Genomic DNA, 115343 nt, shown 5'->3' on the forward strand with positions numbered 1-115343 from the left:
TAGCGGCGTTTGAACCTATCGCGCGTGAACTTGGTTTAAGCAACGAGCAAGCGCAAAAGATTGTTGATGTGTACGGCTCTACGATTATGCCGCAAATTGCCAAACAGCAAGAGGCCGCATGGCAAAAGCAAGTAACTGAATGGGCAGAAACGGTCAAGGCAGATAAAGAGCTTAGTTCCGTTGAGTCTATTGGTAACGCACAAAAAGCGATGGATCAGTTTGGTACGCCAGAGCTTAAGCAATATTTAAATGATTCAGGACTAGGTAATCATCCTGAGTTATTCCGTATTTTTTCAAGAATTGGCAAGGCCATGTCAGAAGATGGTTTTGTTAGTGGCAGCAGTGAAAACGCTCGCAGTGCTGCGGATGTTCTTTTTGGTGATAGCAAATAAGGTATAGGAGAAAATTATGCCTCAAGCTCTAACATTGGCTGACTGGGCTAAGCGTCAAGACCCAAACAGCAAGCAAGCGAAGATCGTTGAACTGCTCAACCAGTCTAACGAAATTCTGGATGACATGGTGTTTGTAGAGGGTAATTTGCCTTCCGGCCACCGTACAACTGTCCGCACAGGTTTACCATCTGCCACTTGGCGTTTGTTGAACTACGGAGTACCACCAAGTAAATCAACTACGGCACAAGTTACAGATGCTACAGGTATGCTGGAAACTTACTCAGAAGTTGATAAAGAACTTGCTGATCTTAATGGCAATACAAGTGAGTTTTTATTGTCAGAAGCACAAGCCTTCATTGAGTCCATGAACCAGCAAATGGCTGAAACATTGTTTTATGGTGATACCACTGTACATGCACAGCGCTTCACTGGGCTATCTGCACGCTTCAATGATTTAAGCGCAAAGAATGGCGTAAATATCATTGATGCTGGTGGCACAGGTAGCAATTTAACATCTATTTGGTTAGTGGTGTGGGGGCAGAATACAGTTCATGGTATTTACCCTAAAGGTTCTAAGGCTGGTCTTTCACAGCAACATTTAGGCGAAGTCACACTGGAAGATAAAGACGGTGGTAAATATCAAGGCTACCGTACCCATTTCCAATGGAAAAACGGCCTAACTATGCGCGACTGGCGTTATGTGGTTCGTATCGCTAACGTTGACCTATCTAAGTTAACCAAAGATCCAGAAGCAGCAGGTGCTATCGATTTACCTGATTTATTGATTCAGGCAATTGAGAAAATCCCTAATCTGTCTATGGGTAAACCTGTTTTCTATTGCAATCAGCAGGTTCGTAGCTGGATGCGCCGCCAGATTAAAAACTCAAAGAACGTCAATATTTCTATGCAAGAAGTTGCAGGGAAGAAGGTTGTTTCTTTTGATGAAATCCCTGTGCGCCGTACCGATGCAATTCTCACAACTGAGGATCAGGTGGTAGCTAAGTAAGGCATGCCTATTGTGCGGTGCCTGAATGGGTACCGCTAACTTAATTTTGTTGGGAGTTCGCAACATGATTTTAGATAAAGAAACCCTATTTTCTCTCGACCAAGCAGTGACCGCATCAGCGACTGCGACCAGTATCATTGACCTAACGCCAGTTAAAGGTGATTTCCGTGATATCGGTATCGGTGAGCCGTTGCAATTGTTTGCGCAGGTTACTGAGCAGGCTACAGCTGCAGGTGACGCAAAAGTACAAATCGTACTGGAAACATCAAAAGACAAAGCGTTTACAACGCCTGTTGCTTTGTTTCAATCCGTTGAAATGCCTATTGCAGACCTGAATGCAGGTAAGCGCATTGTTGGTACCGTTCCGCATGGTGTTATTAAGTATCTGCGTCTGCGTTACGTTGTAACAGATGGTCCATTAACTGCAGGTAAATTTACAGCGGGTATCGTACTTAACACTGATGCTCATCCTATCTACAACGCCGTAACTAATTAAGGTGTGACATGTCACGATATAAAGTTTTGAAAAAATCATTTATCGCTGGTCGTCTGCTTGAAGTTGGTGAGGAGGTTGAATACAGCGGTATTGCTGGCAGCAACTTAAAGTTGATTGGTGGTGATGATGCTAAGCCTGATACTGACGCTTTGGTTGATGGGGCTAGTGGTGATAGTAGTGAGGTTGTAACCAATACTGTTATCAGTGGATCAGGCGATACGGTTGATTCTAGCCTTGAAGCTTTGCGCGAACAGTACACACAACTGTTTGGTAAAGCACCTCATCACAACATGGGCGCAGATAAAATGCGTACCGCGATAGATGAAAAGCGTAAAGAACTTGGGGTGTAACCCCCGATGCTAAAGGGGGCGAAAGCCCCTTTTTTCTTTTGGAGATACAGGCAATGAAAATGGTCAACTTAAAAATTAGCACAGAAACTTTTGAGAATTCTAAAGGTGAGAGCGAAACACGTGATGAATATCCTTACGGTCTAACTCTCTATCTGGACAATGAAACGTTAGAAAAGCTAGGCGCAACCATCCCTGATGTTGGCGAATCAATTGAATTGTCTGGTATAGCCAAAATTAAATCTAAACGTACTGATGAGCGAGAAGGCAAAAAAACAACATCAGTTGATTTGCAGATAACAGATCTGGCCTTGGGCTCAGGTGATACCAAATCGGCGGCAGATGTTTTGTTTGATGGGGGTGAGTAATGGCCTCAGAAATCGAAATCTGTAACTTGGCACTTAGTCGCATCGGTAATAGCCGATTCATTAATAGTCTAAGCGAAAAGAGCAAAGAAGCGGAGCAATGCAATTTACACTTCAATCATTGCCGCGATACTACGCTCTCTGATTTTCCGTGGAACTTTGCCAGTAAGCGCGTTGCTTTGGCTGATACCAATAACCCACCGCCAGACTGGAAATTTGCCTATAGCTACCCAACCGATTGTTTAAAGGCAATAGCGATTATTCAATCTGGCCAGAAATATCCTCAACCACACAATGCGATTAATTTTCTGGTGGGTTCGGATGCTGACGGCACTGGAAAACTGATTTACTGCGACCAACCTCAAGCGTGGCTTCAATACACTGCGTCAGTCACCGATGTGAATATGTTTGATTCATTATTCATAGATGCGCTGGCATGGCGTTTAGCTGGCGAACTAGCACGCCCATTGGCTTCTAACGCTGGTATCGGTAGTGAAGCATTTCAGATGTACACAATGTCAATTGCTAACGCTGGGGCTCACTCTCTTGATGAATCATCAGAGCCTAACGATTACATGGATCCATTCACTGAAGCGAGGTTATCGTAATGGCTTATAGCATCATTCAACCGAGTTTTTCTGGTGGCGAAATAGCGCCTAGCCTTTATGGGCGCATTGACTTAGCGAAGTATTCAACCGCTTTACGTAAGTGTTCTAATTTCATCGTGCGTCAATATGGCGGCATTGAAAATAGACCAGGAACTAAGTTTATTGCGGCAGCAAAATACCCTAACAAAAAATGCCGCCTGATCCCGTTCCAGTTCAGCACCGTACAAACTTATGCCCTTGAAATGGGTGATAAGTACATGCGTGTTATTAAAGACGGTGGACAGGTGCTTTATGCAGACGGTGAGCACAAAGGCGAAATATTCGAACTAGCAACGCCATACAAAGAAGCTGACCTATTCAATTTAAAATTCACACAGTCAGCAGACGTAATGACTATCGTACACGCTGATTATCCACCAATGGAGCTACAGCGTTATGATCATGACGATTGGAAGCTTGTACCCGTTGAAACGCGCAATGGGCCCTTCGAAGATATCAACACCGATAAAGAGCGCAAGTTATATGTTAGCGCCAGTACAGGTGATGTAACGCTGACTGCAACGCATAATATCTTTGGTGCTGAATTAGTCGGTAAGCAAATATATATTGAACAGCAAGCGATTGATGCTGTACCCGTATGGGAAACTGACAAGACGACTAACATTAATGATCAACGCCGTGCAGGTGCTAATTACTACCGCGCTAATACTGCAGGTAAAAGCGGCACGTTAAGGCCGTCACACACAGAGGGTATGAGCTGGGATGGTTGGGGCGGTGACGCGGGGATCCAGTGGGAGTACCTTCACAGTGGTTTCGGTATCGTTAAAATCAATTCAGTCAGTACCGACGGCTTAACGGCAACGGGTAAAGTTGTTTTATACATTCCATCAAATGCTGTAGGTGAAGAAAACGCTACGTACAAGTGGGCTCGGTCGGTCTGGAATGACGTTGACGGCTATCCAAGCACCGTTATGTATTACCAGCAGCGATTATTTTTTGCTGGATCTCGCGCTTACCCACAAACTATTTGGGCTAGCCGTAGTGGTGACTACAAAGACTTTGGCAAGAATAACCCGATACAAGATGATGACCGTATCATCTACACCTATGCAGGACGCCAAGTTAATGAAATTCGTCACTTAATTGATGTGGGTTCGCTGGTGGCCTTAACGTCTGGCGGTGAGTATCAAATCACTGGGGATCAGAACAAAGTATTAACGCCTAGTAGTTTCTCTTTTTCCTCGCAAGGTGCCAATGGCTGTAGTGATGTGCCACCAATTGCTGTTGCCAATATCGCTTTGTACATCCAAGAAAAAGGTAGCGCTGTGCGTGACCTCGCGTATTCATTCGACGTTGACGGGTACCAAGGCACCGATTTAACCATCATGGCTAATCATCTCTTTCAGCGCCACCAGATTATTGATTGGGCGTTTTCTATCGTTCCTTACTCAATCGCTTGGTGTATTCGCGATGATGGTAAATTGCTTTCATTGACGTATCTCAGAGAGCAGCAAGTATTTGCTTGGGCACCACAAGAGACTGACGGACAATTTGAATCAACCTGCAGCGTCAGTGAAGGTAATGAAGATGCGGTTTACTTCATTGTGTGCCGTAAAGTTGGTGACGGTACTGTGCGTTATATAGAGCGCTTAAGTAGTCGCTTATTTACCAAGACAGAGGACGCTTTCTTTGTTGATTCAGGTCTTAGCTATGATGGCAGAAATAAAGATGAGTCTAGCACTGTTCACTTAACCACAGTCGATAACTGGACGTATGAAGGCGATATTGCCTTAACAGCCAGTAACGCCATTTTTAAAGATAGCGATATAGGTAACGCTATTCACTTACCTTACTTTGAAAATGATGAAAACAAAACGTTACGCTGTGAAATTACCGAGTTTATTAATATTCATACGGTGCGGATAACTCCTAATCGTGATGTACCGGAACAATTGCAGGATAAGCCATTAAACGAATGGGGCTTTGCGCGTTTCCGTTTTGAAGGTTTACAGCATATTGAAGGTAAAACCACCAGCATTCTAGCCGATGCAAACGTATTACCTCAGCAAAAAGTATCTGGCGGCGCAGTGTCATTAGAAGAGCCAGCCGTAGTAGTTCACATAGGGCTACCGTACGTTAGCGATATGGAAACCTTAGATATTCATATCAACGGGCAAGAGACTCTACTCGACAAAAAGAAACTGGTTAAGGTTGCAAGCCTTATTGTTAATTCAAGTCGTGGTATATGGGCCGGTACCGAAAAAGACCGGTTATATGAATATGCTCAACGTGAATTCGAGTTCTACGATAATCCGGTTGATGATGCCACTGGCGTAGTAGAAATTAATCTTGATGCACAGTGGAGCAAAAACGGCCGTGTGTATGTCAGGCAGTCAGATCCATTACCTTTATCAATCCTCGCTGCAATACCGCGCTTAGATGTTGGGGGCTTCTAATATGGCAAAGAGTATTGTTCAAATCGTACCCGCAACATTAGAGCATGCACAGGCATTGGTACCGCATGTTAGACAAGCTGATATCGATGAATTCTATGCATTAAACCTATCAACGCCTGAGGAGGTTTTAGCCTCAGGTATTAACTTATCTACAAAATCATGGGCTGCTATTTTCAATGGAGAGGTGGCTGCTATTTTTGGTGTGTCGCCAGCGTCCATTATCGGCGGTGTTGGCATACCTTGGTTAGTTGGCTCAGATATTTTAGAGAAGCACCAGAAAGCCTTTCTACGCCGCTGTAAGCCATTCGTTGGCCTAATGCTGCAAATCTACCCTGAACTACTTAATTACGTTGATGAGCGCAATTACATTGCCAAAGCTTGGCTGCATTGGCTAGGGTTCAAATTAGAAGATGCGCAGCCAATTGGCGCGCTTAACTATCCATTTCATAAATTCACGATGAATGTGAGGGCGAAATAATGTGTAGTCCAGCCATTTTAGCAACAGGAATTTTAGCCTCGGCAGGTATGCAGGCATATAGCCAATATCAATCTGGCAAGTTTAATGCCGATGTAGCCAACCAAAATGCACGCCAGAACGAGCAAGCAGCGAATGATTCAATTAATCGTGGCAATGCTGAGGCAGCGAAACAGCGTTCACGCACACGGCAATTGGCAGGATCACAAGCTGCGGCAATGTCAGCTAGTGGGCTTGATTTAAGTTCCGCAGGTGCGCTTGATATGTTCGGCGATACAGCGGCGATGGGTGAACTTGACGCTTTAACGTTAGTTAATAATGCGAGTCGTGAAGCGTACGGCCTACGTATGCAAGCAGCTAATGACAGACTGCAGGGAAAAATGGCACGTCGTGAGGGTAATTTTGGCGCTGCTACAACATTATTAACAGCACCAATTAAAGCCTACGGTGCATATCAATTGGCTGGTGGTACGTGGGATCCGTTCTCTGGTACATCTGGCGCGGCAGCTGGTGGTAGTTCAAGTAACAACATGTTTGATATTGCTAAGAAAAGCGGTAGCAACCGTTTTGTATTTTAAGAGGTGATGTATGCCAATTGTACCAACGTATAAAGAACAACAGGTTAGTTCATCGCCTCTGCCAAATAATGGCTTTAGTGTTCAGTCTAGCCCTAATCAGTTTGGTGCTGGCTTAGGTCAGGTTGCAGAGCAATACACAGGCTTATTCGCAGAAGCGAAGCAACGGGCTAATGTGGCGCTGGCACAAGATGCGTCATTGCAGCTTAGACAAAAAGCAAATGAACTGATGAATGATCCGCGTAATGGTTTACTTACTATGCAGGGTAAGAATGCTATTGGCAAAGGTTATGAGTTTGAGCAAGCTTTTGATAATGCCGCTGGTGAAATAGCAGGAACGTTGCAGGATGATGCAATCAAAAGCATGTTCGCACAGCAAGCAAAAGAAATGCGGTTGCAGTTTAGCTCGCAGGCTAATAAGCATGAAATGGGGCAAATTAAAGCTTACGAACAAGATCAATTCCAAGCAACGTTATCTGTTAATGCGGAGTCAGCCGCTAGTTTGTATGGTGATAAAAATGCTTACCTATCAGCAAACAAACAAGTATTCCAACAAATAGAAGAATTTGGGTTTTCGCACGGCTGGAGTGATGAGCAGATACTAGCCAAGAAGCAGGAATTTAAAACAGCTACAGCCAAGAGAGCTATTGAAAATCAGATAGGCTCTGATTATATGCAGTTTATGCAGCAGAACGGAGAACCGTCAGATAACGGTGGTATTAGTCGTTATTATGATAAATCTAGCTCATCTTCTAGCGGTGGAACTGCGCGTGGAGTTCGTAATAACAATCCGGGCAACATTAGAATGTCAAAGGATGTTTGGGTAGGGCAAACAGGCAATGACGGTTCTTTTGTTACCTTCGCTACACCTGCACATGGCATTAGAGCTACAGGAAAAAACCTATTATCGTATGCTAGGCAGGGATATGTAACACCTGAGCAAATCATTACTCGCTGGGCTCCACCTGAGGATGATAACGACACTGAAGGTTATATTAAATTCGTATCTGATTATCTCAATGTTCCTCGTGATACTGTTCTTGACCTAACTGACTTAGATACATTAACGCGTCTATCAATGGCGATAATGATTCAAGAGAATGGACAAGGTGAAGTTAGCAAACTATCTAATGATGATATTTCCAGTGGGATTCAATCAGCGCTTGGATTGATAAGTTTACCTAGCTCACCGAATGCACCTAAACGCTTAACTGGTTCAGTGGCTTTCGATGCGCTCGATGAGTCAGACCAAGCAAAATACTTGAAGCAAGCTGAGCAAATGGACAAGCAACGCCAGCAGCAATTACAAACTGAGCTTGGTACGGCTATTTCTGATTCCTATGCGGCATGGGAAAACGGTCTTGATGCACCTAATGCGCCATCTGAAAAAACTATTATTTCTGCTTTTGGTTATGACAAAGGCACTGCAATGATAGCGGATATGCAAGAAGCGAAGCGCTATGCTGGATTGATATCAGCAGCTAAAGATATGACTCCACAGGCTCAGCTCTCATTATTAAATAGCATTATGCCGGATCCATCTGAAAGTAATTATGCAAGTAAAATGCAGCGCTGGGAAAAATTCGGTAAGTTTGTTGATAGCAATATCAAGGCACAAGAAAAGGTATTTTCTGCCAATCGCCTGCAGTTATCTATACAGAATAACTTCCCGCTAGATCCTAACGATAAAAGCAATCAAGATGCAGCTGATAACTATTTTACTAAAAATATCGAATCATCATTCAATATTCGTGATGAGAATAGTTTAAATGCAGTAGCTGAAATATCCAGTCGTACTGGGATTATTCCCTCGCAAATTAAATCAAAACTGGTGACCGGTTCAACATCTAGAAACCCTGAATTAGTCATTCCAATGGCTAAAATGTACGGGCAAATATTTGATAATAATCCGTCTGCGATTAATGGCTTATCTACTGATGCCATGGCTTACTATGGAAAAATATACGATTTAACGCGCTCAGGTATGGATAGTGAAAAAGCCATAGATATTGCATACAACCTAACATATGAGCAGAACGATAGAACCAAGGCGATTATCGCTGAACAGATGCGTGATAAAAAATATAGCAAAGAAAGAGATAAAGCAGCACAAGGTAATATTAATAGTTTCTTTGCATTAGGTGGTTTCTCATCGCCAAATATCACTAAGCCAAGTGTTAGTAACCGTGAATATATGCGAGATTACCAAACGCTTTATGATGCAAACTTTGCTAGTACTGGTGGGGATCCTGATTTGGCTAAAAAAATGACGGATGCCCAGGTTAAAAAAACATGGGGTGTCACTTCAATCAATGGTAAAGATGAAGTTATGCGTTATGCGCCTGAGGCTGTTTACGGTACCAATGAGAGCGGCGCAGGTAACTGGATCATAGGCCAATGGCGTGAAGAGCAAAAACAGCTTAAATCTAAAGTGTTCGGCGGCATGCCTGATGATGCAGAATTTGTTTTAGTTCCTGATGCGGTGACTGCTCGTGATTACAGTTATGCAATTATGTTGAAACAAACTGGCAGCGATAACATCCCTGTATTTACACCTTTCCTTGGTGATAACGGTATGCCGTCACGCTTTAAGCCTGAACAATCATCATCACCAATGTACCGTGAAGTTATGGATAAGCGGCAGAAAACATACCAAGAAGCAAAAAAAGAGCGTGAGATATTAGAAGGTAACGCCAAACCTGAGCCTATTGATTATGGTTTCAGCAACACACTTAACACCATGTTCGGGAGAGAATAATCATGCCAATTTATGAAATGAACCCAAGTGATGTAATGGGTGCTGATATTGGTTCAATTAAACAACCTGAACCACAATATGGTGAATCAAATGATGTTGGCATTCTTGATGCTGCAAACCCTTTCAGTGATAAAAATGAGGTTTCTAAGCTGCGTGATGCTGCGTTTCGTATTGATAACTCAGTAGGTAGTTTAATAGCCACCATGCCTTTTAATCAGTTCGAAGATCAGGACGGTTATAACCCATTCGACGATGAACGCACATTAACAGGATATGAAGATTTTGCAGACGCATTTATTCACTCTAAATCACCAGAGGAAACATCAGCAATAAAACAGCGTATTAATAGACAAATTCAAGATAGGCAATTGCTGCAAGATGCTGGTGGAGCTGGATTAATTTCAAGCATAGCTATGGGGGTAATTGATCCTATCAATGTAGCAGCAATGATGGTACCAGCAGGCACTATTGCGCGTGGCGGTGATGTATTAGCAACAGCAAGTAAATTTGCCGTATCTAATGCACTTGGTGGAGTTGCTTCTGAATTAGCTTTATCTGCTACACAAGAAACGAGAACACTTGAAGAAAGCGCATTGAACGTAACGTTTGATGCTATGTTGGGTGGCCTGCTTGGCTCAGCGGCTCAGTTGATAAAAAACAGAGGTCAGATAGTCAGTAAGTTGAAAAGCGATGTGTTAGGAGAACAGCAAACGGTACAACAAAATACTCCGGATAATACTAGTGTAGGTGCTATGGAAGTACCTGATACCACATTAGAACAGGAAACATTGAAAGGTCCATCATTTATTAATAGAACAATGAATGTTAGCCCTGTTGGTCGCGTGGCTCAATCACCATCAAAAACAGCACGGCAAATTAACCAGCAGCTTGCAGAGAATAATTTTACCTTTGCAAAAAATGAAGAGGGTATTGCATCGTTTACAGCGGTAGAAACCAAGGTAAGAGGATATGAAACGCTTGTTTATAAGCAAGTTGAATCAACCAAAGACTTTTATAAAACCTATCGTAAAATGGCTAAAGAGCGCGACGGTAGTCGATTAAGCCTATATGAATTCAGTGAGCAAGTTGGTGATGCCATGCGTAATGGCGATCGCCATGCAATACCAGAAGTCGCAGAAGCGGCAAGAGCCGTGCGTCCTATTGTTGAAAAGACTAAGGATCGCATGGTTGAGCTTGGCATCTTGCGTGAAGGGGTAACTGTATCAACAGCAGAGAGCTATTTTCCTCGCATTTATAAGTTCGACAAAATATTGAATGATCGGGCTGAATTTAGAAATATTATTGCTGATTGGTTACAGGAAATGAACCAGCGCACTGTGTATAAGGCTGAATCCAGTCTAGCTAAAGCTGACGCAGGTATAGAACAGGCCAGAGCATCCGCGCCACAAGCAGAAAAGTTGAACACTGAAATAAAAGAGGCTGAACGCTGGTCTGGTAAAAAACAGCTTTTAGTGGATGAGATAGAAAAGAACCGCAAATTAGTTGCAGAAAAAGAAGCTGTTTCAGCTGAAATTGAAAAGCGTAAAGCAAAAAAGCCAACTAAAAAGCTGGAACAATTAGAGCGTAAACTAGTTCGCATTGAAGAAGCTGAAAACAAACTGGCTTCTTATCAACGTTCTTTAGACATTTTAGACAAGCCGCGCCAGTTTAGAAATGAATATCGCCAATTAATCCGTAAAGCTAACTCACTTACTCGCTATGATAATCGCCGTCATGCAGCATTGCGCAGAATGGAACCATTAGCGCGTGAAGAGGTTGAAGCAGCAGCGGATGATATCATTAATAAAATTATAGGCGCACCATCTGGCATTGTACCTAGTGAGCTGATCCCTGATGGATTAACTAAGCGTGCAGGTTTCACCAAATCACGTACGTTAAATATTCCAGATGAACGTATTAAAGACTTTTTAGAATCAGATGTTAACTACGTAATGGAAAACTATATTCGCCAAGTTGCGCCAGAAATAGAGCTTACCGCACAGTTCGGGCGTGTTGATATGGATGCACAAATCAAGGCTATTACTAATGATTACAACACGTTAATTTCAGAAGCCAAGACAGCAAAAGAGCGCGGCAAGTTAGAGGCAAGAAGGGATGCGGATTTACGCGATATTCGCGCCATGCGTGATAGGTTATTAGGTACTTATGGTGCACCTAAAGATCCATCAAGTTTCTTTGTCAGAGCTGGTCGCATTGCTCGTCACGTTAACTTTTTACGTTTGCTTGGTGGTATGACAATTTCATCATTACCAGATATGGCCAGACCGATCATGCAGCATGGTTTGCGTAGCGCATTAAAGCCATTGGGTAAAATGTTAACCGACATTAGCGCAATGAAGATTGCTAAAGCTGATTTGCGTGAAATGGGTATAGGCCTTGAATATGCATTGTCTAGTCGCTCTAAAGTTATTGCCGACCTTAATGATCCCTATGCTCGCCGCACTTTTCTTGAACGTGGTTTAGAATGGTCATCGCAAAAGTTTGGTAATTTCACACTGATGAATCAATATACAGACACAATGAAGATGTGGACTGGTGTTGTAACGCAATCAAAGATACTTAGAGCCGCGCAAGAGGTGGAGGCTGGTAATGCATTAAGCAGTAAAGAAATTAAAAAGCTGGCCCACCTCGGTGTTGATAAAAACATGTTAGAGCGTATCGCTCAGCAATACTCAAAGCACGGTGAAGATTTAGACGGTATGTTAACTGGACATAGCCACCTTTGGAATGATCGTGTAGTTCGTGAAACTTTCCAAGCAGCTGTATTGAAAGATGTTAGAACGACTGTAATCACTCCCGGTATTGGTGACACACCATTAATGATGAGTAGCGAATTAGGTAAGATTGTGATGCAGTTTAAAACTTTCTTCTTTGGTACCCACAATAGGGCGTTAGTGTCTGGTATTCAGTCTGGTGATGCTTCATTCTATTATGGCGCATTGTTACAAATTTCCTTGGGTTCATTGGTTTATGTATTAAAATCAATGATGGCAGGGCGTGAAATTAATGCTGAACCTGCTAATCTTGTGAAAGAGGGGTTAGACTGGTCTGGAATGATGGGCTGGCTAGGTGAGCCTAATAACCTATTAGAAAATCTCAGTGGTGGTTCGTACGGCATGAGCGCTATGTTTGGTGGCCCACCAGCATCTCGTTATCAAAGTCGTAATGGTATTGGTGCATTATTAGGACCTACATTTGACCTTGGTGGAGATATCCAAAATATTACCGCAGGTGTTATGAATGGTGAGTTTGATGATAGAGAAGTAAGATCAGTAAGAAAACTGTTACCATTTCAGAACCTTTTCTATTTATCACCGTTACTTAACCAAGTAGAGGAACAATTAAAATAATGGTGAAAAAAGAGGAGTTAAAAAAGTTAGTAAGCGATCGTGACGCTAACCATGTGAGCCACAATGCTTCAAAGTTATTTTTAGTAGCTTCAATTATTGGGGCAATAATGGGGTTCATTTTTCATCATGATGAAACGGTTTTATTCGTGTTTGTCGTAATAGGTTTTATTTTTTACTTTTTTCACACACGAGAGAAGCTAAAGAAATCAGAAAGAGAATTGGACTATTCATGTCAATTATTGTTTGGAAAGAATTATAAAGAATCATCTACTGAGTTTTATAATTATTTGCACAAATAGATAAAAAAGCACCTCCGCATAGGTGCTTTGATTTATCTTAATCGATTATTTGTTTAACTCGCTGGCGATATATTCAATATGCGTCTTGATATTCTCTTTAACCTTCAAACTCAGATTTATGTAATTCATCATTGCTGTAATTTCAATGAGTGCTGCGCTCACGTCACACCCTTCACTATCCAGTTTTCTTAGTAGTTCTTCTACATTCGACTTGCTCATCAACTCCTTTATTCCATTTTCGGTATTAACTTTTTCTGCATAGTTATCGGGTGCTGGGAAATTAATTATATCTTTCATATTAACTACCTATGTGATTTAAGGAGCTTATACAGTAACTGAAAAATCATTACAAAAGTTTATCTTTTTATATTTAAAGATAAACAATATTTCGTTAATGAGTTTTAATGGTTATCATACACTAACGTAACCAAGTGGAGAATAGCCATGACTGTTTCAACAGAAGTAAGCAGTAATGAGTATGTCGGTAATGGATTAACGACTGATTTTGATTATAAGTTCAGGATTTTTAAAGCAAACCAATTGAGTGTTATTACGTCCGATGCTGACGGGGATAATGTTGTAACTCTACGTTTGGGCACTGACTACACAGTAACAGGCGCTAACAAGTCGGCTGGTGGAAAGGTAATCTTAACTAAGCCACTTGCCAACGGGCACAAAATTAGCATTGCCCGTGATATTCCAATCACACAGGAAACCTCATTCCGCAACCAAAGTAAGTTTTTTGCTAAAACGCATGAGGATGCATTTGATTACCTGACAATGATTATTCAGCGCATTTGGGGAAGCCTTGTATCGCTGTACCTAAAGCGCCCAAACATTCTAGCTAACTGGTTCGATGCTAAAGGCTATCGTATTGCTAACCTAGGTAAGCCTAAGCGTGATAGTGATGCGGTTGATTTGGGTACGTTGAAAGATGAAATCAGCGGTGTTAATAGCACGATATTAAAGCGTGAAAAGCGTTTGTTGCGCGTTGATGATATTGATATTGCTGCGCTACCTAAAGCTAATGATCGCGCTGGCAACGTGCTTACGTTTGATAAAGACGGGAAGCCTGTACTTGTTGCTCCTGCGAGTGGTAGCGCAGTAGATGTATTAAATCAGCTAAATAATGGCGACGGCTCATTAATCGGCCTAACAAATGGAACTCTGAAAGATGCAATCAACTATGTGACTCCAGAGATGTTTGGAGCCAAGGGCGACGCTCTAGTATCTAGAAACCTGCCGCTTAACGGGATAATTACAGGGAAGGTAGCACTTACAAGAATTGATGCCACTGATGACACTGAAGCAATTAGAGCTGCGATTAACTCAGGATATAACGTTAAATTCGATGGCTCAAAAGGCTATCTCGTAAGTGATGCTTTTGTTTACAGTATCAATAATCTCGTTATTGATGGCTGCGGTGCTATCATCGTTTATCGCGGAGGTAAAGCACCGTCTGAAGGTATTCGACGTATTTCCGGCATATTCCAGCCGCAAGGGAATTTTGACAGGTATGATAAACAAGCAAAAGTGGTCAGTGATGCAAAGTTATTTGATACTTTTATTGATGTTGAAGCAGCGTCTAATAAATTAGGTAAAGGCGATTGGTTCACTCTTTATGGTCATAACGGAGTTGCTGATGCAGATTTTGAAAGCAAAGTGGTTAAGCAAGCTTACTACCTTGTGCAGGTTAGAAAAGTTGAAGTTATTAGCTCCACTGTAACAAGATTGCACACGTCATATAAATTTGGGTTTGATTACAAAGCTAATGAATTACAGATTGGTAGTGCGAATCCGATTTACAATCCTGTCGTAAAGAACTTCACTCTGATTGATGAGATGCCAGCAACGCCGACTCCAGACACATTACCAACTCCAGAAGCACCTGCATCAGAGAAAGCCGAGGCGGTTAATTTATTTCGTACTATTTGTGCCGTCAGCCCACAAGTTGAGAATCTTACGGGGTATAACATTAAATGGCCATTAGCGCACTTTATGTTTACTCAGGATTTCTCAGCTAAAACTCTCCGCAATTACTATCCTACGTGGTTCGGTGGTGGTGAGGGGTATTGCTTGGCAGTAAATTCATCGCACTCCTTTTACTCATCTGATTTGCGTATGTATGGAGGTCGACATGTTTTTGATGCAACTATTGCTGGATGGGGAACAATTGATTCTGCAATAGTTGATGAAGATCAGGTCGGGATGACTCTTCATACGTCAAATGAGCATGATTTGATTTTTAAAAAATGCTCCTCAAGAAGAATGCAAATGGCAAATGGCCCTTACGGTATGGTTACTGCAAGAATTCAATTTGAACAGTGTAATTTTGGAAGGATGCGGATTGATGGATGTTTAGATTTAGTTCTAAGGGATACTAATGCCGACGATGTTATAATTACTGCTGGGAGACTAACGGTAGATGGAAGTAGTTCATTAAGGAACGTTTCTTATGTTCAAAAAGACAACAGAGAGGGAGTCGATCAGTATTTAAATGGTTATTCTTCAACTGGTATTTGTTATGTAGGTAAAATGGCTGCTATACATAGAAACCCACTTACAACGGCTGGAAACGAATTTAATAGCTGGTATGGGTTATTTGTTGATGGCAGTATAAGCGCGAATGGCGATGACCCAAAGCCAGCTTTTGATATAACAAATATTGTTAATTTTACTTTTAGTGGAAGCATTACCGGCGCTAAGATTATTATAAGAGGTAGAACATTAAACATAAACATACATAACTCAAGTATAAATTATAAAAGAGATAATTTTGGACATGCTATATCTATTGGGGATATAGACGGAATGAAAACCACTGATATTCAGTCTTGGAAAATAATATTAAATAGATTTGATATTCATGACTCAATAAGACCATTTTCCATATCTCAGCCAAGCAATATATCCTCTAATTTCTATATGGCAGTCTCTGAGGGTGGCAATATTATGTTGAATGGTTTGCCAGCGGCAATATCTGATAATGGAGAATTTACTAACATAATAGCTTGCTCAACATGGAAGGATGCAACTAAAAAAGGATATGACACAACAATATCAATAAAAGATGACGCTGTAAGGTTTATAGCTGGCGATACAATGCCAAATAGGGGGGTTGGGTCTACACCAGCAATGAGGAACATCAGTAACGATGGATGGATAGCAATCTAGGTCACAAGGGGTTTACACCCCTTGATTTTTTTAAGATATATAATTTTTTTTGTCTATTTTTTTTATTAGCATAGATGAAACTACACTCAAGACAAGAGTTATTATGAATATAATTGGAATAAATACAAAGGCATTCATAGTATCATACTTAAATATTTTTTGTATTATAGCTAGAATAAAGGCATGAATACCGTAAATCCCAAGTGAATTATTGGATATTACATTTATTATTTTTGATTTTTTTAATTTATTTCCATAAGACATAAATAAAACAAAAAATGCTAATGACATTAAAAATACAAGAGGGGATGTGTATGAGTGAAAAGTGTCGATATATTTATTATAAAGCATTGATTCATTAAAGGTTAAAACTGACACTGAGATAGATAGTATAGCTATACACATCACTATGTATGATGACTTTATCTTTATGCTATTGATATCAACCTTTGAAAGGACAGCTCCAAGAATAGCATATAAAAGAAAGAAAATAAATCGACCATCAAAAGAAAAGTAACTTTGGAAATTATAATTAAAAATGGAATCTATTAGCTCTGATGTTCCTTTTGACATAAAAATAAATATAAAAGATATAAATAAAACAGAGGTGAGAATATTATTTCCCCTAACTTTTATAAACTGAGCAAAAATATATATCCCAATTAGTGGGTAAAAAAACCACAAGTGGTAAAATGCGGGAGCTTCAAAAAAAGTGTATTTAATTGAATTAGAGAGACCTGGAAACGCGTAGCTTGTTGAAAAATAAAGCAAGTAAGCCAAGAGAGAATAAAATAGAAGTGAAGATATTAATTTTATGAAATTTTTCTTTTTTGGTGTTTTATCAGAAAAGAAAAAGTATCCTGATATCATAAAGAAAAGCGGGACGCAAACTCTAGTTAATGAGTTTATATAGTCACTAAGAATCCAATAGGTTTTATCAATTTGCCCAAGCTTGTCTATATAGGCAGCAGAAACATGAAGTAACACAACAAAAACACATGATATAGCTCTAACGTAATCAATCCAAATAATTCTATTTTCCGTACTCATATCAATACCGTGGTTGTTTTTTGATTTTAACTAATATTAGCAGGTTAACATTGATAAATTAAATATCTTTGTTGTGCTCATTTTTATGTGATTGTTTTTTCTCAAAAAGCAAGTTAATTAGATTTTTTATTTATCAAATATGGTTTTTTGTTTATTCTTTTATGCTGTAGTATCATGGTTATTTCTCAACCATGGTGCTACACATGAATGAAAATGCCGCAACGGTTACAGGCCTAAGCCTTGCATCTTTTCTAGGTTACTTTTCAGGATTGCCCCCTGAGGTTGTTATGGGGGCTATTCTTGGCGCTATTTACTTTACTACAGCAGCTACAGAATTCTCTTTCGCTATCCGTTCAGTATTCGCAATTCTCAGCCTTGGCGCTGGCTTATTATTCTTTAGTCCATTCGCTACTATCTTCGTTTCAATGACAGGGTTAATTGGTGTTAAACCTGATGCGTATAATATTGATAGCCTTGACGCTCTTGGGGCGTTTGTTGCCTCGCTTCTCTCTGTCAAACTCAGTATCAAACTGTACAAGAAAGCTGATATTCCGAAAGGAGGTAACGGCCATGACGTACGATAAATTCATGCTTATCACTAATGCGTTTGTTTGTTTAGTTATGTTCTTGCGTGGTCTTTATTTTGTGAGAAATGGTAAAGGCTACAGCAAGCTTGGTGGTTGGCTGGCTTATGCATTTCTAGGGTACTCAATATCGGTACCAGTCTATTCCTATCTTGATCCTAGCTATCAAGCTGGTATTCAAAACTTAATTCCTAATTTATTTCTTTGTGCTGCGTTGTTTGCTAAGCGCGGCAATGTCATGCAGTTAATTAAAAAAGTGGGGTGATCCTAATGTCCATGGTAGATAAACAAAATAGATTTACTGGAATGGTGGCTAAGTTAATTATCTTTGCTCAGGTGAATGGCTACCAGTTAACTTTTGGTGAAGCATACCGAACGAAAGAACAGGCAGCATTAAATGAAAAGGCAGGTAAAGGTATTAGTAAAAGCCTGCATACAGAGCGCCTAGCAGTTGATTTTAATTTATTTAAAGACGGTAAGTGGTTAACTGCTTCGAGTGATCATAAGCCACTTGGTGAATACTGGGAATCAATTGGCGGTAGCTGGGGCGGTCGTTTTAATGACGGAAACCACTATTCATTGGAACATAACGGGGTTCGCTAATGAAAAAAGTAGCCATTGCATTAATTGCGCTGGCTATCTCATTTACCGCTGGTTTTATTACTAGCGGTATTTTTTCTGATAACCAGCAAATGACAAAACAGATTGCCGGGCAACAGGAAGATGAGAAAGACCTAGCGCTTAACATCGACAAACGCAAGCAGGCAGACGAAGAGCAACAAAATAGGGTGGTGACATACAATGAACAGAAAGAACGTGCTACGATGCGTACAGACGCTCTGCTTGAGCGTGTTCTTAATCACTTTGACAGCGTGCAGTTCGAAGCCAGTACCGCGGAAACAAAAACAGATGGTACCATTGACGCCGATACCTGCAGAGCTGAGAGAGCAAAGGCCAGTGAACTTTCTCGACAACTACGAAGCACACTTGAAATCTATGGGCGTGAGTCTAATCGTGCCGATGAAAACACAAGGGCCCTTAATTTATGTATTACCGACCTAGCAGCAAAAGAAAAATTACTCGAATCGTACCGATAGATTGCTGTACAAATATTGTTCACTTTTCATTATGACGGTATCAGCGACGGTATCATAACCCACAAGGTTAATCTGGCTTCATATAAATCAATTGGTTACGGGTTACATAAACAATTGAGTGGGAATAATATAGTTATTGTTGATAACAGTTTTTAGTTGTCGATAAATCCAAAGGCATCAGTTAGTTACTGGTGCCTTTTTGTTTTTTGGTGACGAGTAGGTCATTTTACTTTGGTTAAGTGATGATCACTTTATTGATTAATATGCTTATAGGTGGAACTGGAATGAAAAAAGTAACAATGGTTATAATAGATGCTCTTAGATTTTTAGGTAACCTAAAAAGCACTTCAATAGAGTACTCGTAAATACTATATCTGTGCTTCAATGACGTCTATCGTAACGGTAATAAAATGGATATTAGGTCAATATATACTTATCGATGAGGGATAATAAATATCACCTAAAGTGGTATTTTTGAAGCCATGCTGTAGCAATAATAAATTTTTACCTGATTACGAATTTTAAAACTTTTATAAAATGATGAGAGATAATTTTAATGAGGGGAAAGTAGGGCTTACTGATATATTAAATTCAGTTAGATATTTAATGCATGATTAAGCAACAGGATTATAAAGTAAAAGCAATCCGTCTATAACGGATGCTTTTACTTTACGCTAGGGATAATAATTTTAGAATTGATACACTAACCCTAAGCCAAGCACGTTATCAGTATTCACTTTGTAATGGTCAGTAAAATCATTATCGTTTAACAAGTTGATTTTATAATCGATAACAGCACTCAAATTTTTATTAAAGTCATAAGCTGAGCCGATGGCAATATAATTCACTAATTCTTTATCCCCAAAGTTGCCTAAGTTTTTACCTTTGGAATAGTTATAGCCAATTGATGGGGTTAGACCGAAGTCAAAAGAATATAAGGCAACCACTTCAAGATTCTGAGTTTTATTTGCTATTGACTCCATATCATCATTACCAAAACGGCTCATATTAAGTGTTTGGCCATACATGACGGCGAGATAGAGGTCTTCGTATTCAAATTTCCCTCCTACGTTCCATGCTTCGGCGCGTTTACCCGTTGCACTACTGGTTGTGGCATCTTTTTGTTTTGGTGTGCGGGAAGATGAGGAGTAACCACCGCCAAGGGAAATACCATAACCTAACTCATAAGCAGTCGATAAGCCAAAACCATCGCCGTTATCGGTTAACTCATCTCCGGATGATAGGTTTTTTTCACCATTTTTACCTTGATATTGTAGTGCGAAGCTTAAACCGTCAATGTAACCAAAAGCATTATTATTGCGATAAGTGAGTAAATTGCGGTTACGGCTTAGCATGTAATTATCTTCTTGATCCATCGTATCCGCTCCCCAGAGTGGTAATACGTCTGTCCAAGCATTGGTATCATAAATAACACCATAATTGCGGCCATAATCAAGGGAACCGTAATCTGCAAATTTTAAGCCTGCATAAGCTAAACGATTGCTATTTTCTTCAGTTGATTCCGATTGGTTAGTTTTCGTTTCCCATTCAAAACGCCCAAAGCCAATGAGCTGGTCGGTGATTTGCGAATCACCTTTTAGCCCTAGTCTGACACGTGAGTCGTCACCATCTTCGCCACTACGGCTTTTGGCAATATGATGGCGGACATCAATTTGTCCGTATACATCAAGTTTATTACCATCTTTATTGTACATTTCAGCGGAGTTAGCAACATTGACAGTAAGTAGTGTTGGAATAATGAGTGTGAGTAATTTGTACTTCATAACATAGCCTTATGGATTGAGTGATATTTAGTAAAAATTCCTAATTGATAGTTATTATCATTTAAGCATGTTAATTCGCCAAATAAAAAGTGTAACAAAAGTAAATGTTAGTGAAATTATTGCCATAACCTATTAAATAATAAAAATAATTTGATTTACGATGATTTCAACCAAATGTTTTATTTCTAAAAAAGAAAAATTAACTCGAAAAAGATATTTTGTCTTTTTATGCAAAAAAAGTGAATTATTACTTGTTCGGGGTATGAAGGTTGGTATTATTTAAAACCGATACATATTTTGTCTATTTCCACCTAGAATTATAAAAATAATGTCTTGGTAAAAATCACTAGAGATAAGGAACAACACGTGGCTTTTCGTTTGAAGTATCTGGCATTACTCCCTTTACTAGTTGCTGCAACAGCTTGTCAACAGCCAAACAATATCACAACACCGATAGAAACATATGCGACACAAAACCAACCGGTGGTGGTTAATAACGCATGGATTGAAATATCTCGCAGCGCATTAGATTTTAATATTAAGAAAGTACAAAACCTACTAGGAGATAAATCTTCGCTGTGTGCCGTTTTGAAAGGAGATGCATATGGGCATGACCTTTCTTTAGTTACACCAATAATGATTGAAAATAATGTGCAATGCATTGGGGTAACAAATAATCAAGAGCTTAAGACCGTGAGAGATTTAGGTTTTAAAGGCAGATTAATGCGAGTGAGAAGTGCGACAGAGCAAGAAATGGCTCAGGCTACACAATATGAAACGGAAGAGTTAATCGGTAATTTAGAAATGGCGCAGCGCTTAAATGCGATTGCGAAAAAGCAGAATAAAGTGATTCCTATTCATCTGGCACTGAACTCAGCCGGGATGTCGCGCAACGGTTTAGAGGTGAGTACACTTGCTGGCCTTAATGAAGCTAAGCTGATTTCACAATTACCTCAGTTAAAAATCGTCGGTATTATGTCTCATTATCCAGAAGAGGATGAAACTCAGATCCGTAAGGACCTCAAAAAATTCAAGAAAGAATCTCAACAAGTATTGAATACGACAGGGCTAAAGCGTGAAGACATTACATTACATGTCGCGAATACTTATGCAACTATTACGGTACCTGAATCATGGTTGGATATGGTACGTGTCGGTGGCATTTTCTACGGCGATACCGTTGCGACAAATGACTATAAACGCGTGATGACACTGAAATCGAGCATTGCCTCTGTGAATCATTATCCAAAGGGAAATACGGTGGGTTATGATAGAACGTATACCTTGAAACGTGATTCTGTATTAGCAAATATCCCTGTAGGTTATGCGGATGGCTATCGCCGTGTATTTAGCAATGCGGGACATGCATTAATTAATGGCCAAACAGTTCCTGTTTTAGGAAAAACATCAATGAATACAGTCATGGTTGATGTTACTGATTTAAAAAACGTTAGCCCAGGAGATGAAGTTGTATTTTTTGGTAAACAAGGTAATGCTGAAATTACTGCCGAAGAGGTTGAGGATATCAGTGGTGCATTATTTACCGAAATGTCAATTTTGTGGGGAGCGACTAATAAACGTATCTTAGTTGATTAAGTTAATTTTTAATTCTGTGTATTTTAACCCGCAATAATCGCGGGTTTTTTTATCCTGAAAGTTTCTTAGGATATTATCTAATATATTGCAATATGTTGATAAAATGCTGTTTAGGTGAATGACTATCGAAACTTTTAAATTGATATGTTAGCTTGGTTGAATCTTTCCTGAGCAGGTAGGCTCGGAAGGCAAGTAGAAAAAATAGAAGGATATCATTTATGTATCAAGTTGATTTACATGCGCATACTATTGCCAGCACCCATGCTTATAGTACAGTTAATGAATATTTCGCTGAGGCCGCAAGCCGTGGTGTCAAACTATTTGCGATTACCGACCACGGGCCTGAAATGCAAGATGCTCCACATGAGTGGCATTTTGGTAATATGCCTATCTTGCCGAGAATTGTTGATGGTGTTGGTTTATTGTACGGTATTGAAGCAAATATAAAGAACAAGTTGGGTGAGACAGACTGCAATGAAAAGATCGCTCGTCATTTAGATATTATTTTAGCTGGTTTTCATGAACCGGTTCTTGAGCCCCAAAGTTTAGCTGATAATACAGAAGCTATGATTGCCACGATCCGTAGTGGTAAAGTGCAAATAATTACCCATCCAGGCAACCCTAAATATCCTATTAATATCAAAGCAGTAGCACAAGCCGCGAAAGAGTGTAATGTTGCTTTGGAAATGAATAACTCTTCATTCCTACATTCAAGAGCGGGTAGTCAACAGAATTGCTTAGAAATAGCTAAGGCAGTTAAAGAAACTGGCGGGTGGGTTGCATTAGGTTCAGACTCACATTTTGCCGGGTATCTCGGCCGTTTTGATCGCGTAGTTGAAATGTTGGAATCAATTAGTTTTCCACAATCACAAATTTTAAATGTTTCTCCACGTCGTGTATTGGATTTTTTAGAGTCCCATGGGCGTAAGCCTATTGCCGAATTTGCTGATTTTTAGTTGTTATTCAAAACTGCATTCACAAATACAGTTAGCCTAAAATACAGTCAATATTAAATAGAATAAAGCCACAGAATAGCTTAGTGGCTTTTAACTCCAATTAAATTGAAAGTTATATTTCAATTTCCATTTGAACACAATCTAACTCGACTTGTGCGAGACAAGAGTAGTAGCTAGCATGTTTAATCGAAGTAAAACCATGTTTCTGATAAAAGCGTTCAGCATTTGGTGATGAATCTAATACCAATTTTTTAATATTTCGCTTTTTGGCTTCAGCTTTAATGGCATCTAATATTAAGCTAGCAGCTCCACAGCCAGTGTATTGTGGTAAGGTAAATATGGCATCAACACTGTTAGCCTCTAAATTAAGATAACCAGTTGCAACGGGCTCATCATTGTTATTTACCGCGACAAAGAATGGGTTATTCCTCACAATGTGTATATAACTTACCGGCATTTCATCAGGTGTCCAGGCACGGATCGTTTTTGCATCAAAACTCGTTGTGCAACCATGGCGAATGGCTTGGTTACGTATAGACCAAAGAAGTTCGGCTTCATCGGGGGTTGCTAACCTAATTTTTATCATGAGACACCCGCTAATGTTTTTTTTATTACTTTTAGAGAACAAAAAATACAGTTAAAAAGCAAGATATATAACAGAAAGAAAACTAATTTGAATATGGTATACTCCCCCTTATTTTTAAATCAGTGACTGCTATGAATTATCAATGTCCTCTCTGTTTTACACCACTAAATCTTGCTAATAACAGTTATCGTTGTGCAGAAAATCATCAGTTCGATTGTGCAAAAGAAGGCTATGTTAACTTGTTACCTGTACAGCATAAACGTTCTAAAGACCCCGGTGATAATGCTGAAATGATGCAAGCGCGTAGGCAATTTCTTGATGCAGGGCATTACCACCCTATGCGTGGAAAGGTGGCAGAAAAACTTATTCAGTTTATTCCATCATCTTGTACTAGCCTGCTGGATATTGGGTGCGGAGAAGGGTATTACACAGACTATTTTTCACGAGAACTTGCAAAACATTTTGAAAAATATACAGTTTTAGGCCTAGATGTTTCGAAGGCTGCGATTCGTTATGCGGCGAAACGCTATAAATCCGTTCGTTTTTGCGTTGGTACAAGTCATCGCTTGCCATTTTCTGATAACAGCTTGGGGGGAATTGTACGAATTTACGCACCCTGCAAGGCACAAGAATTAAGTCGTGTATTAGTTTCTAAAGGTATGTTAATAACCGTTACGCCTGCGGCGGAACATCTGCAAGAATTAAAAGCGTTAATCTACGATGAGGTTAAGTTACACCCAGCGAAAGATGAAGATCTGACAAATTTTTCGTTAATAGATAGTTGCCAACTAAATTATAAGATGGCGCTGACTGGGCAAGAAGCTTATGAATTATTGATGATGACACCATTTGCTTGGCGTGCATCAGAACAGGTTAAAGAGGATTTACAGAAAGCAGAGGTGAAAGAATATACGGCTGATTTTTTAATTCGTGTTTATCAATCTAATGCAGAGTAGAGCTATTGCCCCCATATAGGGGGCACAAAAACTAATGGGCATACATAAATAATTCAAGGTGCTCAAATAAGATATTAAAACCAATACCTATTAGTACCAATCCACCGATAATTTCTGCTTTTTTTCCGAGTAATGGGCCTACATAACGGCCAATCATCATACCGATAGTGGCCATGATCATTGTCATTAAGCCAATAGTCATTGCAGTATGAACGATATCTACTTGTAAGAATGCTAAGCCTAAGCCGATGGCCATCGCATCAAGGCTGGTGGCTATTGCAGAAAAAATCAGGCTTGTTGAGCTATGACTAGAAGGTTTAGAACAGCATTCTTCATCTTTTGTTTTAATGCTCTGCCAGATCATCCTAGCACCTAAAACAAATAATAAACCAAATGCAATCCAATGATCCCAGCGGATAACATATTGGCTGGCTAAAATACCGATGCCCCAACCAATAATGGGGGTAATGGCTTCAATAAAACCAAAGATAAAACCAGTACGGAGAATTTCTCTAAAGCGGGGTTTATGAAGCACTGCACCTTTACAAATAGCAACAGCGAAGGCGTCCATTGACAGGGCAAGGGCTAAGATAAGGGTAGCATAGAAACTCATAACAGAACCTCGGTTGGGTGATTCCATATACACATAAATTACCCCCAACCAAAAGGCTTATTTATGTGTCTATGGTCTTGCCAACCGAATTTTGGTGTCCGCACCACGTTTGAAACCAAACGAGTATGTTGATACGGACTTTCTGGTATTATATATGAAACCAGAACAGGCTACTCCCCAATGACGTGGAAAGAAAGATACCATAATTTATATTAAAGGCAACACTTAATTAATTGTGGATATTAAACGGTAGTGAGAATTATTATCAACAAGGTTATTGGTAAAAACAAGGTTAATTAAATTAATAATTAACCTTGTTTTTAGTGACAATATAAAATTTATTTACTTATGATTAATAAGGAATTCATAAATTCGTTGTAAATCATCAAGATGTGAAACTTGGATGTTAATTTTCTTTTTTTCTAAACCTATTATTAATACACCGTCTTCGGATAAGTTCATTGTTTTTATTCTGTCATATAATATAAAGGCATTGGCAAAATAAAAACCAGTTTGTTTAAAGAATAGCTTTGGTGTTCTTATAAATGCCAAATAAATTGACATGAAAATAGTAATCAATAATAAGTAAGTGGTTAATAAATTACCATGGCGTACAATATTTGTATAAATAACGATACAAATTAGAACAATAAAAATAATAGCATCTGCTCGATGTTTTCTTTTTAGATTAATTTTTAATAAGGTTTTACCCTTTAACAAATGCTGAATGAATTCATCATAAATCGCATAAACAAGCATGATCAAAATGATTATAGCAAGAATGGCATCATTGAAGGTCATTTGTGGGCCCTTGGATAAGTAAACATAATGCAGAGCTTAAAATTAAAAAAGGGAGGCTGCAACCTCCCAATTCAAATAATGATGGAAAATTATGGCGCCAAGAAGTTCAGCCAAGCACCAAGGATACCCAAGCCAAAGAAGCCGATAATAATCCACAACGCGTTGACTTTACGACGCAACAGCCACATGCAGGCGAAGGTTAGCAATAGCGGGACTAAGCCTGGCATGAGTTGATCAAGGATCATTTGGACCGTGGTAATATCTTCAGTGCCCGTTGTTGGGTTTTTGATCCGTGAAACTTCAAGTGGGATATTGACATGTGTCCATTTGTTTACTAATGCCCCCATGACAAACAAACCGAGAATGGATGCTCCTTCGGTGAGCTTTTGTAGGAAACCGCCACCAATATCTTGAACAATATCAATCCCTTTTTTGTAGCCATATGAAACACCATAGTAAAGGGTTAATAAACGTACAAGGTTAAACAAAACAAAGAACAGTAGAGGGCCAAGTAAGCTACCTGTCATTGCGATACCGGCACCGAGAGCCGCAAATACAGGGCGAACAGTTCCCCAGAAAATGGGGTCACCAACACCGGCTAATGGCCCCATTAGACCGACTTTGATACCATTTATTGCACCGTCATCAATGTCTGCACCATTGGCACGTTGCTCTTCCATTGCCATTGTGACACCCAGAACAGGCGCTGCAACATATGGATGGGTATTGAAGAACTCAAGATGGCGTTTAATTGCTTGTTTTCTATCATCATTATTTTCTGGATAAAGACGACGAATAACCGGAACCATTGAATAGCAGAAGCCTAGGGCTTGCATACGTTCAAAGTTCCAAGAACCTTGCAATAGGTTAGACCGTAAGAATACGCCGCGAATATCGCTTTGTGTAAGCTTTTTAGCTGTCGGTTTTGTGATATCTACCATTATACGTTCCTCCTAGTCTAGCTCATTATCAAGGTTGTTATTGCTACTATTTCCTTGGGTAACAACAGTTTGTGATTTATTGTATTTTGGACTGAGTTGGATATATAAAATAGCCATCACAGTACCGATTACCCCAAGTGCAACTAGGTTGAAGTCAGTAAATGCCGCGGTAACAAAACCTAAGTAGAAGAATGGCATTAAGTAGCCTGCGCGCATCATATTGATGACCATCGCATAACCGACAACGACAATCATACCACCCGCAATATTAAGACCATCAGTAACAACTTGTGGGATAGAATCCAACATTTGTTGTACTTCTGATGTACCAACCGAAATGGCAACAATCAACGCGGGTATTGCGATACGCATCGCTTGCAGTAGTAATGCAGATATATGAATAAAGCCAATAGCCGTTAAATTGCCATTGAGGGCGGCTTTATCGGCAGCATGTTGGAATGCAACTGTCACAGTACGAACGATAATGGTTAATACTTGACCGGCTGCTGCAAGTGGGATGGCAATGGCAATACCTGCACCAATACTTTGACCACCGGCAATGACGAGGATAGTTGAAATAATCGAGGCTAAAGCGGCATCAGGTGCAACAGCAGCACCGATATTCATCCACCCAAGTGCGATCATTTCTAATGTACCACCGATGATGATACCCGTTTTCATATCTCCCAGAACGATACCTATAAGTGTACAAGCAATGAGAGGACGGTGAAATTGGAATTCATCAAGGATTGATCCCATCCCCGCGATACACGCGACGATAAAGACCATTACTATTTGAACAACGGTAAGTTCCATTGTTTAATCTCCTGTAACCAAAAGTTTTAAAATCTGTTTTGAGTAATGGATTAAAATCAATATAAAAATTGCGATAGAAATTATTTTTTGAGCTTATTAATCAAGTCCATCATGTAAACTTTGCTATCTGATGAAACTTTCCTGACTTCAAGTTCAATATTTTTGTCGTTCAAATAGTTAAATGCATCAATGTCTTCTTGGTTGATAGAAACGGCATTTGTAACCATGGTTTTCCCATCATGGTATGCCATGCCACCAATATTCACGGATTTCACGTCAACGCCTTCTTCGACGATACGTTTAACATCAGTTGGGTTAGTGAAAAGCAACATAACACGCTCACCGGCATATTTCGGGTTGTTATAAACGCGAATACATTTAGCCACATCGACAACATGCGCGGTGACACCTGGTGGTGCGACTTGTTTCAGCAATGTTGAGCGAACTTGGTCTTTAGCCACGTCATCACTGACCACAATAATGCGTTTAACTTGAGTTTCTTTCGTCCAGCGTGTTGCGACTTGTCCATGAATTAATCTGTCATCCACACGGGCAAGTGCGATCACCATATGTTCGCCAGGGCCAGCTTTCACTGGTGCTGGGGCAGGGGTACTGGCTGCTACAGGAGCGGATTCTACTTCTACTTCAGCTTCTTTGAATTTAAATGAACGAACCCCCCCGCGTCCTGTTTCAAGTGCGACAGTGATTAGCTCATTCATAGATGGATCATCATCACGGCACATGAAGGTTTCAACTAACATTGGAACATTCACGCCTGTGATAATGTCATAATTACTATTTTCATTAACAATGCGACTAGCGGCGTTAAATGGACTGCCTCCCCATGTATCAACAAGGAATAAGACACCCTTTGATGTATCTAAATCAGTTAGCTTTTGGGTGTACTTATCAAATAGGGTGTCTGCGTTTTCCCCAGGGATAAAATCAATAAACGACACATTTTCTTGTTCGCCTATTAACATCTCGGTTGTTCGAAGAAGCTGCTCTGCAGCGACTCCGTGTGTACCAATCATAATAGCTATACTCACTATTTTTCCCTCATAGATAGATAAAACAAAATATCATCTGTTGATAAAATGGACACTTAAGTTAGACTCCTTTTTATCAGTTTCCCCTGTAAGATAATTTTAGCTGAATAATTACAAACGTCTCATAATATTCATGAGCTAACTCATGGTGTTGTTAGTATCAATTACATTATTAGCATATCATCTCGTGTTATCCTAAAAACTTGTTTCGCGTCAGAAAAATAAGAATACATCTAAAAAATGATATTAAATTGCAGTTAGTTGCTGTTTATTTTTATTTGAAAAAATCAATAAACTAAATATTTATAATTTATTGGTATATAATTTTGTTATCGGTAACAAAAATAGCCAAAAAAATAGTGTAATATTGATTTTTAGAGTGAAAAACAACCAAATTTCAATGGGGAACGGTTATCTCTCCGTCATGTCAAAACAGTCTTTAGCACAAAATAGTATGAATTTTGTTTTGATGTGGTTTGTTGAGTATAAGAAAATTGAGTTAATTCAATGAAAAAACTGTAGGTAATTGATTAGTTGAATTGGACTATATGGGAAGAGAAGCATAGCAAAAATAGAAAAAACTTTTTAATACATGCTAAAAAAGCACCCTCAAAATCCTGTTTAAAGTGATAACAGAATAGAAAAGGGTGCTTAAGGATTAAAAATTAGTCACATTGTACTTTGATGGCTAACCCGCCTCGGGATGTCTCACGATATTTTGCATTCATGTCTTTCCCTGTTTCGTACATAGTTTCAATGACTTTATCAAGTGAAACTCGTGGTTCGCTTGTTCTACGTAGAGCCATACGTGTGGCATTCACCGCTTTAACAGATGCGATTGCATTTCGTTCAATGCAAGGAACTTGAACTTGGCCAGCGACAGGGTCACAAGTTAAACCTAAATTGTGCTCCATGCCGATTTCAGCAGCAATACACACTTGCTCAGGGCTACCACCGAATAATTCGGCCAGGCCAGCCGCGGCCATCGAACATGCCACACCGACTTCACCTTGGCAGCCAACTTCAGCACCTGAAATGGACGCATTCATTTTGTATAAAATACCAATAGCGCCTGAAGCTAAGAAATAGCGCATATATAACTCAGGCGTTACAGGTTCTATACAATGGTTATAGTAAGCTAATACGGCAGGGACGATACCACATGCACCGTTAGTCGGGGCTGTGACAACGCGACCACCTGCAGCATTTTCCTCATTCACGGCTAAGGCATACATATTGATCAGGTCAACCACATTCATTGGGTCATTAGATAGCTTACTTGTTGAGGTCACCATTCGGTTAAGTGCCGGTGCACGACGAGGTACTCGTAATGGGCCCGGTAAAACACCTTCGGTGTTTAAACCACGCTCGATACAGGCTTGCATGGTATGCCATACATCAGCAAAATAGGCTTCAATTTCTTCTTTGGTATGAAGGTCTAACTCGTTTTTCATCATTAAGCTAGAAATAGAAAGACCGGATTTTTTGCAATTTAATAGTAGCTCTTCCGCGGAATTAAATGGATAAGAGACGGGTTTGCTATCAAGCGTTGATTCGCCAAAATGCTCTGCATCGACAATGAAACCACCACCAATGGAATAATAGGTTTTGGTGTAAATTTCATCATTATCGGCAAAAGCATGAATGGTCATGCCATTTTCATGTAATGGCAGGTTATCTTGACGAAAATTCATGCCACCCTCATTAGGGAAGTCAACGACTTGAAGGCCATTTGCTAATGATAACTTTTCTGTTTCTTCTACATTCTTGATAAAAGTTGGGATGGATTCAATGTCGACAGTGGCAGGCAAATTACCTGCTAGCCCCATAATAATGGCGATATCAGTATGGTGCCCTTTTCCAGTAAGCGATAATGACCCATAAACATCCACTGAAATACGTGTGACGTTAGGTAATAAATTTTTGCTTACTAAATCATCGACAAATTCTTTCCCAGCTTTCATTGGACCAACGGTATGAGAGCTTGAAGGGCCTATGCCCACTTTAAACATGTCGAAAACGCTTATCACGCAGGACTCCTTAAAAAAAAGATGAAAATGTAGTGCATTATTTTAAAAGACGCTACTTTACTGTTATTTAGTAGTGTTAACCAGTAAGTTTAAAGTATTTTTTGAAATAAGGTAGTTGCTGAAGGGTAATTGATTGTAAATAGCACAAAATGTCTGTGATGTGGCTAAAAAAACAACATGTGGTAGAGGTAAATTTTGTCATATATGACGCGATATCTTGTCATCTTAAATAGATTTTACTGCAATAGTGGCATTGTATGGTGAAAAGTTGTGTTAGCCGTTAATCTAACTGCAAGGCAAGTTGGTGAATAATCGAAGCGGTTAATCCCCAAACCAAATGGCCTTTATACCAATAAAAAAAGATGCGGTTATGCTGTCCTGAACGCTTAATATCGACATATTTATGATGTTGCAATGAAAGCGCATCAAACAATGGAACTTCAAAGATGTCAGCGACTTCACTGGGGTTAGCCTGATATTGAATATTATTTGGTACAAGCCCAACAATTGGCGTAACTTCATAACCACCATAACTTTGTAAAGGGCTTAACTGACCCAGTACGGTGACTTTTTCCGGTGGGATGGCGACTTCTTCATAAGCTTCACGTAAAGCGGTATTCACAAGCGTTCCATCCTCTGGGTCACTAGCCCCGCCAGGAAAGGCGACTTGGCCTGCATGGGAGCGTAAAAAAGGAGACCTTTGGGTGAGAAGTAATGTTGGGTTTGGTTTATTGATAATGGGTAAAAGAACAGCCGCCGATTTACCCGCCTTAGCTTCAAATTGGCGGGTAGCCGGTAAAGTAAACTGAAAACGATTGATAAAGTTATTCAGTTCAGTCATCGTTATTGAGTGCTCCTAATAAAGGTAAGATCAGGCTTAATTTATCAAAGGTTTCTTGATACTCTTTGTCTGCTTGGCTATCGGCAACAATACCACCGCCAGCCCAACAATAAACCTGTTTTTTATATGTCAGTAAAGTACGAATAGTAATATTGCTATCCATATTGCCATTGAAACTAATATAGCCTATTGCTCCACAATAGCCATGTCGGCGATGGGGTTCTAATTCTTCAATTATCTCCATTGCACGGACTTTCGGTGCGCCGGTTATTGACCCACCAGGAAAACACGCTCGTAATAAATCAGTTGCACGGTATTGGCTATCTAACTTTGCCGTGACGGTACTAACCAGATGATGTACTGCCGGGAAAGCTTCAACAGCAAATAATTCAGGAACACTGACCGTACCCGGTTTGGCGACGCGGCCAATATCATTACGCAGCAAGTCGACAATCATTAAGTTCTCTGCGCGATCTTTTACTGAATTAGACAATTTTGCTACTTGAGCAAGGTCATCTTGTTCATTGTCTAAGCGCGGAAGCGTTCCTTTGATTGGACGGGTTTGAATATCTCCATCTTGCAAAAAGATAAAGCGTTCAGGTGAAATACTGATAACCGCATTTTCGGGAAGACGTATAAAAGAAGAGAAGGGAGCACCATTGCGATCAAGTAGTGCTAAAAATGCATTCCATTCATCCCCTTTATACTTGGCTTTAAATCTTTGCGCTAAATTGATTTGATAGCAATCACCATTACGTAAATATTCATGGATGCGCGCAATATTATGATGATATGCCTCTTCTGACATATTGGATTGCCATGCAGAGGTTAATTGAAATTTATTTTTACGTGGCCTTTTTTGGTTGTTTAGCCAAGCTAACCGGGCATCAGCATCATCATAACTAATTAATGTAGTGGTTTTATCATGATGATCAACAATGAGAGCCCATAAGTAGATGCCAACTGCCATGTCTGGAAATTGTAGTTCTGCGGTCGAAATTTCAGGTAATTTTTCAATGCGGCGCCCTAAATCGTAACTCCAAAGGCCGAGAGCCCCCCCGTTGAAGGGACACTCGGTCTCTTCCTGGCGTTTTGGTTGGTATTTATCCAGCAATCCTTGAAGGAGTTTAAAAGGGTCTGACTCAGAAACGAGAGAGGCGTGATTTTGTTCTGTAATAGTTGTTTTAAGCTGATAAGTCGTCAGTGTGGCAATCGGGTCAGCAACGATAATATCAAAGCGATTATGTAAGTGTTTTGCATTACCTGAATGTAATAACATCGCCCATGGCAGGTGTGCCAATGGGGTAAAATAATCAATGGCTGCATTTGGGCTATAAGGTAGTTGGATTTTTTTGATAACCATAATGATGAGTTTAAATTTCCGCAAGTGAATCAATACAGGTTAACATATATTCTTATCTTAATAGTCGAAGAAATGTTAAAATCTTAATCATTGATTTTAGTCTTTTATTCATGAGGTTTAAACCATGTTTTCTGGTATGCCAGCACTTAATCACGAAGAACAGCAAGAAGCTGTTGAAAAAATTCATCAATTGATGGCGGAAGGTATGAGTAGTGGTGAGGCGATTGCAATAGTCGCTCATGAAATTAGAGAAAAGCACCAAGGTAAAGAACAGATCCACGTTCGTTTCGATGATGAAAATTAATAATCTATAAACATACTATTAACATTCATGCATAAATCTGATAGATTAATATTAGTTAAGTCATTCTATTTATCAATGAAGACTAGATAATAACCAGAAGATAACTGGTATCTGGTAGGCTGAAATAAGCCGCTAAACTAATCAAAAATCTTTACCTAGTAATAGGTATCGGAGGATGGTATGGAAGCGAATCGAAAAATTGCTGTAATTTTAGGTGCTTGTGCTCTGGTTTTTAGTTCTTTTGCGTTAAGCGCAAATAATGAAGAAGGTAAAGCTGCGCCTTTCGTCAGTTGTGGTACGCTAACTGAGCCGCAAATTGCAGCACAGGTGAAAAGTGACTTTATGCATAATCGTTTGCCTCGTTGGACAGATGAAAAAGCGGCTTTAGGCAAAAAAGCGGTTGCTTGGGTCAATGATGGTGAAGTCACTAAAACTGAAACAGGTTACACCGTACCGCTGGTTGTTCGAGGTGCAAAATCCGATTTGCATTATTCAGTTGCGGTAGACTGCCAAAATAATACCGTGACATATAATACAACTAAATAAATTTTTTATTGAATATCAAGGGATAACCATTAAGGTTATCCCTTTTTTGTGTCATTTTTTCTGTGTATCCGTGAGCCTAGCGATTACGTGGTTCATAAGGCATACGAGCAAAATTTTGTGACAGCTGACGGTAGTATACTAATCGCTCTCTGAAGTATTCCCTTAAGTGTTCAGGTTGTTCTCGCTCAACAGCTTCAGCAATGATGGCAATGTTATAGCGTTCTTTAAATGCAACACCAGAAGCCAAAAGGTCGACATTGACCTTATCCATTTCATCTTTAGGCAATAAAGCAAGGTTGTGACTCATATTTGATCTCTACGGTTAAATTCATACCTTATTATTGTAACTGGATAATGAGAAAAAATCTCATTACATTAATTGTAATAATAAAAATAAGAGTTAAATTTATCTATTTATATATTTAGCTATTAATAGAAAAACAGGGAAAGATAATGAGATTGATTATTATTGTTTTTAACAAAAGTTATTAATTATCAGTAAATTGGATTTTTTTGTTTTAAGATTGTTTTAGGGTTTTAATTATTGTAATACTGTGCATAATATACGCATGAATGATTAACCGATAAGGCTTAAATATGTTAACTACAGATATGGTCAAAAAATTAAACGAGCAATTAAATCTTGAGTTTTATTCTGCAAATCTCTATTTGCAAATGAGTGCTTGGTGTAGTGATAAAGGCTATGAAGGCGCTGCAGCGTTCTTAAAAGCACACTCACAAGAAGAAATGGAACATATGCAGCGTTTATTTGATTATCTTAGTGACACTGGGGCGTTGCCACTGTTAGGGCAAATTGCTGCGCCGCCCGTTGATTTCAAATCAATTAGTGATGTATTCACCCAAACTTATGAACATGAGCAATTAATTACTCGTGAAATTAATAAATTGGCTCATTTAGCAATGACAACACAAGATTATTCTACATTTAATTTCTTACAATGGTATGTTGCAGAGCAACATGAAGAAGAGAAATTATTTAAATCAGTACTGGATAAACTGGATATGGTGGGTGAGTCTGGTAAAGCACTATTCTTGTTAGATAAAGATTTGAAAAACCTGTCTGCGGCAACGCATGTCTAATCTACACACCAGTAAGTAGATAGAAATCTAGTTTTTCTCTCTACTTGATGCATAAAGACCTCTCTAGGCTTATGGGCATGAATTCTGTAATTCAATGTTCATAAGTCTTTTTCTTTTCATTTTGTGTGAAAACTCACAGGATAGGCCGATAAAACCCATTTTTAAGCGGTAAAATGGTTTGTTTTCCGTATAATGATTGGCAATTATTCTAAATTCACCTGCAAATTAAGAGGTTACTATGCCAATTAACCCTATTAAATCTTCATGGCGCAAACTTAGCGCTGTCGCCGTTCTATTTTTAGGCATGTCTTTCCAACAAGCATTTGCCCATGCACATTTAAAAGACCAGCTTCCTGCTGAAGGTACGGCAGTGGAGCAAGCGCCAGAGTCAATCTCATTAAGCTTTTCTGAAGGTATCGAAGTTAATTTCACTAAGGTCAGTATTATCGGGCCTGAAAATAAAATAGTAAAAACCGGTAAAGCAACGTTAGACCCGAGTAACGACACTAAAGTGGTCGTTCCTGTGGAAGACAAGCTCATTGCTGGGAAATATGATGTTAATTGGAGCGTCGTTTCTGTCGACGGACACAAAACAAAAGGAACGTATAGCTTTACAGTGAAATAATATGTCACTAGAAGCTTTTTATACCCTTATTCGCTTTATTCATTTTATCGCTGCAATATTGATGTGTGGAATGTCAATATTTGCAGTGGTACTTAGTCGCGGCTCATTTAATTATTTATTAAGCCGCTATTTGAATAAAGGCATTTTCTTTTGTGCCATTGTTACTGTCTTAACAGCCTTCAGCTGGATGATTGCGCAAGCGGGTCTGATGGGTGATGGTTGGGAAGATAGTATTGATTGGCAGATATGGCAAGGGGTTTTAGGGACGTCATTCGGCCAAGTATGGCGTTGGGAACTTTTGTCATCTGTATTATTGCTATTGGTCTTATTTATAAAATCAATTCAATTACGATTGAAACTAATATTAGTTTTTTCAGTGATCCTGCTTGGTTTTCATGCCTTTATTGGGCACGCGGCCATGCATGATGGCCTACTCGGAACATTCCATCGTATTAATCAATTTATTCATCTCATTAGCTCTGCATATTGGTTTGGCGGTTTGTGGCCATTTTTAATTTGCATCCAATTTTTGCGCAATAAAAAAGAAATGGCAGAAGGGATGGACAAACAAATTGTGAATACCATGATGCGTTTTTCGCGCTTCGGCCATATCGCTGTTGTACTGGTGGTCATTACAGGGATCATTAGTGCAATAACACTTTTACCTGGCTGGCCATTAAATTATTCAGGGTCAGAATACCAATCACTACTTTGGTTTAAGATCATTTTAGTGGGAGGAATGCTTTTATTAGCGATTATCAATCGTTATTACATCGTACCTATTATTAAGCAAAAAGGGCGAGTCAATTACCTAATCATTAACAGTTGGGTTGAGTTACTGTTAGGTACGATGGCGATTCTTTCTGTGGCAATTTTTGCAAGCTACCAACCAATCTAGCTAAACTTTTATATTTAATTGATAATATGTAAAGATATCTTCAATGTTTAATAAGGTCACTACCATGAAATTTAAACTCATTATTTGCTCACTGTTATTGGGTGGAACCGTGAGCACTGCTTTTTCTGCACCGTTAACATCCGTGAGTAAAAAACAATTTGGTGATGATTGGCCATTTACTCGAGAGGAAGTCATGTTAGAGTGCCGTCATAATGGGGCTTTGGTCGTCATTAACCCTGCCACGCTAATGCAATACCCATTAAACGACATAGCGACTGAATTGATGATCAAAAAAGAAATTAAAGCACAGCCTATTGATGTGCTGCTTAAGCCTACCGATAGCACCAAAACAGTTGAGGAAAGAATATTACCTATAAAAGAAGCTGCTGCAAAATTGTGTGCGAGCAATTAAGCTTATCTCTCAGTTAAAATGTTCAATCTAGAAGGGATGTGGAAAACAATAAATTATTGTTATTATTCAATGCATTGATTAATTGAAAGGTTTGATTGATTGTATGTATAGGTATAACCTATTAAACAAATAGTTCAATTTTAGAAAATTAAGAAATAAATTGTGTTAATAATATGTAAAAATATTGATAATAAATATGGTAAGAACGTGCATTGAAAGCTAGTATTAGAGTGTACTTTGTAACGTCTCAATGGCAATTTTAGCGCACGGCTCTGCCAGAGCCATTTCCCAAGGCCCGGTAATCGGAATCTACCAGGCCTCTTTTTTTGCCTATTATTTTGTCAGTTCTCATTTCATATCAGCTTATCGGTTCCTACCTATTTATATGCTTAGTAAATAACCTAAGAGTACTAACAAAACTATTAAGCAAGTTTCATCACCCAATGGTGATTTTCTTTGTCATAACGATCACGGTAGAGTAGAACCGGTTTTTCATCTAAAGTGGCAGGAATACTTGTATGCTCGTCCCAGCCATCAAGTTGCATGCAAAAGTCTGTATCAGAATCACATGGAATACTTACTGTATCACTTTTATGGGAAGCCATAACCGCATCATTAATTTCATAGGAAGATATTTTCAATTTTACAATACACATAACAGCACCTCATTCATCGATTTTAACCATATATAATCAGTTCAACGAATTTAAGCATAGTATAAATGGAATTAATTTCCAAAATAATTTTTGGGGTGCTTGTAAGGAAAGGGTGCTATATATGGTTAATATGCACCCTAATAGTGATTATTTTTTCGGGATAGATGTTCCCCAGTCCACGAAATCTTTAGGGGGCTCTAATTTTAGGATGAAATGCTGTTCAGGCCTAGCTTGTGGGGCTAGAGGCACTGACGGCGGTGTAGCAAGGGAAATACCGCCACGTACAAATTGCTTGAAAGTCCCGCTTTTGGCAACGCCACCGGTTAAACCAAATGAAAAGTTAAAACCGGAAGACTGCCAAAACTCGGTATTATTGCGAATAAGATATTGGTATTCCTTGCCAATACGTGTCGCAACATATACGCGATCGGAAAGCTCTCCCAAATAGAGACCTGTAACAACACCGACTTCTAGGCCCCTAAACAAAATAGGTGTACCAATTTGGATTGCGCCTACATCAATAGCATCAAGGTAAATAGTTAAACCGTCTAGATAACGCGAGTCTGTAATATTGGCAGTTTGTAATTCAAATTGATAACGGCTTTTACTGTTACGTCCAGGTTCAGCACTGATATAAGGCTGCAATATGCTATCTAAATTATTTAAACCCGCAGGGGATAATTCAGGTGTTACCACAGCGAAGCGACTTCCTAACCGGGTAAAGGTACTGACATATTCGGGGTATAGAATTGCTTTTGCTTGTACTTCACGTTTGTCAGATGACAATTTTAATGATTCAATTTGACCAATATTAATACCTAAATAACGGATTGGCATGCCTTCGGAAAGCTTTGATGCATCAAACGTGGTTAGCGTAATAATGCTTCCTATTGCCTTCGCAGAGGTTTCATTTGGGTAAAGTGTGTGTTGTCGAGCAGTATTGGCGACGCCACCATCTAGGTTATCAAAGCTAATTGCACCGCTAATCGCTCGGCTCAGAGGCGCAGCTTGAACGGTTAAACCATTGCTATTAAGCTGAACTTTGGCGCCGCCTTCAGCCCAAAATACACTATTTTCTGTGAGTAAATGAAGATATTCATTTGAAATATTTACATTGATAGCAAACCCAGCTTTAGTTGGTTTAATGTCAATGATTTTGCCGACTGCAAATTGGCGATAAAGAACAATAGAACCGGCCTGAATGTCTGGTAGTGTCGTGGTATTTAGGGTGATAGTTGTAGGCGGTAAAGCGCCTAAAATACCCGCTTTTGCATTATCATCACTACGATATAAAGGAAAGGTTTCAGGAAGTTTATCTTGGCTTTGACCAGCTATCAGGTGAATCCCGCCATCTAACCATTCTTGGGGGGTAGCGCCTTGGAATTGTAATCCATTAAGGCCTAATTGGATATCCACTCGGCTATTTGCAACAAATTTACTGTCTTCACGGACAAGATGCTGGAACTCATCATAGATTAAGATACTAAAATTCACTTTTTCAGTTGCCAGGTGACGCTGTAACACCTCACCAACTTGAATGCCTTTATAAACAATGGGCTGGCCTTTATCGACACCATATGTGTCATGTGCCCAAAGTGTTAGCATGAGGGGGTCTTTACCGTCTTGTTCTGCAGTTTTGGCTATTTTTTTACTATCTTGCAGAACAAATTGTTGTCCTTCTTCTGCTTGAGGACTGCTTTGTGGTGAGTCAAAAGCAATGGCGCCATTTATCACAGCAGAAAGACTTTCCATTTTTACACTGGCTCCAGATTTAAGGTCGAAGCTACCTTGTAACCCTGATACATTCCAAAACTGACTCTCTTTACGTACTAAGTGAGCATACGGTTTTTTGATAACAGCAGAAATGGAAACACCTTGGTTATCTGGCAAAATGGTATAGTCTGAAATATAACCAACAGGTACTTTCCGGTAATAAATCGGAGAGTTTTCGTTTAATGAACCTAAATCTGGCGCAGTAAGGTGAATAAGTAATTCACCTTTATCTATGTTTAGCTGCGGTGGCGTATCCTGTGCAACAAAAGAGAATTGCTCTGTTCCCGTGCTTGGTAACATACCAATGTAGTTCCCACCAACTAACGCATCAAGGCCAGAAACGCCTGCTAATGATGCCTTGGGGGTCACTAACCAAAATTTAGTTCCTGAATTCAAGGCTGGACGCATGTCTTTATTCACACTAGCAGTAACAATAATGGTTTTCATATTTTTACTGATAGCAACAGATTGCACCAAACCAACTTCAACACCTTGGTAGCGGATAGGTGTTCGGTTAGCAACTACTCCGGGTGCAGATGTGAACTCAATAGTAATATCCGTTCCTCGTTCAACCCAATGCTGAAACAAAAGCCAACCGGCAATGAAAATAGCGACTAAAGGCAAAAACCAGAAAGGCGAAATATGTTTGCGTTTACGTAATAGAGCTTCTGATATTTCTTCAGAGGGTTCACTTTGCGGGTTTTGATTTTCCATAAGAATCCCAAATTAAACGGCTATCTAACCACTCAACAGCCAAAATTGTTAAAATAACGGCTGTACCAAAATACAGTGCGGCAGGCCCCATAGTAAAAGACATCAATTGATCGCGATTAACGAGTGTCATCATCAAAGCAATGACAAATAAATCTAGCATGGACCAACGACCAATCCATGAAACAAACCTAAGTAATTTCATACGTAAAATAGGGTCAGTATTGCTTTTGAAGTGGATGGAAAACAGTAGCAATATCATAATAATAATCTTAATAAAGGGAACCAATATACTGGCGATGAATACAATAATTGCAATTGGCCAATTACCTGAATCAATTAAAGAAACGACTCCAGAATAAATAGTGTCCTCTAAACGTTGCCCATTGAGATAAAAAATAGAGATTGGCATTAAATTAGCAGGAAATAATAGCACCATGGCAGCAATTAGTGCGGCCCATGTTTTTTGTAAACTATGTGGTTCACGATAGTGAAGAGGGCGATGACAGCGTTGGCATTTTTCATTGCTAGTTGTAGGGCCGCAATAATGACATGCTGTACAGACTAGTAAGTTATCTTGTACTTTTTTATTATTAATGGGATAAAATTTGTTCCATAGCTCATCTAAGTTTATGTGGATGAGGATTAATAAACTGAGAATAGACATGGTAATAAAAGCGATTAAACCATGTCCAATGAAAACACTCGCATAATCTTGCATTTTAATCGCAGCAATGCCTAGCGCGATAAGGTAAACATCTAACATAACCCATTCTTTAATGTGACTTAATACTAAAAGAATAGGCCGGAGATTCAAATTGATATACTGACCAATAGATAACAATAAAATCAAAATGGGTAATATTAATGGGGCTGCAATAGCACAAAAAGCCACTATACTGGCCGTAAATGGATCCCCTTGTTGATTAATTAAGCGAATACCTTCAATGACATTTGCATTGATTTGGCTTCCTAATAAGTGAATAGAAATGAGTGGTTGCCAAAATGCAATAGGGGCAAGCATCAATAAAGTGATAGCCAGTATTGATAAACGGTTGAGTGACCAAGAACGCCCATCATTAAGTTGACTAAAACAGCGAGGGCAAACAACAACTTGCCGTATGTTGAATCGAGGAGTTAGTAACTTCTGATCGCAATGATTACAACGTTGAAAAAGCAAATCAGTGTGATTAATGTGGTTCATATTGACTCATTTTAGTTGGTTACCTCGATGTAATCTAGTGTAAAAAAATTTACCTCAAAGTGACAAATTGGTAACCTTAGGGCTACGCTTACAAATATTTGATTAATTACTTGATTATTACAAGAAATAATTATGGATAAAAAGAAGTATTATCACGAACTTTCAGACAATCTCTCTGCGCTACTTGCAGGGGAATATGATTTAATTGCAACCTTAGCAAATACCAGTGCATTATTATATGACTGTTTAGAAGGGGTTAACTGGGCTGGTTTTTATCTCAGTAATGGGCAAGAATTAGTACTGGGTCCTTTCCAAGGTAAAGTTGCGTGTGTTCGGATCCCTTTTGGTAAAGGCGTGTGTGGAACAGCGTTTAGCAATAACCAAGTTCAGCGTATCGAAGATGTTCATGCATTCCCAGGTCATATTGCCTGTGATGCAGCAAGTAACGCTGAAATTGTCTTTCCTTTGGTAGTTAATGGGCAAATTATCGGGGTTTTAGATATGGATAGCCCAAATATTAGCCAATTCGACCATGAAGACGAAAAAGGGCTACAGCACCTTGTAAACCAGTTGTGTCAACACCTGGCAATGTGTTCTATGCCTAAATATCACTAAATAATGGTCAGTTAAATTAATAGTAACGTGGCAATTGTCAGCAACACGATTATAATGTCGGCTTGTTCATGCCCGTGAGGTTGGCAAAATCGTTGTTATCAGGAAATTTCATGGAAAATCAACCTAAGTTGAATAGTAGTAAAGAAGTTATCGCATTTCTAGCAGAGCGTTTTCCTCGCTGTTTTATCGCTGAAGGCGAAGCACGTCCGTTAAAAGTCGGAATTTTTCAAGATATCGTAGGGTGCTTAAAAGAAGAAGATGGTATTAGCAAAACGCAATTGCGTTCTGCATTACGCATGTACACTTCTAGCTGGCGTTATCTCTACGGTGTTAAAGAGGGCGCTAAACGAGTTGACCTAAACGGTGAAGATTGTGGTGAATTAGATGCAGAACATATTGCACATGCGCGCCAACAATTAGCCGAGGCGAAAGCTCGCGTTCAAGCACAGCGTGCTGAACAAAAAGCGCAAAAACGTCCAGTTGCACAAAAAACGGGTGATAAAACACCACGTACACAAGACGCAACTAAACAAAAAGCGCCTCGCCGCCGTCCAACAGACAATAAAGAACGCTCGCAAAATACATCAGCTAAAGCCCCTCGCCGTAATACACCTGCACCAGAGCAAAATCTGAAATCAGTGACTGACATCAACACACTCCAAATTGGTCAAACTTTGAAAGTCAAAGTCGGTACCAGTGTGATGGACGCCTCTGTTTTAGAAATTGCGAAAGATGGTGTTAGGGTTCAATTGCCAACAGGGCTGGCAATGATTGTACGCGCGGAACATTTAAAGTTCTGATACGGAGGTCAATCAGGTCATGAACAAACTTCTTAAAATTGCACTGGTGGTCAGCCTAGCGACTTTTGGCAGTGCAATAGCTAATACTCAAGCAGTGACTCCGGTCACTGCGGCTCAGTTACCAGTCTTAAAGCAGAGTGCACAGCACGGTACGGTGAGTGAGAGAGTGACATCTCGGTTCACTCGTTCACATTACCGCCAATTTGATTTAGACAGTGCGTTTTCTGAGAAAATATTTGATCGTTATCTTAATATGTTAGATTTCGGCCATAATGTTTTACTTCAATCCGATATTGACCAATATGCCAAAGATAAGGGCAAAGCAGGTCAGTGGCTTGAGGATGGCAAATTAGATACGTTCTATGACCTGTATAATCTGTCTCAGGAAAGACGTTTCGAGCGTTTTAAATATGCGTTGGCTCGTTTAGAGCAACCTATCGATTTAAATGCGACAGACTCCATTGAAGTTGACCGTTCTAAAGCACCGTGGCCTAAAGATAAGCAAGAACTTGATCGTCTATGGGACCAAAAAGTCCGTTATGACTGGTTGAATTTAAAACTATCAGGCAAAGATGATAAAGAAATCAAAGAAAAATTGACGAAACGTTATAATTTTGCGTTGCGACGTTTAACGCAAGCGCAAAGTGAAGATGTTTTTCAATTGATAGTTAACTCTTTTGCTCGTGAAATCGATCCACACACAAGTTATCTATCGCCTCGTAATACTGAACAATTCAATTCAGAAATGAGTTTATCATTAGAAGGAATTGGTGCGGTCTTACAGCAAGATGATGAAAATACGGTTATCAACTCATTGGTTGCTGGGGGCCCAGCAGCTAAAAGCAAAGAGCTAAAAGTCGGCGATAAAATTATCGGTGTAGGCCAAACGGGTAAACCTATTGTTGATGTGGTTGGCTGGCGGCTTGATGATGTGGTTGCTTTAATTAAAGGCCCGAAAGGAAGTAAAGTTCGGTTGGAAGTCGTTTCTGATACTAAAGGGGCGAAACCTCATATAGTCACCATAGTTCGGGAGCAGATCCGGCTAGAAGACCGAGCTGTCAAGCTGACAATAAAACAGCAAGGTAAAGATAAAATTGCTGTTTTGGATATTCCAGGTTTTTATGTTGGTTTAACGAATGATGTTAAAACTCAATTGCAAAACATGGCAAAAGATAATGTTTCCGCATTGATTATTGATTTACGTGGTAATGGTGGCGGAGCATTAACTGAAGCAGTCTCTTTATCTGGTTTGTTCATTCCACAAGGGCCGATTGTCCAAGTTCGTGATAACAATGGCCAAGTTCGCCAAGATATCGATGACGACGACGTTATTTACTATAAAGGTCCTCTCGTTGTTTTAGTTGACCGTTTTAGTGCATCTGCATCTGAGATTTTTGCTGCGGCAATGCAAGATTATGGTAGGGCGATGATTGTTGGTGAGCCGACATTTGGTAAGGGAACAGTTCAGCAACACCGTAGTTTGAGTCGTGTTTACGACCAAATGCTGAAGCCAGAATGGCCTTCCTTAGGTTCTGTTCAGTATACTATTCAGAAGTTTTATCGGGTTAATGGTGGTAGTACACAGCGTGAAGGGGTCATCCCTGATGTAGTCATGCCAACAGGCCAAGATCCCGCAGAAACGGGTGAAAGTTTCGAGGACAACGCATTGCCATGGGATAGCATTCCACCGGCAAAATACACGCCTGTTGGTGATGTTTCTTCTGATTTATCGTTAATAAAAACGCAGCATTTGGCGCGTATTAGCAAAGACCCTGAATTCAATTATATTGATGAAGACATTGCACGCTATAAAGTAAACAAAGAAAGTAAGAATCTTATTTCACTCAACTATGCTGAACGTCAAAAAGAAGATTCTGAAATTGAAGCGACAAAACTGAAACGTATAAACGAACGTAATACTCGGGAAGGCAAGCCGCTATTGAAATCAATTGATGATCTGCCAAAAGATTATGAAGGACCAGACCCATACCTTGATGAAACGGTGAAAATGGCGATCGACTTAGCGAATCAGCACACTAAGCTATTATCAAATAATAAATAATATCCCTCTTATTATTTGTCGGATTAAGCCAGCATTAAGCTGGCTTAATTTTTGTGTCTTTTCAATACAATCTAAATACATACAGCAAAACAGAAACTGAACAATAACGTATTGTTAATTTGATTTTTTTTAGCAAGTATCCACTAGATAGATGCAGTTTTATGCTGTGTTTACTTTATTTTTTAAAATGACTGACTGAAATTAATAATTAACTATAGGTTTCTTTACCTTTACTTAATTTATCCTAAACTTTTGGTATAGATTCCTTAGCAACGAGGCAATACCATGCGTAAATTATTTGTAGGATTAATAGCAGTGAGTGTAATGATGGTTGCATCTATTAACACAGCGAATGCAAGAAACTACCCTTGTTCTGGAAGTAAAGGGGGAATTGATCGCTGTGAAGGTGGTAAATTTATTTGTAATGATGGTTCTACGAGTCGCTCAGAGCAAGTGTGTACTATTGAACTAAAAAATGATATCAACAGTAAAGCGAAAGCCGCTGGTGCTGTGATTGGTGCAGGTGTTGCCAAGCAACCAAGTAAACCGTCTGTATCTGATTCAATAAAAAGTACGAGTGATAAAGCCGGCAAAACAGCTTCTGATAAAGCCAACAAGGCCAGTGACAAAGCATCTGGTACTGCTAAAACAGTAAAAGAAAAGGCCTCTAAAACAGCGGATAAAGAAGTTAAAGAGGTGAAAGAAAAAGCGCCTAAAGCCAAAGATAAAGAGTCAGCTAAAGCAGTAAAAGAAAAAGCGTCTAAAGCCGCAGATAAAGAGTCGGCCAAAGCAGTAAAAGAAAAAGCGCCTAAAGCCACAGATAAAGAGTCGGCCAAAGCAGTAAAAGAAAAAGCGTCTAAAGCCAAAGATAAAGAATCGGCTAAAACAGCAAAAGATAAAGTAACAAAATCGACTAAAGAAAAAACTAATTAGCCTTAGAACAAAACAACAGATCGAGATAGAACAAAATAGTGCCACTTAATGTGGCATTATTTTTTAATAGAATGAAAGTAAAAATGAATATTCATTCATTTGGTGAACAAAATGAGTGATAAGATAGATAAATACACTAAATTGCTTTTGGTGATTGACCAAACAGCTTTATCGTTTCAATTAAAATTAACTTTAAATTTAAATGGTTATTAAATGAACCTTTAAAAACAAATGGTTAAATTTTTATCGTAAGAAGTTATAATTTATTTAGATTATGATAATGAGTTTTTAGCATAGCTATGTAAAGTTATGTTATTTTTTAGGGTTTTCGCGTTAATGCACTTGAAAAAGTGTGAAAAAACCTTATTTATAAAGTAAATTCTACGTATATTTGTTTTTACCAAGGAATACATAAAAAATGATGAGAATTGCTTTATTCTTACTCACGAACTTAGCGGTTATGTTTGTGTTTGGGATAATCCTAAGCTTAACTGGGATCCGTGGTAGTAGTGTTCAAGGTCTGATGATCATGGCTGGTCTATTTGGCTTTGGTGGTGCTTTCATATCACTATTAATGTCTAAATGGATGGCGCTGAAATCAGTCGGTGGCGAAGTTATCGAAACTCCACGTAACCAAACGGAACAATGGTTAGTCTCAACCGTTGAGCGCCAAGCACAACAAGTTGGCATTCAAATGCCACAAGTGGCTATCTATCATGCGCCAGATATCAACGCGTTCGCAACAGGTGCCCGTCGAGATGCTTCACTTGTCGCGGTGAGTACTGGGTTATTAGAAAATATGAGCCGTGATGAAGCGGAAGCGGTTATTGCTCATGAAATTAGCCATATTGCCAATGGCGACATGGTGACGATGACTTTATTACAAGGTGTCGTGAATACGTTCGTTATCTTTATTTCGCGTATAATTGCACAGGTTGCGGCAGGTTTTATGTCCAACAGTGATAACGAAAGTGAGAGTAGCAATGGTAACCCAATGGTTTATTTCGCGGTTTCTATGGTGCTTGAAATCGTATTCGGTATTTTGGCGAGCATCATCACTATGTGGTTCTCTCGTTATCGTGAGTTCCATGCGGATGCTGGTTCGGCGAAATTAGTTGGTCGTGAAAAGATGATAGCTGCTTTGCAACGGTTAAAAACGAGCTATGAGCCACAAGAAGAAGGCCGTTTGATGGCGTTTTGTATTAATGGTCGTGGTAAAGCATTTAGTGAGTTATTTTTATCACACCCGCCATTAGACAAACGTATTGAAGCATTGCGCTCAGGTGAATATTTAAAGTAGCCGAGATAATGAGTCTAAGTTAGCTTTATACAGACAATAATTTTAGCATCTGCCCAGTAATAGTTTAATTACTGGGCATTTTTATTGATACAATATGTAAAATATATTCCCTCAAAATACTCATTCGTATCTAACAAACTCAATCTTAATTTCGATTCGCAATTAATTGTATTAATAACTGTAATCGATAAACCACAAGTGAGCTTACTCACAATCTTCTACTTTAAATGATGAATTATTGAAATTTAATTCGCTTTTATGCCACTTTTAATCTTTATTAAATTGATAAGAAATTGTTATTAATTTGATTGCTTTGTTAATTAATACGAGTTAATTGGGGGTAGGATGGATTTGATAACTACGTGGTTAAGTGAACTAAATGGGGTGGTATGGGGAGTACCAATGCTTGTTGGGATCTTAGGCGTTGGTATATATATGCAAATCCGGCTCGCATTTTTACCGATAAGAAAAATTGGAACAGGTTTTAAGTTATTATTTCAAAAGAACGAATCACGCGGTGAGGGGCAAATATCACCTTTTAATGCATTAATGACAGCGTTATCAGCAACTATCGGTACGGGGAATATTGCCGGGGTTGCGACGGCAGTTGTCATGGGCGGGCCTGGCGCATTATTTTGGATGTGGATGACGGCATTGGTAGGAATGGCAACAAAATACTCTGAGGCTGTGTTAGCTGTTCGTTTTCGTGAAGTGGATAAATATGGCCAGTATATTGGTGGGCCAATGTACTACATTAAAAATGGCTTAGGCCCTAAATGGATTTGGTTGGGAACATTGTTTGCCTTTTTTGGTGCATGTGCCAGTTTTGGTATCGGAAATACAGTACAAGCGAACTCAGTGGCAGATGTACTAGAAAGTAACTTTGGTGTGCATAAATGGTTGACCGCCGGGGTTTTAGTTTTATTAGTTGGTGCGGTGTTGATTGGTGGGCTGCAACGTATCTCTGATGTTGCAGGAAAACTTGTCCCATTTATGACCGTTGCCTATTTTGGTGCGGGTGTCATTGTACTTGGCATTTATTTTACTGAGATCCCTGCGGCACTTTCACTGGTTGTTACTTCGGCCTTTAACCCAGTTGCTGCCCAAGGTGGGTTTGCGGGGGCGGCAGTATGGGCTGCAATCCGTTTTGGGGTTGCACGAGGCGTATTTTCCAATGAAGCTGGTTTGGGTAGTGCACCTATCGCCCATGCCGCTGCAAAAACACAAAACCCTATTCGCCAAGGACTTATTGCGATGTTAGGGACATTTATTGATACTATCATTGTGTGTTCTGTCACGGGGTTAACTATCATTATAACTGGTGGGTGGTTGACTAGTGAAACAGGAGCGACATTAACCGCATCATCATTCCAAACGGCAATACCAGGTGGAAATTATATTGTTGCTATCGCATTAGCCATATTTGCATTTACCACTATTCTGGGTTGGAGTTTTTATGGCGAAAAATGTGTGCAATATTTATTTGGGTTGCGTGCGATAAAGCCATATAGAGTGTTATGGTTGATTGCTTTACCTATCGGTGCAACACAATCACTTGATTTTGTTTGGTTATTGGCAGATACATTAAATGCCATGATGGCGATCCCTAATTTGATTGCCTTGTTGCTGTTAAGCCCCGTTGTTTATCGGTTAACACGTGACCATATAAAAGATGTGAATGCAGACAGCATTGATATGGCAAAACAGTTCTACGACAACAAATCATAAACCAGCGATAATAAGCTTCATTTTAATAGTGAAGCTTATTATTTCGTCAATATCTCCCGTTATTCATCAATCTTCTCTATGGATAGTATGTAAATCATATATTTTTATAGGTAAAATCACGGAATTGCGTTAAATGCGCTATGCTTATAATAGATCGTGTAAACCATACGTATTTTATAAATTAAACAAGGGGATAGAATGGATATTCTTGAGAAAACGTTATTATTTGGTAATGATTTTTTGACAACGACAAACCCCGCTAGGTTAGTTCCGTTTAAATTTGAGATCTATCGTTCTGAGCAAGGTTTTTACCATCGGGTGTATAAGCAAGTTGGTATGTCAGGGGCTAACTTTGGACAAACGTTTCAAGTGTGGGCTTTTGAAGAGCAAAAAAGTTGGGATAAGCAAACCGACGATACAACAGTTGATGAATACATTCAGCATTGCCAAGATATTTATAAACGCAATAATACATAAGCTGTAGAAAAAAAAGCCCCCTTCATAGGGTTCTGAAGGGGGAGCTAAATGAATAAAGAATGGTTTAATTCATGAATAAAGATAGATGATTTTCACGATTAAAACTTAGTTATTTGTGCAGTTTAAACCACTTAACAGTAGGTATATCCTTAAAATAGCATTTATCGCTAAATAATCTATTGGCGATACCCTGTTTTTATCTGTTCTAACGTATTTTTGTAGGTTTCTGCTTGCTTTTCGTCTTCCATTTGTGCAATTTCGCGCTGCATCTTAATTAAGATTTTACCTGCATCCGCTTGGCCGATAGCTTTTAGCATATGTGTCAGTAAATTTTTAAGACAAGTCACTTCATCCGCTAAAGTATTAACGTTAGGTTCAGTTGGAAAATGGTTTTTCATTAAAGCGGTCCTTTGAGCATAAAAAATAATAGTGAGATTGTAGCATAGAAAGTAATGCGATGTGTTTTCAGATAACTGAATGTAATAAATATTCAGATAAGTGGCTTAAATTTAAACAAATAGTTAAATGGTATAGTTGGGGAAATAAAAATAAGTAGGCATGATATTTTTCTTGCCAATAGCTCAAGGGAACCTTTATGAGTAATGAAAAATCGTGATACAATTCACAAAAAAGTGTTGTTAGCAATATAGATTGCTCAGTAACGACTCAATCCTGTACTAAATACCAATATCCTTTCGCAGCATTTTTTACATACGGTTAAGCCGTTGGCATCTATTATTTGTGGGAAAGTGAAGGCTAAGAGAAATATGACGCAAGTTTCTAGAAAAACAGCTTGGATCCGTGTAATAGCATTAGCAGTTGCTGCATTTGTTTTTAACACAACAGAGTTTGTGCCTGTTGCATTACTCAGTGATATTGCAAAAAGCTTTGACATGACGGTCGCACATACTGGATTAATGATAACAATCTACGCGTGGGTTGTGGCTTTGATGTCGTTACCTTTGATGCTATTAACCAGTAAAATAGAGCGTCGCAAATTATTAGCTTTCTTATTTGTTATCTTTATTGTTAGTCACATCATTTCAGGGTTTGCGTGGAGTTTTGATATTTTAATAGCAGGGCGTATTGGTGTCGCTTTATCTCACGCAGTCTTTTGGTCAATTACGGCATCTTTAGCTATTCGGGTTGCTCCTGCGGGTAAAAAAGCTCAAGCACTTGGGTTATTAGCGACGGGAACGGCATTGGCAACAGTATTAGGTCTTCCTCTTGGCCGTGTAGTTGGGCAATTCTTAGGTTGGCGAGCGACATTTTTAGGTATTGGTGTTATAGCATTGTTCACTATGGTTGTGTTGATTCGCTTTTTACCACGCTTACCAAGTGAACATTCAGGCTCGTTAAAAAGTGTGCCGATGCTATTCCACCGGCCAGCACTCGTTGGAATGTTTGCGTTAACCGTTTTGGCAGTTACTGCGCATTTTACGGCTTACAGTTATATTGAACCTTTTGTTCGCGAAGTTGCCTTACAAAGCCAAAACTTTGCCACTTTACTACTACTGATTTTTGGTGGAGCGGGTATTGTTGGAAGTGTAATATTTAGTCGCTACAGCAGCAAATTTTCATTATCATTTTTACCTGCAGCAATCGCATTTATGACGATTTGCTTATTATTATTGATGCCATTAGGTAGAGATGTTTGGTCGTTGATTATGTTATCAGTGTTCTGGGGAATGGCCATGATGTGTATTGGTTTAGGAATGCAAGTTAAGGTCATTGATTTATCTCCAGATGCCACCGACTTGGCTATGTCAATTTTCTCTGGAATTTTTAACATTGGCATTGGTGCTGGCGCACTGTTAGGCAATCAAGTTATTGTTCATATGGGAATGACCCAGATTGGTTATATTGGCGGTGCGATTGGTGTCATAGCATTCATTTTGTGTGTCTTTTTATTCAAGCGCTATAGTGAGTCTCTTAACGATAGAGTAGACGTTGCCGCAAATCACTAACTCGCATTCTCATCATGAAGTCGAGATGAAAGCTCTGTGTTATTTTAATGATAAACAGAGCTTTTTATCGTTATCTGAGTAAATAATCAAAAAAGTGATAAGTTTTATCATAACTAATTCTAATAACAAGGAAATATAATGAAGGGGCTGGGTTTTTTATTAATGTCTATTATTGCCGAAGTCATTGCAACGACAACACTGAAGGCGTCTGATGGTTTTAGTCGTTTTTGGCCATCGTTGATTGTTATTATCGGTTATGCAGTCTCTTTTTGGGGGCTTTCGCAGGTAGTAAAAATCATGCCATTGGGTATTGCTTATGCAATTTGGTCAGGTTTAGGGATTGTATTGGTTTCTGTCGCTGCAATTTTTATTTACAACCAAAAACTCGATTTACCTGCAATTATTGGTATGCTATTAATTATTATTGGTGTCTTAGTCATCAATCTATATTCAAAAAGCGGCGGGCACTAAGCGGTTATTGCAGAATGTTCAGGCAGCATCTTTGGAGAAGCAGGAAAATGAGGCATAGGGTTAATCAATTTTTTAAACCAGTACTAACAATGTTACTCACTGGGGCTATATCTGTCATGCTATCTGCGTGTGGTAGCTCAAACATAGATAATTCTGTGGAACATTCTGCGAGTCAATATGCTCAACAAGTGGTCAATTTAGGCCCTGGGGCACAAGAGGCCTGTGTTTCAGCGGGTGGGTTACCAGCGCTCACATTAGAATTAAATGGGTCACAAACAGCTGTATGCCAATTTGCGAATGGTAAACGTTGTGCTGTTGACATTATACAATCGGGTGCTTGTATATAACTCTTCTTTTTATGAAGTTAATTAACCTTTTATTAATCATTAATATGAGGTTAATTAACTATATGTATTCATTTAAATTAGTTTTGTTTTAATATTTATCTTTTCATTTATTGAGTTGTATTTTCATTTCTTATTCTTAAGTCGTCTAATTACGAGCATCTATTTAAGTGCTTATTTTAATTATTGATATTTAACGATGATATTACTAATATTAAATAACAAAGAATATTTTAGATAATTATAAAAGCACATATAAAGACATTTACATTTATTAAAGAGTAATGCCAAATGAAAAAGAAAATTGAAGAGTATGATGGCCCCGCTGCCGGTTGGGGGGCTGTAAAAGCAGTTGCAGAAGCATTACGTGGCCAAATGAAAGTGGGTCATGACATAATTGCGATGTTTGAAATGAATAAGGTAGACGGCTTTGATTGCCCTGGCTGTGCGTGGCCTGACCCAGTACATACGGCGTCATTTGATATTTGTGAGAATGGTGCAAAAGCAATTGCTTGGGAAGCAACATCTAAAAAAACAACGCCGGAATTTTTTTCTAAATATACTGTAACAGAATTACTTGAGTGGGATGATTTTCATTTAGAGGATGAAGGGCGTTTAACTCACCCCATGAAATACAATTCACAAACAGATAAATATGAACCTATCGAATGGGAAGATGCATTTCAACAAATAGGTACGCGTTTACAAAGTTATTCAGACCCAAATACTGTTGAATTTTATACATCAGGTCGAACTTCAAATGAAGCCGCATTCTTATATCAGCTACTTGCTCGTGAATATGGCACAAACAATTTCCCTGATTGTTCAAATATGTGCCATGAACCAACGAGTGTTGGTCTTGCTGACTCTATTGGTGTCGGCAAGGCGACAGTATTGTTGGACGATTTTGATAAAGCGGATTTAGTTATATGTATAGGTCATAACCCTGGGACTAACCACCCGAGGATGTTGAGCTCATTGCGTGAAGTTTCTAAACGTGGTGCTAAAATCATTGCCATAAATCCTTTAAGAGAGCGTGGTCTTGAACGTTTTACCTACCCGCAAGACGTGGTAGAAATGCTCACGTTAGAGTCTACTCCTTTAGCTGGACACTATTATAAAGTTCGTGTTGGTGGAGACACTGCGTTACTTAAAGGTGTGATGAAGTTATTGATTGAAAAACACCAAGCTGCAGTCGATGCCGGAAAAGAGCCTATTCTTGATACTGAATTTATATCAACTCATACACAGGGTTATGAAGCTTTAAAAAATGACTTACTGACAACGAGTTGGAAAGATATTTTAAGGGTTTCTGGCTTACCGCGTGAGTCTATCGAAGAGATTGCGGATCTTTATATTGAGGCAAAAAGTACCATTATTTGTTATGGCATGGGGATCACTCAGCACGAGCATGGTACGCAAAACGTTCAGCAACTCGTTAATTTATTACTACTGAAAGGTAATATTGGTCGGGAAGGTGCGGGAATTTGCCCTCTGCGTGGTCATTCGAATGTTCAGGGTGATAGAACCGTTGGTATTACGGAAAAACCGTCAAAAAGCTTTTTAGACAAAATTGAACAACGATTTGGTTTTAAACCACCAAGCGAATTTGGTCATGCAGCCGTCGCGAGCATGCAAGCCATTTCTGAAGGAAAAGCGAAGGCTTTAATCTGCATGGGCGGAAACTTAGCAGTTGCCATGCCAGATAAAGACGCTTGTTTTGCAGGTATGAAAAAGCTTGATTTAGCGGTGCACACAGCAACTAAACTAAATCGCTCCCATTTATTAACCGCTAAGCAGACATTTTTATTACCTGTATTAGGTCGCAGTGAAATAGACAGGCAAAGCAGTGGTGTGCAATGTGTGACCGTAGAAGACTCAATGTCGATGGTTCACGCTTCAAAAGGTTTACTTAAACCGTGTAGCCCTTATCTTAAATCTGAGTGTGCGATTATTGCAGGGATAGCTAAAGCGACAATACTGCAGAGTAAAGTTGAATGGGATGATTTTATCGGCAATTACGATTTAATTCGTGACGCAATGGAAGCGGTATTACCTGGTTTTGATGATTATAATGCACGCATTAAAATACCCGGAGGATTCCATCTGACTAATGCGGCTTCTGAGCGTCGTTGGTTAACGCAATCAGGCAAAGCTAACTTTGTACCGACAGAAGGTGTTATTGAAGACCCGAACTCAGCAGTTAACAGTGAACTCATTTTGGCAACATTACGTAGCCATGACCAATATAATACTACAATTTATGGATTAAATGACCGATATCGCGGTGTGTTTGGGCAACGAGATGTTGTTTTCATCAGTGGTGCAGAAGCCCAAAAACAGAAGTTACAAGCGGGAGATAAAGTGAATCTCATCGCATTAGACCGCGAGCAGAAACCAACAAAACGCCGTTTAGATAACCTCACTGTGGTGATTTATGATATGGCAGACCGTAGTGTTGCCACTTATTTCCCTGAAGCTAATAATTTAATTTCGTTGGATAATTTCGACCCGCAATGTGGTATTCCTGCGTATAAAAATATCCCTGTGAAATTAGAACGAGTCATTCAATAGGTTAATTTTATTACTTAGGAACCCCAAATGTTGAATATAACATTTGGGGTTTAAAGGCTATTTTTTGGCTGGGAAGAACTGGCTGATGATAACAATGATTGCAACTAAGAGATAAGCCACGAAGATACCAATTAACCATTGTGGCATATCAAGCCCTAAGAATGCCCACTGTCTAACGGCACAGTCACCCGTAGCTTCGAATACTGCTGGTACCCACTCTTGTAATGGTAACCAATCAGGGAAATTAACGAAGAAATCACATGATGCAAATGGTGAAGGATAAAGTTGTAGCATGGTATGCTCCCATGCAAGGTCTAAACCGCGCCAAGCAGAATAAACCCAAATAAGAATAGCAACCCAGCGTATGACCATGTTCCGTGGTGCTATCGCTCCAATTAAGCCAGCAACCATAATGCCAAGTAATGCAACACGTTCATAGATACACATAACACAGGGTTGTAGTTTCATAACATGCTGAAAATATAAAGCCGCGCACTCGAGCATAAAGGCAATAAATGCCATGAGTAGCCAAGCGCCTCTTCCTTGCGAACAGTAGTTAAAAAATCTGAACATACTTAGTATCCTAATTGAGTAATGCGCACATTTTGCCCCTATCGGCCCGATAAAAAAAGCAATTAAAGTGAAATAATGCAATTTTAGAGAGGGTTTTACCTAACATTACAATTAGCCGTATTGGTGCACGGCTAATTGTTTAAAGTATAGTTATTGTGCGAACGTAATCAACCCGATGCTTTCCATCCAATGTGTGATGGGAACTAGCCAGAATTCAACCCCTAATAGCCCAACAATGGTCATTACGAAGGTATATGGCAGTGCCATCCACACCATGCGGCCGTAAGATAAACGGATCAGAGGTGATAACGCAGACGTTAATAAAAACAAGAAGGCAGCTTGCCCATTAGGTGTTGCAACAGAAGGGAGGTTAGTCCCTGTATTTATTGCGACAGCTAATAATTGGTATTGTTCCGTTGATACTAAACCTTCATTTGCCGCTTTTAAGGCTTCAGTAATATAAACCGTCCCTACAAATACGTTATCTGACACGGCAGAAAGTAGGCCATTAAACAGATAGAACAATGATAATTGTGACGATTCAGAGGATTGCAACACAAACTGAATAAATGGAGTGAATAATTGCTGGTCAATGATTACAGCAACAATGCTAAAGAATACGGTCAGTAATGCGGTAAATGGTAACGCTTCCTCAAAGGCTTTACCTAGCGCGTGCTCCTCTGTGATACCACAAAATGCGGTTGTCAGTACGATGACGGATAGGCCAATAAGACCAACTTCCGCTAAATGGAAAGCAAGGGCGACAATTAGCCAAATACCAATTAAGCCCTGAATGACCAACTGCGCAAGATCTTTTTTGGTGCGTTTCGCCGTCAGTTTTTTATCGTGCTCAGTTAAAATCTGACGCACAGAGTCTGGAAGTTCAGCACCGTAGCCAAATAACTTGAATTTTTCCACAACAAAACAGACGACTAAGCCACAAATAAAAACAGGTATAGTGACAGGCGCCATGCGGATATAAAAGGTAATGAAATCCCAGTCAACATGTTTAGCAATGATGAGATTTTGTGGCTCACCAACCATAGTCATGACACCACCTAGCGCGGTACCAATACCAGCATGCATCATTAAACTACGTAAAAAAGCCCTAAATTGTTCGAGGGTTTGTTTTTGTTCTGCACTTTTAATGAAACCATCATTTTGCAAGTCTGTGTTGCTAGGTTGATTAGAGGCATATTGGTGATAGATAGAATAAAAACCAATTGAAACACTAATGACGACAGCAATAACGGTCAGTGCATCTAAAAATGCAGATAAAAATGCACTCGCCATACAAAAAGCAAGGGAAAGAATGCGTTTAGAACGCACGTTTATCAACAGTTTGGTGAATACAAACAGCAGCAATTGTTTCATGAAATAGATACCAGCTACCATAAAAATCAGTAACAAGATAACTTCAAGGTTATTGCTAATTTCATGTGAAATTTGTGCAGGGGTGGTCATGCCGATAATTACGGCTTCTATAGCGAGAAGGCCACCGGGTTGCAATGGGTAACATTTGAGAGCCATTGCTAATGTGAATATAAATTCAACAACTAATAACCAGCCTGCGACGAAGGGACTGATAAAATAGAAGATAATAGGGTTAATTATTAAAAATATAATAATTGCTAATTTGTACCAATCAGGCGAGTTTCCCAGAAAATTTTTCAAAAAAGCCGTTTTTAAACTAAAATCCATTATGGTTCGTTATCCTCTTTTATGCGGATGTCGTGTATTGTGCTATACATACTACTCTTATCTTTTACGGATTTTAAGCTTATTTGCTAATTGATAATGTATGAATTATATGGAAATTCTATGATTTGCTTCACTCTTTATTTTTAGTCTAACTATATCAGGTGATGACAATCTGGTATGATTTGCCCAATATCCGTCTAAATGTTTGGAATAATAAAAATATGGTTATTAAAGCTCAAAGTCCGGCTGGTTTCGCGGAAGAGTATATTATTGAGAGCATATGGAACAACCGCTTTCCACCAGGTTCAATTTTACCCGCGGAGCGCGAGCTCTCGGAATTAATCGGTGTGACACGAACAACCTTACGTGAAGTGTTACAACGTTTGGCTCGTGACGGCTGGCTAACCATTCAGCATGGTAAGCCAACTAAAGTGAATAACTATTGGGAAACGTCTGGCCTAAATATTTTGGAGACATTGGCTCGGTTAGATCACGATAGAGTGCCACAGCTAATTGATAATCTCTTGGCTGTACGTACCAATATCGCTGCAATTTTTATTCGTACTGCATTTCGTAACAACCCTGAGCAGTCATTGGAGGTTTTAGCGGGTAGGGAAAAAGTTGAAGATAATTCAGATGCCTTTAGTGATTTGGATTATAACGTGTTCCGTGGGCTGGCTTTTGCATCAGGTAATCCCATCTATGGATTGATCATTAATGGCCTCAAGGGGCTCTACACAAGGGTAGGCCGTTATTATTTTTCTAACCCAGATGCGAGGCGTTTAGCGCTGAACTTTTATCAGCAACTGGCTAATTTGTGTCGTGAACAAGCTTATGACCGTATTATGGAATGTGTCAGAAATTATGGTAAGGAAAGTGGCACTATTTGGCATAGTATGCAAGGTAATATGCCTAGCGACTTAGCACACATCCGCTAAATTCGAATGACTCTATCACCAATTAAACCAGCTGATAATTTTTGCGGCTGGTTTTTTTGTTTTTTAAGCTTTAAAACGGCTTGAGGCTAGTTGTCAATTATTGGGGCACGCACAGGACTTAGCAGCAAGTGTCGTGTCTGAATAATCCACTTTCTTGTGTGATAGGTCCAAATCCACTCTATCAGTCCAATCCTGACCATCGGGAAGCGGATGGTCAGTTTTAAATAAACAATGGTAATCAACCCTTACTGGATAACTGTCTATGACGATGGCAGGGCTGAGGCATACAGAAATAGGTTTAGTGCTTAAACAGATAATATCTCCTTTATCATAAACTTGTGTTCTTAAAACGAGAGATGATTTACAAAGTTCATCGGCAAGACTCATCCCTGCAGATAAAAATAAAATAATAAATAAGGTAAATAATTTTCTTTTTCTAATCATGGGGATACCCTAAATTCTTATTGATTAATAAGATGATTTGGTTAGTTTATTTCATTATTAAGATGACTAATTCGATGGAGCAGTCAAATTATCTATACAATCATAATTTAAAGAGATAAAAAAATAGCATCATTAGTTTTGTTAAATGTTGTTAAAAATGGTTAGCGACATAATGTTTCAATATTAAAGTATTAAATACTGAATTTATTAGTTAAAGAAATCATCAATAATTGATTTTATTGGATTAATACATTGAAAATCAATAGGATATTAAATAACCTTAAAATCTTCAGTGAGAATATTCATCTGTAATGTAAATGAGATGTGAATCAAAATGGATTTATTATCTGTATTGTTAAAAGTGTTAATTCACCATATTGGCAAATAATTCCTAGAATATTATCCTAAAATAAATGATGCATACTTTTATTTTGTGGGGAAGCTATGAAAATTCTAGTGTTAGGTGCAGGAGTGATCGGTGTAACAACAGCATGGTATTTAGCACAAGAAGGGCACGAAGTGCTGGTGGTGGATAGACAACATGATGTCGCAGAAGAAACAAGTGCAGCAAATGCAGGGCAAGTATCCCCTGGGTATGCAACCCCATGGGGAGCTCCCGGGATCCCCCTTAAAGCCGTGAAATGGATGTTTGAAAAACATGCACCTCTGGCGATACGCCCAGATGGAACGTTATTTCAGTTGCGCTGGATGTGGCAGATGTTAAAAAATTGCGATATTCAACATTATGCAATGAATAAAAGTCGTATGGTACGTATCGCCGAATACAGTCGCGATTGTATTCGCCAATTAAGAGCAGATACAGGTATCGAATATGAAGCTCGTCAGGGTGGTACCTTACAGCTTTTTCGTACTACTGAGCAGTTCGATAATGCAGCGAATGACATTGCAGTCTTACAGCAAGAAGGTGTTCCGTACGAACTATTAGCATCAAATGAATTAGTTAAAGCGGAACCTGCGTTAGAATTTGTCAAACACAAGCTCACCGGTGGGCTGCGATTACCCAATGATGAAACAGGGGATTGCCAGCAATTTACCAAAAAATTGGCAAAGATGGCACAAAATGCTGGAGTTCAATTCAAATTTGGTGGCCATGTAGAACAGATTTTAACAGAAGGAAATAAAGTTAGTGGCATTAAAATTGATGGTGAAATTTTGCAAGCGGACAGATATGTCGTTGCAATGGGCTCTTATTCTACTTCAATGCTACAAACCCTAGTTCAAATTCCGGTCTATCCACTCAAAGGCTATTCATTGACTATGCCAATTATCGATGAACAGCGTTCCCCAATGTCCACCATCTTGGATGAAACATACAAAATTGCAGTAACGCGGTTTGATCAGCGCATTCGAGTTGGTGGAATGGCTGAAGTTGTTGGTTTTAATTTGAATATCCTGAAAAAACGCTGCGAAACATTGAAAATGGTGGTACAAGATTTGTATCAAGGCGGTGGTGATATTGCACAAGCACAATTTTGGACGGGCCTGCGTCCAATGACACCAGATGGTACTCCAATAGTTGGGCCGACAGCATACGGTAATTTATATTTAAATACTGGGCATGGGACACTGGGTTGGACAATGGCTTGTGGTGCAGGGAAACTGCTGGCAGATTTAATTTCAGGGAATACACCGGAGATAGCGTCTGATGATTTATCGGTATTTAGGTATCTTGATGGTTTTAATACCAAGCTGACTACTCATGGTGATTTAACACCAGCACGTTAAGTGTTTGATATTTGATACTATTGTAATTTTAGAATTAATTAAACGTACTAAGGAATTAAAATGCCGCGCCCAATAAGTGCTGTCATTCATCTACAGAATTTACAACATAATTTGTCTGTCGTACGGCAACATGTTGGAAAATCAAAAATTTGGTCAGTTATGAAAGCAGACGGTTATGGTCACGGCATCAAGCAAATTTGGCCTGCGCTAAAAGAAACGGATGGCTTTGGGGTATTAGATTTTGATGAGGCCATTTTATTGCGAAAAGAAGGGTGGAAAGGGCCAATTCTATTGTTAGAGGGTTTTTTCCAGCCTCAAGATTTACAATTAATTGACCAGTATAATTTAACAACTAGTGTTCATAGTGAGTGGCAATTATTCGCCATTGAAAATGCCCAATTTTCATCACCAATTTCAGTCTATATTAAGCTAAACAGTGGAATGAATCGGTTAGGTTTTCCACCGAACGATTACGAAAATGTCGTACGACGGTTATCTAAAATGCCGAATGTACGTAGTTTAACGTTAATGAGTCACTTTGCTAATTCAGATACCAAAACCGGCGTTGCTGAGCCTTTTCAACAAATCCAGCAATTTGAACACTTATCTTTAGAAACCTGTATCGCAAACTCAGGGGCAACACTGTGGCATAAACACACCCAATATGATTGGGTCCGCACGGGTATTTTACTGTATGGTGCGTCTCCAAGTGGAAAAGCTACTGATATATCTGGGTTGGGCTTGAAGGCAGCGATGACTTTACAATCAGAAGTGATTGCTATCCATGAAATTCCAGCAGGTCAATCAATTGGTTATGGTAGCCGGTTTACATCAACTAAACCGATGCGTATTGCGACAGTGGCGTGTGGTTATGCCGATGGTTACCCTCGGCATGCTGCAAATGGAACGCCTGTATGGTGTAAAGGTAAACGTTGTGCGCTATTGGGCGCGGTTTCGATGGATATGCTGACAATTGACATCAGTGATTGTGACGATGTTAAGCTTGGTGAGCGAGTAGAGATGTGGGGGCAAAATTTACCGGTTGATGAGGTGGCGCAAGCCGCGGGGACAATAGGTTATGAGCTACTCTGTGCGCTTGCAAAAAGAGTTCCTGTTTCTTATAAAAATAAAGTAGAATAATTATTAATCAATCACGCTAAAAACAGTTAGAATTTAGCTTTAAATGTGATTTTGATTACGAATATTGGGATTATAGCTATATTGATATAACATATAGCGGTGATCTATTTCTCATTATTTTTAGGTTAAATATATGTCTAAAGCAATTAAATTAACGACACTTGCTGTGGCTTTGAGTGTGTTATCTGGGGCCGCGTTTGCTGGAACTTGGTCTGTTGGGGGGTCAGTATTAGCGCAATCAACACCTTATAAAGGAATTAAGAGCCGTGATTATGTCACGCCAGTGCCTATTGTTAATTATGACAGTGAGAACTTCTATTTTCATACATTAGCAGCTGGTTATTACCTATGGAATGATACGCAAGACCAACTATCATTAGATGCTTTTTATTACCCGCAATTTTTTAAACCTAAAGACAATGATGATAAAGCAATGCGTGAATTAGACCGTCGCCGTGATACGGTGATGACGGGGCTGACTTATCGTCATAACGCTGATTGGGGTACGCTGAGAACGAATATTTCTGGTGATATCCTAGGTATCAGTAATGGTATTCGTGGTGAATTCGCCTATCTGTATGGTTTTGAAGGTGATAAGTGGTCAATCACCCCAGGTCTTGGTATTAAATGGGATAGCAAGAACCAAAACCGTTATGAATATGGTATTTCTTCAAAAGAATCACGTAATAGCGGTTTAAAACGTTATAACCCAGGTTCAAGTTGGACACCATACGTTGAAGTGACAGGAAATTATCGCTTTGATGAAAATTGGACGGTATTTGCAATGGGCCGTGTTGACCGCCTACCAAGTGAAGTGAAAGATAGCCCAATGGTGAATAAAGATGTTTCCGCCATTATGTGGACAGGTGTCACTTACACATTCTAAGTTTGTTATCGAAAGTTAAATTATTGAGCCCCTGATATCATTATGTTTATCAGGGGCTCAATTTTATCTATTTAGAAATCTTATACACTTAGACTGGATGATTAATCTTGCGGTTTATTATCGCGACTGACCATCACTAATGAAAGGCGAGCAGGGTGCTGTGCCTCACTTTTCATTGGGACATTAATCCTTGCCGTTTCTACACAAGCCATTTGTTTGTACCCATTATTTGGCATATCGTCCATACTGCATGATAACTCAGCCCAAGGGTTCCAACAGACAACATCACTATTATGGTAATGATGAATTTCTATTGTACGAGCCCATCCATCATCACGTAATAAGCTATATTCATCCGGTTCTGAATAAATACGGTCAGTATGTTTATTAAATTTGAGAGGTTCATTGGCATAAACTTCTTTATCTGCGACTTTATCGAAATAGTTACCGCCTAACCCATAGACGGTGGCTTTTTGAATATCACTGATATTGAAATAACTATGCAGTGCGGCAGTAGTTTCGAAATCCCCATAACTTTCTAGTTCAAGTTCACATGTTTCACCGAGTTTCATACGGAGGATCAGAGTGAACTCATGTGGCCATAATTTACGGGTATAGTCGGTATCCGTTAACGTGAAGGTTAAAATAACGCCATCTTCATGCTCATTATGTGCGGTGAATTGCCAAGGTAAAATTCGCGCAAAACCATGGCTAGGACTAGCAACAGGGCCGAACCAAGGCCAACAAATAGGGATGCCACCGCGGATAGCTACACCTTCTTTAAAAGCACTTTCTGAACTTAGCCATAAGCAAGGTTTTTGCCCTGCAGGTTGCCAATCAATAAGTTGAGCACCTTGTAAACTGACGGCCCCACGCACCTTAGGGTGCGAGATGACAATGAGTGGAAGCTCGCCGAGTTGGCGTTGAGTGATGTAAGCAGAGACTTGTTTAATGACTGGTAGTGCAAAAAGTTTGTCGTGCATGGTATTAGGCCTGTGTTAATGGAACAGTGTGAATACTCGTCATCTTTCAAACTGCAGCATTGCTGACTGTGTTCATTCACTTGAATTATTTAGAATCTCTATTCGGTATATTTAAAGGCGCGGTGACGCGGTGAATAGTATTCATTCTAAAATAAGTCATGTTTATAGCGTATCCAATAAGAGATCAACCATAAGCGATATAGCAGAAAATATGAAGTGTTAATTTGTTATTGGATACGATACAAAAGAGCCGCCAATCGGCGGCTCAGTTAGACAAATTTCGTTACAGCTCTTATTTAGAGATGTGAGCGATCAAGTCTAATACTTTGTTAGAGTAACCAGTTTCGTTGTCATACCAAGAAACTAATTTAACAAAGTTGTCGTTCAGTGCGATACCAGCTTTAGCATCAAATACTGAAGTCAGTTTCTCACCGTTGAAGTCAGTTGATACAACGTCATCTTCAGTGTAACCCAGAACGCCTTTCAGCTCGCCTGCTGCTGCTTCTTTGATTGCATCACAGATTTGAGTGTAAGTTGCTGGTTTTTCTAAACGAACAGTTAAGTCAACTACAGAAACGTTAGGAGTAGGTACACGGAAAGACATACCAGTCAGTTTGCCATTCAGTTCTGGAATAACTTTACCTACTGCTTTAGCCGCACCGGTTGATGATGGGATGATGTTTTGCGCAGCACCACGACCACCACGCCAGTCTTTATGTGAAGGGCCATCAACAGTTTTTTGTGTTGCAGTTGTTGCGTGAACAGTTGTCATCAGGCCTTCAACGATACCGAATTTGTCGTTGATAACTTTAGCCAGTGGAGCTAAGCAGTTAGTTGTACAAGATGCGTTAGAAACGATTTCTTGACCTGCGTAAGCTTTGTGGTTAACGCCCATAACGAACATAGGAGTATCATCTTTAGAAGGGCCAGTCAGAACAACTTTCTTAGCACCTGCTTGGATGTGTTTACGTGCAGTTTCATCAGTTAAGAAGATACCTGTAGCTTCAGCAACGACGTCAACACCGACTTCGTTCCATTTCAGGTTTGCAGGATCTTTTTCTGCTGTTACACGGATTTTTTTGCCGTTTACAACTAGGTGACCATCTTTAACTTCAACAGTACCGTTGAAACGACCATGAGTTGAGTCGTATTTCAGCATGTACGCCATGTATTCTGCATCGAGCAGGTCGTTGATAGCAACGATTTCGATGTCAGAACGCTCTTGTGCAGCACGGAAAACGATACGGCCAATACGACCAAAACCATTAATACCTACTTTGATAGTCATAGTATTTCCACCAGCTATTTATTCGTGAATTAAGTTGTAGTTAAAGTTACCAAAACCTTGCCAGCCGTCAAGCGGAATCGTGTCAATTATTGAAAAAAATCAATTCTGATACCACCAATTGCTTATTTGTCAGCCACTTCAGCGGCAAATACAGCCGCACGTATTATCGGGATTGTGCAGCATAATGAAACCATCTATCAGTGATATATGTGATACGGTTCACAAATCAAAACGGAAAGTAAGATGCTTCTTAGTTTAGAATAGTTTTACAGAAAATGTTGTTAATTTTTTGTTGATTGAAATTGATGTATGATAACCATTGAACATTTTAGTTATTTAAATATTTAGGTGTGACATGTCAAAAAAAGATAACCAACCTATTGATATTTCAGAATTAAATGAAATGCAGCGTTACGTTACACAGCAAGCAGGTACCGAGCCGCCATTCAGTGGCCAATTATTGCATAACCGTAAAGATGGTGTGTACGAATGTTTATGCTGTGGTTCACCTTTATTTATGTCTGAGAGCAAATTTGATGCAGGTTGTGGTTGGCCAAGCTTTTATCAACCCGTCAATGAAGAGGCTATCAAATACATTGAGGATTTCTCGCATGGGATGCATCGCATTGAGGTTCGCTGTCAACACTGTAATGCGCATTTAGGGCATGTATTTCCCGATGGTCCGCAGCCCACGGGTCAGCGTTACTGTATTAATTCAGCATCATTAAGCTTTATCGATGATGATAATGGTGAAAAGACCCGTGGATAAAGAGCTGAAGGGTGCTGAAATTTTAATATTAGAATGACAAAAACGATTCAGCTATCAGCTAAAATTAAGAATAATAAAATAACGTGTTAATTGCGTACTTGAAGGAGCCTTACCGTGAGCGTTGAAGTTAATCCAGAGCAACTTGAACAATTATTAGCAGTGATGACACCTGAAATCTATCAGCGCCTAGTAACCGCAGTTGAGCTAGGTAAATGGCCGGATGGGGTGATGTTAACGCCAGAACAAAAAGAGCATAGCTTGCAAATGGTATTATTGTGGCAGTCGCGGCATAACCATGACCCAGAGCATATGACGGTAGGGACTAATGGCGAAATTACGATGAAGAGCAAACAAGAGCTAAAAACGCTGTTTCAAGGTGAAATGTTGGCAACATTAAAACCGCAAAATAATGATGAGTAACAGTTACTCTGTAGATCTGTAGAATAGTTTGGTTATTCAATAGGGTGTTGTACAGTGACAGCGTCACTAAAACAAGTTTTCTCAATTGATATGAGAAAACTTGTCTACAAAGTCTGGGTTAATGCAGGTCAGTTAACGTGATTAACCTCGCGCCTTGCTTTTTCATTTCGTCTAAAGCTTCTTGGCTGTCATTGGCTGCAAGATTAACACCTCTACATCCATCCACTAGAACATCTACGCTATAGCCTAATTTTAGGGCATCTAACACGGTAAATTTGACACAGTAATCCGTCGCAATTCCCATAATAATTAAATGTGAAATGTGTTGTTCTTGTAACCATGCATGCAGGCGGGTTTGGCTAATTTTATCGTTATCGAAAAAGGCACTATAGCTATCAACCTGTGGGTTTTCCCCTTTGGTGAAAGTTGCACTAATCAGTGATTGATTTAAATCTGAGTGTAATTTAGCGCCGTGCTCACCTTGTACGCAATGAATAGGCCACCAAACTTGTGTAATGCCATTTAGCTCACCGACTTCGCCAATTTGAGTATTTGAATTAGCCGCAAAACTAAGATGTGTCGCGGGATGCCAATCTTGGCTTGCAATGATGTCTATCTGTTTTTGTTGGCAAATAGCCATCGCCTTATTAGCAACATCAATAACATGTTCACTTTCATTTACTGCTAATGTGCCACCGGTGCAAAAATCGTTTTGTAAATCGACTAACAGTAATGCTGCTTTCATTGTGTCCTCAGTATGTTATCTGTTATTCATCAGCATAGCTCAACTCGCCGCGTAAATTATTCTGCATTAACTCTCGGATTAAAGCGGGGGTATAATTTTGGCTTAGTAAGTAGTGCAATTTACTTAAGGCGGCTTCAAAAGTCATGTCGTATCCACTTATCACACCAGCTTCTGCAAGAGCGTGTCCTGTGGCATAGCCTTCCATATTAACACGGCCAGAAATACATTGTGTCAGGTTCACCACAATAATGCCTCGGTTCGTTGCCTCGCGAAGTATACGTAGTAATTCAGGCTGTTGAGGGGCATTACCGACACCGTAAGAGCGCAATATAAGCGCTTTGACAGGTTGTTGGAGAATATTGCGAACAATCTCAACCGAGAGTCCCGGATAAAGTGTAACAACACCGATAGGTTGAGGTGTAATTCGGTGGCTTTTAAATTCACCTATGCCAATAGGTGCAGGGCACGTATTGAATGTACGAATATTGATACCCGCCTCCATTAAGGGGGAGCAGTTAGGTGAGCTGAAAGCATCAAAGCCGTCAGCATGAGCCTTAACGGTGCGGTTACCGCGATATAATTTGTTATTAAAAAACAGCCCGACCTCATTAACAGGGTAATTGGCCGCTAAATATAAGGCATTTAATAGATTTGTTTGCCCATCAGAACGTAATGCTTCTAATGGTATTTGTGACCCTGTCACGATCACTGGCTTTTTCAAGTTTTCAAACATGAAAGATAAGGCTGAGGCGGTGAAAGCCATAGTATCAGTGCCATGTAATATAACAAACCCATCATAAAGTGGATAATTTTCCCGAATATCATCAGCGATGAGCTGCCAATCTTCAGGAGTGATATCAGATGAATCAATCAACGGTTGATGCTCACGGATGGTAAACTCAGGCATTTCAGGGCGGTGAAACTCGGGCATTTGAGCTAACTGAGTTTGCAAATGACCAGAAACAGGAACATATCCCTGTGGTGAATGGCGCATGCCAATTGTTCCACCTGTGTAGACTACATAAATTGATTTCTTCTGCATCTTATTACCTAATTTATCCAACTTATCGAAGGAGAATGATTATCAGGATTTTGACGCATTTGTTAGCGTATTACTATCGTTAACTTGCGAATAATTAGATTGATATGGGGTTATTGATGAGTTTGTGAGAGAAATCCCCTTCATTAACGCTGAAGGGGATTTAGCGATCAGTTAATTTCCGCGCAATTTAAGCAAAATGCGTAGCGGTTTTGAGGGTCATTCATTTTTAAGAAAAACTGAGCTTGCTGGCGGATATCCGTTGCGACTGCTGGGGGCAAAAACACCTGTAGTACATCCGGCATCGCAGCTTGAACGCTAGTGGTTAATTCAAGCAACAATTGATCCATGAAAGTCATCTCAGGCTTCATCCAATCTAGCTTAACATCAGTGAGTTTAGCGAGTTCTGCGGCTTTATCTATCGCAGTATCAAAATCACCTAGCTGGTCTACAAGGCCATTTTTAAGCGCGTCTTGCCCGATCCACACACGGCCTTGAGCGATTTTATCTATCTCTGCAGGTGTTTTATGGCGAGCTTTCGCGACTAAGCCAATAAATGTCTCATAACCATTTTCAATAGTAATTTGCATCATGTCAGCAAATTGTGGGCTAATCCCTTTAGTCAGAGAAATATCGGCTAATGGTGATGTTGATACTCCATCAGTATACACCCCAATAGAATCTAAAGATTTTTCAAAGGTATTGATCACACCAAATATACCAATTGAACCTGTCAGTGTGTTTGGACTGGCAATAATATAGTCAGCTGGAGTCGATACCCAATACCCGCCAGATGCTGCCATTCCCCCCATAGAAACCACCACGGGTTTACCGGCAGCATGGGCCGAAGCCAGTTCACTGCGGATCAAATCAGAAGCGCTTACGCTTCCCCCCGGGCTATTCACGCGTAACACAATTGCTTTAATATTATCATCAAGGCGAGCATCACGAATTTGTGCTGCGATGGTATCGCCTCCTGCAATCCCAGCCGTTTGCGGGCCATCCATGATAGCACCTTGAACAACAATCACGGCGATATTGCCACTTTGATTCGCATTGGTATCTGTTATTTTAGCGGAGTAATCATAGATACTAATATTATTGAATTGTTTATTTTCTTTATTCCAGCCAAAGTGTTTACTGAGTAAATCTTCAACTTCTTCGTTTGTATAAAGTTTATCAACCAATTTTTGTTTTAAAGCATATTGCGCGCTATCGCCTTTGACAGAACGTAATTGTTCTAAAATAGCATCAGCTCCAGGGAAAATTTGCGTGCTGGTAGTATTGCGGTTTTTGGCGATATCTGCGAGGTAATTGTTCCACAGGGCATCCAACCATTGTTTATTGGCCAAACGTGCTTCAGGGGACATTTCATCACGCATTAATGGCTCAACTGCTGATTTATAGGTACCAACACGGAAAATATGGCTACTGACTTTAAGTTTTTCTAACAGTGACTTGTAATAAAGGCCATTAGTTGCGAAACCATATACCCCAACAGCACCTTGTGGTGTGAGGTAGATATCATCAGCGTAACTGGCGAGATAGTATTGTGATTGGCTATAACTGCTACCGATGGCGTAAACCTGTTTCCCTGAACTTTTAAATTCATTGATTGCTTTACCGATATAAGCCAGAGAAGGTTGGTCGGCGCCAACTAAATCATCTAGGCGTAATACCATTCCTGTAATACGGTCATCATTTGCGGCGGTACGAATAGTATCAACGATGTCGAATAATGAATTTTCTTGCATGCGGCTATTTGAAGTACCAAGTAGTTCACGGCTCATACGACCAAATGGGTCTGGAGCAGAAACTTGGTCTACGATAACGCCCTGCAAATCAACATACAAAGCACCAAAATAATTTTTTTCGGGTTGAGTTTCTGTTTGGTAAAGCGCAATTGACCCAATAACGACAAAGAATAATACTAAGAAAATGGCGTTAAAAACGAATTCCCTAATAAAGTTTAGTGCTCGCCAGCTAATTCTAAAGATGGTAGCGATGATGTCCCAAAGTTGACGCATGTTTTCTCCTATCCTGTATATTTTGCACCACACGGGTGTTAGCTTCACTGGTTTGCCGTTGACTTATGGCACAAACTATTTTTGGATATTACATAAATATGTCTTTCTACAGTTGGGCTATTTCCGCCTGTAGCATGAATTTACGACAGTATACTCAAAAGCAAATCCGTTACCCGATCATCACATCGAATTGTTGATGTCTTAGTTGTATCAATACAATTAGTTGCAACTGCGGGCTATTTTTATGCATAACAAAATTATGATCAGCAAGGTACAATGCTTCAATGATATTTTTCATGTGTGACAAATGATACAATTCAATGAATTTATAACGTAATTTTACCTAGCGAATAACCGTTATTATTGTATTAGTGTAAGCGATTTTCCTTTAAGCTGAAACAATAGATAGCGTGGGTATCATTATCTAATTGAATGATTATCATATCAGTTTACTCTTAAACGGAGACAAATATGGATGCTTTAACCCTTTTGTTGAACCGCCGTTCAGCTTCAAGACTCACATCACCAGCACCCCAAGGTGAAGAACTTAACAATATACTTGCTGCGGGGATGAGAGCACCTGATCACGGAGCTTTGAAACCATGGCATTTTGTTGTTATGCAAAATGAAGGTATTAACCGCTTCAGTGAGCTATTAGAAAAAGCGGCAATTGAAGGGCAATTAGGTGCTGAAGTAGAAGAAAAAGCACGTAACGCACCTTTTCGCGCTCCACTCATTATTACTGTAATTGCGAAATTAAAAGACCATCCGAAAATACCACAATGGGAACAATTAGTTGCTGCGAGTTGCACTGTACAAGCAATGCAGATGGCTGCGGTTGCTCAAGGCTTTGGCGGTATATGGCGCTCAGGAGCATGGACAGAAGATGCCGTGGTTCGTGCGGGATTAGGTTGTGGAGATAACGACCGTATTGTTGGATTTCTTTATTTAGGTACGCCAGAGCTTAAAGCACCAGCAAAAGTGCAAACACCTGATATGACAGGCTTTGTATCTTATTTCTAATAAAGAGAATAATAATGACTGAAAAAATTAGATTAACGCAATATAGTCATGGTGCAGGCTGCGGCTGTAAAATTGCACCGAAAGTATTAGAGCAAATTTTACACACGGAACAAGCAAAATTTCATGACCCACATTTGTTAGTTGGAAATGAAACGAAAGATGATGCGGCGGTTTATGATCTCGGTAACGGGATTGGTATCATCAGCACGACAGATTTTTTTATGCCGATCGTTGACTCTCCGTTTGAGTTTGGCCGTATTGCTGCAACTAACGCGATTAGCGATATTTTTGCTATGGGTGGAAAACCGATTATGGCAATCGCTATTTTAGGCTGGCCAATTGCTAAGTTACCGCCTGAAGTGGCTCGTGAAGTGATTGAGGGGGGCCGTGCTGCTTGTGCGGATGCTGGCATATCATTGGCTGGAGGGCACTCTATTGATGCACCTGAGCCTATTTTTGGTTTGGCAGTTACAGGTGTTGTGAATACGGAATATGTGAAGAAAAATAGTGCTGCAACAGCAGATTGCGAACTGTTCTTGACTAAACCGCTTGGGATTGGCGTTTTGACAACGGCAGAGAAAAAAGGGGTACTTGCGCCGGAACATCAACACTTAGCGGCAGAAACCATGTGCCAAATGAATAAGTTAGGAGCGGTGGTTGCGCCTTTAGAGGGAGTGACGGCTATGACGGATGTAACCGGTTTCGGTTTATTGGGACATTTAAGTGAGATTTGCGAAGGGTCTAAAGTTCGCGCTGAAATTTCCTTTAGTAAAGTCCCTAAATTAGCCAACGTCGAAAAATATATTGAAGCAGGTTGCGTTCCTGGTGGAACAACCCGTAACTTCGACAGCTATGGTCACCTTATTGGCCCAATGAGTGATATGCAACGTCAGCTATTGTGCGACCCACAAACCTCTGGTGGCTTACTCATTGCAGTAAAACCTTCCGAAGTCTCTAAAATTAAAGAGATTGCACAGCAGCAAGGTGTTTTGTTACAGTCTATCGGTAAATTATTACCCCATCAGGATAATGTTCCTTTAGTTGAAGTGATAGATTAATTTATGCGTTTGTTTATTGCGGAAAAACCGAGCCTTGCAAGGGCCATTGCAGATGTATTACCCAAACCCCATAAACGCGGTGATGGTTTTATTCAATGTGGTGATGGCCAAACCGTAACATGGTGCATTGGCCACCTTTTAGAGCAGGCGGAACCCGATGCTTATGAACCTCGGTACGCACGTTGGAATCTTCAGGATTTGCCAATTATCCCGGATAAGTGGCAATTGAAGCCCCGTCCCGCAGTAACTAAACAATTAAAAACCATTGAAACATTACTGAAGCAAGCTTCAATAGTCGTCCATGCAGGAGACCCCGATAGAGAAGGTCAACTGCTGGTGGACGAAGTGCTTGATTTTTTAAAGCTCGATCCTGAGAAACGCAAAGCCGTAAAACGTTGTTTGATCAACGACCTTAACCCACAAGCCGTTGAGCGGGCAATTGACCGCTTAAGAGAAAATCGTGAGTTTATCCCTCTTTGTGTCTCCGCCTTAGCGAGAGCACGGGCAGATTGGCTATATGGCATCAATATGACTCGTGCTTATACACTATTAGGGCAACGAGGTGGATATCAAGGTGTTCTTTCTGTTGGGCGGGTACAAACGCCAGTTTTGGGCCTAGTTGTTAGGCGCGATGAAGAAATAGAAAATTTTATCCCTAAAGATTATTTCGAGGTGAAAGCCCATATTGTTACGCCAAAAGATGAGCGTTTTGTAGCAATATGGCAGCCAAGTGACTCCTGTATTGATTACCAAGACGAAGAAGGGCGTTTGTTCCATCGGCCGCTTGCAGACCATGTGGTATCGCGTATTGAGGGGAAGCCTGCCATAGTGACGCAATATCAGGACAAGCGCGAGTCTGAAATTGCACCATTGCCTTTCTCTTTGTCGTCTTTACAGATTGAAGCCGCTAAAAAGTATGCGTTGAGTGCACAAGAAGTATTGGATATATGCCAACGCTTGTATGAAACACATAAGTTAATTACTTATCCTCGTTCGGATAGCCGCTATTTACCGGATGAGCATTTTGCAGGGCGACACAGTGTATTGAATGCCATTGCTGTGCATCAGCCTGATCTCACTGAATTTGAACTGCCAGAGTTAGATAAAAAGAATCGTTGTTGGGACGATAAAAAAGTGGACGCCCACCATGCAATTATTCCAACTGCAAAAACGGCAGCAGTAAAATTAACGGAAAATGAAAGTAAAATTTACCAACTGATTGCACGTCAATATATTATTCAGTTCATGGCGGATGCGGTTTACCGTAAGTGTACTATTGATCTTGAAATTGAAAAGGGTAAATTTATTGCAAAAGCTCGGTTTCTTGCTGAAGCGGGCTGGCGAGTTGTATTAGGCAATAAAGAGCGCGATGCTGAAAATGATGGTATGCCTTTGCCAGTTGTGAGTAAAAGTGATGAGTTATTATGTGAGAAAGGGGAAGTTGTCGAACGGCAAACGCAGCCTCCGCGCCCTTTTACGGATGCAACGCTATTATCAGCAATGACTGGGATTGCTCGGTTTGTGCAAGATAAAGCATTAAAAAAAGTATTGCGAGAAACGGATGGGCTTGGTACGGAAGCGACTAGGGCGGGCATCATTGACTTACTATTTAAGCGCCAATTTCTCTTCAAAAAAGGGCGTTACATTCATTCCTCTCCGGCAGGAAGGGCTCTAATTCATGTTCTACCCGATATGGCAACATTACCGGATATGACTGCTCATTGGGAGTCCGTACTGACTCAAATTAGTGAAAAACAATCACGTTATGATGATTTTATGCACCCGCTAGGTCAAACATTGATGCAATTAATTCACCATGCACGCCAATTTACAAATTTGAGGGCATTTCGAGAGTTACCAGCCCCATCAGTAAAAGCAGGGAAAAAAACTGCAAAAACAGGCAAGAAGAAAACGAAAAAGAAAGAGGATTAGTTGAGTCTGGCAAACCAATAAAAGGCGCTTTAAGCGCCTTTTTGCATGATAACTAGTGAGGAAATTTATTTTGTTAGGTCAAACTCAGACCACACCGGTGCGTGGTCTGATGGTTTTTCCATTCCGCGAATATCATAATCAATACCCGTTGCGATACAACGTTCAGCAAGGTTATTTGAGGCTAGTAATAAATCAATACGTAAACCGCGGTTATCATCAAAGCCCTTAGAACGGTAGTCAAACCAAGAGTAGCAATCAGCAACATCAGGATTTTTAGCTCGGTATGTATCGACCAAGCCCCAGCCTAACAATTTAGCTAACCATTCACGTTCTTCAGGTAAAAAAGAACATTTTCCGGTTTTTAACCAACGTTTGCGGTTTGCATCACCAATACCGATATCCAGATCGGTTGGGCTAATATTCATATCACCCATAATGAGTAATTGAGACTCAGCCGTTTGTGTTGATGTAATGTAATTTTGTAAATCTTGATAGAATTTTTCTTTTGCTGGAAATTTAGTTGGGTGGTCGCGGCTTTCCCCTTGAGGAAAATAACCATTAACAACAGTCAATGGGCCACGCTCTGTTTGAATGTCAGCCATGATAATACGGCGCTGTGCGTCATCATCGTCAGTTGGAAAGCCTTTGCGGACAGCAATAGGTTCATTTTTTGTTAAAAGAGCCACACCATAATGGGCTTTTTGGCCGTGATAAAAAACATGATAGCCGAGCTGACTAACCTCTTCATAAGGGAACATATCATCATGGACTTTTGTTTCTTGTAAGCCAATAACCTCAGGTTGATGTTTTTCGATGATTGCAGCGAGTTGGTGAGGACGAGCTCGGAGGCCATTGATATTGAACGATATGAATTTCATGGTTTTTTATCACCTAGTTTTATGATTATTATGCGTATTCTACCAGATGGTAGCAATACTGTAACCCCGAGTAGCATGTTTCAACGATTAGGTTGTTTTATAGCCAATAACGATTATGATAAAAATGGTCATTACATAACTCATTCTTGGTACAATATCAAAATTTAGCGTTTAATATAAAAGTTATAATAAATTTAGTTAAACAAAAAATATTATAATTAATTAAATTTATTATGGGTGCTAGAATTTAATTTCTGATTAAAATTAAATTAATAATTTCAATATTAACTAGTTTTAATTTCATTTAAAGTCAATTGGTTATTTATATTTTAATGTGATTTAATAGTGGAGGCATAAAAAATAATTAATCGAAACAGTATAATATATTGCTTTGTAATGATGGAAATTATAAAAATACTTTTATGAAATATTGTTAATCATTCAATAAAAAATCAACTTTGACTTTTTATTTTTTGGATTAATTTATGGGCTAATCAATATAATTATTAATGAGAAAGTTAAGTATGTTGATTAACATTTTAATAAATGGAATGGGGTCATAGATATGTTCTTTTCAAGAAAATTAGAGGCGTTTATGGCGGTTGTTGAGAATGGCTCGTTAAGCAAAGCGGCAAGAGTGATGAACCGTACGACACCTCCCATCGCGAAGTCAATCAAAGACTTTGAGACAAGCCTAGGTAAACGGCTTTTTAAACGAGAAAAATTTGGAATGACATTAACTAAGGATGGCCAAGAGCTTTATAACGATCTAAGAGATCTTTATTTACAGGAGAAAGAAATAACGAAAAAACATTTTTCAGGTTATATAATCAATGAGGCTAATATTTATTATGACTGGGGAAAGGAAAATCATTTAATTAATTTATATCAATCAGCACATCAAAATAATGTACAAGTAAATATATTAAGGTTTAATTATGATGAAGTAGATGAAATTGTCGATTATGATGGAAATACACTTATTCTTAGTTCAGAGCAGGTTGTCAGCGAACGGTTTTCATTACAAAAAATAATAGAAAATTCACCATTAGGTATTTATTGTCGGAAAGAACTGTATGAAAAATTTCATTATGATCTTGTTACATTATTACAAAAAAGTACCTGGTTATGTGACCCCGCATTTTATAAAAGTTCTTTAATGAGCGATTTATTAGCAAAAATTGAAACGGTTGATAATAAAACGAGCGTGAGACAAATGGATAATATTGGCTGTTGCCAAAGTTTTATTCAAGATGGTGACTTTATAGGTATTATAGACCACTATCCAGAAGAAGAATTAATTGATAAATCATTAATTTATATACCATTAAACAAGATTTTGGGGAAAAGTGTTTGTTACATTTATAAATCAAAATCACACTCTAGTGTACTAAATCGTTTTATGGGTGTTGTTGATAAATTAGGGGGGGATGTTAATTAAATGGTGGTGGGAGAAGGATTCGAACCTTCGAAGTCTGTGACGGCAGATTTACAGTCTGCTCCCTTTGGCCGCTTGGGTATCCCACCAGATTTTGAGTTGCTGTAATCATTGACAGCGGGCGGCATCATATCAAATGACGCGCCGCTGTAAAGCATTAATTTTCAATAAAATGGTCGTTTGCTGTTTTTTTATTCTTAATGCGTGTTAAATCTACAAAGTGTTGTTAAATAAGCCACTGTGTTGGCTTATAAAATAATGGTGCGATTACCATATACAAATACACGTTGAGCTAAGACCCAGTAAAGGGCATGGCTTAGTACATTTTTTTCAACGTCACGTCCAGCACGCATCATATCATCCGCTGTGAATGTATGGTCTACATTAATCACGTTCTGTGTAATGATTGGCCCTTCATCAAGGCTGTCATTAACAAAATGCGCTGTAGCACCAATAATTTTTACGCCACGCTCATAAGCTTGGTGATAAGGACGGGCACCAATAAAGGCAGGTAAAAACGAATGGTGAATATTGATAATCTGGTTTGGATAATGCTGAACAAATGCGGGCGTTAATACGCGCATATATTTAGCCAACACAACGTAGTCAGGCTGATACTGGTCAATCTGTGCTGTCATTTTTTCGTCATGTTGTTCGCGAGTTAAGCCTTCATGACTAATATGGTGGAATGGGATGCCAAATTGTTCGACTAAGTTTCTTAGCGTATCGTGGTTTCCAATAACAGCAGCAATTTCAACATCCAAGCCATCATAAGCACTTTTCATGAGTAGGTCGCCCAGACAATGTGCTTCTTTGGTTACCATGACGACAATACGACGCCGGCCTGCAGTGTTTAATTCACGTTGAGACCCAACAGGCAATGCATCGTCGAGATCCGCTAATAATGTTTCATCGTTGAAAATGCCTTCTAACTCAGTTCTCATGAAGAAACGGCCAGTGTGATGATCAACAAATTCATTATTTTGTACGATATTGAGTTGGTGTTTATAGCAAATATTGGTGATTTTCGCGATTAATCCTTTCGCGTCAGGGCAAATTGTCCTGAGAATTTTCTTTTGTACAATTTTGTGTTGCATGAAACAGCCTAATCCTTAACTAACAAAGCGATATAAAAAACGACAGATTGTGTATTAAATGTGTCTCATTAGACAGGCATTAAATAAAGGGTAATTAGTCTGGGTGCCCACACTTTTTATATTTTTGACCAGAGCCACAAGGACATAAATCATTACGACCGATTTTTGGGGTAATGCCGTCTATATAATACCAACACGAATCCATCTTAATAAAACGCGAACGTTCATGAATAAGCTGCTTATGATCAGCTTTTTCATCAATAAAGCAAGCCGAAAATTCGACATAAGCTTCATCGGGATTTTTAGCATAAGAAGAACTAATAACACGAAGACCACACCAGCGTGTCTTCGAAAAACTATTTACAATTTCGTGGTGCCATTCTTGAGCATGGCAATCCGGGTGCCATGTTTTAATCAGATAATCGGCATTTTGGTGAACATAAGCGCTATATCTGGAGCGCATAAGCTGTACAGGCGTCTGTGGAATAGATTTTCCTTGTAAAAAAGGGGCGCAGCATTGTTCAAATTGTGCTTCGTTGCCACAGCAACACCTATCTTCTACTTGTGATTTCATAACACTCTCTATAAAAATAAGTATAAGATTGAAAAGTCACTATACTTAAATGATGGCGAATAAATGATTTTATCGTATGAATAATTGTATTGTTAATTAAACCAGGCTTTTGCAGTAGGTATCTTATGAAAAATAGAAAAGTACTCATAATAGAAGACGAAATCACCTTCTGTACAATTTTAAAAAATTACCTCGAAACGCTGGGTATTGAGATCTATACCGCAGATAATGGTCAATTAGCAATAGAGATGTTAACAATAAACGGTATCACCCCTGATATCATTCTCTGTGACCTTAATATGCCGATAATGAATGGTGAAGCGTTTATGCGAGAGCTTATTGCTCGTAATATTGATATTCCAGTCATTGTGATTACGGCAACAACTGATTTTACTCAGTTAGATAGAATGTTTCGTTTAGGGGCTAAAGATGCTTTGCTTAAGCCAATAAAAAATTTAGATGAAGTTAAAGTGACCCTACTTTCTGCACTGTATCCTGAGAAAAATAGCCTAACAGAGCTAATGGGAGAGGAAATTCATCAGATTTCTACATTAATGCAAGATCATACTCAAGATATGTTGACGGTGTTGAAGCAGTTACAACCGCCAGTAAACCAAATTATAAATAATTACCGAATTAACTATCGCCAACTTAATGAAGCTAACCGCTTTGGTTTATTATTAGACTTAGCTGCTATTTCAGACAGCCAAATAGGATTTTACTGCATTGACACTGAGCGCTCTCCCCAAGAAGGTATTATGGCTGCTTTTTTGATTCGTGTTGTGTTCAATGACCTATTAAAAAGTGCGGTAAGCTACCCAGAAAAAAAATTACCTAATATTGATAGGATTATTAATCAAATAAATTATTTACTAGAGGATTCGGGGTTTAGTGGGCAATTTCCTCTCTTATTGGGGTATTTTAATACACAGAATAAAGCAATTATAATGGCGAGTGCGGGCTTAGAAGCGGAAATAACGACAGAAAATACGCATGTTAAGTTACCAAGAAGTCTTCCCTTAGGTACACTTAAATTTTATCAATCTAACCATTTAGAGGTAAAAGGAAATGCTTGGCAGTGTTTAATACGTAATAATAGTCAGAAAATAAAACTTATGTTTAACCCGGAGACATAATTAATGTCTAAAATGCATGCATGTGTCATCTAAATAACTCTATTCAGACTCGTCGCTATTTATTCATAAATATTTCCTGATATACTTTTGCGCACTTAAAATGCCTCTTGATACTTTAGTGAAATTTGAGAGGCAAGGATGATATCTGGAGTGATAAAAATGACACAGCGCAAGGTGCGTAAAGCGGTAATCCCCGTTGCAGGCTTAGGTACACGTATGCTTCCTGCAACAAAAGCTATTCCAAAAGAAATGTTGCCAATAGTCGATAAGCCACTTATTCAATATGTTGTTAATGAGTGTATTGCTGCGGGGATCAATGAAATTGTTTTAGTAACACATTCATCAAAAAATTCCATTGAGAACCACTTTGACACAAGCTTTGAGTTAGAAGCTATTTTAGAAGCGCGTGTTAAGCGCCAGTTATTGGATGAGGTTCAATCTATTTGTCCAAGTCATGTAACGATTATGCAAACGCGACAAGGAATAGCAAAAGGATTAGGGCATGCAATTTTGTGTGCTAAACCGTTAGTCGGTGAAGAACCTTTTGCGGTTATTTTACCTGATGTCATTTTAGACCGTTACAGTACAGATTTAACTAAATTTAACTTGCGTGAAATGCTCGAACAATATGAATCAACAGGTGCAAGTCAAATTTTAGTTGAGCCAGTCCCTGAAGAAGATGTATCTAGCTATGGTATTGTGGATTGCAGTGGAGAAACGCTAGCACCTGGGGATAGCAAAAGAATTGTTCGTATGGTTGAAAAACCAAAACGTGAAGAAGCTCCATCTAATTTATCTATTGTTGGTCGTTATGTTTTATCTGAAAAGATTTGGGATGCATTAGCTAAAACAGCTCCCGGTGCTGGTGATGAAATACAATTAACTGATGCTATTGCATTAATGATGGAAAATAATGAGCCTGTAGAGGCCTACCACTTATGTGGTAAAAGTCATGACTGTGGAAATAAATTAGGTTATATGAAAGCATTTGTTGAATATGGAATGCAGCATGATGCGTTGGGTGAAGAGTTTACTCAGTGGCTGAAGAAATTATCAGCGTCATTGAATGCAGCAAAATAAAATTTCACAATAAATTTTTATTAAAGGCTAACTTAATTTGTTAGCCTTTTTTATGCGTGAAAAAATAAATTATTAACAATAAACGTCAGGTATTAAGGCGTATCGCTCTGATTTAGACTGTTTAGTTGCTACTCATTATAAGTGAGAGGTGTACAAAAATTAACATATAACCCCATTACATAAATAAAATCACTGAACAATATTTAAGTTTATCTAATTAAGCTTACATATCTTTACTACTCTGTTTTATTTATCATGATTATTTGATTGGTAGTATAATACAGCGCAAAGGCTTAAACAGAACAGTTAATTGAAGTGGGCAGTAGTTATGCGGCTTTAGTGCTAAAAAAGGGAGCTATAATAGCTAAGCGCTTTTTCTTAGTAGAGGTTAATATAAAATAATATATAAAGGTTGAAACAAAAACACCCTTATAAAAGGGTGTTTAGAATACATGTATAGGCTATTAGATTAAGAAATCATCTAAAGATTTGCCTTGTTCTTCAATGGCAACTTTGATTACTGCTGGAGTACGGCCTTGGCCTGTCCAAGTTTTAGTTTCGCCATTTTCATCAACATATTTATATTTAGCTGGACGTGCAGCACGTTTAGCACGGGTGCTAGTGCTTTTACCTGAGTCCATTGTTTGCAGAAGGTCATTTAAATCGACGCCTTGCTCAAGAATCATTTCACGAACTTTTTCCAATTTACGGTTACGTTCTTCTAATTCCGCGCGAGCTTGGCTCTCTTCATCACGACGTTCTTCAACAACGACGGTTAATTTTTCCAGCATTTCTTCTAAAGATTCTAAAGTTACTTCGCGAGCTTGAGCACGAAGAGTACGGATGTTATTTAACGCTTTTAATGATTCGCTCATTTTCCTGGTCTCAAATTATTTGTTGGCATGTGTACAGTAATAATAGAATGCTATTTTAAATTCTGCAATAGCTAAATTACTTCCTTAGTTTAAAAGTAATCTTTAACGAATGCAATTTTTTTACAAAAGAAAAATAAACTTTTCGTAGATATATATATAGCTATTATCAATAACTGAACTAAACGAAAAATAGGAATAAGCCAAAATCTTAGTGATTAAATAATTCAAAAAAGAAGAGGCGTGTCTCATTTTACTTTTACTCGGAATGAATTGAAGGGAAGGTCAGGCTTAAATTTTCTTTTTTTGATGATGCTTTTTAGCGGAATGTGCTTTAGTTGAAACTGTTTATAGTTAATATCAAATTGATTTTTATTGCATACGTGCTAAGTAATATTTGCAATAAGGTACAAGTTGAGCCCCAAAAAAAAGTTAAATTTTCAATAAGTAAAGGGCATCTACACCAATATTGTTAATCCTCAAGTATGTTTTATGGTAAAATTATTATGTATATTAATTTTGAGGGAACAGCCAAATGGCTCAGCTTTACTTTTATTATTCAGCAATGAACGCGGGAAAATCAACGTCATTATTGCAATCATCGTATAACTATAATGAAAGAGGAATGCGTACGGTTATTTTTACGGCAGAGATAGATAACCGTTTTGAACAAGGAAAAGTCTCATCGCGAATAGGTTTATCTGCGGAAGCGTTACTATACTCAACAACAACAAATATGGCCGAGTTAATCAAAAAAGAAAATAGTGTACAAAAAGTACATTGTGTTCTTATTGATGAATGTCAGTTTCTAACAAAAAAACAAGTTGAAGAATTATGTGACATAGTCGATAACGAGGATATTCCGGTTTTATGTTATGGATTGCGTACCGACTTTGCAGGACAATTATTTGAGGGTAGTCAATATTTGCTTGCTTGGGCTGATAAATTAGTTGAGCTAAAAACGGTTTGCTATTGCGGGCGTAAGGCGAGCAAGGTATTACGTATAGGAAGTGATGGGGTGCCTGTATATGAAGGCTTACAAGTTGATATAGGTGGTAATGAAAAGTATATCTCTGTTTGTCGTAAGCACTATTCAGAAGCAATAAAACAAGCTCAGTTGATGAATGAGGGCGTTATACCTAAGCAGCCACTTCATTTTCGATGAGCAGAAATATTTTGGTGTAGGGACTAAAATAGGCTTCGGTTATCGGATTATTACGGCAGTTAATGAAATCAACTCAGTGGGTTAAATTATTTTATATGATATTGATTTTATGTATTCTTGCTGTCATCCATTTCAAATAGTGAAACAAAAGGCACTACAATAATTGTAGTGCCTTTATTTTAAATAATGTTTAACACATTATTTCTTAGCGTTTTTCTTTTCTACTTCTTTTTTTACGGCTGTTTTTTTCTGAGGCGCTTTTTTTTCCTCTTTATCAATCACAGGCGTATCTTGATGCTCAACAAACTCACGACCATAATAAGAATCCAGTAATAACTGTTTAATTTCAGAGATTAAAGGATAGCGGGGGTTTGCTCCTGTACATTGGTCATCAAATGCATCTTCAGAAAGTTTATCTACACGGGCTAAGAAGTCGGCTTCAGTTACACCAGTCTCACGAATAGATTTAGGAATGCCTAAATCAGCTTTCATTTCCTCCAACCATGCGAGTAATTTTTCAATTTTCTCAGCAGTCCGATCTCCAACTTTAGTAAGCCCTAAATGATCTGCAATTTCTGCATATTGGCGACGTGCATGAGGTCGATCGTATTGGCTAAACGCAGTTTGTTTTGTTGGGTTATCATTAGCATTAAAACGGATAACATTACAAATTAATAATGCGTTCGCAAGGCCATGAGGAATATGGAACTCTGAACCAAGTTTGTGAGCCATTGAGTGACAGACACCTAAGAATGCGTTTGCAAATGCAATACCCGCAAGTGTTGCTCCGTTATGTACACGTTCTCTTGCAACAGGGTTTTTAGCGCCTTCGTGGTAACTGGCTGGTAAATAATCTTTTAATAAACTCAGGGCTTTAAGTGCTTGTCCGTCAGTAAATTCATTTGCTAAAACAGAAACATAAGCTTCCAATGCATGGGTGACAGCATCTAAACCACCAAAAGCCGTTAACGATTTAGGCATATTCATGACTAAGTTCGCGTCAACAATTGCCATATTTGGTGTTAATGCATAATCCGCTAATGGATATTTTTGGCCTGTTTTATCATCAGTCACTACCGCAAATGGAGTCACTTCTGAACCCGTACCGGAGGTCGTTGTGATAGCAACTAATTTAGCCTTAACGCCCATTTTAGGGAAACGGTGGATACGTTTACGTATATCCATGAAACGTAATGCTAATTCCTCAAAATGAGTTTCGGGGTGTTCATACATAACCCACATAATTTTAGCCGCATCCATTGGTGAACCACCACCTAATGCAATAATGACATCAGGTTGGAATGCTTGCATTTGTGCTGCACCTTTACGAACAACCGTTAATGTCGGGTCTGCCTCAACTTCAAAGAAAACATCAGTTTCAATCTGATGTTTTTTGAGAACGCTAACGACTTCATCAACATAACCATTATTGAATAGATAGCCATCGGTTACGATAAAGGCGCGTTTTGCACCGTCAGTTGCAATCTCTTCAAGGGCGATAGGTAGACAACCACGGCGGAAGTAGATTGAGTTCGGAAGTTTATGCCACAACATATTTTCAGCTCTCTTCGCCACAGTTTTGGTATTGATAAGGTGTTTTGGACCGACGTTTTCAGAGATGGAGTTACCCCCCCAAGAACCGCAACCTAGTGTAAGAGAAGGCGCTAATTTAAAGTTGTACAGGTCACCAATACCGCCTTGTGACGCTGGCGTATTGATTAAAATACGCGCAGTTTTCATTTTTTGGCCAAAATAGTTAACTCGCTCATGTTGGTTATCTTGGTCAGTATATAGGCAAGAGGTATGGCCAATTCCCCCCATTTCAACTAATTGTTCTGCTTTTGCAACGGCATCTTCAAAATTCTTACCACGATACATGGCTAATAATGGAGACAGTTTTTCATGGGCGAACGGTTCTGACTCATCAATAGTTTTTACTTCACCAATTAAGATTTTAGTTGTTTTTGGCACGCTAATACCGGCCATTTCGGCAATTTTATAAGCAGGTTGACCAACAATGGCGGCGTTTAGGTTGCCATTTTTTAAGATGATATCTTGAACTGCTTTGAGTTCTTTTCCTTGTAGCAGGTAGCCACCATGGCTGGAAAAACGCTCGCGAACTTGGTTGTAGATTTCATCCACGACTACAACGGATTGTTCAGATGCACAAATAACCCCGTTGTCGAATGTTTTTGACATCAGAATAGACGCGACAGCACGTTTAATATCTGCCGTTTCATCAATCACCACAGGGGTGTTACCCGCACCAACTCCGATAGCGGGTTTACCTGAGCTATAAGCGGCTTTCACCATGCCTGGTCCACCTGTCGCTAAAATCAGGTTAATATCAGGATGGTGCATTAAGGCATTGGATAACTCAACAGAAGGGGAGTCAATCCAGCCAATAATGTCTTTTGGTGCACCCGCTGCAATAGCAGCATCCAGCACGATTTGTGCTGCACGGTTAGTAGCAATTTTGGCGCGAGGGTGCGGAGAAAAAATAATAGCGTTACGTGTTTTTAAGCTAATGAGTGATTTAAAAATTGCGGTTGAAGTCGGGTTAGTTGTTGGCACAATACCACAGATAATACCAATCGGCTCAGCTATCGTAATTGTCCCAAATGTTGGGTCTTCAGATAGCGTACCACAGGTTTTTTCGTCTTTATAAGCATTGTAGATATACTCTGAAGCAAAGTGGTTTTTGATCACTTTATCTTCAACAATGCCCATTCCAGATTCTTCGACAGCAAGTTTTGCTAGGGGGATACGTGCGTCAGCAGCAGCGAGGGCAGCGGCTCTAAAGATTTCATCAACTTTTTCTTGGGAGAAAGTTGCGAATTCACGTTGAGCTTTTTTGACACGAGCAACGAGTTCATTGAGTTCGGTAACGTTAGTTACGGACATATAGATTACTCCTGATAAATGTTAAACTTTTTAAGCCAATGAGCAATGCATCTATAGAACGAAGAAATGCTTAAAGATGAAAGTATAGATGTAATCTATAATAACGCTGCTCATCATCGCTTATTGGCTTAAAAACCTTATTCAATATTGAGTTAATATCCTAATTAGCTCTGTCTATCAGTTAAGAGTAGATTAACAAAACGGTAATTAAATAAAGTGATCTAAATCACGAAAATGCTAAGCTGACTCCTTTCAGCACGTGTATTTATGCACAAGTTGAATAAATGTTGTTCATCTATTACTTAATTTAATATTATCAAAACAATTCGTGCGGATAATCTATGTCTATCTAACTAAATATTAAATAAATTTAGCAAGTTAAAGAAAATATTGTTTTACTCAAGGAAATTAATAACATCGGTGGTAAAATTATGAAAGGTATCAATGAATCTCTAAAGAGAATTGCTTAAGGAAATGAATGGGTGAGTAGCGCATTACTTGATTTATCGGGTTATATTAAATTTTTTATTGGTTTATTTGCACTTGTAAACCCAGTTGGCATATTACCTGTGTTTATTAGTATGACAAACTATCAAAGTAATGCTGGGCGAAATAAGACTAACACCATTGCAAATACCTCAGTTGCGATCATTTTATGTACATCATTATTAATTGGTGACTCAATACTGCAATTATTTGGTATTTCAATTGATTCCTTCCGTATTGCTGGGGGGATTTTGATCGTCACAATCGCGATGTCAATGATTAGCGGTAAAATTGGTGAAGACAAACAGAACAAGCAAGAAAAAACGGAAACTGCGGTTAGGGATAGCATTGGTGTTGTACCTTTAGCTTTACCTCTAATGGCGGGGCCTGGTGCAATAAGCTCTTGTATTGTATGGTCATCTCGTTGGCATGGTTGGCAAAACTTTTTAGGCTTAGCGTTGACGAGTATCGCTTTTGCCTTTTGTTGTTGGTTATTATTTCGTTCAGCGTCTTTATTGGTTCGTTACTTAGGTCAAACAGGGATCAACGTAGTGACTCGTATCATGGGGTTATTACTGATGTCGCTGGGAATAGAGTTTATTGTGACGGGTGTTAAGGCCATATTCCCAGGCCTATTGTAATCTCATTTCTTTTTATGGCTGCAAATCGGCCCTATTGCAGCCATACCCACTGCTAATTTACCTCGTATTACACATATCAGTTTTGCTATTCAGATAGCATATTTCCCTTTTCTTTAATTGGCTGGCTAAAATTTTAGCTATCAATAATCACGTCTAAAAAAATGATGCCTGTAATTATATGTGGCATTTATTGCTAAAACAGGGATAAAAAGTAAGGAATTGTGAGCTATGTAAATTTATTCACTATTCTAATTGGCGTTTGTTAATGATATGTTTGGAAATGTGCTTGGGGGCTATCTTATAGTATATAACCAATATTTTATTAAATCATTGTAATATAAGTGAATTATAATTATGCCACCTGTTTTTTTAAAACTTACTTAAAATTTTTAACTAACTAATGTTAATTAATTGTTTTAATTATTTGAGTTCATTAAGTGGATTGCCCATAAGGAAATAGCGGTACTAGGGCTTAAATATTAGCATAAAGAAGGTTGCTAGTGAGGTTATAGCACCATCAATGAATCATGAGGGATAGGATGTTCAAATCAACACTTGGTTTTGGTGTACTCTCTTTATTATTTGTTACGTTACAGGCAAGTGCCACAGAAAAAGTAAAACAGGTTATTACAATTAACAATGGCTCAGAAGTGACTTCACTTGACCCCCACAAAGTGGAAGGGGTGCCAGAAAGCAATGTGATATTAAACTTATTAGAAGGTCTAGTATATACCGATGTAGACGGTAAATCGGTTCCTGGTGTTGCTAAGAGTTGGAGTAATGAAAATTTCACCACGTGGATTTTTACTTTACGAGATGATGCAAAGTGGAGTGATGGTTCGCCAGTAACCGCTGAAGATTTTGTGTATAGCTGGCAACGCTTGTCTGACCCAAATACCGGCTCGCCTTACTCTAGTTACTTACAAAATGCATATATTTTAAATGCAGATGCAATTTTAGCAGGGAAAATGCCAGCAACAGCGCTGGGAGTGAAGGCGCTTGACCCGCAACATTTACAAGTAACGCTTAGCCACCCTGTGCCTTATTTTGTAGATATGCTTTCCCATACATCTATGAAACCCGTGAATAAATCTGCAATTCAACGACATGGCGATAAATGGACCCAGCCTCAAAATTTTATTGGGAACGGGGCATACGTATTGGATAACTGGGTGGTAAATGAACGTATTGTTGTCAAAAGAAATCCATTTTACTGGGATAACCAGAATAGCCGTATTGAGCAAGCGACCTTTTTAGCGATTAGTTCCGAAGTGAGCGATATTAATCGTTATCGTAGTGGTGAAATTGACATATCTAATTCTGCAATCCCACCTGTTTTATATAAAAAAATGCAGCAAGAAAGGCCTAATGAGTTATATGTTCGGCCTTATTTGTGTACGTTCTATTACGAAATTAATAATCAAAAAGCGCCGTTTAATGACCCGAGGGTGCGTGAAGCTATAAAACTAGGGTTAGATAGAGAAACAATCACTAACAAAATTATTGCGCAAGGGCAAAAAGTCGCTTATGGCTTTACGCCAACCTTTATTAATAATGGCAATTTTACATTACCTAATTGGGCAAATTTATCGGCGGAGCAACGTTACCAACGAGCAAAAGATTTGCTTTCACAGGCCGGTTATAACAAAGAAAACCCATTGAAATTTGCATTACTGTACAACACTTCAGATCAAAATAAGCAGCAAGCTATTGTTGCGGCATCCATGTGGCAGAAAAATATTGGCGCACAAGTTACGTTGCAAAACCAAGAATGGAAAACATCATTACAAAGTCGTCATGAAGGAAACTACGATGTTGCTAGGGCGACATGGTGTGCAGATTACAACGAACCAACCGCCTTTTTGAACATGATGCTGTCTCAAAACAGTAATAATACCTCTTTTTATAATAATCCGGACTTTGATGCCTTACTTGAGAAAGCGTTAATTGCACCAGATGCTTCATCTCGTCATGCGATATACCAACAAGCGGAAGCTTTGCTAGACAAGGATTCGGCTATTGTTCCTGTTTATTATCGTGTCAGTGCTCGAATGATAAAACCGAGTGTTAGTGGATTTAAAGGTAATGACCCTCTTGATTATACGGATATTAAACGGTTATATATAAATGAACCTAATTAATAATATCTAAATAATTATAAAAAGTGTTCATCTCGTAGGTGAACATGCATCAACACACAATCATAATAATATATATGGGAGTAACCGATAAGATGAGTAAATCAATCAATAAATCGATTATTGCACTTAGCGTAATGGCTGGGTTAGCAATGGGCTCTATAGCAACAAGTTTTGCTGCAACGGTTCCTGCTGGTGTTGAACTGGCAGAAAAACAGGTAATGGTTCGTAATAATGGTTCAGAACCTCAATCTTTGGACCCACATAAAATTGAAGGGGTGCCTGAATCCGCTTTAGCGAGAGATCTTTTCGAAGGGATCACTATAGTGGGGCCTGATGGTGAAATTTTACCTGGTTCGGCAACCAGCTGGGAAAATAAAAATTTTACAGAGTGGACATTTAAAATTCGTGATGGCGCTAAGTGGTCTAATGGTGACCCTGTCACGGCAGAGGATTTTGTGTATAGTTGGCGACGATTGGCTGACCCTGATACCGCATCGCCTTATGCAAGTTATTTGCAATATGCTCACATCCAGAATATTGACGATGTTATTGCGGGTAAGAAAAAGCCGGAAGAACTTGGTATTAAAGCCCTTGATGATAAAACCCTAGTTATTACACTGAGTGAAGCCGTCCCTTATATTCCTAAATTATTAGCGCACTCATCTATGTCGCCAGTCAATAAAAAAGTCATTGAACAACATGGCGCTAAATGGACGCAGCCACAGAATTTTGTGGGGAATGGGGCATATAAATTAAAAGATTGGACGGTAAACGAGCGCATTGTATTAGAACGTAGCCCAAGCTATTGGGATAATGCGAATACGGTTATTGATCAAGTTACATTTTTACCTATTTCTTCAGAAGTCACTGATGTTAACCGCTATCGAAGTGGTGAAATTGATATGACATACAGTAACTTACCTATCGAGCAGTTTAAAAGCTTACAACAAAATATGCCGAATGAGTTACGTGTAAACCCGTATCTCTGTATTTACTATTATGAAATTAATAATGAAAAACCGCCGTTTAATGACCCTCGTGTTCGTGAAGCGTTAAAGCTATCTATGGATAGAGATACGATTACATATAAGGTCAAAGCGCAAGGGGATATTCCTGCATATGGTTTCACACCACCATTTACCAGCGGTATGAAAACAGAAAAACCGGATTGGTATGCGAATATGACCCAAGAGCAGCGTAATGAAAAAGCGAAACAGTTGCTAGAAGAAGCGGGATATAACAAAGCCAACCCATTAAAATTCAATCTATTGTATAATACTTCAGACTTACATAAGCGTATTGCCATCGCAGCTTCTTCTATGTGGAAGAAAAATATTGGCGCGCAAGTGAAACTAGAGAACCAAGAGTGGAAAACCTTCTTAGATAGCCGACATCAAGGTAACTATGATGTCGCGCGTGCAGGCTGGTGTGCCGACTACAACGAGCCTTCTTCCTTCCTGAATATGTTACTTTCCTACAGCAGTAATAATACGGTTCATTATAAAAATACAGATTTTGATGCGGTGATGAAAAAAACATTGCAAGTCAAAACAGATGATGAACGTGCAGAACTCTATCAACAAGCCGAAAAATTACTCGATAAAGACTCCGGTATTGTTCCTCTTTACTACTATGTTAACACGCGTTTAGTGAAACCTTATGTCGGTGGTTATAGTGGCAAAGACCCATTAGATAACCTGCATACAAAAGATTTATACATTATTAAACACTAATACAGTTGCTCTGGCTCCATTTATTGGAGCCAGATATTCGCCTATTTAGGCAATAGAAGTAGGAAAGAGCGATGTTGAAATTTATTTTTCGTCGGTTGTTAGAAGCCATCCCGACTCTTTTGGTTTTGATTACCATTTCATTTTTTATGATGCGATTAGCCCCAGGGAGTCCGTTCACTGGCGAGCGGAAATTGCCACCGGAAGTGATGGCAAATATTGAAGCTAAATATCATTTAAATGACCCAATGTATAAGCAGTATTTTAATTATTTAATTCAGCTTTCCAAAGGTGACTTTGGTCCATCATTTAAATACAAGGATTACAGTGTTAATGATTTAGTTGCTAAAGCATTTCCGGTCTCAGCAAAATTAGGGGCAACGGCATTTATTGTTGCTGTTTTGTTTGGGGTATCCGCAGGGGTGATAGCCGCACTAAACCAAAATACCAAATGGGACTTTACAGTCATGGGGTTTGCCATGACGGGAGTTGTTATCCCAAGCTTTGTTGTCGCACCGTTATTGGTGCTGATTTTTGCCATTCATTTGAAATGGTTTCCTGGCGGTGGTTGGGATGGAGGAAACCTAAAACATATGGTGCTCCCCATGGTTGCGCTTTCATTAGCTTATATCGCCAGTATTTCCCGTATTACACGTGGTTCGATGATCGAAATTATGCATTCTAATTTTATTCGTACTGCTCGAGCAAAAGGGTTACCGCTAAGAACTATCATTTTACGCCATGCACTCAAACCAGCGTTGCTTCCCGTACTCTCATACATGGGGCCCGCCTTTGTGGGGATTATTACCGGGTCAATGGTAATTGAAACTATTTTTGGGTTACCAGGGATCGGCCAACTCTTTGTTAATGGTGCACTTAATCGTGATTATTCACTGGTATTGAGCTTAACGATTTTAGTTGGGGTACTGACAATTACATTTAATGCAATTGTCGATGTTTTGTATGCAGTTATTGACCCTAAAATTCGTTACTAAGTCGGAGAAACACGATGCTATCGAATCAAAAAAATAGTGAAGCTCTGGCGAATTTTTCAGAGCAGCTCGATATTGAAGGGCGCAGTTTATGGCAAGACGCAAGGCGCCGTTTTATGCACAACCGTGCGGCAATTTTCAGCTTATGTGTCTTATTTTTAATTACTTTGTTTGTCATTTTTGCTCCCATGTTATCGCCGTTTTTGTACGATGATACCGACTGGGAAATGATGTCAATGCCACCTGATATGGCAACTGGACATTATTTTGGCACAGATGCTTCAGGCCGAGATCTATTAGTGCGTGTCGCGATTGGTGGGCGTATTTCCTTAATGGTGGGCGTTGCAGCTGCGCTAGTTGCCGTGGTGGTAGGAACTTTATATGGTTCATTAGCTGGCTATGTGGGTGGAAAAGTGGATTCCATCATGATGAGGATATTAGAAATTTTAAACTCCTTCCCATTTATGTTTTTTGTGATCCTCTTAGTGACCTTGTTTGGTACCAATATCTTACTGATCTTTGTGGCCATTGGGATGGTGTCGTGGTTGGATATGGCGCGTATTGTTCGCGGGCAAACACTCGGATTAAAGCGCAAAGAATTCATTGAGGCGGCATTGGTTTGTGGCGTTAGTACACGACAGATTATTTTACGTCATATTGTTCCTAACGTTTTAGGTGTCGTCGTGGTGTATGCCTCATTATTAGTTCCAAGTATGATTTTGTTTGAATCATTCTTAAGCTTTTTAGGTTTAGGCACACAAGAGCCATTAAGTAGTTGGGGGGCTTTATTAAGTGATGGAGCTAACTCAATGGAGGTCACACCATGGTTGCTACTGATCCCCGCAGGTTTCTTAGTCATTACGTTATTTTGTTTTAACTTCATCGGTGACGGGCTGCGTGACGCGCTCGACCCGAAAGATCGCTAGAGGGAATAATATGTCAAATAACCCAATGAAAAGCCCTCTGTTATCCGTGAAAGATCTCAGCGTGACATTTGCGACCCAAGATGGTGACGTTACCGCCGTAAATAAATTGAACTTTGAATTAAGTGCGGGGGAAACGCTAGGAATTGTTGGTGAATCCGGTTCAGGAAAATCACAAACAGCTTTTGCTCTGATGGGCTTGCTTGCCAAAAATGGCAAGATTAATGGCTCTGCTATATTTAACGGCCGTGAGATCTTGAATTTAAGAGAAAAAGAATTAAATCGGATGCGAGCGGAAGAAATTTCAATGATCTTCCAAGACCCAATGACATCATTGAATCCTTATTTGAAAATTGGTACACAGCTGTCAGAAGTTCTCATGTTACATAAAGGCATGAGTAAAAGGGAGGCTTTCGAAGAATCAGTTCGTATGTTAGATGCAGTTAAAATGCCTGAAGCACGTAAGCGGATGAATATGTATCCACATGAATTTTCAGGAGGAATGAGACAACGAGTCATGATTGCAATGGCATTATTGTGCCAACCCAAGTTGTTAATTGCTGACGAACCTACGACGGCACTTGATGTGACAGTGCAAGCGCAAATTATGACTTTGCTCAATGAGTTAAAACACGAGTTTGATACTGCGATTATTTTGATTACTCACGACCTTGGGGTCGTCGCTGGGGTATGTGATAAAGTTCTCGTAATGTATGCGGGACGCACGATGGAGTATGGTACCGCTAAGGATATTTTTTATCAGCCATCTCATCCATATTCACTTGGCTTGTTAGCTGCCGTTCCTCGCCTTGATGGGGATGACGAGAGTTTAGCGACCATTCCAGGTAACCCGCCTAATTTACTACGTTTACCTAAAGGGTGCCCATTTTCACCTCGTTGCCAATACGCCGTTCAGCAATGTGTTGAACAAGAACCTGCATTAACCACTTTTGGTCAAACGCGGTTACGTGCCTGCTTTAAACCGCTGGAGGAGTTGGTATGAGTACCCATGAAAATAGACCAGTATTGTTAGAAGTGAATGATCTTAAAGTCCATTTTGAGATTAGAGACAAAAAACAGTGGTTTTGGCAGCCAAACAAAAGCCTCAAAGCTGTCGACGGCGTTACACTGCGTTTATATGAAGGTGAAACATTAGGCGTGGTTGGGGAGTCGGGGTGTGGAAAATCTACTTTTGCTCGAGCGCTCATTGGGTTAGTGAAAGCGACTGATGGTACTGTAAGTTGGCTTGGGCAGAACTTATTAGGTAAAACCGCTAAAGAGTGGCGCAGTGTTCGCAGTGATATCCAAATGATTTTCCAAGATCCATTGGCTTCTCTTAATCCGCGAATGACCATTGGTGATATTATTGCCGAACCATTAAAAACATATCATCCTAAAATGCCGCCATCACAAATCACAGAAAAAGTGAAAAAAATGATGATGCGGGTTGGTTTATTACCAAACTTAATTAACCGTTATCCCCATGAATTTTCCGGAGGGCAATGTCAGCGTATTGGTATCGCAAGGGCATTGATTTTGGAACCTAAATTGGTAATTTGCGATGAGCCCGTTTCTGCATTAGATGTGTCAATTCAAGCGCAAGTTGTTAATTTATTGCAAGAATTACAACGTGAAATGAAATTATCTCTCATATTTATCGCACACGATTTGGCGGTTGTTAAGCATATTTCTGACCGCGTGTTAGTGATGTATTTGGGGCATGCCGTGGAGCTTGGTACCTATGATGAGGTATATAATAACCCACTACACCCTTATACACGCGCATTGATGTCAGCGGTGCCAGTTCCTGATCCCGATAAAGAAAAAAATAAGGTGATAGAGCTTTTAGAAGGTGAATTGCCATCGCCAATTAATCCGCCTTCAGGCTGTGTATTTAGAACCCGTTGCCCATTAGCCGATGACGAGTGCGCAAAAACTAGGCCATTATTAGAAGGGAGTTTCAAACATGCGGTGTCTTGTTTGAAAATTGACCCTCTTTAGTTTGTTATAGATGCCCAACAAATTAAAAACAGAGCCAAGTGCTCTGTTTTTTTATCGAATAATCTGAATAGTGATATTCCTATTTTTTCCACAGAATATGGTGAAACGGTTTAGAAGGGTGGCGGCTAATTAATATGCGAGCAAAGATATCTTCTAGCTCGGCATCAGGGGTTTGAGCTAACCCGATAACCACTTCACTAAACTGCGCTAATTCAATGTTATTATTAATAATATCTTGCCAGTTATGACTAAAGGGGACAATTTCTGCAGCACCTAACTCTTCGAACTGCAAAGCAAAAATTAACTGGTCAGCGGGTTCTAAATTATCCATTGCCCCTTCAAGAAAAAGGTCATAAGCGATTTCAATGATGTCATCTTCATCGATTAACGGTGTGTTTTGTATTTCAGTCATGACCTTTCCTAATAAACTAAATTTATAACAATGGACTAAAGAAGTAACAAATGCGTTCAACGACACGGTTCCAGAAAGGGCGTTGTTCCCACTCTTCGATTTCTAAACGTGTTGACCGCGCAATATAATCATACTGAACTAACGTGAGATCGCTACCAAAACTTTTATCGTCAATGACCACGGTGATTTCAAAATTGAGCCATAAACTGCGCATATCAAGATTGACTGAGCCAACTAGGCTGAGCTCGCCATCAACTAATACACTCTTGGTGTGCAATAAGCCATCTTCGAATTGGTAAATCTTAACACCGGCAGCTAATAATTCACTGTAAAATGAACGGCTTGCCCAGCGGACAAGGAATGAGTCATTCTGCCTTGGCATAATAATACTGACATCAACACCCCGCATTGCTGCCGTGCAAATTGCATGTAAAAGGTCATCGCTAGGCACAAAATAAGGAGTCGTCATGATCAGTTGTTTGCGTGCAGAAAACATGGCGGTCATCAGCGATTGTTGAATCAACTCATCAGGGAAGCCAGGGCCGGAGGCGATAATTTGTGTTGTATGCCCATTCGCTTGTTCAAAAGGCATAATATTACTATCAGGCGGTGGTGGAAGTACGCGTTGGCCAGTTTCCATCTCCCAGTCAAAAGCATACACAATACCTAACGTGGTACTCACTGGGCCTTCCATACGCACTAAAATGTCAACCCATTCACCAACCCCTGAATCTTGTTTAAAATAACGAGGGTCAACCATATTCATACTACCTGTATATGAAATATAGTTATCGATAACGACTATTTTACGATGTTGACGTAAATCCATTCGACGCAGGAAGAAACGCATCAAATTAACTTTTAGTGATTCTATAAACTCAATGCCTGCAGCACGCATTTTTTCGGGATAATCACTACGGAAAAAGTGCCAACTTCCTGCAGAGTCCACCATAATACGGCATTTAACACCTCGTTTTGCAGCGTTGAGTAATGCTTCGGTAACTCCGTCAACTAAACCACCCGGTTGCCAAATATAGAAGACCATTTCAATTGAGTGCTGAGCATTATTGATATCATTGACTATCGCTTTTAATGAATCTTCACAAGTGGTTAAAAGTTGAATCCTATTACCTTTAACCCCAGCAATGCCTTGGCGTTTTTCAACTAATTGAAATAATGGCTCAGCGACGGGGCTGTTATCAGTGGCAAAGATATGTTTTGAATTTCGTAGATTTTCTAACCATGTTGCGACAGAAGGCCACATATCATGAGCTTTATCAACTCGACGTTTACCGAGGTGAAGTTCACCGAAGGCGACATACGCAATAATACCGACTAATGGCAGGATATAAATGATCAGGAGCCATGTCATGGCTGAGGTGACCGGCCTTCTTTTGACTAAGATGCGGACTGTAATTGCTGCAATAATTAGCCAATATAGGAAGAACAAAAGCCAACTCATAAGTGTATAGACGGTTGCCATAACGGGTCAGATGCCTCACTGATAAGAAAAAAGGTTCAAAAAAAGATAGTTTAGCTAAAAAAACTATTAGTAAAATATCAACTTAATAGAATTTAGCAAAATTCTGCAGTAAAAGCTTCGTGAAATAGAGTAATTCGTAAGGAAAAAATGATTGTGTAAGGTGATATTATTGTTGTGAAATTAAATATTGTACTCTAAGCGTATATAAAAAGTTCCTCTTGGTTCTTTTTTTCAAAGGAATATAATATTTTTTTCTAATAATTTTTAGACGATTAAAGGACACAATTAAATGAGACGTAGTAGGCATGAAGTAGGGCGTTGGCGTATGTTAAGACAATCCCTACGCCGCCGCAGACGCTGGCTAGAAGGGCATTCAAGGCGAAACATGCGCATCTATGCAATGCGTAAAATTGATATTTACCATCGTCGACATTCCCTGCTTTTTACCCAATGGATTGAGTAAGGTTATTACAGCGCGCACTCACATTTTTCACTTTGTATGACAAACCTTATTGAATATGATTGCTATTTGCATTTAAACTATCAGTCATATTCTTTTTGGTAGACAGGTGTAGGGTAGAAATTGCATATGCGTTGGATGCGTTGGACTTTAATTATCGTCATTTCATTATCTATTCATGCAGGCCTTGCAATGGCATGGATTTTTAATCAACCTAATTTGGCTAGAGATCCTGAGCCATTGACGATTGCTATGGTTGCTTTTGCTGCCCCTGAACCTGCTTCTGAACCTGTTGAGCAGGTTGAAACACCGGTAGAGCCAGAACCTGAACCCGTTATTGAGCCAGAGCCTGAACCGGTGGTTGAACCCGTTATTGCATTACCTAAGAAAAAACCTGAGGTGAAGAAAAAACCTAAGCCAAAACAGGAAGAAAAGAAAAAGATTAAAGAAGATGTTAAGCCGGTTGAAAAGCAATTGGCTATGAATAACCTAAAATCAGATGTTACTGCACCGAAAACGAATAACAACCCAATAAAGACAGCTAACAATACTGGGGCAAGTAATAGTCAATCAACCAAAAAGGGTGGCCCTAGGGCTCTGCATAAACAAGCTCCTTCCTATCCTGAACGCGCACGTCGCTTAGGTAAAGAAGGGTATGTGAAGGTTCGTTATGATATTGATGATGGTGGGCGAGTGACAAATATTGAATTTGTTGAAGCTTCACCTAAAGGGTTATTCGAGCGCGATGTTAAACGGGCTATGAACCGTTGGACTTTTGAAAAGCAACCTGCAAAAGGCTATGTGACCGAAATTTATTTCAAATTGGATGGAACCGTAAGCCAAGTATAAGTGTTCTTTTCTTGCAAAATAAAAAAGCACCTTTAATTAATGAGGTGCTTTTTGTTTTATTTATATTTTAAGATAGGTATTAAAGTTTAGTCTGCGTGTTGCTCAGAACTGGCTAATTGAAAATGCTGCTTTTCTTTGGGTAATGAACGAGAGGTACTATCGTCATTAACGGCAACATAGGTAAATACAGCATCAGTTGCACGATAGCGGTGGCCAACGGGCTCGGTTGCTACTTTTTTTACCCAAACTTCAATATTAATTGTAATTGAGCTTTTCCCTGTTTTTAGGCAGCGTGCGTAGCAACAAACAACATCACCGACGGCAACAGGCTTTTGAAATTTAATCCCATTTACCGCTACAGTAACTACTCGTCCTAGCGCAATTTCTTTCGCTAATATAGCCCCACCTATATCCATTTGTGACATCAGCCAGCCACCAAAAATATCACCATTCGCATTAGTATCTGCGGGCATGGCTAATGTACGTAAAACCAACTCACCGTTCGGCAATTGCATATCAGACTCTTATTAAAAGGGTTATTACTTTTGATTTTGCATTTATAGCAAATTACATAGGTAATAGTAAACCTGAACCTCGTAGTTATTGATTGATAATGACTATTTGAGTGAATTGCTGCAAAAATAAGACAAATATGATATCTATTATTAATAAACGGCTTCTAAATATGATAAAAAGCTCAACTTTTGCAAAGAAAAAGCAAGAAGTGTTTTTTATATTTAGTCAACTGATTGAATTAGCTATACTCAGTAATATGAATATTATTGATTAATTTAGAGGTATGAAATGAGATTGTTATTGGCAATATTATTACCTTGGTTGCAATTTTTTACGATAGGGCGCCCCTTTGCTGGGATTATTTGCTTAATTTTGCAGATCACGTTGATTGGTTGGTTACCAGCCGCCATTTGGTCGGTATATGCACTATCACAGTACAATACAGATAAAAAAATTGAAAAAGCATTTGGTGACAAGCGCTATTAACATATAAAAAAAACTGCTAAGCGAGATGCAATTAGCAGGTTTTTAACTCTATTTATAAATTATTCTTCGTGTTTTTCTACAGGCTCTTTAACCATATTTTTAAAAATATAGACCACACTCAGTACTGTAAATATTAATGTTCCTGCTGTTAGACCAAAGACTTTGAAGTTAACCCAGATATCTTGAGCCATCCAGAAAGCAACATAAATATTCAGAAGTGCACAGAAAATAAAGAAAATAGCCCATGCACTATTAAGTTTATTCCAATAACTATCTGCAAGTTTTATTTCTTGGTTACTGCCTAACATGCGCTGAATGAGTGGTTTTTCAGTAAACCATTGGCTAAAGAGTAATGCACCAGCAAATGCAGCATAGATAATAGTGACTTTCCATTTAATGAATGCATCACTATGGAAAATAAGAGTTAAAGCCGCAAAACCCATTACGATTGCACAGGTAATTTTTGCAACTTTTTCAACTTTCTTATAAATAAGATAAGTTGCTAATAACGCTAAAGGAGTGGTCACCATTAATGCGCCACTCGCATAGAAAATATCGTATCTTTTATAGACAATAAAAAAGATTATCAAAGGAATAAAATCAATAAGTTGTTTCATAACAGTGAATACAGCGCCTCAACGTAAAGATAATGGAGTAGTTTAACCGATTTTGGCTTTAATTGTTAAAAGTTTGCACCTTTTTACCAATAAACATGCTTTGTTACCAATCATATTTGCACTATTTTACGATTATTTGACTTACTTCTAGATAAACTTTATTAGTTCGGATATATATAGTATATAAAATAATTTAACTTGCTAATTTATAGGTACTTTTCCCCGATGATAAAGGCAAAGCTATTTGTCTGGATGCCAGGTTTAAAAACGTTATTTAACTATCAACGTTCAGATTTAGGTTCTGATGTTAAAGCTGGCCTATCTGTCGCTGCTGTTGCCTTGCCCGTTGCTATTGCCTATGCTGAGTTAATGGGTGTGAATGCAATTGTCGGGTTATACTCGTGTATTTTACCGATGTTTTTTTATGCATTGTTTGGTACGTCTAAACAATTGATTATCGGTCCTGATGCCGCTACATGTGCTGTAATTGCAGCCGCAGTCGCACCTCTTGCCATGGGGGATGAAACTGTTCGTTGGCAGCTGATTATTGTCATGAGTTTTATGACTGGGGTTTGGTGTTTGATTGCAGCAAAATTTCGCTTAGGGACCTTTGCCGATTTTTTATCCAGACCGATATTACAGGGCTTATTAAATGGGGTTGCTCTCACTATTATCGTCAGCCAAATTAGTAAAGTATTTGGTATCAGTACGTTACCTTCAGGGTTTATTGAACGCTTAATAGCATTACCATTAGCGTTAGTGGAAACACATATTCCGACATTATTAGTTGCCATTGCAACATTGGTCATTACTCTATTGATTAAGCGAGTGCGTAGCAAGTGGCCATCGCTATTAATTGCAATGGTGTTGGCCACAGCAGCAAGTATCCTATTTAATCTCGAACAATATGGAATTAGTACGGTTGGGGATTTAGGTGAAGGGCTTCCGTATATCCCAATGCCTGATTTTCCACCTGGCTTACTTCGAGACCTTGTCATTCCATCATTAAACTTGTCTGTGATCAGTTTTGTTAGCTTTATGATGACGGCTCGTAGTTTTGCGAGCAAGAACGGTTATACCGTTGATGCAGACCAAGAACTAAAAGCGTTAGGTATGGCAAATATTGCTTCTGCTTTTGGTCAGGGTTTTGCTGTTAGTGCTGCGAGTAGCCGTACTGCGGTGAATGATATGATGGGGGGGAAAACGCAATTAGTTTCCCTTGTTGCCGCAATAACCATCTTAGCGGTTTTACTTTTTTCTATGAATTTATTGGAATATATCCCAATGCCTGCTTTAGGGATAGTTTTGATTATTTCAACGTATTCATTACTCAGTTTTCGCAGTATTTTATCAATGCGAAAACGCAATAGAGAAGCTTTTTTCTTATGTATTTTCACGCTATGTGCAGTGCTGGTGGTTGGTTTGATTAGTGGTGTAGGCTTAGCTGTTCTATTAGGTTTGTTGCAGTTTATCCGAATTATATTTAGACCTACAGATCAACTACTAGGCGTTGATGAACATGGTATGTTGCACTCGATGACATCAGAAAATGATATTCAAGAAGTTGATGGCGTCCTGATTTATCGTTTCAATTCTCCGCTTACCTATTTCAATGTGAATTACTTTAAAGAACGTTTAAATAAACATTTAGATAATCAACGGAAGAGGCCTGCTTGGGTGATTGTGGATGCTGCCGTCAGCTTCACACACAATGATGTGAGCGTATTTTCCACGTTAAATGATATTGTGACATCTTTGAAGGCGAAAGGGGTAACTTTAGTATTAGCAGGGCGCAGAACGTCGCTTAATCGTTGGCTAGAACAAAATAAAATCAATCGTTCAGATGATGACTTATTAGTGGTACCGGATATCTATTTTGCAATCCGTTTAATTCAAAGTAAGCAACAAATTCAAATGAAATGCGTTGAAGAAAGAAAAGCACAAGAGTGCCAAAAAGATTTCGGTATATTGGAACATGATTGTGAAAGTCGAATTACACCGATGGATATTCGCTCAGATAATGCTTAAAAAATAATGTAAATAAAAAGGTATCTTTCGATACTTGAAGTTGTTGCCAAAGCGGGATAAAGCGTTGTTTTCCCGCTTTGGGTTATCAGCTGAAAATCAATAAATCAATTTTTAGTGATTAGCATATATAAACGATAAAAGTAAATTAAAGCGAATGCCGCTACAACATTATTGAGTAAAAAAGAGATGCCATTAATAACAATATGATTCATATTAAGGTTACCCAATAGAAGACTAATAAGTATTTGAGCCGCCATCCAAATTAAAATCATCGGTAAGGCAACACGCCAATTCGCATAAGCCATTTTCCAGCTTTTTCCCATCGCACTGAAAGGGTTGGTACGTTCTGTTATTAAAATCGCTGGTGCTAAGGAAAAACCAATGGCTAAGACAATACCAGGTAGAACCATAATTGTGATACCTAACTGGATAAGCAGAGAACAGACGACCAATAGAAGGAACATAGAAGGTGCTTTGTTCAGTGATGATGTTATTGCCTGTAGCCCTGTCATATCTTCACCGCGAGACATACCAGAGATATAGGACAATGTACCACAAATAAGGAACAAACTTCCAAAAGTGACGGAGAGGATCAACCCGAAAGAAACACGCAAAATACTACTTTTATCTTCTTCAGATAGACCTAAAATCCAGTCTTGTAACCCCGAATTACCAGATTCAATCATCTGGCTTTGTGCTTGTGCCAGAACACCTATCATCTGTTCACTTGGGATCATCACCGCATAGATAACGAGGCTCACTACGGTGGCTAAAAGCACGATGGTGAAGAGGCCACTCAATTGATTTTTAAAGAAATTGATACTATCACTAATGAGTGAGTTGGCCGAAATGGACATGACACTGCTCCTATCTACAAACGGGATCAAAAATTTATGCCAATTGTAACCGAGTATCACGCCTAGAGGTAGAGAAAGATAATAAAATTCGGGAGGTTAAGACAAATATAATGGACATAATGATTGAATTTAATTAGCCAAAGAAATGAAACTATATAAGTTGTATTTTTAATATATGTTTAAGTTTCGAAATAAATATATATATTTCGAAATCAAATTTTTATTTTGTTAGTTATCTTCCAAAAATTGATTTAAATCAAAATTTAAAAAATAATAAATGAAATAATAAATCCATATTTATTGGTTTACCTCTAAATTAGTAAAAGATGTGATCTTGATTTGAACATCAATTTAAATAATAAGGTATATTTTCCTAAAATAAAAACACAGGAATGGGATTGATAATGAAAAAACTCACTGCGCTTGTATTAGCTGCTGCAACTTTAGCTCCAGCAGTTTCTATTGCTCATGAAGCTGGCGACTTTATTTTCCGTACAGGTACTGCAACGGTACGCCCAAATGCAGGTTCTGAAAATGTATTAGGTTTAGGTTCATTTGATGTTAATAACAATACTCAATTAGGTTTAACGTTTGGGTATATGATCACTGATAATATCGGTGTGGAATTATTAGCAGCAACTCCGTTTGAACACAAAGTTGGCGTAGGGCCTTTAGGTACAATTGCAACTGTTAAACATTTACCACCAACTTTAATGGCGCAATATTACTTTGGTAGTAAAGAAGATAAATTACGCCCTTATTTAGGTGCAGGTGTTAACTATACCTTCTTCTTTGATGAGAAATTTAACTCAACAGGGAAAGGTGCGGGCTTATCAGACCTTGATTTATCAAGCTCTTGGGGCTTTGCAGCGCAAGCTGGTATGGATTACATGCTAACTGATAACTGGATGTTAAACGCCTCTGTTTGGTGGATGAATATTGAAACGGATGTGAAATTTAAAGCGGGTAATGACACACACAAAATCGATACTCGTTTAGACCCATTTGTATTTATGTTTGGTGCGGGTTACCGTTTCTAAGAATTTGATAGGAAGCAATACAGGTAATACCTGAATTCTGATGGATTAGAGTGAAGTGGAAATCCGAGAATATTCGTATTCTCGGATTTTTCAATTTCTATTAACTATAAACATATAATTAACAACAAAACAACAAAGTAGTAACGCAAAGGGTGACGTTGGTTTAATAGATTAATTGGGGTTATAGCGTGATAATAAAATAAATACATTTATTGTTTATCTTATTTTATTAAGATAAATAAGATTAAATAACAGAATATCGGTATTATCTATATGAAAATAAAAAGCCGAATATAAGGGCGATATTCGGCTTTAAGCTGTAATCAAATTTTAAGATATGAATTTACCAAAACCATTGCACATTTAACCCCGCATTGACGCTACTGGTTTCATATTCATCAGGTTTATAAAGTGGTGCACCTAAAAATAAGTCATAGCTGAATATATTAACATTACCTCTCATACCAATAGCCGTTCCTAATAGTTGGTCATCAGAATAGAGACCTAGCGGATAAATACCTCCAAGTATTCGGCCATAGTCAAGTGCGTAGTATGGATAAAAGGAAAAGCCAGGAATATAAAAGTTAAACTCATTTCGCAAGTAAAAACCCTTATCACCGATCAGTGAAAACTCTTCATCGAAACCATGAACAGTCCAACGGTTACCTAACGAAAATTGATCTTGAATAGTTAAGCGGTCGCGTGAATATTGTACAAACAGTTGTGGGTTATAACTCATAATAAAATTGTCAAATGAGAAGGGGAACATTCCCGAAATATCGGCAGTATAAACACGGCTCATTGTGCTGACATCACCATATTTCATATCCCAACTTTCTTCGGCACCAAACCAAGGTACGTTACGTTGATGGTATAATGATGCATCAATGGTAGAATTGTTGATATTTTGACGATGGCTAATACCCAGTTTAAGACTGGTAAGGTCTCGTTGTTGGGAAAGTAGGCTGACATCCTCTAACTTATATTTTGATTTTCTTTTAATCAATTGGATTGACGCTGTATCTTTAAACGTTTGGCCGCGCAAAAAAACATTACTGGCCGTAGCGTTATAATATTTACTGTCACCATAATATTTATAGCTAAGTACAGAGTCATTAATAGTTTGTTTATAGTCACTTTTACTTGCGTACAATGAGAAAAGCCAATAATTATAGGGAACAGCATAATAAATAGAAGCATTACTGGTGCTGTTTCGTGCTTGGTTTTTTGCATTTTTTCCGGCGGAGACATATAAGGTATCGTTTAAGCTCGTTAGGTTATTCGCATACAGAGTTACTCCAACTTGGTCTTTACCCGTTTGGCGACTTCCAGAGTTATTGTAATATCCTCCTAGATTAAAGTGAGATGACTTTTCTCGTTGTATGGAAATATCTGAGGTGGAAAATTCTTTACCTGGTGCGAGTTCAATATTCACCTTCGCACCAGGGATCCGTTCAAGGTTTTCTAGGCCTTGTTCAATGTCACGAATATTTAGAATATCTCCTTCTTTAGCGGGCATAATTGCCCCTAAAGTAATATAAGTATCGCTGCCTTCGGCAAGTTTAACATTCGCAACTTTACCTGGAATAATTTGGAGCATTAAAGTCCCTTCACTGATGTTTTGTTCTGGAATATTAACGCGTGTTGTGACGTAACCTGATTTAATTATTTTATCTTGTAAGCCTTTTGCTAAGGTTTCAACTCCATTGATACCGATACATACTCCGACAACTTGGCTTGCATAAGCTTCTAAAGGTCTCATTGAGGGGAGTTTAGGTTCTGAAAGTAAGACTACTTGTTTCATTTCAAAACAATCTTTCTCATCATCAAAAATTAAAATATTATTTGAGGGTTCTCTGGTTTTACCTAAGGCATCTTTAGCTTCAAGTTGAGTCTGTTGTTGGCGAGAGCGATCTTGGCTAGCTTGATTATTGATTTGTTGGTCAATAATTTGTGCGGTATTAGCTGATACAGCTAAAGGTAATAGCGTTGACAATAAAAAAATAAATCGAAAATTCATGTGCACCACATTAATTTTTAAAAATATTAAAGTTATTTTTATGTTAGGAAATATAATAAAGAAAATTGCTAATGAACAATGTTTTATCAGAACTATCTTATTAACTTGCCATCAGGGCTTTATTTTGAAAAGGTTTTCATTTATATCCCTATAATAAACCTATTATTAAGTTATTTTTTCCTTTGAGTATTTTTAATTATGCTTTAAATATATGTGAAATAAAAATCAATTAAACTGATTGAGTTAGTATAAATACTTTTGGGGTTTGTTACTGAAAATACAACCAATATAATTCATTCTATGGTGGCTTATTTATCTCCAATAAAATCAATGAGTAAAGAATGCTCTATATTAAATTGAATAGGTATTTTTACTTGGATTTAGAACGCTTCTATTTACTGTTAATATGAGCAATAATTAAAGTAGCTTAAGGAACATTAATGGTGCTAAAATAATTCTATTTATTATATTGTTGACACTCTGCTTTGGAGTAAATAAGGAGGCTATTTGCCTCCTTATTTTACCTAACTAGTAATAATTAGGTGTATTTAAGATAATCATGGAACCTAGAATTTGCCCATAAGGGCTATTGTAAATTACAGGACTTGTAATTTTAGTCGTTCCCATTGAGCTTAAGCGACCATTATTATTATCTACACGAGTAAAGGTATCGATAGTTAAATCTTTACCAGCGTCAACAGTACCAGAGTAAGTATTATTTAACTTATTTACATCTAATGTGACATTATTTGTACCTTGGATTTTACCATAACGGTTATCAAGGTCATTTCTTAATGTAATATCAATGTCACCTACGTTTGGCGCTTTTTGTGTTTGATTAGCAGCAATAACACCAGAATAGTTATTTAAGCTATTTGCTTTGATAGTCGCTGAACCATCTTTCGCGTAGATCCCACCCGTTTGGCCAGCAACACCAAATTTACTCGCGTAACTATTAAACCCATTAGCGTAGCTATTATCAACACTTGTTGCATTAACAACCACATTTGAATCTGCAGTGATTAAGCCTCTCCCATTACCTAAATGGGTGGTTTTGATGTCTAAGTTATTGGCTTTGATAAATCCATACTGATTATTAAGAGAATAAAGATCAAATTTTGATTTACCTGCGCCCGAAGCGAGTGAACCTTGGTTGTAAATGATGTTAGCTTTGATATTCAATGCCTTTCCACTATCGATTGCAGCATAACCGTTATTTACTAGGTTACTTGATAGGGTGATATTGGTCTGTCCATTGGTGGATTTAATCAGTGAATTATTGTTTTGTAACGTAACAGAATCGATATCGATTTTTCTTTTAGCTAGAATCTGCGAGCTATTATCATTCGCGACAATATTACGGGCATTTATTGTGATATCACGGCCTGATAACGTAGAGTTATTATTTGCAAGTGTTGTCGTATCAATTGATAAATCACCACCTGCTCGAATTCCTCGTTCGTCTACATTAATGACGTTATTACGTAGGGTATAGTTATTGTCAATCTTACCTGTCGCACGAATTGCAATATTTCCACGATTAGTTTTAATTGAACCGTTAGTGTTAACAATATTTGCAGTCGCGATGTTCATGTCTTGCTGAGCATGAATAATACCACTTCGGTTATCAACACTCGTAGCTGAAGCCAGTTTGAGATTGCCATCATTAGACTTAATCTGTCCATTCACATTACTCAGAACTGAGTTTTGTGCATTAATATCAACATCACCATTCGCTACAATAGTTGCTGTATTATATAACCCATTGGATTTTATATTGATATTACCATTGGCATTCATTTTTCCTGCTTGGTTATACACTAATCCCGTTGAATCAATGTTAACTCCACCAGTTCCGGCAATTAAGTTTCCGTTATTAGAAACACCGGTTCCACTTTCCGTGGAAACTAGCGTAATTTTATTGGCATACATCCCTCCCATAGCCGCGACATCAACACCGATTCGCGTGGCAGACCCAACTCCTTGTACCTTGGTAATGTAATTACCTTTTGCATCAACAAAGTTATTGCCTGCTACAACATTAATTTCTTTGGCGCGAATGTCTCCACGGATCACTGCAGAGCGAGCGATAATATCAGTAGGGGAATCTGACTGTAAGCGGCTATTAATAATAATCTGACCTTTTTCAACGTTATAGCCAAGAACTTCACCACCAGCAACAATTGGCTTACCTGTTGTTAAAGTCACCCGATCGGTATTAATAAATCCACAGTTATTACATGTGATGCCTGATGCGTTAGCAACAATAACTTGCGCTTTATCACCAGCGACTTCAATCATACCGCCTAAAGTACTTGCTTTATTTGAATTAACTTCATTCAAAATAACTTTTGCAGGGCCATTACCATTATTTAAATTTAAGTTGCCATTAATTTGGCCCCCTAAAGTGGTATTCGTGTTGGCTGTACTGTTATTTAAAATAACCCCTTTTTGGTCAACATCAAATTGGCTATAAATGTTGTGTGAAACACCTTTGTCACTTGCGCCTTTAATGTGAACGATAGTAGGACCATTACTTTGATTTATTACGCCAGCACCATTGGTATTAACAACTGCTCCGTGAGCAATAGATATCGATCCTAAAATAACAGACACACTTAAAAAGAGTGGCTTAACTCTCATCATAGGATGAGTGATAGAATGATTGGTAGAATGTTTCATAAATATCCCTAAAATAGACTATAGATAAAATTAAAAATAGCTAATTAAAATTCCATTAAAGCATAGGGATTATGCGTTATATTAATTTTCATTAAAATTTAATTGTATTTAAGTTGAGTCATAAAAATATGGGGAGAGTAATACTCCCATATTATACTATAAATAGTGTTTTATATATCTAGTGCGTAAAATGCTAATTTAATCAAATAGTAACACTTACTCTGCTACAGATATATTAAGAGAAAGTACTAGTGTAATAACACGTATCTGTTGATTTTAATATTGGTGGTTTATATTAGTAAATATTATGATTGGTTTTTTTGGACTATTTGAGAGTTTTAAAACTGAAAAATACTGAATATATTTAAATAATATTTCTAAAAATAACGTTAAAAGGATTGAAAATCGCCCAGACAAAATTTAATTATATGATTTAAGTAATCAAGCCAATAAACTTAAGTATGACTTGATTACTATTTATTGTTTAGCCTATTTCTGTGTTGCTGCTTTCATTTTTGCAACAAACTCAGTTAATGATGTAAGCATAACATCAGGGCAATTTAAGTTGTTTTCGATGATTTTAACCATGGCTGAACCAGAAATTGCACCTGCTGCACCATTTTTAATCGCTTCTTTGACTTGTTCAGGTTCAGATATCCCAAAACCTTGTAGGGCAGGAGCCGCGTTATACTGATTTAATTGGCTCAATAAATGAGCTAATGGCGTTTCAGCGCGTTTTTCTGTGCCTGTTACGCCTGCACGTGATAACAAATAAGTATAACCTTGGCTATATTTCCCAATTTGTTGCAGTAATTCATCATTGGCATTGGGTGGGCAAATAAAAATAGGAGCAATGTTGCGTGCCAATGCAGCTTCACGAAATGGTTGTGATTCGGACATCGGGACATCTGCAACTAATACGGAATCAACACCTGCTTTTTCGCAGCGAATATAAAAATTTTCAATACCATTGGTAAAAACTAAATTTGCATACACTAATAAGCCAATCGGAATAGTAGGGTGTTTTTCTCTAATACGACTTAGTAACTCGAAACAAATAGTCGGGGTGATTTCACTTTGAAATGCGCGTAAATTTGCATTTTGGATGGTTGGGCCATCCGCCAATGGATCAGAAAATGGAATACCAATCTCTAATGCATCAGCGCCACCAGCAATCAAAGCATCAACAATGTTTAATGATAATTCAGCATCAGGGTCACCTAAAGTGACAAATGGAACAAATGCCCCTTGGTTATCGTGAGTTAAACGTTTAAAAAGTTGGGTATAACGTTCCATTAAATTTCTCCTCTGCTGGCTAAAATATCATGCACTGTAAAAATATCTTTATCACCACGGCCAGACAAATTGACGATTAATAATTGTTCTTTATTGGGTTCTTGCTCTGCCATTTTTAATGCATAAGCGAGGGCATGAGAAGATTCTAATGCTGGAATTATTCCTTCTTTACGTGATAATAATTTAAAAGCATTCAGGGCTTCATCATCGGTAATCGAAACATATTCTGCGCGACCAATACTATTTAAATGAGCATGTTGAGGCCCAACAGAAGGAAAATCTAATCCTGCAGAGATGGAATATGACTCTTCAATTTGACCTTCACTAGTTTGCATCATCGGTGATTTCATACCGAAATAAATCCCAACACGACCATGTTTTAATGGCGCACCATGTTGGCCTGATTCAATACCTAATCCAGCAGGTTCAACACCAATTAGTTTCACATGTTCTTCTGGAATAAAAGAGGCAAATAAACCGATTGCATTTGAACCACCACCAATACAGGCAACGACAGCATCGGGTAAACGGCCTTCTTTTTCAAGAATTTGTTGTTTTGCTTCATCACCAATCATACGTTGGAATTCACGTACAATTGTTGGGTAAGGGTGTGGACCCGCCGCAGTTCCTAATAAATAATGAGCTTTATCATAGCTGCCAGACCAGTCCCTTAATGCTTCATTACACGCATCTTTCAAGGTTGCCGAACCGCTATGAACAGATATAACTTCAGCACCCATTAATTTCATACGAAATACATTGGGAGACTGGCGTTCAACATCTTTAGCGCCCATGTAGATACGGCATTTCATATTCAATAATGCACAAGCCAGTGCGGTTGCAACTCCATGTTGCCCAGCACCGGTTTCTGCAATAATTTCGTTTTTTCCCATTCGCTTAGCCAGTAGCGCTTGGCCTAATACTTGGTTGGTTTTATGGGCGCCGCCGTGCAGTAAATCTTCGCGTTTTAAATAGAGTTTTGTTTTCGTACCGGCAGTTAAGTTTTTACATAATGTTAGTGCAGTAGGGCGACCTGCATAATTCTTTAGTAAGTCGTGAAATTCACGAATAAACTCAGCATCATTCTGTGCGTCGATAAACGCGTCTTCTAATTGATTTAATGCTGGGATCAGAATTTCTGGGACATATTGCCCACCAAACTCGCCAAAATACGGATCTAATTTACTCATGATTTATTGTCCATTTTAACAGTTACATTAATTGGTGTTGGAGTTTTATCTTTTCGTTGTGTATTAGTGAGCCGTTGATTCGGCTAACAACGCTGACAACACCAAATTTATTTTTTGTTCACTTTTTATACCAGGTTCAATTTCAACCCCTGAATTAAAGTCTAATCCGTTGCACAGTAACTTTGCAGCATCTAGGCAGTTATCTGGTGTAAGTCCCCCCGCAATCATTATTTTTTGTGTTGCAGATGAAGGGATTTCTGACCAATTGAAGGTTTTACCAGTGCCACCTTGTCCGTTATCCAGTAGTAACACATCAATGTCTTGTGTGTCATAGTCATTTAAAGTTGTTCTTGACATATCAAGCGCTTTCCAAACTTCACAGTAGTTTGGTAAAAATGTTTTTAACGTATTGATATAAGCAGAGTCTTCTTCACCATGTAGTTGCACCGCAGATAACGCAAGCTGTTTGGCAATATGGGCAACAAAATCGGCGGACTGATTACGGAAAACACCGACATATTTTAACGGCGCAGCATGGATGATAGTTTGCGCCTGTGACAACGTCACTTTTCTCGGGGAGGTTTCAGCAAAAATTAATCCACCGTAGTGTGCTCCTGCTTTAAATGCGGCTTTTGCATCTTGTTCGCGGGTTAAACCACAGACTTTATGTTCCCCAACTAGCAGGTTTCGAATGGCTTTATCTAAGTCAGCTTGCTCCATTAGTGCGCTACCAATTAAAAAACCATTTGCAAACTGTCTCAGTGACTGAATATGTTGGTGTTGATGAATGCCTGACTCACTGATCACTATCGTTTCTTTTGCTAAGCGAGGCGCGAGCTCACGAGTCCGATTTAAATCAATAGAAAGGTCGCGTAAATCCCGGTTATTGATGCCAACCACTTTGGCTTTTAACCGAATTGCTCGCTCTAATTCTTCTTCATTACTGACTTCCGTTAATATCCCCATACTCAGTTGATGAGCAACTTCAGCCAATGCGATATATTCATCATCATTTAAGACAGATAACATCAGTAAAATGGCATCTGCTTGGTAGTAACGTGCAAGATAGATTTGGTATGGGTCAATGATAAAATCTTTGCATAATACGGGTTGCTTTACGGTATTACTGACAATCGTTAAGTAATCCATATTGCCTTGAAAATATTTTTCATCGGTGAGAACGGAAATCGCACTCGCATAAGGTGCATATGTCTTGGCTATCATCGCAGGGTCGAAATCAGCACGGATCAAACCCTTTGAAGGAGACGCTTTTTTGCACTCTAAAATAAAAACAGGGCGTTTAGCGCTTAGTGCGTTATAGAAACTACGCTGGCTAGGCTGAACTTCAGCAATAAAGCTTTCTAACGGCTGCTTGGCTTTGCGTTCAATTAAATAGTCAACTTTATCATCAACAATTTTTTGTAAGACTGTCGCTTTCATTTTATTGGTTCCTTGCCGCGAGAGCTGTAACGCGGTCAAATGCTTTACCGCTACGAATAATTGCAAGTGCGTGTTCGCTGTTTTGTTTTAAATCTTCATGGCCATTAATACGCATCAGCATGGCAACATTGGCCGCTACAGCCGCTTCGTGAGCCGCTTGGCCATGGCCTTGAAGTAAATCACTAAGCAATACGCGGTTTTCATCAGGTGTACCGCCTTCTAAGTCGCGTAATTGATATGGTGCTAGCCCAAAATCATCAGCAGTTAATTGATAATGTTGTACTTTGCCATCTTTTAATTCAGCGACTTGAGTGACTGCATGTAATGAAACTTCATCCATCCCTCCACTGTGTACCACAGCTGCACGGGTAAAACCAAGCATCTGTAGTGTTTCAGACACAGGTTTTACCAATGATCCTTGGTACACACCGATAAGGGCAATCGGTGGGCGAGCTGGATTAATTAATGGCCCCAATACATTAAATAACGTTCGAGTTTTTAGTTGAGTACGCACAGGGGCAGCATGACGGAACCCACTGTGGTATTGTGGTGCGAATAAAAAACAAACACCAAGCTCATCTAATGCGTCACGAGCACTTTGCGCACTGAGGTCTAAGGCGATACCAAAGGCGGCAAGTAAATCCGAAGAACCTGAACGGCTCGAAACACTTCGATTACCGTGTTTCGCCACTTTAATCCCACATTCAGCAGCAACGAATGCGCTTGCTGTGGAAATATTGATACTATTTGCGCCATCTCCCCCAGTGCCAACGATGTCGCTGAATGGGTAGTCAGGGCGGGGAAATGGCTGTGCATTCTCTAAACAAGCTAACGCGGCTCCAGCAATTTCTTGCGGTTGTTCACCTCGCATTTTCATACTGATTAACACAGCAGCTAATTGAGGTTCTGTTAATTCGCCTTGAATAATAGCATTAAACAAGTACTGGCTTTCTTGTTGAGTCAGTGGTTGCGCTTTAAATAACTTATCATAAATATTTTGCATAATTGGCTCTTTAGTATTCCGTTAGTGCGAATGAGTAGGTTCGGTTGCATTGGGAGTAGAAAGAGCCCATGCCACAGTGTTTTCTAGCAACTGTTTACCTTGCGTTGTTAAAATGGATTCGGGATGAAATTGGAATCCACAAACTCTATCGCTATCATTACGTACAGCCATGACCATGCCATTTGAATGGGCACAAATGGTTAAGCTTTCCGGAATTTGGCTACCAACAAGAGAGTGGTAACGCGCCACTGATATTGGGTTTTCAAGATGATTAAACATAGCTAAACCATCATGTGTGGCAATCGAAGATTTACCATGCAAAATTTCACCTGCGGCTGAAACCGTTCCGCCATAAGCTTCAACGATGGCTTGGTGACCTAAGCAAATACCAATAACAGGAATTTTGCCTTTTACTCGCATTAATACTTCTGGCATTGAACCTGCTTCACTCGGTTTACCAGGGCCGGGTGATAAGACTAGTATCGGTGAAATCATTTGATTTAATACAGATAAAATATGTTCTACATTGACTGTATTGCGATAAATAACCACGTTATGGCCACCTGTGCGCAGTTGGTCTACTAGGTTATAAGTAAAGGAGTCAACGTTATCGAGCAGTAAAATGTTCGCCATTAGAATAACTCCTTAACTTGATGTGCTTGGGCAATTGCACGGATCACTGCACGTGCCTTATTACGGGTTTCATCGGCTTCAGCTTGAGGTACGGAATCTAGAACGACACCACCTCCCGCTTGCACAGTGGCAATACCATTTTCTACGTACGCAGAGCGAATAACGATACAGGTATCAAAATCACCATTTCCTTGAAAATATCCTACAGCTCCTCCGTATGACCCTCGGCGTTCTTGCTCATATTGAGCAATCAGTTGCATGGCTTTTACCTTTGGTGCACCCGTTAAAGTCCCCATATTCATGCAAGCTTGGTATGCATGAAAAACATCTAAATCTTGGCGCAATGTTCCCACAACATGAGAAACTAAGTGCATCACGAAAGAGTAACGGTCAACCTTAGTTAGGTTGGCGACGTAACGGCTACCGGCTTCACAAATACGGGCTAAATCGTTGCGAGCTAAGTCAACTAACATGATGTGTTCAGCGAGTTCTTTTTCATCTGAGCGCATGGAAAGTTCAATTCGGCTGTCTAAGTCGAGGTCTAATTCACCCTGCGCGTTACGCCCACGAGGGCGGGTTCCTGCGATAGGATAAATTTCCACTTTGCGATTTGCTGTTGCATATTTGAGTGCGCTTTCAGGTGAAGCCCCAAAGAGTGTGAATGCTTCATCTTGCATGTAGAACATATAAGGGCTTGGGTTTTGTGCTTTGAGTTTTTGATATGCAATTAAGGGATGTGAGCATGGCATCGTAAATTTACGAGAAGGCACAACCTGAAAAATATCACCACGGTATATGGCTTCTTTTAATGAGGTGACAATTTCCCCGTATTGTTGGTCATTTTTGTTTATCGAGACCGCAAAATCAGGTGCTGTTGCTAAAGGAAGTGCGGGTAAGAACGCACGGCACGAAGCGATAATTTGTGCGTGGCGTTGTGTAACCGTTTCGACATCTTGCTCATTTTGCGTAAATAGGCAACTTTTGAGTCGAGCAGCCTGATTTTGGTGGTCAATCACTAAATAATGCTCAGCAACAAAAAAACAATAGTCAGGGCAGTGATTAACGGTATTCACCTTGGGTAAATCTTCAAAACTGGCGACTAAATCGTATGCAAACAAACCACCAACAAACAGGTTTTCAGGTTTTGTTGAATAGGCTTGCGCGAGAACGGGCAGAGCACGTAAAACGTCTAAACAAGATGCTGCCTTCAGGCGACTATCTTCGTCTAAATCCTTTGCAGGTTGGCTAAACGTTACCGTTAACCTATTTTCTTGCATGCTATGATGTGTGATTAAATGGGTTAATTGTGCTAACAGCTTTGGTAATAAGGCTTGACCATTTGGCGTCAATGCTTCTATTTCAACTTGTTGGCCAAAAGCACGAATACGTAGCGCGCTGTTGACAACCAGTAAGCTTTGTAAGTTGGCCTTATTATTAATTTCAGCAGACTCCAACAACATTGTCGATGGAACTTGATGGCACAGATGATTAAATAATAATGTAGGGTCAGGCTGATAATTAATTGGGCTATCCAGATACTTAAAATGTGCTAATGTGGTGTTTTGTTCGTTCATTATGTTGCCTTACGCTAATTTTTGACATAAAAAAACCCGCCGATGAAGGGCGGGTTTGGCACTGAGACATACAATAACTATGCGTGTGCGGCTTCCGCCCAATTTGGGAAGTCACGCCACCAACGATTTGATAAGTTAAATAAATTCATTGTATGCCTCACTGGATAAACTGATGATTTTTAGCCTTAGCCATCTTGTGTACTAGTTAACTGGATCGTATTGTTTATGTCAAGAACTTTGTTACTTTATTAGGAAATATAGTTGTACATGGAAATTAGAGAAGATATCAATCTGTCGACTGCTTCGCCGCCATTAGTGACTCGCTACGACTTACATAGCCATACGAATGCTTCGGATGGTGACCTTACTCCAGCAGAGTTAATCGAACGTGCGATTGAAAAAGGGGTTAATATTTTAGCGATCACAGATCATGATACCTGTGAAGGTGTATTTGAGGCTCGTCGCTATCTTACTGAAAATGAAAGGCCAATTGAGTTAGTCAATGGTGTTGAAATTTCGACACTGTGGGAAAACATTGAAATACATATTGTGGGGTTAAATTTTTCGACTTCACACCCCGCTATGGCTCAATTGTTGAAAGCACAATCTGAACGTCGCTTCGAGCGTGGTATTGAGATGGGCAGGCGATTACAAAAAGCAGGGATTGATGACGCATGGGAAAATGCGCAACATATTTCTGGTGGTGGGCAGGTAACGCGGGCTCATTTTGCACAGTATATTGTGAAAATAGGTAAAGAAAAAACCATTAATAACGTATTTAAGCGTTATTTATCAAAAGGAAAAATAGGTTACGTTCCTGCGAAGTGGTGCTCAATTCAAGACTCTATCGACGCAATTCATGCGGCCGGTGGTATTGCAGTATTAGCTCATCCTGCGAAATATCAATTATCCAATAAATGGTTAAAACGGTTGGTTGCGTATTTTAAACAGTGTGGAGGTGATGCCATGGAAGTTTCTCATTGCCAGCAGCCGCCACATGAAAAGCAGTATTTAGCGGAATTAGCCAATAATGCAAATTTATACACATCGGTGGGTTCAGATTTTCATCGGCCATGTTCTTGGATAGAGCTTGGCCGAAAT

The 115343-nt window shown here is 39.1% G+C and carries 104 protein-coding genes, 1 tRNA gene, 1 pseudogene, 1 riboswitch and 1 other annotated feature (2 of these 108 running past the window's edge); of the genes and pseudogenes, 63 read left to right on the plus strand and 43 right to left on the minus strand.

The annotated features are described in order from the left end of the window. From PR725_RS06190 to PR725_RS06245, 12 genes are all read left to right on the plus strand, one after another. A protein-coding gene (locus PR725_RS06190) for a peptidase (protein WP_272568126.1) crosses the window boundary here: on the plus strand, positions 1-392 show its 3' portion. It extends 280 nt beyond the left edge of the window; the window shows 392 of its 672 coding nt (coding positions 281-672); the start codon falls outside the window, past its left edge; its stop codon occupies positions 390-392. Between the two features lie 16 nt (positions 393-408). Continuing rightward, positions 409-1398, plus strand: a complete 990-nt coding sequence (locus tag PR725_RS06195) for a major capsid protein (protein WP_272568128.1) — start codon at positions 409-411, stop codon at positions 1396-1398. Between the two features lie 64 nt (positions 1399-1462). Further along, a complete protein-coding gene (locus PR725_RS06200; RefSeq protein ID WP_272568237.1) occupies positions 1463-1894 on the plus strand; it encodes a Bbp16 family capsid cement protein in 432 nt (143 codons plus the stop codon). 8 nt (positions 1895-1902) lie between these two features. After that, on the plus strand, positions 1903-2244 hold the full coding sequence (locus PR725_RS06205; RefSeq protein WP_036964049.1) for a hypothetical protein: 342 nt from the start codon (positions 1903-1905) through the stop codon (positions 2242-2244). Positions 2245-2297: 53 nt separating this feature from the next. Then, the gene (gp10, locus tag PR725_RS06210) at positions 2298-2609 is read left to right on the plus strand and encodes a capsid staple protein (protein ID WP_164528787.1); all 312 of its coding nucleotides are present in this window, start codon (positions 2298-2300) and stop codon (positions 2607-2609) included. Then, on the plus strand, positions 2609-3214 hold the full coding sequence (locus PR725_RS06215) for a hypothetical protein (RefSeq protein ID WP_004253743.1): 606 nt from the start codon (positions 2609-2611) through the stop codon (positions 3212-3214). The genes gp10 and PR725_RS06215 overlap by 1 nt, the downstream gene beginning before the upstream one ends. After that, positions 3214-5670 carry a hypothetical protein gene (locus tag PR725_RS06220; protein WP_272568131.1) on the plus strand — a complete coding sequence of 819 codons (2457 nt, stop codon included), beginning with the start codon at positions 3214-3216 and terminating at the stop codon, positions 5668-5670. The genes PR725_RS06215 and PR725_RS06220 overlap by 1 nt, the downstream gene beginning before the upstream one ends. Next, positions 5654-6148, plus strand: a complete 495-nt coding sequence (locus PR725_RS06225) for a hypothetical protein (RefSeq protein ID WP_272568133.1) — start codon at positions 5654-5656, stop codon at positions 6146-6148. The genes PR725_RS06220 and PR725_RS06225 overlap by 17 nt, the downstream gene beginning before the upstream one ends. Further along, positions 6148-6723, plus strand: coding sequence for a hypothetical protein (locus PR725_RS06230; protein WP_272568136.1), 576 nt, complete (start codon positions 6148-6150; stop codon positions 6721-6723). The genes PR725_RS06225 and PR725_RS06230 overlap by 1 nt, the downstream gene beginning before the upstream one ends. A 10-nt stretch (positions 6724-6733) precedes the next feature. Then, positions 6734-9478 carry a hypothetical protein gene (locus PR725_RS06235; RefSeq protein ID WP_272568139.1) on the plus strand — a complete coding sequence of 915 codons (2745 nt, stop codon included), beginning with the start codon at positions 6734-6736 and terminating at the stop codon, positions 9476-9478. A gap of 2 nt (positions 9479-9480) precedes the next feature. Beyond that, positions 9481-12849 (plus strand): hypothetical protein, encoded by a 3369-nt coding sequence (locus PR725_RS06240; RefSeq protein ID WP_272568141.1) that lies wholly within the window; start codon positions 9481-9483, stop codon positions 12847-12849. Next, complete coding sequence (locus tag PR725_RS06245; RefSeq protein ID WP_272568142.1) at positions 12849-13148, plus strand: hypothetical protein; 300 nt, start codon at positions 12849-12851, stop codon at positions 13146-13148. Before PR725_RS06240 ends, PR725_RS06245 begins: the two co-directional genes overlap by 1 nt. 45 nt (positions 13149-13193) lie before the next feature. Here PR725_RS06245 and PR725_RS06250 read toward each other — a convergent pair whose 3' ends face one another. Then, positions 13194-13445: a hypothetical protein gene (locus PR725_RS06250; RefSeq protein ID WP_272568145.1), complete on the minus strand. Its 252-nt coding sequence runs from the start codon at positions 13443-13445 to the stop codon at positions 13194-13196. Positions 13446-13592: 147 nt separating this feature from the next. On the opposite strand from PR725_RS06250, the gene PR725_RS06255 reads away from it, so the two are divergent. Then, on the plus strand, positions 13593-16322 hold the full coding sequence (locus tag PR725_RS06255; protein WP_272568147.1) for a hypothetical protein: 2730 nt from the start codon (positions 13593-13595) through the stop codon (positions 16320-16322). Positions 16323-16352: 30 nt separating this feature from the next. On the opposite strand, the gene PR725_RS06260 is transcribed toward PR725_RS06255, so the two are convergent. Then, the gene (locus PR725_RS06260; protein WP_272568149.1) at positions 16353-17372 is read right to left on the minus strand and encodes an acyltransferase; all 1020 of its coding nucleotides are present in this window, start codon (positions 17370-17372) and stop codon (positions 16353-16355) included. A gap of 203 nt (positions 17373-17575) precedes the next feature. Here PR725_RS06260 and PR725_RS06265 point away from each other — a divergent pair, with 203 nt between their 5' ends. The 4 genes from PR725_RS06265 to PR725_RS06280 are packed head-to-tail and all read left to right on the plus strand — an operon-like array spanning position 17576 to position 19053. Then, on the plus strand, positions 17576-17956 hold the full coding sequence (locus tag PR725_RS06265; protein ID WP_272520177.1) for a putative holin: 381 nt from the start codon (positions 17576-17578) through the stop codon (positions 17954-17956). Continuing rightward, the gene (locus tag PR725_RS06270) at positions 17943-18221 is read left to right on the plus strand and encodes a phage holin family protein (protein WP_109912493.1); all 279 of its coding nucleotides are present in this window, start codon (positions 17943-17945) and stop codon (positions 18219-18221) included. The genes PR725_RS06265 and PR725_RS06270 overlap by 14 nt, the downstream gene beginning before the upstream one ends. 5 nt (positions 18222-18226) lie before the next feature. Next, entirely contained in the window at positions 18227-18559 is a 333-nt protein-coding gene (locus PR725_RS06275) for a M15 family metallopeptidase (protein ID WP_272568153.1), read from the plus strand. After that, positions 18559-19053, plus strand: a complete 495-nt coding sequence (locus PR725_RS06280; protein WP_272568156.1) for a hypothetical protein — start codon at positions 18559-18561, stop codon at positions 19051-19053. The genes PR725_RS06275 and PR725_RS06280 overlap by 1 nt, the downstream gene beginning before the upstream one ends. Before the next feature lie 689 nt (positions 19054-19742). On the opposite strand, the gene PR725_RS06285 is transcribed toward PR725_RS06280, so the two are convergent. Next, a complete protein-coding gene (locus tag PR725_RS06285) occupies positions 19743-20837 on the minus strand; it encodes a porin (protein WP_004911303.1) in 1095 nt (364 codons plus the stop codon). Positions 20838-21203: 366 nt separating this feature from the next. Between PR725_RS06285 and alr (PR725_RS06290) the strand changes: the two genes are divergently transcribed. Both alr (PR725_RS06290) and PR725_RS06295 read left to right on the plus strand, forming a co-directional pair. Further along, a complete protein-coding gene (gene alr, locus PR725_RS06290; RefSeq protein WP_117162242.1) occupies positions 21204-22433 on the plus strand; it encodes an alanine racemase in 1230 nt (409 codons plus the stop codon). A 218-nt stretch (positions 22434-22651) separates the two neighbouring features. Next, a complete protein-coding gene (locus PR725_RS06295; protein WP_222960645.1) occupies positions 22652-23389 on the plus strand; it encodes a phosphatase in 738 nt (245 codons plus the stop codon). 112 nt (positions 23390-23501) lie between these two features. Here PR725_RS06295 and PR725_RS06300 read toward each other — a convergent pair whose 3' ends face one another. Beyond that, on the minus strand, positions 23502-23972 hold the full coding sequence (locus PR725_RS06300) for a GNAT family N-acetyltransferase (protein ID WP_042851840.1): 471 nt from the start codon (positions 23970-23972) through the stop codon (positions 23502-23504). Positions 23973-24106: 134 nt separating this feature from the next. Here PR725_RS06300 and rlmA point away from each other — a divergent pair, with 134 nt between their 5' ends. Next, the gene (gene rlmA, locus PR725_RS06305) at positions 24107-24931 is read left to right on the plus strand and encodes a 23S rRNA (guanine(745)-N(1))-methyltransferase (protein WP_109912499.1); all 825 of its coding nucleotides are present in this window, start codon (positions 24107-24109) and stop codon (positions 24929-24931) included. A gap of 31 nt (positions 24932-24962) precedes the next feature. Here the strand turns inward: rlmA and mntP are convergent, their stop codons facing one another. From mntP to pabB, 8 genes are all read right to left on the minus strand, one after another. After that, positions 24963-25544, minus strand: a complete 582-nt coding sequence (gene mntP / locus PR725_RS06310) for a manganese efflux pump MntP (RefSeq protein WP_004911288.1) — start codon at positions 25542-25544, stop codon at positions 24963-24965. A 46-nt stretch (positions 25545-25590) separates the two neighbouring features. Next, a riboswitch (yybP-ykoY riboswitch) is annotated at positions 25591-25735 on the minus strand. Between the two features lie 151 nt (positions 25736-25886). After that, on the minus strand, positions 25887-26345 hold the full coding sequence (locus PR725_RS06315) for a DUF986 family protein (RefSeq protein ID WP_004911283.1): 459 nt from the start codon (positions 26343-26345) through the stop codon (positions 25887-25889). An 89-nt stretch (positions 26346-26434) separates the two neighbouring features. Beyond that, on the minus strand, positions 26435-27286 hold the full coding sequence (locus tag PR725_RS06320) for a PTS mannose transporter subunit IID (protein WP_102138691.1): 852 nt from the start codon (positions 27284-27286) through the stop codon (positions 26435-26437). Positions 27287-27298: 12 nt separating this feature from the next. Further along, on the minus strand, positions 27299-28102 hold the full coding sequence (locus PR725_RS06325) for a PTS mannose/fructose/sorbose transporter subunit IIC (RefSeq protein ID WP_004253851.1): 804 nt from the start codon (positions 28100-28102) through the stop codon (positions 27299-27301). An 80-nt stretch (positions 28103-28182) separates the two neighbouring features. Then, positions 28183-29151: a PTS mannose transporter subunit IIAB gene (gene manX, locus PR725_RS06330; RefSeq protein WP_272568160.1), complete on the minus strand. Its 969-nt coding sequence runs from the start codon at positions 29149-29151 to the stop codon at positions 28183-28185. A 665-nt stretch (positions 29152-29816) separates the two neighbouring features. After that, positions 29817-31181, minus strand: coding sequence for an L-serine ammonia-lyase (locus PR725_RS06335; RefSeq protein ID WP_004911271.1), 1365 nt, complete (start codon positions 31179-31181; stop codon positions 29817-29819). A 280-nt stretch (positions 31182-31461) separates the two neighbouring features. Further along, entirely contained in the window at positions 31462-32022 is a 561-nt protein-coding gene (locus PR725_RS06340) for a CoA pyrophosphatase (protein ID WP_109912500.1), read from the minus strand. Further along, positions 32015-33385 (minus strand): aminodeoxychorismate synthase component 1, encoded by a 1371-nt coding sequence (pabB, locus tag PR725_RS06345; protein ID WP_109912501.1) that lies wholly within the window; start codon positions 33383-33385, stop codon positions 32015-32017. The genes PR725_RS06340 and pabB overlap by 8 nt, the downstream gene beginning before the upstream one ends. Before the next feature lie 124 nt (positions 33386-33509). On the opposite strand from pabB, the gene PR725_RS06350 reads away from it, so the two are divergent. Beyond that, entirely contained in the window at positions 33510-33689 is a 180-nt protein-coding gene (locus PR725_RS06350; protein ID WP_004911263.1) for a YoaH family protein, read from the plus strand. A gap of 180 nt (positions 33690-33869) precedes the next feature. Next, the gene (gene yebF / locus PR725_RS06355) at positions 33870-34235 is read left to right on the plus strand and encodes a protein YebF (RefSeq protein ID WP_115167167.1); all 366 of its coding nucleotides are present in this window, start codon (positions 33870-33872) and stop codon (positions 34233-34235) included. Between the two features lie 76 nt (positions 34236-34311). Here the strand turns inward: yebF and PR725_RS06360 are convergent, their stop codons facing one another. Beyond that, complete coding sequence (locus PR725_RS06360) at positions 34312-34542, minus strand: DNA polymerase III subunit theta (protein WP_004253885.1); 231 nt, start codon at positions 34540-34542, stop codon at positions 34312-34314. A 290-nt stretch (positions 34543-34832) separates the two neighbouring features. Here PR725_RS06360 and ftnA point away from each other — a divergent pair, with 290 nt between their 5' ends. The 4 genes from ftnA (at position 34833) to PR725_RS06380 (ending at position 37271) form a co-directional block, all read left to right on the plus strand. Beyond that, positions 34833-35336 carry a non-heme ferritin gene (gene ftnA, locus PR725_RS06365; protein WP_004911254.1) on the plus strand — a complete coding sequence of 168 codons (504 nt, stop codon included), beginning with the start codon at positions 34833-34835 and terminating at the stop codon, positions 35334-35336. Positions 35337-35574: 238 nt separating this feature from the next. Beyond that, positions 35575-35961 (plus strand): copper homeostasis periplasmic binding protein CopC, encoded by a 387-nt coding sequence (copC, locus tag PR725_RS06370; RefSeq protein ID WP_109912503.1) that lies wholly within the window; start codon positions 35575-35577, stop codon positions 35959-35961. A 1-nt stretch (position 35962) separates the two neighbouring features. Further along, positions 35963-36859 carry a copper homeostasis membrane protein CopD gene (gene copD / locus PR725_RS06375; RefSeq protein WP_210844857.1) on the plus strand — a complete coding sequence of 299 codons (897 nt, stop codon included), beginning with the start codon at positions 35963-35965 and terminating at the stop codon, positions 36857-36859. A 64-nt stretch (positions 36860-36923) separates the two neighbouring features. Continuing rightward, positions 36924-37271 carry a YebY family protein gene (locus PR725_RS06380; RefSeq protein WP_042851603.1) on the plus strand — a complete coding sequence of 116 codons (348 nt, stop codon included), beginning with the start codon at positions 36924-36926 and terminating at the stop codon, positions 37269-37271. A gap of 422 nt (positions 37272-37693) precedes the next feature. Here the strand turns inward: PR725_RS06380 and PR725_RS06385 are convergent, their stop codons facing one another. From PR725_RS06385 to yebS, 3 genes are all read right to left on the minus strand, one after another. Beyond that, a complete protein-coding gene (locus PR725_RS06385; protein WP_004253902.1) occupies positions 37694-37927 on the minus strand; it encodes a DUF1480 family protein in 234 nt (77 codons plus the stop codon). 147 nt (positions 37928-38074) lie between these two features. Continuing rightward, positions 38075-40414 (minus strand): PqiB family protein, encoded by a 2340-nt coding sequence (locus PR725_RS06390; protein ID WP_272568172.1) that lies wholly within the window; start codon positions 40412-40414, stop codon positions 38075-38077. Further along, positions 40389-41615, minus strand: a complete 1227-nt coding sequence (gene yebS, locus PR725_RS06395; protein ID WP_272568175.1) for a membrane integrity lipid transport subunit YebS — start codon at positions 41613-41615, stop codon at positions 40389-40391. Before yebS ends, PR725_RS06390 begins: the two co-directional genes overlap by 26 nt. A gap of 132 nt (positions 41616-41747) precedes the next feature. Between yebS and PR725_RS06400 the strand changes: the two genes are divergently transcribed. The 7 genes from PR725_RS06400 to PR725_RS06430 all read left to right on the plus strand — a co-directional run bounded on the left by PR725_RS06400 (position 41748) and on the right by PR725_RS06430 (position 49530). After that, a complete protein-coding gene (locus tag PR725_RS06400; protein ID WP_272568178.1) occupies positions 41748-42230 on the plus strand; it encodes a GAF domain-containing protein in 483 nt (160 codons plus the stop codon). A gap of 110 nt (positions 42231-42340) precedes the next feature. Beyond that, positions 42341-43030, plus strand: coding sequence for an RNA chaperone ProQ (gene proQ, locus PR725_RS06405; protein ID WP_004911233.1), 690 nt, complete (start codon positions 42341-42343; stop codon positions 43028-43030). Between the two features lie 19 nt (positions 43031-43049). Further along, positions 43050-45092, plus strand: coding sequence for a carboxy terminal-processing peptidase (gene prc, locus PR725_RS06410; protein ID WP_110731967.1), 2043 nt, complete (start codon positions 43050-43052; stop codon positions 45090-45092). Between the two features lie 285 nt (positions 45093-45377). Beyond that, entirely contained in the window at positions 45378-46025 is a 648-nt protein-coding gene (locus PR725_RS06415) for a cell envelope biogenesis protein TolA (protein WP_272568183.1), read from the plus strand. 418 nt (positions 46026-46443) lie between these two features. Further along, entirely contained in the window at positions 46444-47325 is an 882-nt protein-coding gene (gene htpX / locus PR725_RS06420; protein ID WP_004911228.1) for a protease HtpX, read from the plus strand. A 345-nt stretch (positions 47326-47670) separates the two neighbouring features. Continuing rightward, positions 47671-49053, plus strand: a complete 1383-nt coding sequence (locus PR725_RS06425; RefSeq protein ID WP_042851602.1) for an alanine/glycine:cation symporter family protein — start codon at positions 47671-47673, stop codon at positions 49051-49053. Between the two features lie 198 nt (positions 49054-49251). Then, a complete protein-coding gene (locus tag PR725_RS06430) occupies positions 49252-49530 on the plus strand; it encodes a hypothetical protein (protein WP_004911225.1) in 279 nt (92 codons plus the stop codon). Between the two features lie 176 nt (positions 49531-49706). Here the strand turns inward: PR725_RS06430 and PR725_RS06435 are convergent, their stop codons facing one another. Next, entirely contained in the window at positions 49707-49928 is a 222-nt protein-coding gene (locus PR725_RS06435; RefSeq protein ID WP_102138673.1) for a DUF2594 family protein, read from the minus strand. A gap of 369 nt (positions 49929-50297) precedes the next feature. Between PR725_RS06435 and PR725_RS06440 the strand changes: the two genes are divergently transcribed. The 4 genes from PR725_RS06440 to PR725_RS06455 all read left to right on the plus strand — a co-directional run bounded on the left by PR725_RS06440 (position 50298) and on the right by PR725_RS06455 (position 54886). Beyond that, complete coding sequence (locus PR725_RS06440) at positions 50298-51497, plus strand: sugar transporter (protein ID WP_110731964.1); 1200 nt, start codon at positions 50298-50300, stop codon at positions 51495-51497. A 138-nt stretch (positions 51498-51635) separates the two neighbouring features. Next, positions 51636-51968, plus strand: a complete 333-nt coding sequence (locus PR725_RS06445) for an SMR family transporter (RefSeq protein WP_004911220.1) — start codon at positions 51636-51638, stop codon at positions 51966-51968. Between the two features lie 47 nt (positions 51969-52015). After that, positions 52016-52315: a DUF333 domain-containing protein gene (locus PR725_RS06450; RefSeq protein WP_004911219.1), complete on the plus strand. Its 300-nt coding sequence runs from the start codon at positions 52016-52018 to the stop codon at positions 52313-52315. A gap of 288 nt (positions 52316-52603) precedes the next feature. Beyond that, positions 52604-54886 carry an FdhF/YdeP family oxidoreductase gene (locus PR725_RS06455; protein ID WP_267747975.1) on the plus strand — a complete coding sequence of 761 codons (2283 nt, stop codon included), beginning with the start codon at positions 52604-52606 and terminating at the stop codon, positions 54884-54886. Positions 54887-54943: 57 nt separating this feature from the next. On the opposite strand, the gene dsbB is transcribed toward PR725_RS06455, so the two are convergent. Together dsbB and nhaB are read right to left on the minus strand one after the other, a co-directional pair. Further along, the gene (gene dsbB, locus PR725_RS06460; protein ID WP_004911215.1) at positions 54944-55459 is read right to left on the minus strand and encodes a disulfide bond formation protein DsbB; all 516 of its coding nucleotides are present in this window, start codon (positions 55457-55459) and stop codon (positions 54944-54946) included. A 150-nt stretch (positions 55460-55609) separates the two neighbouring features. Next, complete coding sequence (nhaB, locus tag PR725_RS06465) at positions 55610-57160, minus strand: sodium/proton antiporter NhaB (protein ID WP_109913260.1); 1551 nt, start codon at positions 57158-57160, stop codon at positions 55610-55612. A gap of 221 nt (positions 57161-57381) precedes the next feature. On the opposite strand from nhaB, the gene fadR reads away from it, so the two are divergent. Continuing rightward, on the plus strand, positions 57382-58098 hold the full coding sequence (gene fadR, locus PR725_RS06470) for a fatty acid metabolism transcriptional regulator FadR (protein ID WP_004911211.1): 717 nt from the start codon (positions 57382-57384) through the stop codon (positions 58096-58098). 93 nt (positions 58099-58191) lie between these two features. Here the strand turns inward: fadR and PR725_RS06475 are convergent, their stop codons facing one another. Further along, complete coding sequence (locus PR725_RS06475) at positions 58192-58542, minus strand: hypothetical protein (RefSeq protein WP_004911208.1); 351 nt, start codon at positions 58540-58542, stop codon at positions 58192-58194. Positions 58543-58986: 444 nt separating this feature from the next. Between PR725_RS06475 and PR725_RS06480 the strand changes: the two genes are divergently transcribed. The 3 genes from PR725_RS06480 (at position 58987) to PR725_RS06490 (ending at position 62314) form a co-directional block, all read left to right on the plus strand. After that, entirely contained in the window at positions 58987-60288 is a 1302-nt protein-coding gene (locus PR725_RS06480; protein ID WP_110731963.1) for a D-amino acid dehydrogenase, read from the plus strand. Positions 60289-60348: 60 nt separating this feature from the next. Continuing rightward, complete coding sequence (gene alr / locus PR725_RS06485; protein WP_004911204.1) at positions 60349-61428, plus strand: alanine racemase; 1080 nt, start codon at positions 60349-60351, stop codon at positions 61426-61428. A 133-nt stretch (positions 61429-61561) separates the two neighbouring features. Further along, positions 61562-62314, plus strand: coding sequence for a MipA/OmpV family protein (locus tag PR725_RS06490; protein WP_004911202.1), 753 nt, complete (start codon positions 61562-61564; stop codon positions 62312-62314). Between the two features lie 101 nt (positions 62315-62415). Here PR725_RS06490 and PR725_RS06495 read toward each other — a convergent pair whose 3' ends face one another. Next, entirely contained in the window at positions 62416-63297 is an 882-nt protein-coding gene (locus PR725_RS06495; RefSeq protein WP_272568193.1) for a D-hexose-6-phosphate mutarotase, read from the minus strand. 292 nt (positions 63298-63589) lie between these two features. Beyond that, positions 63590-64585 (minus strand): glyceraldehyde-3-phosphate dehydrogenase, encoded by a 996-nt coding sequence (gene gapA, locus PR725_RS06500; protein ID WP_004911198.1) that lies wholly within the window; start codon positions 64583-64585, stop codon positions 63590-63592. Positions 64586-64940: 355 nt separating this feature from the next. On the opposite strand from gapA, the gene msrB reads away from it, so the two are divergent. Further along, positions 64941-65354: a peptide-methionine (R)-S-oxide reductase MsrB gene (gene msrB, locus PR725_RS06505; protein WP_004911195.1), complete on the plus strand. Its 414-nt coding sequence runs from the start codon at positions 64941-64943 to the stop codon at positions 65352-65354. A gap of 114 nt (positions 65355-65468) precedes the next feature. Next, a complete protein-coding gene (locus PR725_RS06510) occupies positions 65469-65774 on the plus strand; it encodes a YeaC family protein (RefSeq protein WP_004911191.1) in 306 nt (101 codons plus the stop codon). Between the two features lie 118 nt (positions 65775-65892). Here PR725_RS06510 and pncA read toward each other — a convergent pair whose 3' ends face one another. From pncA to sppA, 3 genes are all read right to left on the minus strand, one after another. After that, positions 65893-66519 (minus strand): bifunctional nicotinamidase/pyrazinamidase, encoded by a 627-nt coding sequence (gene pncA, locus PR725_RS06515; RefSeq protein WP_109913256.1) that lies wholly within the window; start codon positions 66517-66519, stop codon positions 65893-65895. Positions 66520-66541: 22 nt separating this feature from the next. Further along, positions 66542-67561 (minus strand): asparaginase, encoded by a 1020-nt coding sequence (gene ansA / locus PR725_RS06520; protein ID WP_004911183.1) that lies wholly within the window; start codon positions 67559-67561, stop codon positions 66542-66544. A gap of 167 nt (positions 67562-67728) precedes the next feature. Then, positions 67729-69585, minus strand: coding sequence for a signal peptide peptidase SppA (gene sppA / locus PR725_RS06525; RefSeq protein ID WP_109913255.1), 1857 nt, complete (start codon positions 69583-69585; stop codon positions 67729-67731). A 471-nt stretch (positions 69586-70056) separates the two neighbouring features. Here sppA and PR725_RS06530 point away from each other — a divergent pair, with 471 nt between their 5' ends. The 3 genes from PR725_RS06530 to PR725_RS06540 are packed head-to-tail and all read left to right on the plus strand — an operon-like array spanning position 70057 to position 73598. Then, the gene (locus PR725_RS06530) at positions 70057-70608 is read left to right on the plus strand and encodes an NAD(P)H nitroreductase (protein ID WP_109913254.1); all 552 of its coding nucleotides are present in this window, start codon (positions 70057-70059) and stop codon (positions 70606-70608) included. Between the two features lie 14 nt (positions 70609-70622). Next, entirely contained in the window at positions 70623-71666 is a 1044-nt protein-coding gene (gene selD, locus PR725_RS06535) for a selenide, water dikinase SelD (protein WP_004911178.1), read from the plus strand. Positions 71667-71669: 3 nt separating this feature from the next. After that, positions 71670-73598 carry a DNA topoisomerase III gene (locus PR725_RS06540; RefSeq protein ID WP_110731962.1) on the plus strand — a complete coding sequence of 643 codons (1929 nt, stop codon included), beginning with the start codon at positions 71670-71672 and terminating at the stop codon, positions 73596-73598. Between the two features lie 65 nt (positions 73599-73663). Here PR725_RS06540 and xthA read toward each other — a convergent pair whose 3' ends face one another. Further along, on the minus strand, positions 73664-74476 hold the full coding sequence (gene xthA, locus PR725_RS06545) for an exodeoxyribonuclease III (protein ID WP_109913251.1): 813 nt from the start codon (positions 74474-74476) through the stop codon (positions 73664-73666). A 565-nt stretch (positions 74477-75041) separates the two neighbouring features. On the opposite strand from xthA, the gene PR725_RS06550 reads away from it, so the two are divergent. Next, positions 75042-75917 carry a LysR family transcriptional regulator gene (locus PR725_RS06550; protein WP_004911163.1) on the plus strand — a complete coding sequence of 292 codons (876 nt, stop codon included), beginning with the start codon at positions 75042-75044 and terminating at the stop codon, positions 75915-75917. 1 nt (position 75918) lies between these two features. Here PR725_RS06550 and PR725_RS06555 read toward each other — a convergent pair. The 3 genes from PR725_RS06555 to PR725_RS06565 form a co-directional block, all read right to left on the minus strand. Continuing rightward, positions 75919-76003 (minus strand) — tRNA-Tyr (locus PR725_RS06555). Positions 76004-76162: 159 nt separating this feature from the next. Beyond that, on the minus strand, positions 76163-77011 hold the full coding sequence (gene purU, locus PR725_RS06560) for a formyltetrahydrofolate deformylase (RefSeq protein ID WP_110731961.1): 849 nt from the start codon (positions 77009-77011) through the stop codon (positions 76163-76165). Between the two features lie 94 nt (positions 77012-77105). Continuing rightward, complete coding sequence (locus tag PR725_RS06565) at positions 77106-77585, minus strand: YchJ family metal-binding protein (protein ID WP_117162235.1); 480 nt, start codon at positions 77583-77585, stop codon at positions 77106-77108. Between the two features lie 125 nt (positions 77586-77710). On the opposite strand from PR725_RS06565, the gene rssB reads away from it, so the two are divergent. Together rssB and galU are read left to right on the plus strand one after the other, a co-directional pair. Continuing rightward, positions 77711-78721 carry a two-component system response regulator RssB gene (gene rssB / locus PR725_RS06570; protein WP_109913228.1) on the plus strand — a complete coding sequence of 337 codons (1011 nt, stop codon included), beginning with the start codon at positions 77711-77713 and terminating at the stop codon, positions 78719-78721. Positions 78722-78880: 159 nt separating this feature from the next. Then, on the plus strand, positions 78881-79801 hold the full coding sequence (gene galU, locus PR725_RS06575) for a UTP--glucose-1-phosphate uridylyltransferase GalU (RefSeq protein ID WP_004911149.1): 921 nt from the start codon (positions 78881-78883) through the stop codon (positions 79799-79801). A 464-nt stretch (positions 79802-80265) separates the two neighbouring features. Here the strand turns inward: galU and hns are convergent, their stop codons facing one another. Continuing rightward, positions 80266-80676: a histone-like nucleoid-structuring protein H-NS gene (gene hns / locus PR725_RS06580; RefSeq protein ID WP_004254106.1), complete on the minus strand. Its 411-nt coding sequence runs from the start codon at positions 80674-80676 to the stop codon at positions 80266-80268. Positions 80677-81208: 532 nt separating this feature from the next. On the opposite strand from hns, the gene PR725_RS06585 reads away from it, so the two are divergent. Then, the gene (locus tag PR725_RS06585; protein WP_109913227.1) at positions 81209-81838 is read left to right on the plus strand and encodes a thymidine kinase; all 630 of its coding nucleotides are present in this window, start codon (positions 81209-81211) and stop codon (positions 81836-81838) included. Positions 81839-82036: 198 nt separating this feature from the next. Here the strand turns inward: PR725_RS06585 and adhE are convergent, their stop codons facing one another. Continuing rightward, a complete protein-coding gene (gene adhE, locus PR725_RS06590) occupies positions 82037-84742 on the minus strand; it encodes a bifunctional acetaldehyde-CoA/alcohol dehydrogenase (RefSeq protein WP_109913226.1) in 2706 nt (901 codons plus the stop codon). Between the two features lie 482 nt (positions 84743-85224). Here adhE and PR725_RS06595 point away from each other — a divergent pair, with 482 nt between their 5' ends. The 7 genes from PR725_RS06595 to oppF all read left to right on the plus strand — a co-directional run bounded on the left by PR725_RS06595 (position 85225) and on the right by oppF (position 93656). After that, positions 85225-85869 (plus strand): YchE family NAAT transporter, encoded by a 645-nt coding sequence (locus PR725_RS06595; protein WP_004254112.1) that lies wholly within the window; start codon positions 85225-85227, stop codon positions 85867-85869. Between the two features lie 527 nt (positions 85870-86396). After that, on the plus strand, positions 86397-88010 hold the full coding sequence (locus PR725_RS06600) for an ABC transporter substrate-binding protein (RefSeq protein ID WP_109913225.1): 1614 nt from the start codon (positions 86397-86399) through the stop codon (positions 88008-88010). Between the two features lie 92 nt (positions 88011-88102). Beyond that, positions 88103-89743 carry an oligopeptide ABC transporter substrate-binding protein OppA gene (gene oppA / locus PR725_RS06605; RefSeq protein WP_109913230.1) on the plus strand — a complete coding sequence of 547 codons (1641 nt, stop codon included), beginning with the start codon at positions 88103-88105 and terminating at the stop codon, positions 89741-89743. 71 nt (positions 89744-89814) lie between these two features. Further along, a complete protein-coding gene (oppB, locus tag PR725_RS06610; protein WP_004254116.1) occupies positions 89815-90735 on the plus strand; it encodes an oligopeptide ABC transporter permease OppB in 921 nt (306 codons plus the stop codon). A gap of 14 nt (positions 90736-90749) precedes the next feature. Then, positions 90750-91658, plus strand: coding sequence for an oligopeptide ABC transporter permease OppC (gene oppC / locus PR725_RS06615; protein WP_004911132.1), 909 nt, complete (start codon positions 90750-90752; stop codon positions 91656-91658). A 10-nt stretch (positions 91659-91668) separates the two neighbouring features. Then, positions 91669-92658 carry an ABC transporter ATP-binding protein gene (locus PR725_RS06620; protein WP_004911130.1) on the plus strand — a complete coding sequence of 330 codons (990 nt, stop codon included), beginning with the start codon at positions 91669-91671 and terminating at the stop codon, positions 92656-92658. Next, positions 92655-93656: a murein tripeptide/oligopeptide ABC transporter ATP binding protein OppF gene (gene oppF / locus PR725_RS06625; RefSeq protein ID WP_110731958.1), complete on the plus strand. Its 1002-nt coding sequence runs from the start codon at positions 92655-92657 to the stop codon at positions 93654-93656. Before PR725_RS06620 ends, oppF begins: the two co-directional genes overlap by 4 nt. Before the next feature lie 79 nt (positions 93657-93735). On the opposite strand, the gene PR725_RS06630 is transcribed toward oppF, so the two are convergent. Further along, entirely contained in the window at positions 93736-94068 is a 333-nt protein-coding gene (locus tag PR725_RS06630) for an HI1450 family dsDNA-mimic protein (protein WP_004911124.1), read from the minus strand. A gap of 22 nt (positions 94069-94090) precedes the next feature. Continuing rightward, positions 94091-95551, minus strand: coding sequence for a cardiolipin synthase (gene cls / locus PR725_RS06635; RefSeq protein ID WP_117162234.1), 1461 nt, complete (start codon positions 95549-95551; stop codon positions 94091-94093). A gap of 289 nt (positions 95552-95840) precedes the next feature. On the opposite strand from cls, the gene PR725_RS06640 reads away from it, so the two are divergent. Both PR725_RS06640 and PR725_RS06645 read left to right on the plus strand, forming a co-directional pair. Next, a complete protein-coding gene (locus PR725_RS06640; RefSeq protein WP_004254127.1) occupies positions 95841-96014 on the plus strand; it encodes a YciY family protein in 174 nt (57 codons plus the stop codon). 126 nt (positions 96015-96140) lie between these two features. Further along, entirely contained in the window at positions 96141-96860 is a 720-nt protein-coding gene (locus PR725_RS06645) for a TonB family protein (RefSeq protein WP_004911122.1), read from the plus strand. An 86-nt stretch (positions 96861-96946) separates the two neighbouring features. On the opposite strand, the gene yciA is transcribed toward PR725_RS06645, so the two are convergent. After that, entirely contained in the window at positions 96947-97375 is a 429-nt protein-coding gene (gene yciA, locus PR725_RS06650) for an acyl-CoA thioester hydrolase YciA (RefSeq protein ID WP_004911119.1), read from the minus strand. A gap of 289 nt (positions 97376-97664) precedes the next feature. Between yciA and PR725_RS06655 the strand changes: the two genes are divergently transcribed. Then, on the plus strand, positions 97665-97862 hold the full coding sequence (locus tag PR725_RS06655; RefSeq protein ID WP_004911118.1) for a YqaE/Pmp3 family membrane protein: 198 nt from the start codon (positions 97665-97667) through the stop codon (positions 97860-97862). Positions 97863-97921: 59 nt separating this feature from the next. Here PR725_RS06655 and PR725_RS06660 read toward each other — a convergent pair whose 3' ends face one another. Then, on the minus strand, positions 97922-98479 hold the full coding sequence (locus tag PR725_RS06660; RefSeq protein WP_109913220.1) for a septation protein A: 558 nt from the start codon (positions 98477-98479) through the stop codon (positions 97922-97924). 225 nt (positions 98480-98704) lie between these two features. Here PR725_RS06660 and PR725_RS06665 point away from each other — a divergent pair, with 225 nt between their 5' ends. Further along, on the plus strand, positions 98705-100507 hold the full coding sequence (locus tag PR725_RS06665; RefSeq protein WP_004911111.1) for a SulP family inorganic anion transporter: 1803 nt from the start codon (positions 98705-98707) through the stop codon (positions 100505-100507). Between the two features lie 104 nt (positions 100508-100611). On the opposite strand, the gene PR725_RS06670 is transcribed toward PR725_RS06665, so the two are convergent. Continuing rightward, a complete protein-coding gene (locus PR725_RS06670; RefSeq protein WP_272568211.1) occupies positions 100612-101364 on the minus strand; it encodes a YciC family protein in 753 nt (250 codons plus the stop codon). Between the two features lie 404 nt (positions 101365-101768). Between PR725_RS06670 and ompW the strand changes: the two genes are divergently transcribed. After that, positions 101769-102404 carry an outer membrane protein OmpW gene (ompW, locus tag PR725_RS06675; RefSeq protein WP_109913218.1) on the plus strand — a complete coding sequence of 212 codons (636 nt, stop codon included), beginning with the start codon at positions 101769-101771 and terminating at the stop codon, positions 102402-102404. A gap of 343 nt (positions 102405-102747) precedes the next feature. Here ompW and PR725_RS06680 read toward each other — a convergent pair whose 3' ends face one another. The 7 genes and pseudogenes from PR725_RS06680 to PR725_RS06710 all read right to left on the minus strand — a co-directional run bounded on the left by PR725_RS06680 (position 102748) and on the right by PR725_RS06710 (position 114242). Beyond that, a complete protein-coding gene (locus PR725_RS06680) occupies positions 102748-104424 on the minus strand; it encodes a ShlB/FhaC/HecB family hemolysin secretion/activation protein (RefSeq protein WP_240105213.1) in 1677 nt (558 codons plus the stop codon). Between the two features lie 528 nt (positions 104425-104952). Beyond that, positions 104953-107106 (minus strand): two-partner secretion domain-containing protein, encoded by a 2154-nt coding sequence (locus PR725_RS06685; protein ID WP_109913216.1) that lies wholly within the window; start codon positions 107104-107106, stop codon positions 104953-104955. Positions 107107-107595: 489 nt separating this feature from the next. Then, on the minus strand, positions 107596-108402 hold the full coding sequence (trpA, locus tag PR725_RS06690; protein WP_272568216.1) for a tryptophan synthase subunit alpha: 807 nt from the start codon (positions 108400-108402) through the stop codon (positions 107596-107598). Next, a complete protein-coding gene (trpB, locus tag PR725_RS06695; RefSeq protein WP_109912279.1) occupies positions 108402-109592 on the minus strand; it encodes a tryptophan synthase subunit beta in 1191 nt (396 codons plus the stop codon). The genes trpA and trpB overlap by 1 nt, the downstream gene beginning before the upstream one ends. Positions 109593-109655: 63 nt before the next feature. After that, a complete protein-coding gene (trpCF, locus tag PR725_RS06700) occupies positions 109656-111032 on the minus strand; it encodes a bifunctional indole-3-glycerol-phosphate synthase TrpC/phosphoribosylanthranilate isomerase TrpF (protein WP_110731955.1) in 1377 nt (458 codons plus the stop codon). Position 111033: 1 nt separating this feature from the next. After that, positions 111034-112668: pseudogene (gene trpD, locus PR725_RS06705) on the minus strand (bifunctional anthranilate synthase glutamate amidotransferase component TrpG/anthranilate phosphoribosyltransferase TrpD). After that, positions 112668-114242, minus strand: a complete 1575-nt coding sequence (locus PR725_RS06710; RefSeq protein ID WP_109912275.1) for an anthranilate synthase component 1 — start codon at positions 114240-114242, stop codon at positions 112668-112670. Before PR725_RS06710 ends, trpD begins: the two are co-directional and overlap by 1 nt. Before the next feature lie 26 nt (positions 114243-114268). After that, positions 114269-114370, minus strand: a sequence feature (Trp leader region). Positions 114371-114509: 139 nt separating this feature from the next. Between PR725_RS06710 and rnm the strand changes: the two genes are divergently transcribed. Further along, positions 114510-115343, plus strand: partial view of an RNase RNM gene (gene rnm, locus PR725_RS06715; protein WP_004911072.1) — the 5' portion only. It continues 63 nt past the right edge of the window; only the first 834 of its 897 coding nucleotides appear in the window; its start codon is at positions 114510-114512; its stop codon lies beyond the right edge, outside the window.

The organism is Providencia sp. PROV255 (assembly GCF_028478065.1).
Classification (GTDB): domain Bacteria; phylum Pseudomonadota; class Gammaproteobacteria; order Enterobacterales; family Enterobacteriaceae; genus Providencia; species Providencia rettgeri.

Coding starts and splice junctions, on each gene's coding strand:
- PR725_RS06195 (WP_272568128.1), top strand. CDS start 409: ATGCCTCAAGCTCTAACATTGGCTGACTGGGCTAAGCGTCAAGACCCA.
- PR725_RS06200 (WP_272568237.1), top strand. CDS start 1,463: ATGATTTTAGATAAAGAAACCCTATTTTCTCTCGACCAAGCAGTGACC.
- PR725_RS06205 (WP_036964049.1), top strand. CDS start 1,903: ATGTCACGATATAAAGTTTTGAAAAAATCATTTATCGCTGGTCGTCTG.
- gp10 (WP_164528787.1), top strand. CDS start 2,298: ATGAAAATGGTCAACTTAAAAATTAGCACAGAAACTTTTGAGAATTCT.
- PR725_RS06215 (WP_004253743.1), top strand. CDS start 2,609: ATGGCCTCAGAAATCGAAATCTGTAACTTGGCACTTAGTCGCATCGGT.
- PR725_RS06220 (WP_272568131.1), top strand. CDS start 3,214: ATGGCTTATAGCATCATTCAACCGAGTTTTTCTGGTGGCGAAATAGCG.
- PR725_RS06225 (WP_272568133.1), top strand. CDS start 5,654: ATGTTGGGGGCTTCTAATATGGCAAAGAGTATTGTTCAAATCGTACCC.
- PR725_RS06230 (WP_272568136.1), top strand. CDS start 6,148: ATGTGTAGTCCAGCCATTTTAGCAACAGGAATTTTAGCCTCGGCAGGT.
- PR725_RS06235 (WP_272568139.1), top strand. CDS start 6,734: ATGCCAATTGTACCAACGTATAAAGAACAACAGGTTAGTTCATCGCCT.
- PR725_RS06240 (WP_272568141.1), top strand. CDS start 9,481: ATGCCAATTTATGAAATGAACCCAAGTGATGTAATGGGTGCTGATATT.
- PR725_RS06245 (WP_272568142.1), top strand. CDS start 12,849: ATGGTGAAAAAAGAGGAGTTAAAAAAGTTAGTAAGCGATCGTGACGCT.
- PR725_RS06250 (WP_272568145.1), bottom strand. CDS start 13,445: ATGAAAGATATAATTAATTTCCCAGCACCCGATAACTATGCAGAAAAA.
- PR725_RS06255 (WP_272568147.1), top strand. CDS start 13,593: ATGACTGTTTCAACAGAAGTAAGCAGTAATGAGTATGTCGGTAATGGA.
- PR725_RS06260 (WP_272568149.1), bottom strand. CDS start 17,372: ATGAGTACGGAAAATAGAATTATTTGGATTGATTACGTTAGAGCTATA.
- PR725_RS06265 (WP_272520177.1), top strand. CDS start 17,576: ATGAATGAAAATGCCGCAACGGTTACAGGCCTAAGCCTTGCATCTTTT.
- PR725_RS06270 (WP_109912493.1), top strand. CDS start 17,943: ATGACGTACGATAAATTCATGCTTATCACTAATGCGTTTGTTTGTTTA.
- PR725_RS06275 (WP_272568153.1), top strand. CDS start 18,227: ATGTCCATGGTAGATAAACAAAATAGATTTACTGGAATGGTGGCTAAG.
- PR725_RS06280 (WP_272568156.1), top strand. CDS start 18,559: ATGAAAAAAGTAGCCATTGCATTAATTGCGCTGGCTATCTCATTTACC.
- PR725_RS06285 (WP_004911303.1), bottom strand. CDS start 20,837: ATGAAGTACAAATTACTCACACTCATTATTCCAACACTACTTACTGTC.
- PR725_RS06295 (WP_222960645.1), top strand. CDS start 22,652: ATGTATCAAGTTGATTTACATGCGCATACTATTGCCAGCACCCATGCT.
- rlmA (WP_109912499.1), top strand. CDS start 24,107: ATGAATTATCAATGTCCTCTCTGTTTTACACCACTAAATCTTGCTAAT.
- mntP (WP_004911288.1), bottom strand. CDS start 25,544: ATGAGTTTCTATGCTACCCTTATCTTAGCCCTTGCCCTGTCAATGGAC.
- PR725_RS06315 (WP_004911283.1), bottom strand. CDS start 26,345: ATGACCTTCAATGATGCCATTCTTGCTATAATCATTTTGATCATGCTT.
- PR725_RS06320 (WP_102138691.1), bottom strand. CDS start 27,286: ATGGTAGATATCACAAAACCGACAGCTAAAAAGCTTACACAAAGCGAT.
- PR725_RS06325 (WP_004253851.1), bottom strand. CDS start 28,102: ATGGAACTTACCGTTGTTCAAATAGTAATGGTCTTTATCGTCGCGTGT.
- PR725_RS06340 (WP_109912500.1), bottom strand. CDS start 32,022: ATGACTGAACTGAATAACTTTATCAATCGTTTTCAGTTTACTTTACCG.
- pabB (WP_109912501.1), bottom strand. CDS start 33,385: ATGGTTATCAAAAAAATCCAACTACCTTATAGCCCAAATGCAGCCATT.
- PR725_RS06350 (WP_004911263.1), top strand. CDS start 33,510: ATGTTTTCTGGTATGCCAGCACTTAATCACGAAGAACAGCAAGAAGCT.
- yebF (WP_115167167.1), top strand. CDS start 33,870: ATGGAAGCGAATCGAAAAATTGCTGTAATTTTAGGTGCTTGTGCTCTG.
- PR725_RS06360 (WP_004253885.1), bottom strand. CDS start 34,542: ATGAGTCACAACCTTGCTTTATTGCCTAAAGATGAAATGGATAAGGTC.
- ftnA (WP_004911254.1), top strand. CDS start 34,833: ATGTTAACTACAGATATGGTCAAAAAATTAAACGAGCAATTAAATCTT.
- copC (WP_109912503.1), top strand. CDS start 35,575: ATGCCAATTAACCCTATTAAATCTTCATGGCGCAAACTTAGCGCTGTC.
- copD (WP_210844857.1), top strand. CDS start 35,963: ATGTCACTAGAAGCTTTTTATACCCTTATTCGCTTTATTCATTTTATC.
- PR725_RS06380 (WP_042851603.1), top strand. CDS start 36,924: ATGAAATTTAAACTCATTATTTGCTCACTGTTATTGGGTGGAACCGTG.
- PR725_RS06385 (WP_004253902.1), bottom strand. CDS start 37,927: ATGTGTATTGTAAAATTGAAAATATCTTCCTATGAAATTAATGATGCG.
- PR725_RS06390 (WP_272568172.1), bottom strand. CDS start 40,414: ATGGAAAATCAAAACCCGCAAAGTGAACCCTCTGAAGAAATATCAGAA.
- yebS (WP_272568175.1), bottom strand. CDS start 41,615: ATGAACCACATTAATCACACTGATTTGCTTTTTCAACGTTGTAATCAT.
- PR725_RS06400 (WP_272568178.1), top strand. CDS start 41,748: ATGGATAAAAAGAAGTATTATCACGAACTTTCAGACAATCTCTCTGCG.
- proQ (WP_004911233.1), top strand. CDS start 42,341: ATGGAAAATCAACCTAAGTTGAATAGTAGTAAAGAAGTTATCGCATTT.
- prc (WP_110731967.1), top strand. CDS start 43,050: ATGAACAAACTTCTTAAAATTGCACTGGTGGTCAGCCTAGCGACTTTT.
- PR725_RS06415 (WP_272568183.1), top strand. CDS start 45,378: ATGCGTAAATTATTTGTAGGATTAATAGCAGTGAGTGTAATGATGGTT.
- htpX (WP_004911228.1), top strand. CDS start 46,444: ATGATGAGAATTGCTTTATTCTTACTCACGAACTTAGCGGTTATGTTT.
- PR725_RS06425 (WP_042851602.1), top strand. CDS start 47,671: ATGGATTTGATAACTACGTGGTTAAGTGAACTAAATGGGGTGGTATGG.
- PR725_RS06430 (WP_004911225.1), top strand. CDS start 49,252: ATGGATATTCTTGAGAAAACGTTATTATTTGGTAATGATTTTTTGACA.
- PR725_RS06435 (WP_102138673.1), bottom strand. CDS start 49,928: ATGAAAAACCATTTTCCAACTGAACCTAACGTTAATACTTTAGCGGAT.
- PR725_RS06440 (WP_110731964.1), top strand. CDS start 50,298: ATGACGCAAGTTTCTAGAAAAACAGCTTGGATCCGTGTAATAGCATTA.
- PR725_RS06445 (WP_004911220.1), top strand. CDS start 51,636: ATGAAGGGGCTGGGTTTTTTATTAATGTCTATTATTGCCGAAGTCATT.
- PR725_RS06450 (WP_004911219.1), top strand. CDS start 52,016: ATGAGGCATAGGGTTAATCAATTTTTTAAACCAGTACTAACAATGTTA.
- PR725_RS06455 (WP_267747975.1), top strand. CDS start 52,604: ATGAAAAAGAAAATTGAAGAGTATGATGGCCCCGCTGCCGGTTGGGGG.
- dsbB (WP_004911215.1), bottom strand. CDS start 55,459: ATGTTCAGATTTTTTAACTACTGTTCGCAAGGAAGAGGCGCTTGGCTA.
- nhaB (WP_109913260.1), bottom strand. CDS start 57,160: ATGGATTTTAGTTTAAAAACGGCTTTTTTGAAAAATTTTCTGGGAAAC.
- fadR (WP_004911211.1), top strand. CDS start 57,382: ATGGTTATTAAAGCTCAAAGTCCGGCTGGTTTCGCGGAAGAGTATATT.
- PR725_RS06475 (WP_004911208.1), bottom strand. CDS start 58,542: ATGATTAGAAAAAGAAAATTATTTACCTTATTTATTATTTTATTTTTA.
- PR725_RS06480 (WP_110731963.1), top strand. CDS start 58,987: ATGAAAATTCTAGTGTTAGGTGCAGGAGTGATCGGTGTAACAACAGCA.
- alr (WP_004911204.1), top strand. CDS start 60,349: ATGCCGCGCCCAATAAGTGCTGTCATTCATCTACAGAATTTACAACAT.
- PR725_RS06490 (WP_004911202.1), top strand. CDS start 61,562: ATGTCTAAAGCAATTAAATTAACGACACTTGCTGTGGCTTTGAGTGTG.
- PR725_RS06495 (WP_272568193.1), bottom strand. CDS start 63,297: ATGCACGACAAACTTTTTGCACTACCAGTCATTAAACAAGTCTCTGCT.
- gapA (WP_004911198.1), bottom strand. CDS start 64,585: ATGACTATCAAAGTAGGTATTAATGGTTTTGGTCGTATTGGCCGTATC.
- msrB (WP_004911195.1), top strand. CDS start 64,941: ATGTCAAAAAAAGATAACCAACCTATTGATATTTCAGAATTAAATGAA.
- pncA (WP_109913256.1), bottom strand. CDS start 66,519: ATGAAAGCAGCATTACTGTTAGTCGATTTACAAAACGATTTTTGCACC.
- ansA (WP_004911183.1), bottom strand. CDS start 67,561: ATGCAGAAGAAATCAATTTATGTAGTCTACACAGGTGGAACAATTGGC.
- sppA (WP_109913255.1), bottom strand. CDS start 69,585: ATGCGTCAACTTTGGGACATCATCGCTACCATCTTTAGAATTAGCTGG.
- PR725_RS06530 (WP_109913254.1), top strand. CDS start 70,057: ATGGATGCTTTAACCCTTTTGTTGAACCGCCGTTCAGCTTCAAGACTC.
- selD (WP_004911178.1), top strand. CDS start 70,623: ATGACTGAAAAAATTAGATTAACGCAATATAGTCATGGTGCAGGCTGC.
- PR725_RS06540 (WP_110731962.1), top strand. CDS start 71,670: ATGCGTTTGTTTATTGCGGAAAAACCGAGCCTTGCAAGGGCCATTGCA.
- xthA (WP_109913251.1), bottom strand. CDS start 74,476: ATGAAATTCATATCGTTCAATATCAATGGCCTCCGAGCTCGTCCTCAC.
- PR725_RS06550 (WP_004911163.1), top strand. CDS start 75,042: ATGTTCTTTTCAAGAAAATTAGAGGCGTTTATGGCGGTTGTTGAGAAT.
- purU (WP_110731961.1), bottom strand. CDS start 77,011: ATGCAACACAAAATTGTACAAAAGAAAATTCTCAGGACAATTTGCCCT.
- PR725_RS06565 (WP_117162235.1), bottom strand. CDS start 77,585: ATGAAATCACAAGTAGAAGATAGGTGTTGCTGTGGCAACGAAGCACAA.
- rssB (WP_109913228.1), top strand. CDS start 77,711: ATGAAAAATAGAAAAGTACTCATAATAGAAGACGAAATCACCTTCTGT.
- galU (WP_004911149.1), top strand. CDS start 78,881: ATGACACAGCGCAAGGTGCGTAAAGCGGTAATCCCCGTTGCAGGCTTA.
- hns (WP_004254106.1), bottom strand. CDS start 80,676: ATGAGCGAATCATTAAAAGCGTTAAATAACATCCGTACTCTTCGTGCT.
- PR725_RS06585 (WP_109913227.1), top strand. CDS start 81,209: ATGGCTCAGCTTTACTTTTATTATTCAGCAATGAACGCGGGAAAATCA.
- adhE (WP_109913226.1), bottom strand. CDS start 84,742: ATGTCCGTAACTAACGTTACCGAACTCAATGAACTCGTTGCTCGTGTC.
- PR725_RS06600 (WP_109913225.1), top strand. CDS start 86,397: ATGAGGGATAGGATGTTCAAATCAACACTTGGTTTTGGTGTACTCTCT.
- oppA (WP_109913230.1), top strand. CDS start 88,103: ATGAGTAAATCAATCAATAAATCGATTATTGCACTTAGCGTAATGGCT.
- oppB (WP_004254116.1), top strand. CDS start 89,815: ATGTTGAAATTTATTTTTCGTCGGTTGTTAGAAGCCATCCCGACTCTT.
- oppC (WP_004911132.1), top strand. CDS start 90,750: ATGCTATCGAATCAAAAAAATAGTGAAGCTCTGGCGAATTTTTCAGAG.
- PR725_RS06620 (WP_004911130.1), top strand. CDS start 91,669: ATGTCAAATAACCCAATGAAAAGCCCTCTGTTATCCGTGAAAGATCTC.
- oppF (WP_110731958.1), top strand. CDS start 92,655: ATGAGTACCCATGAAAATAGACCAGTATTGTTAGAAGTGAATGATCTT.
- PR725_RS06630 (WP_004911124.1), bottom strand. CDS start 94,068: ATGACTGAAATACAAAACACACCGTTAATCGATGAAGATGACATCATT.
- cls (WP_117162234.1), bottom strand. CDS start 95,551: ATGGCAACCGTCTATACACTTATGAGTTGGCTTTTGTTCTTCCTATAT.
- PR725_RS06640 (WP_004254127.1), top strand. CDS start 95,841: ATGAGACGTAGTAGGCATGAAGTAGGGCGTTGGCGTATGTTAAGACAA.
- PR725_RS06645 (WP_004911122.1), top strand. CDS start 96,141: ATGCGTTGGATGCGTTGGACTTTAATTATCGTCATTTCATTATCTATT.
- yciA (WP_004911119.1), bottom strand. CDS start 97,375: ATGCAATTGCCGAACGGTGAGTTGGTTTTACGTACATTAGCCATGCCC.
- PR725_RS06655 (WP_004911118.1), top strand. CDS start 97,665: ATGAGATTGTTATTGGCAATATTATTACCTTGGTTGCAATTTTTTACG.
- PR725_RS06660 (WP_109913220.1), bottom strand. CDS start 98,479: ATGAAACAACTTATTGATTTTATTCCTTTGATAATCTTTTTTATTGTC.
- PR725_RS06665 (WP_004911111.1), top strand. CDS start 98,705: ATGATAAAGGCAAAGCTATTTGTCTGGATGCCAGGTTTAAAAACGTTA.
- PR725_RS06670 (WP_272568211.1), bottom strand. CDS start 101,364: ATGTCCATTTCGGCCAACTCACTCATTAGTGATAGTATCAATTTCTTT.
- ompW (WP_109913218.1), top strand. CDS start 101,769: ATGAAAAAACTCACTGCGCTTGTATTAGCTGCTGCAACTTTAGCTCCA.
- PR725_RS06680 (WP_240105213.1), bottom strand. CDS start 104,424: ATGAATTTTCGATTTATTTTTTTATTGTCAACGCTATTACCTTTAGCT.
- PR725_RS06685 (WP_109913216.1), bottom strand. CDS start 107,106: ATGAAACATTCTACCAATCATTCTATCACTCATCCTATGATGAGAGTT.
- trpA (WP_272568216.1), bottom strand. CDS start 108,402: ATGGAACGTTATACCCAACTTTTTAAACGTTTAACTCACGATAACCAA.
- trpB (WP_109912279.1), bottom strand. CDS start 109,592: ATGAGTAAATTAGATCCGTATTTTGGCGAGTTTGGTGGGCAATATGTC.
- trpCF (WP_110731955.1), bottom strand. CDS start 111,032: ATGAAAGCGACAGTCTTACAAAAAATTGTTGATGATAAAGTTGACTAT.
- PR725_RS06710 (WP_109912275.1), bottom strand. CDS start 114,242: ATGAACGAACAAAACACCACATTAGCACATTTTAAGTATCTGGATAGC.